This is a genomic window from Halorientalis regularis, assembly GCF_023698535.1.
Taxonomy (GTDB): Archaea; Halobacteriota; Halobacteria; order Halobacteriales; family Haloarculaceae; genus Halorientalis; species Halorientalis regularis.
Genome location: NZ_JALJCL010000015.1, coordinates 1 through 105,048 on the forward strand (window position 1 = coordinate 1; position 105,048 = coordinate 105,048).

Here is a 105,048-nt window from a genome sequence, read left to right on the forward strand (position 1 = left end):
GGCGTGCGCTTGAACAGCGGGACGTTGAACGTGAACGGAGGCTATTCTCCTGCCGACGATGAGTCGGCCAGAACGGGAGTCCACGCTGAATCCCACCGCTTTAGCGGTGGGTAGCTCAAAAGACGCATAGCGTATAAAGCCGGAGCCGAAGACGGCAGGGTTTATAAATAACACCTCCTCCGCAACCGCGATGGCGTGGCAGATGCCGAAATACACTCAGACTGACAGCATTGGTCGGCCCACGGCGGCCGCGTAGACAGCACCGGCATATCTGTTTCGCATCCGATGTGAATGCATTCTTATCACGATCATGGGGTAGTAATAAAAGGACGAACATAACCTCACAAAGATTTACATACGTGTTTCGGCCCAAACTCTTTCCCGCGACGGAACCGACGGAGCGGTATGGAGACGGCGCTCCGTGCGGGAATCGCGATCTACAACGCCGGCGACTACCACGAGGCCCACGACGCCTGGGAGGACCGCTGGCTCGCCCTCGACAGCGGAACCGACGACGAGCGGTTCCTCCACGGGCTCATCCAGTTCACCGCGGCCGTCCACCACGCGACCGAACGCAACTGGGCCGGCGTGACGGGGCTGGCCGAGAGCGCCAGTGACTACCTCGACGGCCTGCCCGAGGAGTACCGCGGCGTCGACGTGGCCGCCGCCCGCGCCTACCTGACCGCGCTCAACGCCGACCCCGAGCGGGTCGAGCGCGCGCCGCCGCTCGAACTCACCCACGAGGGGGACGCGATCACCCCCGACGACCTCGACTTTGCGGAATGTGCGGCCGCCGCCGCGGTCTACGCCGAGGACGGCCCCTTCGACGAGGCTGTGATCGAACAGGGGGTCGCGTACGCCCGCGCCGACCTCGACGACGGCGATGCAACCAGTCCGTTCGTCACCTTCGTCATGGACTTCGCCCGGGACGAGGCCCACCGCGGCATCGTCCACCAGCGGCTCTCCGAACGGGTCGACCGACGACAGCGGCGAGAATCGGACGTTGACGGGCTGTTCTAGACGGTACGCTCGTAGTCGGCGACGTGTTCGTCGCCGTCCCACTCGGCACTGTTGTCCTGTGGCTCGTAGCCCAGGGCCTCCTTGGCCCGCTCCAGCGAGTAGTACTTCCGGTCGTTGTCCGAGATGCCGTAGACGATCTCGTACTCGTAGTCGGCTTCCAGCGTGCGCTCGTGGAGGTGGGCACAGTCGGGGTAGGAGAGCCACATCGCCTGGCCGCGCTCGTAGTCGATGGGCGGGTGATCTTCGGTGAGGTTGCCGATGCGGACGTTACAGACTGTGATGCCGTGTTCGTCGTGGTAGTACCGCCCGAGAACTTCGCCGGTGGCTTTCGAGACGCCGTAGAGGTTGCCCGGTCGGGGGAGTTCGGTCCCGTCGAGGCGGTAGTCGTCGTCGGCTCGATACATCTCGGGGGTGCGCTCGTCGGTCTCGAAGGCGCCGACGGCGTGGTTCGAGGAGGCGTAGACGAACCGCTCGACGCCGGCCTCGACCGCTGCCTCGTACATCTTCTGGGTCCCGTCGATGTTGTTCGAGAGGACGCTCTTCCAGGGTGCGGATGGCCGCGGGTCGCCCGCGAGGTGGATGATCGCACCGACGCCGTCGACGGCCTCCCGGACCACCGCCTCGTCGATCACGTCGCCGACGAGGTACTCGTGATCGGGCTCTTCGTCCGGCGGATTGTGGTACATGAGCCGCCAGTCGTACTGCTCGCCGAGGCCCTGCAGGATCGCCTCGCCGACACGCCCGCCAGCACCCGTGAGCAAAACCGGGTCGTCCATTCGAGTAAACCTCAGCGACGGCGCGAGTAAGTAAGATGCGGTTCGGTACCTCTCAAACGAGTAATCAATTACGACTAACGAGTCCAGCGGGGGAACCGCCGTCGAGTACCCTTACTGCACCGGTCGGGCGAAGGCGAGCGTCCCGCTGATGTTGTCGATGTAGACCTGCACCACGTCGCCCTCGCTGGTGCCGGGGACGAAGATGCGGTATTTGCCTTTCTCGGCGACGCCGTCGCCTTTCCGGCCCATCCCGGTGATTTTGACCTGGTAGGTCTCGCCCTCTTCCAGGGTCGCGGTGGTGGACTGGTTCGAGGATTTCGTCGAGCGCTTGTCGACCGGGCGGAAGGCCCCACAGGCCTCACACCGGAGCATCTGGGTGCGGTCCTCGGTGGTGAGTTTCGTGTCCGGCAGCCCACACTCCGAACAGATCACGTACTCGTCGGCGTAGGCGTCGAGGACGGCCTCGAAGTCCGCGGCGGAGAAGGTCCCGTTGTAGCGGCTCCGGTCGCCGTCGAACTGGCCGTTGGTCCCGAACTCCCGCTGGACGTAGCGGTGGACGTGTTCGGGCTCCCGCGAGAGCGCGTCCGCGATGGATTTGAGGTTGGTCAACCGGGTGAAGGCACCGTCCTCCTGGGCGGCCGGGTCGGGGATCTGGAGTCGCTGCTGGCTCGCTGTCCGCTCGGGCAGGGCGTCGTAGGCCCGGTCGAGCGCGACGTCATAGTCCATACACTCCGGAATCGGCCGACACCGAAAAGCGTTCCGTGGTCGATCGTGGCGTGGCCCGCGACCGCCAGCCCACCGCCCGGCTCCCGGAACACACTTCCCCGCGCCGGCCCCCCATTCCGGTATGGAACCGAGCGACGCACAGGCCGCCTGTTTCGAGGCGGGAATCAAGTTCGGCTCGCTGTACCACCAGTTCGCAGGCACGCCGGTGAGTCCGGACAGCGCCGACTCGCTGGCCCGCGCCATGGCGGAGTCGATCGAGAACCAGCCCCACTGCGAGGCGGTGACCGTCGAGATCCTGACCGAGGAACTCGAACGCGCCCTCGCGGACGGCCCGGCCGACTACACCGAACTCACGGGCCGATTCCTCGACGTGGAGATCCGCATCGACTACGAGGGCCACACCGTTCGGACCCGGATGGAGATGGAAGACGGGTACCCCCTGATGCGACTCGTCGACGTGGACGGCTGAGTGCCCACTGCCCCACATATCGCCCCGTCGAACCGCACGTAGCTTTTTCACCGTCGATTCCCTGTTTCTGCTGATAACTGTGCAATGGCGGGGCTTCAGCCACTCATCGTCCCCCTTCTCCTGTTCTCGACGGCGCTGTCTGTCGGGTTGATCGTCGTCGCCCGACAGAGCCGCGAGGAGAGTGGCGTCCGGGAGTTCACGTTCCTGATGCTGGCGGCCGCCATCTGGTCGGGGGGCCACGCACTCCAGTTCGCGGCGGGCGACCTCACGTGGATGCTCCTCTGGCGGACCGTGGGCTACGTCGGCCACAACCTCGTCCCCGTGGGCTTTCTCGTGTTCATGCTGACGTACACGGGGTACAGCGAGTGGGTGACGCGCCGGACGGTCGCACTGCTGGCGGCCGAACCCCTGTTCGTGGCCGTCGTCCTCACGCCCACGAATCCCCTCCACAACCTGATCTACGCCGAGGTCGGTGTCGAACAGGTCGGCTCGTTGGCCGTCCTCGCGCGTTCGTTCGGCCCGTGGTACTGGGTCAACACGACCTACAACTACCTCCTCGTGACCGCGGGTCTCGTCCTCTGTCTCCGGATGGCCCTGGGATCGCGCCAGCACTACCGCCGGCAGGGGACGGCCCTGCTCGCCGGCGCGGTGCCGGCCTTCGCGGCGAACATCGCCTGGGTGCTCGGCCTGACGCCTGTCGACTACACCCCGCTGACGCTTGGCTTTCTCGGCCTCGTCTGGAGCATCGCGCTCTTTCGCTACCGGTTGCTCGATCTGGTCCCGGTCGCCCGCGATACCGTCCTCGACAACATCCGTGACGGGTACATGGTGCTGGACGACCAGTTCCGGATCGTCGACCTGAATCCCGCGGCCCGTGACGTGCTCGACGACCCCGACGATGCGCTCGGCCAGCCGGTCGTCGAGGCGTTCCCGGCCTGTGCAGACCTCTTCGACCGCGGCGACTCGGGGACCGAGATCAGAGACGAGATCGTCGTCGAGGACGGCGACTCGAAACGCTACTTCGACGCCGAGTTGACTACCCTTCGCGACGCCCGTATCACGGGCCGGCTCCTCCTCTTGCGCGACATCACCGGTCGCCGGTCGATCGAGCAGTGGTACCGCACGCTCACCGAGCGGTCCACCGACATCGTCACCGTCACCGACGCCGAGGGCCGGATCTCCTACCAGAGCCCCTCGGCCGAACGGGTGCTCGGCTACGACGCCGCCGACCTCGTCGGGACGCCGCTGGTGGAGCTGGTCCACCCCGACGACCGGATGGCCGTCCAGGAACGGTTCCCCGACTGGGGGTCGACCGAGGAGGCAGCCGTCGAGTACCGCGTCGAGGCCGCCGACGGCACCTGGCGCTGGATCGAGTCCCGCGGCCGGAACCTGCTCGACGATCCCACCGTCGGCGGCATCGTCGTCAACTCCCGGGAGATCACCGAGCGCAAACACCACGAGCAGGACCTCGAACGGAAAAACGACCGGCTCGACCGCTTCGCGACCCTCGTCTCCCACGACCTCCGGAACCCCCTGACCGTCATCGACGGCCGTCTGCAGATCGCCAAGGAGACCGGCGACCCCGAACACTTCGCGGCCATCTCCAGTGCGGTCGAGCGCATGGAACGGCTCATCGACGACATGCTGACGCTGGCCCGCCAGGGCGCGGTCGTCGGCGACCCCGCGGCCGTCGATCCCGTCCCCATCGTGCAGGACGCCTGGGCACACACCGGCACGGAGTCGGCCACGATCCGCCTCGAACCGCTCCCCGATACCGTCGTCGCCGACCCGGATCGGCTCCGGGAACTGTTCGAGAACCTGTTCCGTAATGCGGTGGAACACGGTGGACCGACCGTCACCGTCGCCGTCGGTTCGGTCGAGGGACACGCCGACGCGGCCGGCACCCCGCCGGGGACGACCGGCCTGTACGTCGCCGACGACGGGCCGGGCCTCCCCGACGACGCCGACGTGTTCGCGCACGGATTCACCACGAGCGACGGCGGCACCGGGTTCGGTCTGAGCATCGTCGCCGACATCGTCGACGCGCACGGCTGGTCGATCACGGGGACCGAGGCCGACGAACTCGGCGGCGCTCGCTTCGAGATCTCCGACATCGAGACCGAACCCGGTTCGGCGGCGACCGGCGACGCCCCGAATCCCGAGTCCGAACCGTCACAGTCGGGGTGACTGCCCGTGCCGGCCCGGTTGCTGGGCGTGAGAAGCGACGAAAAACGGATGTAGCTGGTGACTGAAACGCCGGTATGTCCCTCCACGCAGTCGACGATGTCGGTGACGCGATCGACGTGACCCGTGCGTTCCTGTTCCCCGTCGACCGATCCCGGTGGCTCCGCCTCGCGGTCGTGGCGTTCTTCGTCGCCGGCGGGTTCGGCCTGAACGGTCCGACCAACGTCGGCTCCTCGGTGTCGAGTTCCGGCAGCGGCGTCTCGGAACTACCCGAGACGATCCCGGGAGACGTGCTGGCCATCCTGGCGCTGGTCGCCGCCGTCGTCGTCGCCGTCCTCGTCGTCCTCGGGGTGATCGGCTCGATCATGGAGTTCGTCTTCGTCGAATCGCTCCGGAGCGAAGCGGTCCACGTCAGACGGTACGGCCGCCGGTATCTGGGCGCTGGCCTCCGACTCTTTGCCTTCCGACTCGGCGTCTTCCTGCTCGCCGCGGGACTGGTCGCCGCCGTCGTCTACGTCGCCGGCCCGACCGGCCCCGTGCTGACCTGGACCGACGCACAGATCCTCTCGGCCGTCCTGCTGGTGCTCCCGCTGATCGTACTCCTGTTCCCGCTGGTCGCCCTGATCAACGGGTTCACCGTCGACTTCGTGGTCCCCGTCGTCGTCCTGCAGGATCGCTCGATCCTCGGTGGCTGGCGACGCTTCTGGCCGACCCTTCGCAGCGATCTCTGGCAGTACGCCGCCTACGTCCTCGTCGCCTTCCTGCTCAACATCGTCGTCGGCCTCGCCGCGGCGACCGTGATCGGTATCGCCGCCGTCGCGCTGGCCATTCCGTTCCTCCTGGTTGGCCTCGCCGCCTTCTTCGTCGGTGGCGGGACGCTCACGACCGTCGTGATCGCCGTCCTCGTCGTCCTCGGCCTCGTCTACGTCGCTCTCGTGCTGGCCGCGGTCGGCCTCGTGCAGGTCCCGCTCCAGACGTTCCTGCGCTACTACACCCTGCTGGTACTGGGGGACACCGACGACGACCTCGATCTGATCCCCGACCAGCGAACCGCCGTCCGGAAGTGACGGTCCACACGTCGGCCCGCCCGAAACCGGCACATCGCTGTCCTGCGATTACACTTTCACTTTCGGGCGGGTTTTTATACCCTTTCCCGCCGAAGCGGACGGTATGGGTCAGACGACTCTGGACGACGACGAACTGTTCGACGAGGCAGCCTCGGAGATGCGCGAGGACGTCGAGGAATCGCTCGCGAACGCCCGCGAAGCACTGCCGGAAGGTGACGCCATTTGGGACGTGGACGCCGACAACACGCTCGGCGTTCTGAACGGCCTGCGGTCGGCGCTGGACCCGGGCGAGGCCGAGGCGCACCTCACCGACGCGAAGAAGTGGTACACGATGGGTGAACGCGCCGACGCCTTCGAGGACGCCGACGACCTCGCCGAGGAGATCGAGACACTCGACGAGGTCTTCGCGGACATCGCGGACGCACACGAGCAGGTGAGCGACCTCGCCAGCACCGTGCCGGAACTGCGGGGCGCGCTGGACGACGCCCACGACGCCGCCGAGGAGGACGAGGAAGCCGACGCCGAGGCCGATGCAGACGCCGAGGAAGCCGAAGCCGCCGACTAGCGGTGATCTGGCAGATCGGACTCGCGGTCCGCCACCCGTGCCAGTAGCGCCGACAGCGCCGCCGCCGCGTCGTCGACCAGTCGCTCGCCCAGGTCGGCGTCCCCCTCGCTGGGATCGCCGACCGTCCCGTTCTCGCTGAACGCCGCGCTGTCGTAGGCCAGATTCACGCCCTGTTCCCACTCGCCCCAGCCGTCGGCTCCGTCCGCGGCCGCCTCGTCCAGCCGCTCCTCGTGGACCAGTTCCGGATGGAGATACGCGAGCGCGCTCGTCTCGAGGGGGCCGCCGTGGCCCATCGTGACCCCCTCGGAATCGACGGCGTCGAACCAGGTGAACGGAACGGCGTACCCCTTGGTGTGGCGCGTGACGCGGGCCGTGACCTCCCGGAGCGCGGCGACGTTGCCGCCGTGGCCGTTGACGAGGACGACCCTCTGCCAGCCGTGGGACTGCAGGCCCTCGACGGTCTCGCGCACGTAGTCACGGAAGGTGTCCTCGCTCACCCACAGCGTCCCGGTGAACTGGCGGTGTTCCTCGGCGACGCCCACTGGGATCGCGGGCGCGACCACGACCGACTCGCCGGTGTCGGCCTCGTACCGTTCTGCCCCACGCTCCGCGACGGCCTCGGCGGTGAGGAAATCGGTTCCGAGCGGCGCGTGGGGGCCGTGCTGTTCGGTGCTGCCGACCGGAAGGACCGCGAGGTCGGCGTCGGCGGCGTCGGCGTCGGTCCAGGTGGCCTCGGCGAGATTCATTATCGGACTCCTCGGCCGGCGGGCACGTAAGCGCCCCGGCGGGCGGGGGAAGCCAACAGGCTAAACCCCTCCCGCTCGCACGAGCGCGTATGGAGTACGTCTGGATTCTCGGCGGCGTCGCGGTCGTCGCCATCGCGCTCGGGTGGATCGGGTATCTCTGGCGGTGGCGGTCCGCGGAAGCCCGCGAGTCCAAGCAGGCACACGAGGCCGCCCAGGAGCGGGCCCCGCCGGTCGAACTCGGCGAGACCTACGAGTTCGGCATCACCGAGTTCACCGACCACCACTCCGGCGACCGGGTCGCGGTCGGCAAAGTCGAGGGGTTCGTCCTCTTTACTGGGGACGTGCCCGATTCCACCGACGAGGGCGACGTGATCCGCGCGAAAGTCCTCTCGTTCAACGAGGGCCGGACCTCCGCCGACGCGACGTTCGTCGAGCAGGTCTGAAAGATGGCTCCCCGCCTCAGTCGTCGTCCGCGTCCGTTTTCGCCCGCCGCTCCGTCGCGCGTTCGACGAACTCCTCGGGTAACTCCTCGATCTCGCCGGCCTGAACCGCCCAGAGGTTGGCGTAGAGGCCGTTCTCGGCCAGCAGTTCCTCGTGCGTGCCGCGCTCGACGATCCGGCCGTCTTCGAGGACGACGATCCGGTCGGCGTCCTTGATCGTCGAGAGGCGGTGGGCGATGGCGAAGGTGGTGCGGTCCTCGGCGAGGCGGTCCAGCGACCGCTGGATGAGCATCTCCGTCTCGGTGTCCACGTCGCTGGTCGCCTCGTCCAGCACGAGAATCTCGGGGTCCTTGAGGATCGCCCGCGCGATGGCGATGCGCTGGCGCTGACCGCCCGAGAGCTTGACGCCGCGCTCGCCCACCTCCGTGTCGTAGCCGTCGGGCAGGTTCGTAATGAACTCGTGAGCCTCGGCGCGTTTCGCGGCCTCGATCACGTCCTCGCGGCCGGCATCGAAGGTGCCGTACTGGATGTTCTCGGCGACGGTGCCGTAGAACAGGAACGTCTCCTGGCTGACGTAGCCGATGGTCTCCCGGAGGCTGGGGATGGTCACGTCCCGCACGTCCTGCCCGTCGACGCGAATGGTTCCCTCGTCCACGTCGTACATCCGCATCAGGAGTTTCAACACGGTGGACTTGCCCGCGCCGGTCGGGCCGACCAGCGCGAACGTCTCGCCGCCGTCGACGGTGAAGGAGACGTCTTCGACGACCGGATCGTCCTCGCTATCGTAGGCGAACGTCACGTCCTCGTACTCGACGCGCCCGTCGTCGAGGACGAGTTCCTCGGCGGCGGGGTCTTCGGCGATGCGGGCGGGCGTGTCCATCAGGCCGAAGATGCGCTCGGCGGAGGCCCGCGCCCGCTGGTACATGTTGATGATCTGTCCGAACTGCGCCATCGGCCAGATGAACCGCTGATTGAGCAGAATGAAGGTGACGAACTCGCCGACGTACAGCGGTTCGGTGAAGGCACCGGGCGGGCCGTTGATGACCCAGAAGCCGCCGAGGGCGAAGGTGAGGACGAACCCGACGCCGGAGATGATCCGCAGGCCGGGGAAGAACTTGATCCGGGTGTCGATGGCGTCCCAGTTGGCGTCGAAGTAGTCCCGCGAGACGTCCTCGACGCGCTCGGACTCGTAGCGCTCGGTATTGGCACTCTTGATGACCTGGATACCGCCGAGGTTGTTCTCCAGGCGGGAGTTGACCTGGCCGACGGAGGAGCGAACGTCGGCGTACTTGGGCTGGATGGTCTTGATGAACCGGTAGGTGAAGTACGCGATCAGCGGGACCGGCACGAGGGCGATCACGGCGAGTTGCCAGTTGATCCAGAAGAGGATGGCGGCGATCCCGGCCACCATGACCGCCAGCCGGAACGCGGAGTTCATCCCGTCGTTGAGGAAGTTCTCCAGCCGGTTCACGTCGTTCGAGAGGATCGACATCATCTCGCCGGTCTGCTTGTCGGCGAAAAAGTCCATGTCCAGCCGCTGCATCTTGTCGTACGTGTCGGTGCGGATGCCGTGCTGGATGTGCTGGGCGAAGCCGTTCCAGCCGAAGTTGCGCACCCAGTGGAAGGCCGCCCCGATGAAGAACGCGCCGGCGATCAGCCCCACGGTCAGGAGGAGCTGGGCGTCGCGGGTCGCCGGCAACCACGCGTCGGGGACCAGCAGCAGGGTGAACGACTTGTCGTTGCGGACGATGGCGTCGACCGCCAGGCCGAGCAACACCGGCGGCAACAGATCGAGAACGCGTGCGACGACGCTGCCGAACACGCCCACGCCGAACCACGACAGGTTCTCGCGGCCGTACTCGGCGAACAGCCGGCGCATGGGGTTGTCGGCCCGCTCCCGAGCCTCCTCGAACGGATCGTCGTCCGTGTCGGCGGCACCGATATCCATCACCAACGCAACGTGCTGGCTCCGCAAAAGCCCCTCGCTTGGCGACCGCCAGCCCCGATACTCAGCCCCCAGCGTCGGGATTCGGGGTCGCGTCCGCGGTCGCGATCCGTGCCGGAATCGCCACCGTATCGCCCACCGCGAGCCCCGTGCGGTTGGCGTAGCCACGGTTCACTTCCAGCACGTACTGCCCGTACCCTGGATACCCCGTGAGGTCGTCGCCGCTCTCGCCGGGTTCGGTGGGTGCGTGGTGGATGGTCGTGATCGTGCCGTTCGGGGCGACAAAGAGGATGTCCAGTGAGAAGTCCATGTCCCGCATGACGTAGGTGTGCGTGTCGGGTTCCTCGTAGACGAACAGCATGCCCTCGCTCTCGTTCAGGCGCTCGGTGTCGCTGAGGCCGGTGATCCGCTCGCTCCGGTTGTCCGCTATCGCCACCGTGACTCGTCCCAGCACTGTCCCGTTCTCCGCCCGGAGTTCGACCTGTGGTCCCGGCTGGTCGTCCTCCTCGGGCGTGTCGGTTTCGGAGCCCGCGGTGGTCGCAGGCGTTCCTGCGCCAGTCGCCGTCCCGGCCGGTGAACCCGTCGTTTCGGGTCCGGACTGGTCGGCCGCCGGGGACGTGGCCGTCGGCGTTCCGTCGCCGGGGGTCCCCGCACATCCCGTCAGGAGGAGCGCGCAGACCACGAGAACGGCCGCGAGCCTCTGTCGTCGTGACACGCAGGGAACGTCCACGTGTGCCGGAATAAAGCGTGCGGTCGGTGCGAGATCAGCCCACGGTGTCGGGAATCTCGACGCTGTCGCCCTCGTCGATGCCGGTCGCGTTCGCGTAGCCACGCGGGACTTCGAGGACGTACTTCCCGCGGCCGCGGTATTTGATGAGTTCGTCGCCGCTCTCCCCGGGTTCGGTGGGGGCGTGGTGGATCGTCGTGATCGTGCCGTCGGGCGCAACGAAGACGATGTCCAGCGGGACGGACATGTTTCGCATGATGTAGGCGCGTGTCTCGGCGCTCTCGTGGACGAACAGCATCCCTTCGCCGGGGTCGAGGCTGGCGGTCTCGCTGAGGCCGACGTAGCGTTTGCGGTCGGTGTCGGCGATTCGCACGTCGACGGTTGCGAGCGTCGTTCCGTTGTCGTCCCGGACGGTGACGGTCGCGTTCTCGTAGTCGCCGGGGTCGAGCGGTGGCGCGAGGACGCCCGACTGGACGACGAGGGCGACGGCGAGGACGAGGAGCAACCCCGCCGTGATCGCGTTGACGGTCCGGGACGGCATGGTCGAGCGGTGGGTCGTCGGTGGGGTAAGGCTGTCGACCCAGAAAGTAAGCGTTATTCTTCGGCGTGGATTTGGACCGAATGCGGGTTCGTGGTCTAGTCGGTTATGACGCGGCCTTTACAAGGCCGAGATCGGTGGTTCGAATCCGCCCGAACCCACTTGCTGCTGCGAACGACCCGTGAGCAGCAGCAATGTGTGAGGGCGGTTCGACCCTGCCAGTCGCGCGCAGCGGATGTGAGCACGTCTGGCTCCGGTTCGAATCCGCCCGAACCCACTGCCTCGCGGCACGAACAACTCGTGAGCGCCGCGGAAAGCGTTCGGCGGATTCGCGGCCCAGAGGACGAGCGGAGCGAAGTCCTCGCGGTTCGAATCCGCCCGAACCCACTGTTGCTGGACGCGAACAACTCGTGAGCGTCGAGCGAGGCGTGAGTGGCGGTCGAACCAGGGAGCGGGAGGTGAGTGAGCGAGAGCGAACGGACGGGAGCGACTGAGGTTCGAATCCGTCCGAACCCACTGCCTCGCGGCACGAACAACTCGTGAGCGCCGCGGAAAGCGTTCGGTGGATTCGCGGCCCAGAGGACGAGCGGAGCGAAGTCCTCGCGGTTCGAATCCGCCCGAACCCACTGTTGCTGGACGCGAACAACTCGTGAGCGTCGAGCGAGGCGTGAGTGGCGGTCGAACCAGGGAGCGGGAGGTGAGTGAGCGAGAGCGAACGGACGGGAGCGACTGAGGTTCGAATCCGCCCGAACCCACTGCCTCGCGGCACGAACAACTCGTGAGCGCCGCGGAAAGCGTTCGGTGGATTGAACGAGCGAGCGGTGCGAGCGAGTTTCGCGTGGTCCGAATTCGCCCCGTTTCTCAGGGCTTGATCCACCAGAGCAGGTCACGCACCATCTGGCGGGCGGTGTCGACGTGAGAGTCGGCCTCGGGGTCGCCGGTGCTGTCGGCGCGCTGGAGCAGGTCGTCGACCTGCTGGGTGCGGTTGCGCACGGTGGCCTTCGATGGGGTGCCGGTCGAGAGGTCCCGCGAGATGCTTCGGGCTTCGCGGATGCGGTGGTCCTGTTTCTCCGGTTCCTGTTCTTCGACCATGTCGAGATGCCAGCGCACGTCCCGCATGGCGCGTTCCGTCCGGTCGTCACCGTCCGAGCCGTCGGCCGGCCCGGCGTTCGCGCTCGGGCCGACGCCGGCGTCGGCGTCCTGTGCGCGCCGGACGCCACGGCCCTCGACCGATCGCTTGTTGCGCTTGGCATTCCTGATCGAGCGGTCCCCGTCTCCCCCCCGGGAGTCCCTCCGATCTCTCATCACACCGTCCTGTCTCGTCCATCGCAAAAGGGTTGTCGCTCGAACTGGTTCCGCTGGTAGGTTAGCCCTGCGCTGTGGTGGACAGGGATCGCACGGCGTCCAGTAGCGGACCGAGGTCAGGGACTTCCGTCGCCTCGGTGGCGACCGCGCGGTACCGGACCGTCCGTGACTCGTCGAGGACGAAAAACGCCCGTCGCGGGAGGCCGGGCTGGCGGTGCCAGTAGTCGTACTGCACGTCGTAGTTGCGAGTGACGCGGCCGTCAGTGTCGCTGAGCAGCGGAAAGGGGATGTCGTGGCGGCCGATGAACTCCTCGTGGGCGTAGAGACTGTCCTGTGAGATTCCGAGGACGGAGAACTCGGGCTGGAACTCGAACCACTCCACGTCCCGGAGCGTACAGAGCTTCTCCTTGCAGAGCGGGCTGAAATCACACGGGTAGAACGCCAGTAATACCCCGCCACCGGCCGCGTAATCACTGAGACGGTACACCCCGCGTTCGGTCCCGCGCAGGCCCGGGAACTCGAAATCCGGTGCTTGCTCGCCTTCGCCGACCATTTGCCCGGACTGGTGCGTCGCGACGCTTGAACGTCGGGACCGATTCGAGCCTGGGAACGGGGCTAACTGCGGTTGCGGTGGCGAGTCCAGTCCGGCCGGGCTTTCGAAATCCTTTTTTCTACCACCCTCAACTGTCGGGATGCGCACGACGGCGCGCCGCCTTAGCTCAGACTGGGAGAGCACTCGACTGAAGATCGAGCTGTCCCCGGTTCAAATCCGGGAGGCGGCATACTTGTTGCGGGTCGAACCACAATCACCGCACAGCGACGTGATTCACCCGATTTCGACGGGAAATCGTCGAGGGATTTGAACCCGTCACAGCACGCGACCTCGCGCTTGCTTGCGTTTCACGAGATTCGACACGGGCGAGTACGGTAAAAGGTCGGAGACAAGTGGAAGTGGAACCGAAGTCCCCTACGGCGTACACGCATCAAGAGAGACGCAGAGACACGCACGCTCTCCGGTTCCGTGGAACCTCCGATACATCACAGGGATGTTCGTCATCTCGACAGAGAGAACGGGGATGACGCGTTTGCTATACAACAGAAGACGAGAGGCGTCACGGGTGTCACAGGTTCAATCGCATTATCGTAGTGACGAACCGCGTTCAATCATCAGCACAAGTCTTCAACTGGCCGATAGTCCACCACAGGCAGGTGACTAGAATTTCACATACTGAATCGCCATGCTCCGACGAAAATACATCCGTGCTGTTGCGAGCGCCGGAGTTCTCGCAATCGCCGGATGTGCCAGCGATGACGACGACAGCACAGACGAGCAGGCGACCACGACGCCCACACCAACAGATACGCCGACACCAGAACGTGAAGTGCTCGTTGACGAGACGCTGTACTACCGGGAGCGATACCCGTTCGACCTGCAAGCGGGACAGCGACTCGTAGTTTCAGTAGACGTAGAGCGTGGCGGGCCCGTGATTGTAGACGTAGCGGATGCCGAAGCGGGGGAGTCGTTATTCAGTGACCGCGTCGAGACGGAGGAGACGTTCGAGGTCGATATACAGAGCACCGGGACGCACTACGTCACGTTCCAGAACGTCTCAGAGACGACCATCGAAATCACGCTCGTAGAAGCGACCGGCTGACTCTCATTCCCCTTGATTCCGAAATCCCATCGACCGGCGAAATGAATACTCTCTTTCTCGCTTCGAGGGCGTCTGAGCGACTAGTTGCGGTCATTGCCTCCATGTTCGTTTCGCGGAGACGGGAGCAACCCGCACTGTTTGTTTATGAATGAACCCCTCCTCAATACGCTCAAACGATTTTTGTCTTTCTTTTGAAGATTTAATCTACTTAGGCGTGTACGTGAATTCGCGGGCTGGTTTCGTACTCTGATTACTAGACATCCTTATACGCCCTAATATCCAGATACGGCGCGTATTTGGGAAGACGAATAGATACCATATCGTCTCGAACTGTTTCGCGTGGAATTACGATGTCTGGTTGTCCGTCGAGGTGCTGCCGTTCACTTCCACAGAGGCAAACCATGTTCAATGAAATCAATCGAAAACTCGAAGCGTCCGAAAGTATAGCGGTAATTGAATTTGTTGTTGAAGAAGTGTCGTGGAGTGACGTATTCACTGAAGTCGGAGGGTCTCCTGATAACATATTGTTGCGAGAAGATGTTGAGCAATTCATAGAAGACGAAATTGATGCGCTGGATATACCGGGCGATGGCAGACAAGTTGTGGCAGCAGCACAGAAACAGGGTGAGATTGAGTATCTGGATGAAGTCGTGTCATCTGATGCAAACTTGCCGTACATCTTCATTCCGCCACTAAAGGAAAAGTAATTTCATCTGTTTTATCCACACGACCGATTTTTGATGCTGTGTCGTTCGCAATCTACCCCGAATGACTAATCTTATTTAGAATAGTAACTTTGGGTAGTATTTATTGGTTATACCCTCACTGAAATCGAATCTCAAACCATAAACATCCATTTTATCTCTCTTATCCACTCTCACGAGATGCTCCTTGCAGTAGAACAAGTATCAGTTATTGCAATGTCAACTACAAGCATTGCGGTCGCGGCGGAGACGCGTGACAACCTTCGCGCGTTGAAAACAGGCGGACAGACCTACGACGAAGTGCTCGTTGAACTGATGGAGCACTACGAGGAGTCGTAATTTTCGAGGTAATAAAAATGGAAACCGAGAACTCATCTGACGATACGGCATCCAGCGACCTAGGCGTTTGCACCGACGGTGAGAATACCCAAGGCCCGGAATACTGGCGACAGCAGTTGGTTGACGCTGACAACAACCGAGAGCGGGCCTACACCGCGAGTAAGTGGATTCGAGCGCGCGGAGATATCGAACCCGTCGAAGGAAGTCAACTTCGTGCCTACAACGATGACGGGACGTGGAGCGAGGACGGAACGCAGGCGCTCCGAGAGCGACTCGGTCCCATACTAAGAGAGAATTGGGGTAGGCGTGTTCTGAATAAAACAAAGGAGCAGTTGCTCGTAGACGGTCTTAGAGACCGTGACGAGTTCGGGATGCCGAGCGGGAAGGTCGCGGTTGAGAACGGTCTTCTTGACATACAAAACGGCGAACTTCGGGAGATAAGGCCTGATGACCGAGTCCTTTGGAAGTTACCGACTGAGTACGACCCTGAGGCTGATTGTCCGCGCTTCCGACAGTCATTGAGAGAGTGGTTACCGGACGAAGGGGCCCGCAAGAAGGTTCAGGAGTTCGTCGGTTATGCGCTCGACTTCAACAACACGGCATACGAAGTCATGTTGATGCTCGTCGGTCCTACACGAACGGGCAAATCAACGTTTCTCGATGTCATAGACGCTCTTTTCGGAGCGGATAACACCACGTCGATGTCGATTCAGTATCTCGCAAACGAGAAGTGGGGGGTTGCAGAACTCGAAGACACACCGCTCAATATCCGTCGTGACCTCGATTCGAGTGATATCCGCAAAGAAGGTGCTGTCAAGGAACTCGCAAGCGGCGAGCCGATGAAAGCGGAGCGTAAGGGACAGGATCCGTATACAATCCGTCCCCAGACGAAACATATGTTCTCCGCGAACCAGGTCCCCGGATGTGACCAAACCGACGACGCATTTTACAATCGTTGGTTGATGGTGAAATTTAACGAGCAGGTGCCCAAGGATGACCGGGACGAAAACCTAGACGCGAAGTTAACGACTTCGGAGGAGTTATCCGGGGTTTTGAATTGGGGATTGGAGGGGTATCAACGCCTACAACGTCAGGGATGCTTCACTGCTGAGCGCAGTCCTGAAGAAACGAGAGCACTCTGGCAAAAGAACGGGGCGTCAATCGAACAGTTCATCCACGAACACGTGGAAACCGACCCGAATAAAACAACACCGAAGGAGATGATGTATGCTGCGTATCAAACGTTCGCCGAGGAACATGGCGTCACACCCGAGGACAAAGGCAAGTTAACGAGGAAACTCACTACGCTTGACGGTGTTGATACCCGCCAACGACGATTTGAAAGCGGGCGCAAGAGAGTGTACGAAGGGGTGAGACTAGCGAATTGGAACTGACCTGATAGAATTCTATTTTGTCACAGGTGTCACGGGCAATTCGACGATAGTCGATTTACATACGCTCAGGTCTCGGAATGACCCCGTGACAGTTGTGACGGTAACCTACGCGTCCGAAATTTCATCCTTATCAACATCTCCATCGAGAAACCGCTTTCCGAGTGCAGTTATCCGGTAATTCGAAGCATCCGCCCGTTGCAGAGGTCCCGCGTCCGTCAGTTTACGGCAGCGACGAGAGATGTACTCCTGCGTATAGTCGATGTTTGCAGCGATGACGCTGGGAGAGGCAACAATGTCTTTCTCGTGAAGGAACTCCAGCACTCGCTCATCCGCCTGCGTCATCCAGTCAACCCGTGGTCGCATTTAGTAGTTGAAATACAGGGTTTGACTGTTTCAGAGGGTGTCAAAACGTGGTTTTAGACATTATAATTCAGTTCTGTAACCACAATTTCTTGTGGTTAATGCTAAGTCGATGGAGATGTTCTGCTGAGGTAATGGACTTAGGCCGGCGCGTACTCGAACAGCAGGAACCCCTGTACGCGGAGGAAGAAGAGATGTACGAGGGTGAGGTCGCCCGGCTCGAATCGTTGCCGACCGCCTTCGAAGAGGACGAGTGGACACGCGAGGATTTGGAGTGGGTCATCGAATGGAAGGTTAGGGTGTTCACGAAGCCGACGCTGAAACACCTCGATAAAAACGACGACGAAGAGATTCGAGCGCAAATTAACGAAGCAGTTCACGAGTCGAGCATAAGGTCGAAAGTCGAGGCGCTGACCTCCCTGACCGGCATTGGTGTGCCAGTTGCCTCGGCAATTCTCTTGTTCATCAACCCCGACCGGTTCACTGTCATCGACGAACGGGCATGGAACGTCCTACAGGAAACAGGATACCTCGCGCAAGAGCTTTCAGACGACCCCACCGTTGACGAGTACTTGCTGTATCTCGGTGCGTGTTGGACGCTTGCCAACGAGTACGACGTGAGTCTCCGAACGCTCGACAGGGCACTGTGGGTGCTTGATATCGAAGAGGACAGGAACTCCAGCGATTAAATACTGTCAGGAGAAATACTACAACGTATGGACGACCCCGAGCGGCCCGAACGTCCTGGCCCCGACGCCGATGCCGCCGAGATAGCGGAGTGGATGGAGGAGGATTTTGGGCGGGCCGTTGCCGAGGGGATGGCAGACGCGGGTGACGAGGACGACCCCGCCGACGAGCACGAGGTCGTCGAGGTAGAGATACTGAATCACGAGCGGGGCGAAGTCGTCGGGACGATAGACACGAACGGGAACCTCGACACGGAGAGCGAGGCGCTCAGAAACGTCTCGCAGGAGTATCTCGAAGAGGGGGTTCCCGTGCTCGTGCCCACGACCTACGAGAACGAAGACGGTGAAACAGTTCACGCGGATGCAGAGGTGATGGTCGAACCAAGAACCACGGGATTCGTTCGGGCATTCGTTGACGAACTGCCGAGCCCGTTCGACTGCGAATCTGAGGCGCTTACTGACCTGCCTGTTCACGACGAAGAGTAACGGAACACCGAATTCCCGGCCAACGTATTCCGAAATGCGAAACTCGTGAGATTCAGAATCTCCTGTTTTCAGAGCGACCGCTACTATCCGACTAGTTCATTGTCTCGTCAAGAGATGCGTGTCTCTGCGAGTTGAAGTGCAATCCGATGTATCCCTCAGCCCTACGCCGTGGAACCGCGTCTCGTCGAAGTCTCTTGGTCTGTCTGTTAGTCGACGGCAAGGAGGTCCGTCACTTCGTCCCGCAACGCTGCAAACGTCTCTTCCGCTGCATCGAGGTCTGGGCTACCTGTAATCACGACACAGCCAGAAGCGAAAAGTAGAACAACGCTATTGGCTCCGGGTGGTCGGTAAATCAATCCGGGGAACTGCTCAGGCTCGTATTCCATCTTTTCGAGGCCAAGACCGATTGCGAGCGCATTGAGATTCAACGATTCACCCAGTTCCGCTGTGCAGACGAGATTCTGAATTCGGAACCACTCATCATCTGGCTCCGCAATCATCCCGTTGTCGGCAAGAAGGTTGAGAAAGCGTTCCCGTATCGCGTGTGCCTCTTCCTCTGAATCTGCCCCGGTTACGATGTATTTTCCAGTTCGATAGACGGTGATGAGCGGGGCGTCCTCCCCAAATCGCAGATACATGCCGGGATACTTTTCGGGGTCGTACTCAGCGATGGAACCGATATCGGTAGCGACTCTCTCTAAATCAAACTCGGCATCCAGCGACCCAGACCCGACGACGTTGACGATTTTGACCATTCTATGCGTAGGAGCGCTTCGTACCGTAACAGTTGTTCCCTCTTGTTACAAACTTATGTTGTTGGCTGTCCGTGACTGTGGTTGCCTATGCGTAGTATCGGAAGAACACTTGTAATCCACCCCTCAAAGAATCGTATATGCCTGAATTGAGAAGTGTTGCTGCGGGAGGCGACATACAAACGCAAATAGACCTTGGAAAGTTGTCGCAGGATTTAGAAGTCCCATCTATCACATATGAGCCGGAGAGCTTCTCAGGCCTACACTTCCAATTTACCGATGATGGTCCAACAATAACATTATTTTCCAATGGCAAATTTAGTATTACCGGTGCTCGAGATATTTCAGGAGTGGAAAGTTGTTTTGAGGAATTGATTTCAACGCTAAACGACTCTACGAACGCTGGTGTTTCTAGACAAAGTGCAAGCCTCAATATTAGAAGTTTGAGTTACTGGCATGATTATAGACATGAACTTGATTTGGAAAATCTTGAAGATATTTTCGATGAAGATGAGGCAGAGTATAACCCTGATAATCATCCTGCGCTACTGTATGAACCAGATAAAGGAGGATTATTTATGATTTTCATGTCAGGAAAGATTGGATTGGTAGGAATCAAACGAGATGTGGTCGCACAAGAGTTGTTTGATGAATTACTACGCAGGCTCCCGTTTGAGACATGAATCCAATTAAGCGATAGCCATCTTTAACTGGGTAAGGAACCGCGTTCAAGTTGAATGTACGACCGCGAGCGATTACAAAACGTTTTAACTGGAATCAAACGGGATTTTGAGGGTGCGATAGAGGACCCAGATGACAATCCGAATTACTCGATGATTCGGAGCCAAGAGCTGATTGGACGTATTCATTCTTTTATAATCGATCAACTAGAGAATAACGGTATTGACCAGTCAAGAATTCATGAGGATGAAGTAGTTTATGGTTATCCGAAGTCCAAGAGCCAAGATATTCTCGTACACGATTTCGAGAGCAGGCGTCCCATCGTCGGCCCTCATATTAGTATTAATGTGAGGAGTCAGCTAAGCTCAATTGGAAAGAACTATGATACTATATATGAACGTATATTTGCTGAATCAACAAGCCTGCATAATCGGTTCCCCTACTTGCCGTTGGGTTACTTCTTTTTACTCCCAAAGCGAGGATATGACTCTGATGCAAAGAATGACAATAGAGTAGAACGCAGCGAAGAGTACGATATTGAGAAATATATCGACAGCTTCGCTTCTATTTCAGGGCGCGAAGACCCGAATGATGATGTTTGGAAGTATGAAGCTATCTGTCTCCTTATAGTTGACTTTTCACAAGACCCCCCGATGATAATGGATGATATCGAGTATTATGTTGAAGAGGGTCTTGTATCAGCAGACTTCGCAGAAACCTATGGCTCTGAGGTCATTTCGGTGGATGATTTCTTCGACAAATTAATCCGCGACTACAAACGACGATATGCTCTTGTCCATGACTTCTCATCAGATAGAGATGACCCGAATCAAGACCTCAGTGGATATTGATACCGTATTTATCGATTAGAAATTCATCAATCTGATTCTGCTCTTTTTCAGTTCGTAGGAAATCTTTCTCTTCAGAATCTAAATCTGGAATGGAGAATGTTCTAATAAAATTCTTCTGATAGCACTGATAGTCGCCTTGAATATCTTTGCTCGTCTTCTTCATATAATAATCCATAACAGTCGAGTTTAGTACTTTATCCAGAATCTCGATATCTTCTCTTTTAGGGAAAACGGCATATCCATTACAGAATAAGGCTTCTCCATTACTATGGTGCATGAATTGGGGACCATCACTATAAGTGGGAATATATAATCGTTCACCGGTGAACTCGATGCCTTGCTTACGACCGTACTTGTACCATGGTTCGTAATCGGCACCTCCTCCTTTTTCTCGGGTCGCCAAGACATCACGGGCGTCTTCAAGATATTCGAATGTCTTAGGATATTGTTTAGATAATCTTTCAGGCGGGATAATATCATATTCGACACGGTGCCCGTTCATATCAAGCGATACTTGGGTCGAGACTTTCTGATAAGGGAAGATAATCCGCCGTTTATTTTCTTCCAGCTCTTCATCGTCGTCTACTGTTGAGATTTTTACCAATTCCCGACAGATATCCGGTTCAATCAAGTATTCATTACCGTCGAGTTCCGTGGTATAGTAGCCGTCATGAGTTGAGTCTGCAAATACGGTGTACACGTCATCTTTCAGAGTCGCTATTCCGGTATGGATATTCGCAATTTCATCCAAACGACGGTATGATTCAATAATACTAATGTTCTGATACTCTTCTTCATCGAGTAAGCGCCATTTCTCCGGATTCAATGAGGAATAATTAATTGATATCGAATCTTGCTCTGAAAGTGAACCGAGTACCGATTCATCACGAATTCGGATATATTCCAACTGGCTCTTGCGCTTTTTGTCGAGGAAGGTAATCGCAGTATAGGTTAGAGCGTCCTCGAACAATAGAATCTCACCGAAATCAACAACTTTTCGAACATACTTATTATCCTGGAGGTATCTCCGGAGTCCCTCGCCAGTCAGTGTTGTAAAATAGTTTAACGGTGTGATGAGGCCAGAGATACCATCATCGTCTAACAGTCGGATAGACAGCTCTACGAAGGGGATATAGGTATTGAAATTCCCTTCACGTACCGTTTCATACTCGGCAAGAATATGCTCTTTTGTCTCCGTGGACTGTTGCTGTATCTTCACGTATGGGGGATTCCCGACCACCGCGTCGAAGCCCTGTGACATGAGCATCGGGAACTCCGCTTGCCAGTCGAGCCGAAGGGAATCCGTCTGCGAAATATTAAATTCGACTTTCTCCGGGTCCTCCCCCTGCGAGACGGCGTACAGGAGGAGAATGACTTTACTCTTACGGATATTATCCTCAATTATATCGACTCCGTAGATGTTCTCTTGCAAAACCTCCACGGCTGACTTGTTCGTGCTGCGGTGTATTCGCTTCGTAGCTTCGAGAAGAAACGCACCGCCCCCACACGCAGGGTCGCAGACGGTATCATCACCAGAGACCGTCTCCTCCACGATGTACTCCACGATGGCCTCGGGCGTGTAGTAGACCCCGTTCAACTGACGGTCCTCCTCGTTTACAGATAACTCAAAGACACGCAGTATATCGACAAGTGATGGTGACTCCCGATTAAGTATTGACTTGGAAATTTTTCTGGCTTCCTGCGTCGAAACTTCTTCAGTATGCCTACGCAGGAAGCGATTAGAGGTATTTTGCATATTTACTGAATCTAGGTATGCTTTGGTAAGTCCTGATTCAATTTTTTCTAATCCGAACTCCTGGAGTCCGTTCAGAACCCGCTGCTTAGAGATATCAGCGGTATCCTCTTGAGTCAAATTCGCCATATCAAGAGTAGTGCTCCCGACCATACCTAAACGTAGTCCTTCGTCCTCATGCTGTACAATAATTAGGTCACACTCTGAGTGAGCTCATGAAAGACGCCCCTCTAAGCGTTCAAACGCTCTCTTTGCCTCTTGTGACGTTTTAACACCTGTAATAACGACTTTTCCGTTCGCAAAAATAACAAATGTCGTTGAGAATTCAGAGGGACGGAATACTAACCCGGGGAATTGTTCTGGTTCGTACTCCGTGTTTTCAAACCCCAATTCAATACAGAGTGCTGCGAGGTCAAAGGACCGTCCTAGGTCTGCGGTTGAGACAACATTTGAAATATCAAAGTGAGTGTCTATGTTGTCGATTCCCAGGCTATTCATAAGCCCGAGCAATCTCTGATGGGAGTCATGAATCTCCTCTTCCGACTTCGCACCGGTAATATGAAAACTCCCTGAACGGTATAGTGCCACTGTCGGCGTATTTTCATCGAATTTAAAATATAGCCCGGGGGAGCTTTCTGACCCAAACGGAGTTACATATTCTTTCAAGTCCCTCCGAAGCGTGGACAAATCCAACTCCATATCTAAATCACCTGCTCCAACGACCTGCACTGTCTCTACCATTTATTTACTCTGTTGTCGACTATCTCTCTTGAAGTCCATGGATGCGCTTGTACCCTGGGAGAAGACTAAGAAAACTCAAACTCACAGCGGGCCCGCACTTCTTGCATCCTTCATCCCCGCTCGCACGCAAGTGAGGAATATTATGTGACGCCTCAGAGTGTACTCTAATCGATGAAAACGAACGACTGTCCTCTCTCAGCAGGTAGCAGACGCGATTCTCTGACGTTCGTACACTTCTCCTCGCAGATGTATGGATAGAAAGCTGGCCTCGGCACTCAGATACCGTCACAGATGTCACATATATTCTGATTTCGACGACCCGTACTCCTCTCCATACACCCGCAACGAAAACTCAAAAATAACCTGTGACACCTGTGACGGTGGGTTCAGGTATCGTCAAGATACGCGCGCCGTTGTTCCATCTTCACCTGTTCGGAACGTTTGTCGTAGTGTTTGTCCAGCACGTCCATCCCCACGTTCATACGGTCACTCACGACCTTCTCGGGGACGTCCTCGGACAAGTGGTGCGTGATTGACCCACGACGGATGTCGTGAGGACTCACGTTCGAGGGGCACTTACTGTAGTGTCCGTAATCGGTCGCCTCGCACTCATCGGGGTCACGACCCACAGGACAATCACCACCGTAGAAGCACGGACGAGTGACGAGATACACCGCGTCCCGAATTGACGACGCCTGCATCCGACCGTTTTCCGTCGTCAGCACCGGTTCACGCCCGTAGTCGTCAGTCACGTCATGACGGTTGTGGTCAATCCAGTCATCGATTACACGACACGTCTCCGCGGTCAACGCGACGAGACGCTCCCCCTCCTCGCCGTTCTTTAGGGGCGTGCCCATGTCGGGACGGTGTTCGAGAAGGAGTGATTTGTTTTCGCCGTCGTAGTCGTCAACGTCGAGTGACCGCAGTGCCCCGAGACGCATCCCCGTTTGCCAGAGGATTTCGAGAATAACGTGCGGGCGAGAGGCATATTTGAAGCGTCGCAGGTACGAGAGCAGTTCGTCTGCATCTTCACCGTCGAGAATACCGTTCGCCTGTTCGTCATGCTTCTTCAACACCGGCATCACAATTTTGTCGTGTAATCCTTTGGTGACGGCATCGACGGATTCGCACCATCGAATGAAGACACGAAGAGCGTCGAGGTTGCCTTCGAGCGTGATGGGTTTGAGGTCGCCGTCGTCACGACGCCACGTTTTGAACTGTTGCAGTTTCCGTCCGGTGAGGTCGTTCATGTTGTCGAGACCTTCAACGTTCTCACACCACCGGATGAAGTGCTTGAGACGGTAGTGATACCCGTCGAGGGTGCTTTGCGACACTTCGTGTTTCCGCGCGTTGAGGTACATCTCCTTCGCCTCAGCGGGTGAGATAGGTTCGAGCGTTTCGTTCATGATTGAGTACGAAACGCAGGCAGAGACGCAGTATCGTCGTGCGTTCGAGCTGTCCCCGGTCCCCGCGAGCGCAGCGAGCGGGGAAGCGAGACGCCAGTCTCGCGCTTTTCAAATCCGGGAGGCGGCATCCCACATTCACTTGGACAACAGGCGACGGACAGAAACGCCTGACGGCGGTTATCCGTCCAGTTGCCTACGTTGATTCGGCAGCGAGTTCACCCGTGTCCCGATCCCTCCAGGTGTGGCGTCGGAGAGCAACTACCGTCACGGATAAACACTTGACAGGTGGGGGCGTGTTTGGGGTATGGATACCGAACGGGCGGTCCGCAAGTTCGTCCACGACTACGGTGAAACGTTCTCGGACGGCGACCCCGAAGCCGTCGCTGCGAACTTCCACGAGCCGGCGTTACTGGTGGCGGAGTCGGTTCGGACGCTCGAAACTCGGGATGCCGTCGAGGACATCTTCGCGGCCATTCTCGACTCGCTGGCGGAGCGGGGGTACGCCTATTCGGAGGCCGAGGCGGTCGATGTCGAGGTCGTCGCCGACGACCGAGCCCGCGGCCGGGTCCGCTGGGTGCGGTACACGGCCGACGACGAGGTCCTCGAACGTCTCGTCACGACTCACGTCTTCCGGCGGACCGGAGACGGCTGGAAGATGGTCGTTCTCCTGCCACACGATTGAGCGCCACGCCCCTGCTCCGGGGAAAGCCCTCTCGTGGCCGATACCGCGAGCGCCGATGAACACTAGATCGCGGCACGTCTCCGGAGCGACCCACTGTGAGATACAGGACGTAGCCGCCACGAACCCGACACCGATTTTACATGTAACAAATGTAGTTAGATTCATATAACAGCTCGAGAGAACGTGTAGACACGATGGCTGGACACGCACAAGTCACGGACGCGTCGGCCTTCAGCAAAAAGTCGCACGGAAAACAGGTCCTGTTTTCGATCCTTACGCTCGGGCTGTATACGATCTACTGGACCTACTCGACTGCCAAGCAACTGGACAAGGGGACGAACCAGAGCTTGACCCCGATCCTCGCGATCATTCCGTTCGCGAACCTGATCTCGCTCTGGCAGATCTCGAGTGCCGCGGAGGCGATCACCGACCAGGGCAAGACGGTGCGTTTCGTCCTGTTCCTGTTCTTCGCGCCCCTGTCGTGGTACTGGGTGCAGGCCGGCCTGAACGACGCGGCAGCGAACTGACCGCGATGTCGGTCGCGGCGTTTTTCGGAACTGGCTGCGGTCGGGCGTCGCACTGCGGTCGTCGCCGGACGGGACGACGCGAGCTAAGGCTCGCCCCGTTCGACCAGTTCTCGGGCGATGGTCAGCGCCGCACCGACGTGCTGGACGGCGTCATCGTTGTCGAGGTCGCCGGCGCCTTCGAGGAGGCGAACGACCTGTCGGGCGCGCTTCGTGACGACGGCGCCGGGGGCCGAGCCGTCCGCAACGTCGGCTGCTGCGGCCTGTGCTTCGCCGAGCCAGCGGTTCGCCGTCGGGTCGATGGGTAACTCCTCGGTCGCTGCGAGGTGTGCGTGGAGGGCGGCGGCGAGTTCCGCGCGGTCCATCGTGGCTGGTTCGCCGGTGTCGAACTCGTCGGCCATATCCGTCCATGGAGTGCCAGCGTCGTAGGAACTCCGCGAACCCGTGTGGGGTCGCCGGAACCCGTAGCTATTTGCGACCCACCTCACACCCACCGGACGAGGATGACCGTCCTATCAACGGAAGACGAGGGAAAGTTCCTCATGGACGTCGAGGGTGAACAGATCGGCATCGTGACCGAAGTCGACCCGGACGAACAGATCGCCTACGTCGAACCGGACCCGGAAATCGGCGAGGCCGTGGTCCAGGGACTGGGCTTTGGCGACGCCGACGCGGACGACATCGAACTGCCCGCCGACGCCGTCGAGACCGTGACCGACTCGGAACTCCGCGTTACGGTCGATCTCTGAGACCGGCCGCCGAAGGCTCTCGAACCGCTCTTCTTTGCCCGCTGACCGTAGATACCCTCGAAGGAACCCATGGGGGGTGTCTCGCAAGGGTTATATGTCCCCCGCGCTTCCGGACGAAGGCAATGGCAAACGGTACGGTTGATTTCTTCAACGACACAGGCGGTTACGGTTTCATCGACACAGAGGATGCGGACGAGGACGTGTTCTTCCACATGGAAGACGTCGGCGGCCCGGACCTCGAAGAGGGACAGGAAGTCGAATTCGACATCGAACAGGCAGAGAAGGGTCCGCGGGCGACCAACGTCACCCGCCTGTAATCGGTCGAGTTGCGTTCTTTCATTTATTAGCCTCGTAGCGACTGCGTCGGCTTCTCAGCTATCCGCGGCCGTCAGCGGTGCCTCCGCCCGGTAGACCAGCCCCATCCGGAGCCCGGTCGGATCGGTCGGCGGATCGGCGGGGAGCGTGCGGATCGAGCCCGGGCCCGGGCGTGCGGTGTAGCCGAGTGCGACGGCGTCGAGGACGGCGGCGACGGTGACGGCGTGGCCTGCGGTGGCCTCGGCCGCGCTCTGGACGACGGGCGGCGCGTCGCGGTCGAAGGTTGCCAGCGCGCGCATCCGCTCGGCGTAGCCCGCGGCCGTCGCGGGATCTTCGGCCAGCGTCGTTCCGGCGAACGCGCGAAAGCAGACTTCTGGGTGGGCCTCGGCGATCACCGGCCGCGCGTCCGAGACTTCCTGCAGGAGGTCGTCGAGCGCGACGATGGCGTCGCTGCGCTCGAACGCCGCCCGCGAGAGGTCGCGCCCGGTCTTGCGTTCGGTCACCCGGGCCGCCGCTGGATACCGGCGCTTTCGCGCGGCTTCCCTGACCGGCGGATCGGTGACCGCCTCGGCACGGGGGCCGAGGACTGTCCGGGCCGCCTGCTCGGGTGCTCGCGGCGTCTCGCCCTCCTCGTGGAGCCCGACGGGAACGTCGACGAGGATCGACTCGGCCACGTCCTCGTACTGGGCCCAGACGCTCCCGACTTCCGGGAACACGTCGGCGTGGTCGAACCCGTCGGCAGCGAAGGCGGTCGCCAGCCACTCACCGTCGCTGTAGACGACGCCGAGGTACAGGGGCGCGTCGCTCATCGTTCGAACCGAGGAGCTGCGCAGCCAAAAATCACGGGGCAGCGTCTGACGCGCGTCATTTCGGCTGGCAACCGCGTGCCATCCGGAACCGAAGGCTACTCTGCCCGCCGCGGTGAATCGGCGAGCATGGAACGTGTCGACTTCGACGCGGCCGAAACGTACGAACCGGACGAGGGCTGGCGACGGGTCGCGCTGGCCGGCAGCGACGACGCCAGTCTGGAGTGGTTCGAGAAGCCACCGGGCCACTCCTCGCCGATGCACGACCACGAGAACGGCCAGGTCTGTCTCGTCCTCGCCGGCGAACTCACCGTCTACACCGAGGACGACGAGGCGACGCTGGGCCAGTACGACTCCGTCTCTCTGGAGCCCTGGGAGTCCCACCGGGTCGAGAACACCGGCGACGAGACCGCCGTGGGCCTGGACGTCTTCACGCCCGGGCGCTCCTTCGACTTCTGGACCGACCGGGAGTAGTCACCCGGACTTCGTCAGCTGCGTCAGGGGCACCAGCCGGTGCTGGACGGTCGGTTACGCGTAGCCCGTGAATTCGCCGTGTTCGCCGCCGTAGACCTCGACTTTCTGCTGGAGGACGTGGGGATCGCCCTGCTTGTTCCTGCTGATGTCGATGGACTGCCAGGCGTCCTCCAGCATACCTTCGTGTGGTCGCTCTGCACAGGTATCGTTGCCGCCGCGTCGGCCGCTCGTCCGACGGACGATATCCTCACTCGTTCAGGCGAGTGATCTCCTCCTCGGTGAGTTCGAGTTCGGTTGCGGCCACGTTCTCCTCGAGGTGGGCGACGCTGGAGGTCCCGGGAATCGGGAGCGTGGCCGGTGAGTGCTGGAGGTGCCAGGCGAGCGTGACCTGTTCGGGGGTGGCGTCGTGTGCGTCGGCGACCTCGGCGATCACGTCGACCTTCTCGTCCATGTCGCCGGCCCCGAGCGGGAACCACGGGATGAAACCGATGCCGTACTCCTCGCAGGCGTCGAGGACGCGGTCCGAGCCCCGGTCGGCCTCCTTGTCTCCGGGATTGTAGCGGTTCTGGACGGTCGCCACGTCCACGATGTCGCGGGCGGTCTCCAGTTGCTCGACGGAGACGTTGCTCAGGCCGACGTGGGCGATCAGTCCCTCGTCTTTCAGTTCGGCGAAGGTCTCGACGGAGTCCTCGAAGGGCGTGTCGGGGTCGGGGCGGTGGAACTGGTAGAGGTCGATAGTGTCGACGCCCAGCCGGTCGCGGCTCACGAGGACCTGATTGCGGATGTAGTCGGGGTCGCCGTGGGGCAGCCAGTCGCCCTCGCGGTTGCGGAGCAGGCCGGCCTTGGTAGCCACGACCATCTCGTCGGCGATGCCGGCTTCGCGGATGAGCCGTTCGCTCACGCCCGGGCCGTACGAGTCCGCCGTATCGACGAAATCGACGCCGAGGTCGGCCGCGCGCTGGAGGACCGCGCGGGCACCGTCTTCGTCCGCCGGTGGCCCGACGATGTCGGGACCACAGAGCCGCATCGCGCCAAAGCCCAGTCGGTGGACGGTCAACTCGCCGCCGATGTCGAACGTGTCGCTCCGGTTGTCGACCATGGCATCCCTGCGGGCGCGACCGGCAAAGGTGTTAGCCGTCAGTCTTCGCGGCCGACGAAGACGGTCTTGAGCCGGCGGCCACAGTTCGGACAGCACAGCGACTGCCACTTCGTCGGGTCGAGGTCGCCCATCGTCTTCGTTCGGATGGCGTCCTCGCGGGTCACGTCCCGCTCGCAGGTGTCACAGTGGAGGTCGTCCGTCATCACCGCCGTTACGGACGGGACGACAAAACGGATTCCGGGTGCTACGCGCCCGTCCGGTCCGGGCCGGTCCACTCGTAGATAATCTCGGATCGCTTGCCGTTCTCGGTCGTCCACACGATGCGGACGGCTGCTTCCCCGAGATCGAGGTGCTGACTGCCGGTCACCGGCGACCCGCTACGCGTCGTGAACGCTGTCCGGTCGAGGACGAGCGTCTCCGAGGCGGTGAACGACTCTCCCACCTGCCGTTCGAGTGCGTTCCCACCGTACGCCAGTGGCGTCCCGCGCTCGGTCGTGGCGTCCTGTATCCTGAGTTCGACCTCGTCGGTCGGCACTGGGTCGCCGCTCTCGTGGGTGATCCGGAGCGTCTGGCCGTCGCCGGTGGCACTGTCGTTGTACACTGTCGACGACGAGAACGACGGCCCCGCCTCCTGGAGGCTGCCACCGTACTGGAACAGGTAGACGCCGACGCCCCCGACGAGCAGCGCCGTGACGCCGATCAACAACACGACGCCGACGACCTCACTGACCCCTCTGTCGCCTTCGAACCACGTCCCCCGACTCATGCCAGTTGATTTCGGTTGGTCTGACTTAATGTATCGTTCCGTTTCGAGCAACAAAGTTGTCTGTCGCCCGTTCGGCCAGTCGTACGTCCCGATAGATGAATACGTTTATATAAAATGAACGACCATGATAGAATACGGCGGCCACGGGGTGTGGGGAACACCTGTCCGTCGCCGAGGACAACCATGACACGACGCTACACCGACGCCGAGAACACGGGTGCGCCGGTCGTTCCGTTGCTGTCGGAACGACGTGAAATCGCCGGCGAGGATCACGACGAGCAAGTACTCAGCCACCGCAGCCAGCGCGTATAGCGTCTCTTTTTCGGCACGAACCGGTGACCGACAGCGCCCGCTCTCGATCCGGTGATGGCTATATGTTCCTGGAGCACGACATACGGTGACGATGTCCGAAGGGCCGGCGGGACTGGATGGGTTGGTGGCGGCCGTCGCCGAAGCCGCAGGCGACCGGTCCCGCCCCGACTGGCTGGCGACGGCCACCGACGACGCGACGGTTCGGGAGCGACTCGCGACCCTCGGCCGGGCGGCCGCGGACGACGGGGCGGCCGACGCCTACCAGCGGTCGCTCCCGGCCGAGCGCCGGCGCGCGGACGGCCACTTCGTCACCGATCCGGCGGTCGCGGCGGCGTGCTGTCGCTGGGCGATCCAGCCCCGGCCGGACGACAGCCTGCCGCGAGTCCTCGACCCTGCCGTCGGGAGCGGCGTCTTCCCCGTCGCGGCGACCCGCCGCCTCGCCGCCCTCGCCCCGGAGTCGACACCGGCCGACCGACTCGAACGGATCGTCGGCGTCGACACCGACCCGGTCCCGCTGGCGCTGGCCGCCAACCGATTACTGGCGGCCGCCGACCCCGGCCCCGACGCCCGATGTCGGCTCTACGAGTCCGATTTCTTCGCGGTCGACCCCGGTCCCGACCGCACCAGCACCGTGACCGACGACCGCCTCGTCGCCGGGCAGTTCGACGCGGTCGTCGGCAACCCGCCCTACGTCCGGCAGGAGACGACCGACATCGACCGCGCTCGCGACCACCTGGCCGCGTTCGGTCCCGACGGCCAGCGACCCTATCTGGACGGCGACCGCGCGCTGAGCCGCCGCAGCGACGCCTACGTCTACTTCGTCACCCACGCCACTCGATTCCTCCGCGAGGGGGGCCGCCTGGCCGTCGTCGTTCCGAACAAGTGGCTCACCACTCGGTACGGCGCGTCCTTCCAGCGGTTCCTCTTCGACCACTACCGACTCGCCGCCGTCGTCGGTTTCGGCGCGGCGGTGTTCGACGACGCCTTCGTCGACGCCGTCTTGCTCCTGGCCGAGCGGTGTCCCGACCCCGAGCGCCGCCGGTCGACGCCCGTCCGCTTCTGCCGACTGGACGAGCAGGTGTCGGTCGACCGGTTGCTCGACCTGATCGACGCCGACTCGACACCGCCCGACGACGGGCTCAAGGCCCACGCGACCGAGGCGTATCGGCGCGTCACGGTCCGACAGGGGCGGCTGGCCGACCGCGAGTCGGCGAAACTCGCGGCGTATCTGGACGCCCCCGAGCCGTTCATCCGCCTGCTGTCGAACCCGTCGCTCGTCCCGCTGTCCGACCGTTGTACCGTCAGTCGGGGCGTGATGACCGGCGCGAACGACTTCTTCTTCCTCGACGCCGACGGCTGGGCCACCGAGGTCGACGACCGCTTCCTCGAACCCGCCATCAAGAGCATCCGCGACGTGGACGGCCCCCGCGTCACCGTCGCCGACACCGACCGGTACCTGCTCGACGTACACGAGTACGTCCGCGAGGTTCGGGCCGACCGGGACGACGAACCGGACGACGGCCTCGACGCCGCAGTCGTCCGCGCGCTCGACCGGGACGGGTACGACGCGCTGGCCGACTACGTGGCCTGGGGCGAACGCCAGGGCTTCGCCTCGCGCCGGTCGTGTGCCAGCCGCCGTGTCTGGTTCGACCTCGGCCCGCTGTCGGCCCCCGCAGTGTTCGTCCCGAAGTTCTTCGACCGTCGCGTGCCCGTCGTCGCCAACCCCGACGGCCTGCTGGCGAGCAACGCCGTCGACTGCCTCTGGGTCGACGGGCCGGGCGATTCGGGGAACACCGGCCAGCCTGTCGACGAGACGACGCCCGAACGGGCCACGCTCGGGGTCCTCAACGCGACCGTGACCGCGGGGATTCTGGAGTGCTGGGGCCGCAGCGAGGGCGGCGGCGCGCTCCAGGTGATGACCTACGAACTGGCGTCGCTCCCGATCCCCGATCCGCTGGCGATGGCCCCCGACACCCGACGCGAGGTCGCCGCGGCTGCCGACGCGTTGCTGGCTGGCGAGGACGGAGCCCGCGACCGACTGGATCGGCTCGTCCTCGACGCCATCGACGCGGACCTCGGAGTCGAAGCGTGTCGACGGCACAGAACGGCGATGGTCGAGCGCCGTGCCGGGACGAGCGACAGCACGGCCGCCCCACTCACCCGCGACTCAGGCCAGCGGTAGCAGGTCCTCGGGCGGACTGCCACCCATCTCGTCGCGGTCGTGGTCGGCCTCGAAGTCGATGTCGGGACCGGCCGCGATGATCCCCGACGGGTTCACGTCCGGATGGGTCGTGTAGTAGTGCTCCGTGATGTGGTCCATGTTCACCGTCTCTGCGACGCTGGGCGTCTGGTAGAGGTCCCGCAGGTACGGCCAGAGGTTGTCGTACTCGTGGATGTGCTGGCGGTTACACATGAAGTGGGTGTGGTACACCTGATCGAACCGGACCAGCGTGGTGAACATGCAGATGTCGGCCTCGGTCAGCCGGTCGCCCGCGAGGTAGCGCTGGTCTCCGAGGACGGAATCCCAGTGATCGAGCGCGGCGAACAGCTCCTCGACCGCCTCGTCGTAGGCCGACTGACTGCTGGCGAACCCGGCCCGGTAGACGCCGTTGTTGATCGGCTCGTAGATCTCGTCGATGATCTCGTCGATCTCGTCCTGGTACCCTTCGGGGTAGAGGTCCACGTCGCGCCCGGCAACACCGTCGGACGAGTCCGACGAGCCGCCACTCGCTTCGCTCGCGGCGACCCCGTGCATCTCGGTGTCGAGCATCCGCAGGATCTCCTCGGACTCGTTGTTGACGATGGTGTCTTGCTTCTTGTCCCACAGCACAGGGACCGTCACCCGGCAGGTCGCGTCGGGATCGGCCGCGACGTAGGCCTCCCGCAGGTAGTCGAATCCGTTGATCGAGTCCGCCGTACAGCCCGCCTTCTCGGGCGTGAACTGCCACCCGCCCTCGTCGCGGTAGGGGTCGACCACGTCGACCGTGATGGCGTCTTCCAGCCCCTTCAGCGCGCGGACCAGCAGCGTCCGGTGGGCCCACGGGCAAGCATAGGAGACGTAGAGGTGGTACCGGCCGGCCTCGGCGGGGAACTGCGCGTCGGGATCGTCTTCGATCCGGTCCCGGAACGTGGTCTCCTGGCGCTCGAACTCGCCGTCCTCGTTGGTCGTTTCGTACGCGTCGGTGCGCCACTCGCCGTCGACGAGCTTGTTCATCGTACGCCAACCATTGGGGTTCCGGGCGTAAAAACAGGGTAGTATGATAGGTGTAACCGGCTGTCCGCGCCCGAACCGTGCGATCACTTGGGCGCCGGGTGACAGTTGGGGTTCTGCTCGGCGACCACGTCGGCCCCGTTCTCACAGCCCGGCACTGGCTGGCCAGCCGGATTGTGAGCGGCGGCTTCGCCCGCGGCCCCGACGGTCAGGAGTACGGCCAGCATGGCCGCGAGCAGGACCTTCTGTGAGTGCCGTGCGACGGTGTCGAACGCCAGGTCTTGGATCGGTGTCATCCACTCGGCCGGTCCCCTCTTAATTTCTTAAATAATACGTTCGAACAGAACGCCTGCTGGATTCAGCACGTGAGGTCGCTACCGCAATCGGCGGCCAGAACCGCTCGGCACGGGTGCGTCACGCTCTCGCGACCGCGACGGAGCGGGGTCCGGAGGGCCGAAACCGACCCGGACACCGGACCCGTCGCGTGCCCTGGTCCAGTTCGACGGGTTTTTGTACGCGCTTGGCTTCGATTTCGCCAAGAGATACCTATGTCGGACAAGCCTGCCTCGATGTACCGGCAAATCGACAAGCCGTCGTACACTCGCCGTGAGTACATCACCGGAATCCCCGGTTCCAAGGTTGCACAGCATCAGATGGGCGACAAAACCACCGAGTCCGAGGACTACCCCGTCCAGATTAGCCTCATCGTCGAAGAAGAGGTCCAGATCCGGCACGGGTCGCTGGAGGCCTCCCGACTGTCGGCCAACCGGCACCTGATCCAGGAACTCGGCGAGAAAAACTACAAGATGGTCCTGCGGAAGTTCCCCCACCAGGTCATCCGGGAGAACAAACAGGCGACCGGGGCCGGTGCGGACCGTGTTTCGGACGGAATGCGCCAGGCCTTCGGGAAGATCGTCGGCACCGCCGCCCGCATCGACAAGGGCGAGCGCCTGTTCACCGCCTACTGCGACGTAGACCAGGCAGAGGAAGTCAAGGAAGCCTTCCGCCGCGCCTACAACAAGATCTCGCCGCCGTGCCGGATCAAGGTCGAACGCGGCGAAGAACTGCTGATCGCCTAAGCCCTCGCGACCGCTGGCGCGGTCGCTCGCCCTTAGAAGTCCGCCAGGCGGGGACCCGCAAGGGGTCTTCCGCGCGTCGCGAGATACGCGACGCGCGGTTTCTGCCCGGCGCACTCGTGCATTCGAGCACGAGCGCGCCGTGCGTTGACGTACTCGTAGGCAGGCCTGCCCTTCCCCGGGTCGCGTGTCCCGCGCGATGCGCGGGCCACGCTCCCGGCCGAACGCCCGTCCGCAGAGTCTTCGCTCGTCGAAACTGATCAGTGAGCTGTGAGCCGTCGACCGATCCAGACGGCATCGAGTGCCGTGAGAACGACCGTCACTCCTCGTCGGCCACTCTGATCGTCAACACGGGCACGTCCGAGGACCGGACGACTTTCTCCGTGACGCTGCCGAGCAGGTACCGGTCCAGCCCGCGCCGGCCGTGGGTGCCCATCACGATCATGTCCGCGGCCACCTCGTCGGCGTAGTCGATGATCTCCCGGTAGGGGTTGCCCTCGCGCACCCCGCTCTCGGCGACGAGCCCGGCGTCGGTGATCCGGTCGACCGCGTCCGCGACGACCTGCTCGCCTGTCGTCCGGAGCGACTCGACGGTCGTCCCCTCGACTGCACCACCGCCCAGGGCCGTCGTGTTGGCCACGAACAGGACGTGTATTCCGGCGTCGTGTGCCTCGGCCTGTTCGAGCGCGTGGTCCAGTGCGACCGCCGCCCCGTCGCTCCCGTCGGTCGGAAAGAGTATCTCGTCGTACATACCACACCGTCCCGCCGCCGTCTACTTAGTATTGCGCCGACCTCTCGGGAACTGAGAACCGGCGGACTCTCCGCCCGCCCTACTCGTGAGCGCGGAGAATCGCCTCGTAGTAGGGCATCATCACGTCCTTGCCCTGTTCGAGGTGGTCCTCCGACCGGTAGTCGTGGTGTTCGACCGCCAGCGCGTACCGGGTCGCTTCGGGGCCAAACCCGGACTGGCCGTAGCGGGGTTTACGCGGGTACTCCGGGTCGCCCATCGCCACACGCAGTTCCAGCAGCTTGGCGTGCATGATCGGCGTCCAGTAGTCGCCGCCGGTCTTGTGTCGCCGCCAGGCCGTCGCCGACAGGTCTGCGTAGTCCTCGTCGATGCCGAGCAGGCGCGCCCGCTCGGCGAAGTTCTCGTGGACCGGGTCCCAGTCGGCCGCGTCGAGCGTCTCCCGGTCGAACTCCCCGTCGGTCTGGTGTGTGTCTTCGACCTCGTCTTTCTTCCAGAGGGCGTTGACGTACGCCACCGCGGCCCGGCGCGCCGTCGCGTCGTCGACGTGCTGGAACTGGCTACCGTCGACTGCCGCGAACGCCTTCACCGCCGCCATCCGGTCGCGCTGGTCGTGCGCGACGAACCCGTCCCAGACCCGCTCCGCGAGGAATTCGGCGTGGTCGGTCACCGTCTCCCGGGTCTCCTGTTGGGTACTCATCGCTCCGACCGACCTCCACCGTCGCCACCATCCATCGTTCGCCCTCCGTCTCCACTCGACCGCCCCCACCGATATCCACCCAGTAAACTCGCCAACATCCTTGCAATCTGCACTTTCCAACTATAATTACACATTCGCCAGGGCTAATATATTAAACGACATCCGTCCCCCGTCGTACCCGTTCGACGGCCACGAACGGCGGACTTTAGTCCGCGTGGTCCGAGAGAACGACCATGCTCCGGCTGGCGGTCGCGACCGATGCGGAAACGTACGAACGGTTGCAAGACCCCCTCGAACAGCGGGGGATCGAGGTCGCGGCCGTCGCCACCACCGAACGGACACTCCCGCTCACCGACGCCGACTTCGACGAGTTCGATGGGTTCGACGCCGGGTTCGTCTACCCGCCCCGCATCATGGAGGGCGGTGTCGCCGACGCACTGCTGGGGGTCCCGTGGGTCAACGACCGCGACGCGATCCTCACTTCCCGGAACAAGGCCGACGTGATCGCCCGCCTCGACCGGGCTGGCATTCCGGTCCCCGAGACCGTCGCCGTCTCGAACCCGGTCGACCGGGCGGACCTCGTGGCGGCCTTCGAGCGGTTCGACGCGCCGGTCGTCGTCAAACCAAACTCCGCCACCCGCGGCGTCGGCGTCGCCAAGGCCCACGATCTCGACTCCTTTTTAGGCATCGCCGACTACCTCGATCTAGTCCACGACTACCGCGCGACCGGCGACCAGTCCTTTCTGGTCCAGGAGTACCTCCCCGACGCCCGGGACTATCGGGTCATGCTCGTCGACGGCGAGTACGTGGGCGCGGTCGAGCGCCGCCTCCCCGCGGACGCCCTCGAAGCGGGGCAGTGGAAACACAACGTCCACCGCGGGGCCGAGGCGACCGGCGTCGATCTCTCGCCGGAGTTGCGCGCGCTGGCCGAAGGCGTCGCCGAGGCACTCGACATCCCCTGGCTCGGCGTCGATCTGCTGGTCACCGACGACCGGGCCGTCGTCACCGAGACCAACGCCCGGCCGACCGTCGACAGCGCGACGAAATACGAACCCGGTTTCTTCGACGATCTGGCGGCGCTGATCCGTGAGACCGTCTGACACAGGACACACGACCGTTCGACACGACACCAAAGTATATTACCCCGGATAAGTAACGACCGGGAAACATGGCCAAAACCCAGCGGAACGACCTGAGCCGTCCGTTTCTCGTCCTCGGGTTCGCCCTCGCCGTTGGTGTGGCGGCCGGAACCGTCCGGTACGCGACCCCCTCGCTCCAGCGGGCGGAGACGCTCGCCTTCGGCTGGTTGCTGGTCGCGTTCACGTTCACCTACAGCTACCGGCCGCTCCGGGAGTCGGTGTACGGGCGGCTGGTGAGTTCACTCTTTATTATGCTGTTCGCCACGTTCTTCTACCTGCGCGGGAGCCGCGGTCCGCTGGTCCCCTTCGGCCTGTTCGCGCTGGCGCTGGCGGCGTTCTGTTATCAGCTCTACCGGCTCGGCGACGACGGCGGCCGGCGCAGTCAGCTCTCCTGAGAAGTCAGAGGTCGATGTCGGCGGAGTCGCCGGCGCGGTCGAAGGTGACTTCGAGGACGCCGTTGTTGTAGGTGGCGCTCGCGGAGTGTTCGTCGACGGTCGCGGGCAGGCGGATCCGCTCCTCGTAGTCCCGGCGGTCGGAGGCGGCCGCGACGGTCAGCACGTCGCCGTCGCACCTGAGGTCGATGGCGTCTTTCTCGACGCCGGGGAGGTCCGCGACGACCCGGAGCTGGTCGTCCGCCTCGAACACGTCCAGGTGCAGATCCGAGCCGAAGCCGGCGGAGCCGCTCCGGTCGATGTGGACGTCGTCGCCCATCATCTCGTTCATTACCCGCTCGATCTCGCGAAGAATGTCGTCGATGGGGTCGTGGTCGTCGCGGTCGTTATTCATACCTGTCGGTAAGGCGTGGTCGCCGGAAAAGGTTTCTGTCCCTGTCACTCCTCGAATCCCGAGGGGGTCGCGTTAGCGGCCCAGGCCCATCCCGAGGGCCTCGTTCGTCCGCTCGATGCTCTCGCGCCGGTCGGCGGTCCCCAGCACGGCCCGGATCGCGTCGACGTTTTCCGGCACCACGTCGGACTCCTGGTGGATCGCCTGGAACAGGTAGAGTTCGTCGCCACCTTCGACGGTGATCGACTCGCCCCAGATGGCGTTCTCCCACACGTCACCCCGGGGCCGACCCGAATCGAGCGCGAACTCCTTGAGTTTGCCCGACCCGTCGATCCCCATGTGGTCGGGGATGACGAACAGCCGTGACTCGCCCTCCAGGAGTTCGCGGACTGTCTCGGTGTCGGTCTCGTCGGTCAACTCGACGTTGACGCTGTGGGTGTGGGTCAGCGTCGCGGGCACCTTCATCCCGAGCGTGTCGATGTCCAGATCCGGGAAGATGGTGTTCACGTCCGGGCCGTGGTGGGAGGGAATCGTCACCGGGTCCGGCAGCGTGTCGTTGATCGGGCCACGCGAGGACTGGGCCGGGTCGCCGCCCCGGCGGACCAGCGTCGCGCGCACCTTCTCGACGCCGTACTCGTCCTCCAGTGCGGCGATGAGTCGGGAGAGCCCGGTCGTGTTACAGGAGACGACGCGCGTGTGGCCGGCCCCCTCGGCCTCGGCGAAGTTCGAGCGGGCGTTGAAACTCACGTCCACCAAGTCGGCGTCCTCGCCGCCCTGGTAGAGCGCGGGCGTGTCGTACTCCTGGTACATCGCCTTGTTCTCCGCGCCGATGCCCGAGGGCGTGGTGTCGACGACGATCTCGCTGTCCTGGACGAGTTCCTCGACCTCGCCGGCCAGTTCGATGCCGGCTTCGTCGAACTGCCCGACCCGCTCGGGGACGGCGGCGTACAGCGGGAAGTCGTTGGCGACGGCCTGCTCGGCCTCGAAGTTCGGCCGCGTCTTGGCGACGCCGACGACTTCCATGTCCGGCTGGGCGCGGACGGCGTCCGCGACCCGCTTCCCGATGGTCCCGTACCCGTTGATTCCGACCTCGATTGTCATATACGGGGATGCCGTAGCGACCGGGATAACCGTTTCGAGGTTCCACGACGGGGATTCACTCGTCTCCGAATACCGTCTCGTCGCGAGCAGGAACTAAGTCGAGCGACCGACTGGGATCGGGTATGGCGGTGTCGTGGAGCGTCGACCCGGCGAACTCGCGGCTCGTCCGGGGACTCCTCTATCTCGCCTACGGCAGTTTCGGCGGCGTCTTGGTGTTCGCAGGTGTGGCGGTACTGGTCGCGTTCGGGCCGGACCTGGACCGTCCGTTCCGTGACTGGCGGGACATGCTGCCGGTCGTGGTCGGGCTGTTGTTGCTCGCCCTCGTCCGGTACCGCTCGTTCGCGGTGCTCCGCACCGAGGACACCGCGTCCGACGACCTGCTTGCGGCCTTCGCCGAGCATCGACGACCGTCCCTGCTCGTCGTCGTGTCGGTCTGCTGTGGCGCGCTCTTCGTGCTCGCGCTCCGACTCGGCCACTGGGGCGGACTCGCGTACATCTTGTTCGGGTTCGGCTGTTTCGTGGGCGCCCAGGTGCCGAGCGCCGACGGCGAGATCGACCCCGAGGCCGGGACGCGTACCCACCGACAGCGGACGGCCCAGATCGATCACGTGACGGGCCTGCGACGGCTCGACTTCGGGCCGTACGCGCTGGTCTGGCTCTCGTATCAGCGGGGTCGGTCGACGAGTACGTCGCCGCGTCTGGTGGTGGCTCCTGCCAGCATCGTCGACCGACTCGACGAAGCAGTCGCCGCCACCGACACGGTGTCGCCCGGCGAGGTGAACACGACGACCAGGCGCGTCCTGATCGGCGGCGGCCTGTTCTGGTACCTGCTGGCCGGCGGGTTCGTCCTCGCGCTCCGGGCCGAAGGTGGCCAGGCCGCCCGGATCGCACCGGTCCTGGTGCTGGTCCTCGGATCGTTCGGGACGATGTTCCTGTGGGCCGCCTACGTCGAGACCGGGTGAGGGCAGGGACAACACCTATTCCGTCCCCGTGCCCATCTCGGGACATGACACACAAGCGGCTCCGGGAGCCGGCCGAGACGGCCGTCCGGAAGTGCATGCGCCTCCAGTCGACCGAGTCCTGCCTGATCGTCACCGACCACGAGCGCCAGCCAATCGGCGAAGCCCTCTACGAGGTGGCCAACGAGCGCACCGACGACGCGAGTATCGTCCGCTACCCGCCCGGTGACCAGCACGGCGAAGAGCCGCCCGCCGCCGTCGCCGCCGCCATGCAGGCGGCGGACGTGGTACTGGTCCCGACGAAAAAGAGCCTGACTCACACCAAGGCCCGCTCGGACGCCACCGCGGCCGGGGCCCGCGTCGCCACGCTCCCCGGCATCACCGAGGAGGTGTTCGTCACTGGTCTCGACGCCGACTACGCCGACATCAAGCGACACTGCAAGGACCTGTACGCCCAGGTCTCCGGCGCGGAGACCGTCCGCGTCCAGACCAAACGCGGCACGGACATCGTGTTCCGCCCCGGCGACCGGGAGTGGCGACAGGACACCGGCATCGTCCACGATCCCGACTCGATGTCGAACCTCCCGGCCGGCGAGGTGTTCGTGAGTCCGGAGACGGCCGACGGCACCTTCGTCGTCGACGGGACGATGATGCCCCACGGCCTGCTGGAAGACGGTCACGTCCTCGAATTCGAGGTCGAGGACGGTACCGTCACCGAGGTCAGCGACGACGGCGTGCGCGAGGAACTGGACGCCGCCGCCGAGGAGGTCGGCCAGGACGCCTACAACCTCGCGGAACTGGGCATCGGCACCAACGTCGGCGTCACCGAACTGATCGGCTCCGTCCTCCTGGACGAGAAGGCCGCCGGCACCGTCCACATCGCCATCGGCGACGACCACGCCATCGGCGGCGACGTGGAGGCCCCGATCCATCTGGACGGGATCGTCCGGGATCCGAAGGTCTTCGTCGACGGGGAGCAGATCGACCTGCCGTCGGGCGTCTGATCGACGAGATTCCCAGTCACAGCAGTGGCCCGGTGAGCGACTGGCCGTTCAGCACCGTCGATAGCACTCCCATACCGAGTAGCGTGTACCCCATCGGCCGGAGGAACTCGCTCGATTCGTCACCGTTCAACTCGTCGAGTTCGCCGGCCAGCGACCGCAACGCCAGGAACCCCGTGGCGAGAAACAACAGTCCGTCGAGCCAGACCGATTCCAGGCCCCCGCTCGTCCGGAGTGACTCGAGGACCCCCACCCCGTAGCCGAGGGCCATGAGCCCGAACCCGGCACCGTAGACGTACCGCAGTTCCATACCACGGCTACAGGGGATCGTACCGAATGGGTCGGGGCTGGGGCAACACTGTCCGGCGATGTCGTCCGGGAGACCGAGCGAACGGCCGGCACACGCCCCGCCGGTCAGCGGCCTTTTACGTGCGCGTCGAGTACCACGGCGTATGAGTACGGAAGCCGGGGACAGGGTTGGAATCGCCTGTCCGGCCTGTTCGCCGCAGTTCGAGACGGTCCACGAGGTCCTGTCGACGGGCGGCGGCGACGCGACGCTACGGTGTACCGAGTGTGAACACGTCCACAAGGAGAGCCTGCCCGAAGAGCGCACCGCGACGCTGGACGTGGTCATCTCCCAGGACGGGGAGTCGTTCTCCGCACAGATCGAGGCGCCCGCCGACGCCGACCTCGCGACCGGCGAGGAGTTCGTCGCCGAGACCGACGCCGCGGTGATGACCGTCCGGATCACGAGCCTGGAACTCGACGACGGGCGCGTCGAGTCCGCTCCCGTGACCGACGTGGACACCGTCTGGACGCGTGCCGTGGGCAACGTCAGCGTCAACGTGACCAAACACCCCAAGGACGGCAGGCGGGAGAACACCGAGTCCACCAAAGTGCAGGTGCCCGGCGACCACGACTTCGTCGTCGGCGAGACCGAGGAACTCGGGGACCTGGAGTTCACCGTCGAAGGCATCCACGTCCGGGACGACGCCGAGGGGTACGAGTTCGACAAACTCGACTACGAGGGCGACACCGTCGCCGCCAAGGACGTGAAACGGCTCTACGTCCGCGACGAGACGTCGACCGCCTGGTCGGCCTGGTAACATGGACTGGGCGGCCCGACGCGAGGCGATGGTCGACGCGCTCGAAGCCGAGGGGCGCGTGGACGACCCGGCCACGCTCGCCGCCCTCCGTGCCGTCCCGCGCCACGAGTTCGTCACCGAGCGCAAGCGCGATTCGGCGTACGCGGACACGCCGCTCCCTATCGGCGACGGCCAGACCATCAGCGCACCCCACATGGTCGCGATCATGACCGACCTGTTGGATCTGTCGCCAGGCGACCGCGTCCTCGAAATCGGCACCGGATGTGGCTACCACGCCGCCGTCACCGCCGAGATCGTCGGCCCCGAGGGCGTTTTCTCCGTCGAGTACCACGACTCGCTGGCCGAGCAGGCCCGCGAGCGCCTCGACCGACTCGGCTACGGCGGCGTCTCGGTGCGGGCCGGCGACGGGAAGCAGGGCTGGCCCGACCACGCGCCCTACGACCGGGCCTATCTCACCTGTGCCGCGCCCGACTTTCCCGAAGCCGTCGTCGGGCAGGTCCGGCCGGGTGGCGTCCTGCTCTCGCCGCTTGGAACGGCCCGCCAGACACTCGTCCGCGCCCGCAAGCGCGAGGACGGCTCTCTGGACCGCGAGGACCACGGCGGCGTGCGGTTCGTCGAGATGCAGTAGTGGATTGTCCGCCGCTTGACGTACCGCCCCGTCGACAGCCGGGCCATTCAATAGCCTCCACGCGAACCTTGCGACAATGGATCCCGCGGTACTGCGCGACGACATGGTCGACAGCCTCGAACACGAGAGCAAGGGCTGTGTCCACAGCGACGCCGTCAGCGTCGCCATGCGGGCGGTGCCTCGCCACGAGTTCGTCGCCGACGAACGCGGTGCCTACGCCGACCGCCCCTTCGAGCGGTTCGGCACCCGCGTACTCGCACCGAGCACTGCCGCGCGCCTGCTCGAAGCGCTCGCGCCCGACCCCGACGACTCCGTCCTCGTGGTCGGCGCGGGCGTGGGCTACACGGCCGCCGTGATCGCCGAGATCGTCGGCGACCGAAACGTGCAGGCCATCGACATCACCCGCCGGGTTGTCTACGACGCCCGCGAGAACCTCGCTAGCGCGGGCTACGGCGGCGTCCTCGTGGACTGCCGGGACGGCGCGGACGGCCTCCCCGAGTACGCTCCCTACGACCGCATCCTGCTGGAGGCCGCCGCGGTCTCGCCGCCGCGGGCGCTGGTCGACCAGCTGGCCGAGGACGGCCGGCTAGTCATGCCGCTTGGCACTCACCAGCAGAGCCTCGCCGTCGTCGAGGGCGGCGAGGTTACGGACCGCCTCGGTGGCGTCGCCTTCAGTCCCATGCTCGTCGAGGGCGAGCAGGCCGACACGCCCGAGCGCAACCGGACCCGTCGGGAGGACCGGGAGTACGCACGCCGGGACGCTCGTCGTCGCCGCGGCTGGGAGCAGTCCTGGATCGACTGGGACGAGGGCGCGGACGCCGGCCGCTCCTACGAGGACTGACCGCCCCCCGAGACGACCAGTACCTTCGTGTTCTCCCGGTCGTCCGTGTACCCGCCGCCGGCTGGCGGTTTCACGTCGAGCGTGACCGTCCCCTCGTCCTGATTCGGCCCGAGACTCGGCGAGAGCGACAGCGTCGCCGTCCCGTTCGGGCCGGTCTTCGCCGGCTGGATCTCCGACAGCGTCGCGGTGCCGTCCTTCGCGACGACGGTGGCGTTCGATACCGACTCGCCCTCCGGCGTGACCACCGTGACCGTGACCTCGCTGTCGCCCTCGGGAATCACCTCCGGTTGGGGTTTCACGTCGAGTTCGGTGACGCCCAGCGCGGTGAGACCCCCGATCGTGTTCATCATGACGCTGAGACTCGCGATGCCCACTACGAGGGCGATGACGAGTCGCACCGGCAGCCCCTCGATCGCCCGTTCGTCGCTCGTGAAACGCTCGAACATGGACCGGACTGGTCGCGGTCTCGTACTTGAACCCTCGGGCGACTGGGGTCCCGCCGTGGCCGGATCGCAGGCGACTCAGTTCACGTTCGGTGCCCGGAGCGCGAGCGCGAGGCCGCCCAGCGCGAGAACGGCGGCGAAGGCGAACGCGGTCGCGTACTGCTCGGTCGCGCCGATGAGCGCGCCGGTGATCAGCGGGGCCGAGAACGCGCCCGCGATGCCCGCCGTACCGAGGAAGGAGAGGGCTGTCCCCGAGAGGTCCGCCGTCGACGCCGTCTACCGGCAAACGGTGTCGTCACTTGGCGACGGCGTCTGTCCCCGCTGTCGCGGTCGCGTGACGGTCGACGCGACGACCGACGGCTGGTCGCGGGACCAGGGGCCCCGATCGCTGACCTATGGGTTCGAGTACGCGTGTCGCGACTGCGGCGGCAGGTGGACGACCACGGTGGGCGAGACGGTCCTCGACCACCCCGCCGTCGCGGCCTTCTACCACGACCACGGCGTCGACCTCCGCGACTCCCACGTCTGGGAGCTAGAGTTCGCGGCGACCGATCACGACACCCGCGTTCGCTCGCGCGACCCGCTCCGGCTCGAGCTCCGACCCCGGTGCGGTAACGACGAACTCGTCCTGGTCGTCGCCGACGACGGGTCGGTCGTCCGGAACTCCCGCCACACCAAGTTCACGGCCCGGGATACCTGGTTCGACCGGCCGGCCGCCGACGCCGGGAGAAACTGAGTTCTCCCGGGACTTACCGTCCTCCGCGGCCAAGGATACCTATGCGATTTCAGCTGACCGAGTCTCAGCGCGCGCTCCGCGACGAAGTCCGGGAGTTCGCGGCGACCGAGATCGACCCCGTTGCCGCCGACCTCGACCGGGACGCGGCCTATCCCGAGCAAATCCTCGCCGAACTCGGCGAGCGTGGTATCACCGGCCTGACCCTGCCTGAGAAGTACGGCGGTCGCGGCGAGGGCCTCGTCGAACTCGCCGTCGTAATCGAGGAACTGGCGGCCGGACAGATGGCCTTGGCGAGCGCCGTCGGGCTCAACCTCGGCGTCGCCACCGTGATCGAACGCTTCGGGAGCGATCGCCAGCGCGAGCGCTGGGTGCCGGAGATGGCGGCGTTCGAGACCGTCGGCGCGCTCGGCCTCAGCGAGGCCGACGCCGGCAGCGACAAACTGGCGATGGAGACCACCGCCGAACGCGAGGGCGACGGATGGGTCCTGGACGGCCACAAGCAGTGGGTGACGAACTTCCCGAACGCCGACGTGGTGCTCACCTACGCGAAGACGGGGCCCGATGCGGACGCACCCCACAACGTCAGTGCCTTCCTCGTCCCGGCCGAGGCGTTCGAGGTCGACCGGTACTGGGAGAAACTGGGTGCCAACAGCGTGAAGTCGCCGCGAGTGACGCTCTCGGACGTTCGCGTGCCCGACGACGCGATGGTCGGCGAGCAGGGGGAGGCCTACGTCCAGCGCGGGACCGTCAACACCGGCGTGAACGTCCCGGCGCGAGCGGTCGGGATCGCCCGCGCCGCGCTCGAGGACACCGTCGCCTACACCACCGAACGCGAGCAGTTCGACCACCCGATCGGCGACTTTCAGGGCGTGCGCTGGCGACTCGGCGAGATGGCCGAGCGGGTCGACACGAGTCGCCTGCTCACGCTCCGGGCGGCCGACCGCGCCGACCGCGGGCTCACGGTCGACCGCGCGTTCCCGATGGCGAAGATCCACGCCACCGAGGCCGCGGTGGAGAACGCCAACGAGGCGATGCAACTCCACGGCGGCGTCGGCTACACGCGCGAACACGACGCCGAGCGGTACCTCCGTGACGCCCGCCTGCTGACCCTCGCCGGCGGGCCCAACGAGGGGCACCGGGACTCGCTGGCCGACGCCGTCGTCGCCGGGGAAACCGAAACCACCGAGTAGCCGCTGGGACTCGCTCCGGACGAATGAGCGACGGGACGGCCGCGGACGCCGACGGGTCGACACACGCGCTGGCACGCGTCGAACCGCTCGCCCTGATCGCCGTCGGCGGGTTCGTCGGCGCGGTCGCCCGCCACGCCGTCGCGCTCGCGCTCCCGGCGACCCCGCTGCCGTGGGGGACGCTCGCCGCCAACGTCGCCGGGAGTTTCGCGCTGGGCGTCCTGCTGTACGAGGCCCACCTCGCGGACGCCCTGAGCCCCGAGACGCGGCTGGTACTGGGAACCGGCTTCCTCTCCTCGTTCACCACCTACAGCACCTTCGCCGTCGAGAGTGCGGGGCTAGACCCCCGACTGCTGGTCGCCAACGTCGCCGCCAATTACGCGCTCGCCTTTCTGGCCGTCCTCCTCGGGCGCTTCGTCGCCCGGGTGATCTCCCGATGGTGAGTCCGACACTGCTCGTCGGTGTCGGGGGCGTCCTCGGGGCGCTGGCCCGGCACTTGCTTGGCGAGCGCATCGACACCCGGACGGCCGACACGCTCGCGGTGAACGTCTGCGGGAGTTTCCTGCTGGGCCTGCTGGTCGCCGTGCCGGTCGCTGACTCCGTCCTCCTGCTGTTCGGGACGGGCTTCTGTGGTGCCTTCACGACTTTCTCGACGTTCGCGTTCGAGACGGTACGGCTGTACGAGACCGGCGAGCGACGGCGGGCCGTGGCGACAGCAGTGCTGAATCTCGCCGGTGCGCTGGGTGCGGTGGCGCTGGGGGCCGTCCTCGCGGGCGCGGCGGGCTGAGTACTGGGGACGCGGTCACTCCTCGGCGGAGAGCGAGGAGACGTGATCGGAGAGGTCAGAGACGGCGCGTTGCTGGCGTTCGGTCTCGGCGACGATGTCCTCGACGGTGCGCTCGACGGTCTCGGCGCTCTCTCTGGCCTCGTCGACGGTCGCCAGCACCTCCTCGACGGTCGCGGCCTGTTCGTCGTTGGCGTCCGCGACCTCGCCGATCCCGTCGGCGGCCGCCTCGACCCCCTCCGAAATCTCCTGGAGCGAGGCCACGGCCTCTTGGATGCGCTCGTCGGCGACCTGGATGCGCTCGTGGCTCCGCTGAACCTCCTCGACGGTCTCGGCGGTCTGGGCCTGGACGGCCTCGATCTGTTCCGAGATGTCCTGCGTGTGGTGCTGGGTCTCGTCGGCGAGTTCCTTGACCTCGTCGGCGACGACCGCGAAGCCCTCGCCGGCCTCGCCCGCCCGCGCGGCCTCGATGTTGGCGTTGAGCGCGAGGATGTTCGTCTGTTCGGCGATGTCGGCGATTACGTCCGTCACCGCCTCGATCTCGTCCATGTACTCCTCGAGCTCGTTGACCGTCTCGACGAGTTCCCGGCTGGTCTCCAGCACGTCGTCGGTCCGCTCGCGGGCGGCCCGGCCGGCCGCCTCCCCCTCGTCGGCCTCTTCGAGCGCCTCGTCGGCCGCCGTCGAGACCTGGTTCGCGCTCGACGCCACCTCCTCCATCGTCGCGCTGAAGTCCTCCATCTCCTCGGCGACCCGGGAGAGCGCGTCGGTCTGGTCGCTCACCTGCCGGTCGATCTCGTCGGCGGCCTCGGCGGCGGTCCGGATCGAGTCGGCGAGGTCGGCGGTCCCGTCGCCGACCCGGCCGATCAGCTCCTCGAAGTCGTCGATCATCTCGTTGACCTCCCGGACGATCCGCAGGAGGTCGTCGTCGAGGTGGTCGCCGTCGTCCTCGAACTCGGCGCGGGCGGTGAAGTCGCCGTCCGACAGCGCCTCAAGCGTCGTACACACCTCCTCGACGAGCCCCGACAGCGCCTCCTGCCGGTTGATCGCCTCGGACTGGTCCTCGACGAGTTCGAGGACGCCCTGCAGTTCGCCGCCCTCCTCGAAGATGGGCATCGCCTGGAAGGAGATGTGCTGCTCGGTGCCGTCGGCTTTCTTCATCAGGCTCCGGTCCTCGTAGACGATCCGGTCGCCGAAGGCGTAGCTGTCGTCGATGCGGTCCACGTCGTACTCCTCGTGGGCGGTCCGGGGCGACTCGACGACCTTGTCCGCGAGCGTGTCGTGGCGCCGCCCGTCGGAGTAGGTCGCCGCCGCGATGCTCTCCCGGCAGTCCTCGCCCAACTCGGCCGTCTCGTCGAGGTCGAGCTGGTCCGCCGTCGCCTGGTTGTACCCGATCACCGTGTGGTCGGCGTCGATGAGGAACGTCGAGTAGGGCACGGCGTCCAGCAGGTCGTGGAGGCCGATCCCCGGGACCGGCCCGTCGGTCGCGGCCGCCGCGTCGAGCCCGCCCGCGAGTCCCCCGAGCGCGACGCCGAGGTCCCGCTTGAGCGCGGCCGCGGCCTCGTCGCCACCGTCCACGTCGGCGAAAGCCCGTTCGACCAGCCGGTCGACGAGCGGCTCGTGGGCCCCGACCAGCGTCGCCGGGTCGACACCGCCGTCGAGCAGGTCCGCGAGGGCCTCGGCCCGGCGGTCCCGCTCGTCGTCGCCGTCGGCCCAGGCCTCCGCCGACAGCGCGGCCGCGACTTCGTCCGCCCGTTCGTCGTCGAGCGCGTCGTCGGTCGCCCCCGCGACCGCGGTCGGATCGACGCCGACCGCCGTGACCCCGTCGATCGCGTCCGACCGGTCACCGGCGCTTCCGTCCCCCGGTTCGGCCGCCAGAGACAGTAACGCGGACAGCGGTTTCCGTGTCATATCCTGTCGAATCCCCGGGTCTGCATTGAATGATGGGGCTGGTTATCAGGACTGATATTCGATGTCGCATGGCAAAGGTATACCTCCGTTCGCGCCGGGGGTCGAGGCATGCGACTCGCCAGTTTCGCGGTCGAGACGCCCGTCGGACCGGCCCGACGGGTCGGTGTCGAACACGAGGGGGAACTGCTCGACGTGAACGCCGGCTACGCGCACGTCCTCGCGATGGACGGCGAGGCCGCGCCCGTCGACCTCGCCGAGACCGTCGCGCCCCCGTCGATGATCGACTTCCTCCGGCGCGGCCAACGCGCCTTCGACGCCGCCGAGGAGGTGCTGGAGTGGGTGCCCGACGCCGACGCCGACACCGGCCCCGGCGGCGCGCGCCTGCGGTACGAACCGAGTGAGGTCGACCTGCTGGCCCCGGTTCCCCGCCCCAACTCCCTGCGGGACTTCATGGCCTTCGAGGAACACGTCGCGAACACGATGGGCGAGGTGCCGGACGTGTGGTACGACCGCCCGGTCTGTTACAAGGGCAACGCCGACCAGGTCGTCGGCGACGGCGACGTGGTCGAGTGGCCGGCCTACTCGAACCTCTGGGATATCGAACTGGAGATCGGCGCGGTGATCGGCCGGCGGGGCACCGGCGTCGACGCCGACGAGGCCGAGGAGTACGTCGCCGGCTACACCCTGTTCAACGACTTCTCGGCCCGCGACGAGCAGGGCGAGGAGATGGACGCCAACCTCGGTCCCGCCCGCGGGAAGGACTTCGCCAACGCCTTGGGCCCGTACCTGGTGACCCCCGACGAACTCGATCTCCCGAACGCCGACTTCGCCATCGAGGTCACCGACGAGGACGGCGAGACCGAGACCTGGTCGGAGGGGACCGTCGGCGAGATGGAACACTCCTGGGGCGAGATCCTCGAACACACCTCGGAAGCGGAGACCCTCTACCCGGGCGACGTGCTGGGCAGCGGCACCGTCGGCACGGGCTGTGGGCTGGAGATCGGCGAGTTCCTCGACGACGGCGACACCGTCGCCATCTCCATCGAGGGGCTGGGCACGCTGGAAAACAGCGTGGTCGAATCCTGACTGGCTGTCGACCGCCATCTGAGGATTCAAACACCTGGCAGCCAAACGGCCGCCATGGACCCAGAGGACCTCCGTGCCGAGATTCCCGCCGTCGACGACACCGTCTACCTGAACACGGGCGCGAGCGGCCCCAGTCCGCGTCCGGTGGTCGAGGCTGCGACCGACTTTCTGGAGCGCCACGAGTACGAGGCCCACGCCGCCGGCGAGCCGTACGGCATGGCCTACGACGAAATCGGGGCGGCTCGCGACCACGTCGCCGAGTTCGTGGGCGCAGACCCCGCCGATCTGGCCCTGACCAACAGCACGGCCGACGGCATCTCCCGGATCGCCGCCGCCGTCGACTTCGAACCCGGCGAGACGGTGGCCTACACGGACCTCGAACACCCGGCCGGCATCCTCCCGTGGGAGCGGGCCGCCGACGTGGCCGGTCTCGACACTCGCGTCCTCGACACCGAGCGCGGCCGCGTCGAGATGGACGCCGTGAAAGAGACCGTCGACGAGGCCAGCCTGCTCTGTGTCAGTTCGCTCTCCTGGAACTACGGGACCCAGCTGCCGGTCGCCGAGATCGTCGACGTGGCCCACGACGCCGGCACCCGGGTCGTCGTCGACGCGGTCCAGTCGCCCGGCCAGCACCCCGTCGACGTGGCCGAGTGGGGTGCCGACGCCGTCGCGGGTGCCGGCCACAAGTGGTTGCTCGGCCTCTGGGGTGCGGGCTTCCTGTACGTCGATTCGGAGTTCGCCGCCGAACTGGAGCCGCGACGTGCCAGCTACCGCAGCGTCGACGACCCGAGCGCCCCCGGCTGTGACCTCTCGGCCGGCGCACAGCAACTGGAGATCGGGACTGTCTCGCCCGCGCCCCACGTCGCGCTCGGGACGGCTATCGACCGGATTCGGGCCGTGGGCCTCGACACCGTGGGCGACCGGCTCGAGCGGCTCACCGATCGGCTCAAGAAGGGACTGGGAGAGCGGCTTCTTTCGCCCCGCGAATACGAGTCCGGCCTCGTCACCTTCCGCGCCGACGACCCCGAGGAGTTGGTCGAGCGCCTGGGCGAGGACGGGGTCGTTATCCGGTCGTTGCCCGACGGGACGGTCCGGGCGTCGATCCACGTGTTCAACACGGCCGCCGACGTGGACCGGCTCCTCGGGGCGCTCTGACTGGGTGATCGGATCTGATAATTCGTACCGAATGTTTAATTCCCTCCTGACGCTGGATCAGGTAGAGCGTACCGGCGGGCGACTCGCGGGGCACGCGGGGGTGGCCTGCCGGCCACGATATTCACTATGGCATCTGACGCGGAGACGGCTTCACGCGAACGGGCACGCACAGCGGTTGCCCTCCTGGCCATCGCCGGGTTCGTTCTGGTCGCCCTCGTCCTGCCGGCGGTGGGAGCCGACGCACCCGGGGGGTCGTTACTGCCCGGCAACGCCTCCGGCGAGGCGGGATCGGCCGACGGGAGCGGCGCACTCGGCGATGTCCTCGCCGGTCGAGCCGGCGGGTCCGCGGGCGGTGGTGCCGGCGGACAGGCTTCGCTGGTCGACGGGCTCTTGGGCTCGCTATCGGGGGCCGGCGGGTCGCCCGACTCGGGAGCCGGCAAACAGACCCCCGGTACGGGCGGTGGAAGCGGCTTCGGCGCGCTCAACCCGGGCCAGCGGACCGGTGTGGGGTCGCAGGGGTCGCCGCTGTCGGACAGCCTCCGGAGCCAGTCCGCCGAACCGCACTTCCTCGTCCGGAGTTCCGCCGCCACCTACTGGCGGACCGGGGCCTACGCACGGTACACTGGAACCGGCTGGACCGGCCAGGGACGGACGACTCGCGCCGACTGGCCCCGTAACCCGGGGGTCGCCGCGGACGACCGGCGGACGATCACCCAGCAGTATCGTCTGCTCCAGTCGGCCTCGGCGCTCCCGGCGGCCTGGGAACCGGTCGACGTGGACGGCCCACGCACCGAGAACGTCCGGATGACCGGCGAAGGCGGCCTGCAGTACAGGGGCGACCGACTCCCGGCGAACTCGACCTACACGGTGACCAGCGCGGCACCGCCCCGGGACCCCGCCCGACTCCGGACCGCTGGGACCGACTACCCCAACTCGATTCGGGAGCGGTACACCGCCCTCCCCGACTCGACGCCCGACCGCCTCCGGTCGTTCACCGACGACCTGACGGCCGACACGGAGTCGCCCTACGGCGCGGCCGTCGCCATCGAGCGCTGGCTCGAGGCCAACAAGGAGTACTCCCTGAACGCCAGCCACGAGGGCGGGAACGTGGCCGACCAGTTCGTCTTCGAGATGGACCGGGGCTACTGCGAGTACTTCGCCAGCACGATGGCGGTCATGCTCCGGACCCAGGACATCCCGGCGCGGTACGTCGTGGGGTACTCGACGGGCGAACCGCGCGCCAACGGGACGTACCTCGTGCGCGCGATGAACGCCCACGCCTGGGTCGAGGTGTACATGCCCGACGCGGGCTGGGTGCGCTTTGACCCCACGCCGGGCCGGAGCCGACTGGCCAGCGAGTTCCGCGCCTACCAGCGCGCCGCCGAGAACGGCAACGCCGAGGCCGCCACCCGCCGGTTCCTCGAATCCGCCAGCCGCGAGGACGGCGGTAACCCCTTCCGCCGGAACGATGGCAGGGGGTCGCCCGGCGGCCAGCCGCCGCCCGACGCGCAGTCCGGGACCGGCGACGGTGGCAACGGGACCGACGCGAACGCCACCGAGTTCGCACAGACGTACAACCACACCGAGTCGGGGAGTCCGGGCGAGTCCTTCGACGTGGACGGCGCGTCGAGCGTGCAGGTGTCGCTGGTGTCCGATCCCGTCCCCGGCCAGTCCGTCGCCGTCCGCGTCGAGCGCGACGGTGAACCGCTGGCCGATGTGGCGGTCGCATTCAACGACCGACGAGTCGGCACCACCAACGTCTCGGGGCTGGTCACCGGCACGGTCCCCTTCTCGGCGACACTGGAGGTGACGGTCACGGTCCCCAGCGAGACCGCTGTGTCCGCGGGCAGCGCCGCGCTCGCCCTCGGAGGGACGACGGGGAGTCCCCGCCAGCGCGTCGCGAACAACGAGACGAACACGACCCGCTCGTTCGACGTACCGACTGACATCGCTGTGGGGATCGACGGCGACCCCGGCCCCGGCGAGACGGTGACGGTCAACGCGACCATCGCCGGCCGCCCGGTCGCCGGGGCAAACGTGTCGGCCAACGGGACGACCGCCGGCCGGACCGACGCCGACGGCCGCCTCGACGTGTCCCTCCCGGTGAGCGAACACGCGTCGGTTCGGGTCGAACGCGGCGAGGCCGCGGGCAACCGGACGCTCGAACTCGCCAACCTCAGCGTCGATGTGTCGGGCTTTGCCCTCCCCGGACTCGCGGTCACCGTCTCGGTCACCGACGGGGGTGAGCCGGTTTCGGGCACGACGGTCAGCGTCGGCGAATCGACCGCCAAGACCGGCGCGGACGGGACGGCCAGCGTCTCGCTCCCACTCGCGACCGGGGCCACGGTGACCGTCGAGACACCTGCCGGCCTCACCGAGACCAAGTCCGTCCAGATGCGGTTCCTGACGGCCGCCCTCGTCTCCCTCTTCGCGCTCGCGGTCCTGACCGGGGCGTCCCTGCTCCGCAAGCGCGCGGTCGCGGCCGGCCGGTCGTTGCGTGAACAGGTCCGGGTCGCGCTCCACTGGCTCTCTGGCGCGTTCGTCTCTGCACTGGTCGCACTCGCCGTCCGCGGCGAGGCGCTCCTGGCCGCACTGCCCGCCGTCCTGCGTCGGGTGCGCGAGGCACTCACGACGCTGGCGCACGAACTCGCGGCCGCCGTCCGCGCCCGTCGGTTCGACTTCGGCCGCCTCCCCGGGCCGCAGGCTCTCCTCGCCCGACTGCTGGCTGCGCTCCGGGGGCTGTTCGCCGGCGTTCGCGACTCGCTGCCCGGCGGTGAAGGGGCGGTCGAACCCGACGAGTCGGCCGTGACGACAACTGACACGACGCCGGACGAACCGGCGGCCCGCGAACGGGTCCGGCGCGCCTGGCGGGAGTTCCGCACGCAGGTGCCCGTCGCCGATCACCGGACGAAGACACCCGGCGAACTCGCCCGGGCGGGTGTCGATGCTGGCTTTCCCCGAACCGCCGTGTGGACGCTCCGGGACGCGATCCGGGACGTGGAGTACGGCCGGCGCGACCCCACCGAGTACGTCGACGACGTGGACGACGCCCGGCGAGAACTGCCGCCAGCACCCGACGACGAGCCCGAGAGTGCGACGGCGACCGATGGTGGAGCGCCGGGTGACGCGAGTGACGCGAGCGACCCCGACGGAGGTGACCGGTCGTGATCTCCCGGACGCGCCTCCTGGTCGGTGCGGCCGGGGTCGCCTTGCTCACTGCGGCCACACTCGTCCTCGCCCCCGGCCTCCTGCCGGTCCCGCGTTCGCAGTTGACGGCCGCGATGGACGCGCTGACCGGGACGGTCGGGCTGGCCGGCCTCGCGGTCGTCGCCGGGCTGATCGCCGTCGTCCAGGGGCTCTGGTCCTCGACGGCGGCGTCACGCCCGCCGCCCCTCCCCGTGGACGGCGACCCCACAGCGCGGGACGTGCCCGGCCCGGTCGTCGGCGAGACCTTCGACGAGCGACTCGCGGCGGCCCAGCAGGTCGACGGTCGCTCGGCCGACAGCGAGGCGGTCGTCCGCGAGGACCTCCGCCGGTTGGCGACGGACACGTACCAGCGCACCCACCGATGTGACTGGGAGACGGCCGCCCGCGCCGTGGAGACGGGAGCCTGGACCGACGACCCCGCCGCCGCGGCCTTCGTCGGGGGTGCCGACGCGCCCGACGTGCCGCTCCGGCTCTGGTTCAACGATATGCTCAGCGAACACGGTGCCTTCCACCGCCAGACGATCCGGACGTTCCGGGCGATCTACGCGCTCGAAGCCGCGACCGACGGTGATGTCGAACAGGCGACCGAGCGGACCTGGACGGCCGACGAGACGACCCCCGAAGCGGCCCCCGAGCGGGGCGGCGCGGGTCAGGACGGGGTGACCGACGCGTGATGCGAGTCGCCCGCTGGCACGGCGCGCTGGTCGGCGCGCTCTTCGCCAGTGCTCTCGGCCTCTACGTCGGCGACCACGCCTTCTTCCTGGTCGCGACCATCCCGCTCGCGTACGTCGTCTACGGCCACGTCACCGGTCTCGGGCCGCCGTCACTGGCCATCGAGCGGACGTTCGACGACGAGCAGGTCGACCCCGGCGATACGGTGACCGTCGAACTCACCGTCGAGAACACCGGCGACCGGCCGATCCCCGACCTCCGGCTGGTCGACGGCGTTCCCGAAGACGTGGCGGTCGCCGACGGGTCGCCGGCTGGGGCCGTCGCGCTCCGTCCGGACGAGTCGGCTACCGTCTCCTACGCGGTCCGTCCGCCGCGGGGGGCCCACGAGTTTGGGACCGTCGCGGTCCGGGGCCGCAGTCTCGCCGGGACCGTCACGGGGACGACGACGCTCGCACCCGACGGCGACGAGACCCTTCGCTGTACGACGCTCCTCGACGAGTTCCCGTTGCAGGACCTGACGACACCGTTCGCCGGCCAGGCCCCGACCGACACCGGCGGCGACGGCATCGAGTTCCACTCGATCCGGGAGTACCGGCGGGGCGATCCACTCTCGCACGTCGACTGGCGTCGCCTGGCTCGGACGGGCGAACTCGCGACCGTGACGCACCGACAGGAGCGGGCCGCCGCCGTCGTGTTCGTCGTCGACGACCGACCGGCCGCCCGCTGTCAGCCGCCCCAGGGCGGTCCGTCGGCGCTCGATTACGTCCTCTATGCCGCCTCGCAGGGGCTGGTGACGCTCACGGCGGAGGGCCACCGGGTCGGCGTCACGACGCTCTCGCCGGGCAACGACCGCGACTGGGTCTCGCCGGGCCGGGGGGCCGCCACCGAGTCGGCCGCGAACGCCCTCTTCGACCGGGTGCAGGGCGACGGCGCGGACCCGGCCGCGACCGACGCCGCGCGGACGCTCGTGGCTACCGACGGTGCCGGCACGGAGGCCACTCAGGCGGGGACCGAGAACGCGTCCGACGCGTCCAGCGCGACCGCCGACTCCGAGGCCACGGCGCTGGGGCTCCGACTCGCGGAGCGGTTGCCCGCGCACGCGCAGGTCGTTTTCTGTACGCCGCTGGTCGACGACGTGCCGGTCGACGTGGTCGAGACGCTGCTGTCGAACCGGCACGCCGTGACCGTCCTCAGCCCGAACGTCACCGGGGCCGGCGACGGCCACCATCCCACGCCGGGACAGGCGGTGGTCGACGTCCAGCGCCGGCTTCGGCTGACCGACCTCGAACGACTGGGCGTCTCGGCCACCGACTGGCAACCCGGGACACCGCTCCAGGTCGCGCTCGCGGACGTGCTGACGACCACGCGCGGGTGGGACCGATGAGCGACGAGCGAGCCACCGACGGTGGTTCCCGCGCTCGCGACGAGGCGGTGTTGCCCCGCCTCGGAACCGGCGACGGGGTGGTCGCGACGCTCGCTGAGACCGCTGCGGGGATACAGCTCTCGGCCCTCTCCGGTGGTGTCGTCGCCGTCCTCGCCGCGCTGGTCGTCGGCTGGCAGTTGCTCGGCGTTCGGCTCACGGTAGTCTCGTCCGTGTCGGGCGTGCTGCTGGCGGCCGGGCTGTACGCGCTCCGGAGCGAGCGCGTCTCGGTCCTGTTCGCCGCCGGCGCGCTCCTGACCCCGGCGTCGATGGGGCTGGTCATCGCGCTCGGCATCGGCGTCGCGTTCGGACTCGACGTGGGCCAACCCGCGGGCCACCTCGCGAGTGTGACCGTCCTCCTGCTCGTCGGGAGTGGCTTCGGTGCGGTGCTGACCGCCGTCCCCCTCGACGAGGGGACGGTTCTGGCGGGGGCGTTCATGCGATTCGTCGGCATGCTCGTCCCGCTGACCGTCGCGCAGGTCGTCGTCGTCGCCATCGCCGCCTGGGAGTCCGTGGTCCGCTCGCTGGCCCGACTGGTCGTCGACAGCCCCGAGCCACTGCTCGCGCTCGGGCGCGCGCTGCTGGCTCCGACCGGCAGCGTGGCCCTGTTGACCCTCCTGCTGTACGGTCTCCTACTGCTCTTTCTGTTCCGGCTGGTCCTGCGGTCGATCCCCATCGTGAAACTGTTCCCGCCGCGCCAGCGCCCGATGGCGACGGCCAGACTCGACCGACTCGTGGGTCGGCTTGGGTGGGCCCTGCTGGCGGCAACCGGTGGGGCTATCGTCCTGTTCGCCGTCGCGGTCGTCGCCGGCGTGGCCACGCCCGCGGCACTCGCCGACCGGTTCGGAGCGGTCGCGACGCCCGCCGTCTGGCTGTTGACGACCGTCTGGGTTCGCGCCCTGTTCGTCCTGGCCATCGGTGCGATGGCGGCCATCCTCGTCAGCGAGCGTCTCCGTCGCCGCGTCCGCCGCCTCTCCGAGGCCGACCTGCTCCGGCAGGGGACCCCGCCGCTGGGCGCGTTCGTGACCGCATTCCTCTTCGGCGTGGTCGCCGACCTGCTGCTCAGCAGCGAGGAACTGCTCGCGCGCGCGCCGGCGAGCGTCCGCCCCACCGTCGAGTCGCTGCTGGGCGGGGGCGTCGTCACGGCCGTGCTGGTCGTCGCGTTCGGCGCACTCATCCTCGCCGGGGTCGCCTTCGTCTCCCTGTCCCTGCTGGTGAGTTCGCCGATCCTCCCCGAGCGGGCGCTCGGCCCCACTATCGCCAGTGCCGCCGTGTTCGCGCTGGCCCTGCTCCTCGTCCTCTTCGGTGGCTCGTCGCTGGTCGCCTTCCTCGCAGTCGCGGCCGCGCTGGTCGTCTGGGACACCGGCGAGTTCGCGACCGGTCTCCGCGAAGAACTACCGAGCAGTGCGGCGACGACGCGGGGCGAACTCGTCCACGTCGGCGCGAGTCTGGTCGTCGGCCTGCTGGCGGTCGTCGGTGCTCTCCTGCTCGCACTGCTGGTCGCCAGCGACCTGCTCGTGCCGTCGGTCCCGGACACCACGCTCGCGGCCGGCGCGGTGATCCTCGCCTTCGGCACGACTATCGTCCTGCTGTCGTCGCTCCGGGAGTAATCAGTCTTCGACGGTCGGCACCGGTACCCGGTCCAGCACGTCCTGTAACACCGCGCGCTTCGAGACCGAGCGGACGCTCGATTCGGCGGTCAACACGAGTCGGTGAGCGAACACCGCATCGGCCACCTGCTTCACGTCGTCGGGCACCACGTAGTCCCGGCCGGCGATGGTCGCGTACGCGCGGACGGCCTCGAACAGCCGCTGGATGCCCCGGGGTGAGACGCCCACCTCCACACGCTCGTCCGTCCGCGTCGCCCGACCGAGATCGACCACGTACTCCCGCACTTTCCGCTGGACGGTCACCGACTCGGGAACCTCCTGTAGCTCCCGGACCGTCTCCGGATCGGCCACCGGCCCGACGCTCGGTGCCTGCGCGGTGCGGCTCGCCCGCCGATCCAGCAGTTCGAGTTCGCCGTCCCGCTCGGGGTACCCCATCGAACTCTTGATCATGAACCGGTCGCGCTGGGCCTCCGGCAGGGCGAACGTCCCCTCCTGTTCGACGGGATTCTGGGTCGCCATGACGAAGAACGGTTCCGGGAGCTGGTAGGTCTCGCCGTCGACCGTGACCTGACGTTCCTCCATCGCCTCAAGCAGGGCGGCCTGGGTTTTGGGCGGCGCGCGATTGATCTCGTCCGCGAGGACGACGTTGGCGAAGATCGGCCCCTCCGCGAACTCGAAGCTCCCGTCGCCCTCGTTGTAGACGTTCGTCCCCGTCACGTCCGAGGGGAGGAGGTCGGGCGTGAACTGCACGCGCGAGAAATCGAGGCCCAGCGCCGTCGCGAGACTGCGCGCCGTGAGCGTCTTCCCCACGCCCGGCACGTCCTCGAACAGGACGTGTCCCCGTGCCAGAATCCCCGTCAACACCCGCTCCAGAAACGTCCGGTCCGTGATGACCGCCGACTGTACCCCGTCGAGTACCGCCGTACACTCCTCGGCGGCATCTCTCACGTCCATGCTGTTACCTGTAAACTCGCCCCCATGAATGTTCGTGCTGTGTCCGGACGCCGGTTACCGGACCCGCGCTCACGATTCGTCGACGGCGACCTCGTCGTCGCGGCCTCCGTCCGCTCCGATATCGCCCATTCGAACCTCGTCGTCACGGACGCGCTCCAGCCGACCGACCAACTCGTCGATACCCTCGTTGACACGTTCGAGTCGCTCGCCGATGTCCTCGGCCGGCACTGCACCCTCCGGCGTCGGCTCGATGAACCCGTCGTTCTCCAGCATCCGCATCGAGTACCGCACCTTGTGCTCGGGGACATCCGTCCGATCCGATAGCTTGACGATCCCGATCGGTCCGTCCGCGATAACCGCCTGCAGGATCGTCAGATCTCGGCGCTCCTTCTCCACTTGGTTCCTGAGTCGCTCGTCCATACTGGGGTGTCTTCACAGGGGTACCCACGCGCGACATATAATTCTTGTATCTCTCTCGAACCCGGAACGTCACTGTCTGACACACTTGCTGGACCGACCGACGGCGGGTGACCCGGCGCTCCTCACTCCGTTCGGAGCGCCCGCCGCTCACGGCTCGCTTCGCTCACCGCTCGCAATTCCGGAGATTCTTCGCTCCGCTCGAATCTCCCTACTCGTCCACCGGCGTCCGCCGCAACTCGTCGATCTGGTCGCGTAGCGCCCCCAGCTCCGACTCCAGTTCCTCCCGGCGGTCGATCAGCGCGCTCAACTCCTCGGTGTTGACCGGCTGGTCGCTCTCCAGCGCCACGTCCAGGGCGTCCGTCGTCGCCCGCACCAGAAAGTGTGCGATCTGGAGAACCTCTTCCGGCGATTCGCGGCCCTCGTACAGCTCCATCTCGCCCGACAGGGGTGTGTACTCGACCAGCGGCACCTCCTCCTCACCCTGATAGGTCGTCGCCGTACTCAGGCTCGTCACCGGATTGTGTCGCTCTTTGGTCTGTTCCGAGCGGACGATGCTGAACTCGTCGGCCAGGTTTCCGTAGGTCTCTTTCAGGTCCCGGAGCTTCTGGCCCGTCTCCACGTCCATCTGGGCCTCCACGTCCGCGAAGAACTGCGCCGACCCCCCGAGACTCAACGCGACCGCGAAGAACGCTCCCTGTGAGTGCTCGGCGAACTCGCGCAACCGCTCGCGGACCGTCGCGTGTCGCCCCTCGGCCGCCAGCTTCTGCAGATCGTCGAGAAACGCGCGCGTCCCGGCCTCCTGCTGGAGGTAGTCCTCGACCAGCGCCTTCGGCATCTCCCGAGGCGCGTCGTCCCGGCTGTTCATACCCGACGTATCGTCGCCCGCCACTATACGCTTTGGCCCGTGTTCTCAGTCGTGGGAACCGGGTGGGTGTTCGACGACGGTTGTGGCCTCGGCCGTCATTGCTGTCAGGGAAGTGCGGACTCGAACCTGAATGCAGCGGCGTCGTTGACGCTCGGGTGGTCGATCTCTGGCTCCGTAACTCTGAGATAGGTGTTCTTTCGTCCCGCCTTCGATTCCGGAACCCAGTACAACTGATCGGTGTCTCGACATCGGACGGCGAACGCGTCGATGGCGTCTCCGTAGTCTCTCGCCACAACGCTACCGTCGACGGTAGTTTTACTGGCTGTCTTGAACCGAACACACTCGTCCTCGATCCAGCCTGTTTTGCACTGTACTCGGTGAAGCGTCGATCCCGCGTCAACGATCAGGTCGTAGCTGTCGTTGTCCCCGAACGGGATCGAGACGCTGTATCCGCGGGCGATCAGCGCGTGGATGATCTGCGCTTCGGTCGTGTCTCCCGTGTCCTTCGTGTTACCCATCCGCCAGCAGTTGCTTCGGGTTCTTCATTTCAACCCTCGGACGACACTGTGAGAACACGCGACCCGGTTCTCGGCGAATCAGTTCACAGCAGAAGAGTCCGGAGTGGGAGTGCGCGGTTCGGCCGCACACGCCGACCGACTTCGTCGGTCGGAATTTGAACCGGGTGACGACTCGCTTCGCTCGTCTTCCAGGGTTCAAATCCCTTGCCGTATTCTCGGCTCACGGATGCGAGAACACGCTACGCGGTTCTCACGGGACAGTTCGCCGAAGAAGTACGCCCGGAGCGGGATTTGAACCCGCGTCACGACCGTGACAGGGTCGTATGATGGGCCACTACACCATCCGGGCGAACGCATCTTGTCGTATCCGGGTAGCAGTATTAAGGCTTTCCAATGCGACCCGCGTCGTCATCCGTTCCCACGACCCATCGCCGCCCGACGGCATGTGAGCAAGACACAATAACCCAAACTCCTATGTGCGCAGTTCTCCTATTATGTGGTGAGCACGCTCGCGCCGTCACCGACGGCGGGAGGTCGCATAGCGGCGCTCGGCGGATTTTGGCAAGTCTTAAATGGCACCCACCGCAAAGAAACTGTAGTATCTCGTGACAGCAACCTTCTCCAGCCAGCCAGGCCACACATGGTAGACGTAAGCGAACACGAACTCGTACCGGATCACAGCGTCCTCGACGACGAGGACCTCGAGGACGTGCTACAGGAGTACAACATCGACCGAACAGACCTGCCGAAGATCAAGCGTGCGGACCCGGCCCTTCCCGACGAGGCCGACGTGGGCGACGTCATCGAGATCGTCCGCGACTCCCGCACCACGGATCAGGCAGTCGTATACCGTCTCGTGGTGGAATAAATGAAAATCGACGACAGACGCGCGATTTCGCGTGAGTACTTTTCGAGAGAACGGCTCGCAGAACACCACTTCCGGTCGTTCAACGCCTTCCTCGACCGGGGGATGCAGGAGGTCGTCGACGAGAAGGCGACCATCGAAACCGACATCGGCGACAAGGAGGGTGAGGAGCCAGTCTACGTCGAACTCGGCGACGTGCGCGTCGTCACGCCCCGCGTTCGGGAGGCCGACGGGAGCGAGGAGCTGCTCTATCCCCAGGAGGCTCGCCTCCGGAACATCACCTACGCCGCGCCGGTGTTCATGGAGATGCGGATCATCAAGGGTGGCGACGAGGAAGAGGAACACGTCGTCGACCAGACCGAGACCAAGATCGGCCGCATGCCGATCATGGTCGGGTCGAACAAGTGTAACATCTCCGGGTTCACCGACAACGAACTGATCGACATCGGCGAGGACCCGGCCGACCCCGGCGGCTACTTCTGTGTCAACGGCTCCGAGCGGGTCCTGATGACCAGCGAGGACCTCGCACCCAACAAGATCCTCGCGGAGTACGACACGAAGTACGGCGACGAGATTCAGGTCGCCAAGACCTTCTCCCAGCGCCGTGGCTACCGTGCGCTCGTCCTCTGTGAACGGACCCGCGACGGTATCCTCGAAGTCTCCTTCCCGTCGGTCTCGGGCAGCATCAATTTCGTCACGCTCGTACGCGCGCTCGGTCTGGAGTCGGACGAGGAGATCGTCCACCGGGTCAGCGACGACCCCGAGATCGTGAAGTTCATGCTCGAGAACCTGGAGGCCGCCGAGGTCCAGACGACCGAGGAGGCCATCGAGACGCTCGGGAAACGCGTCGCGAGCGGCCAGGGCAAGAACTACCAGCTCAAACGCGCAAACTACGTCATCGACCGGTACCTCCTGCCCCACCTCCACGAGGACGGGGTTGACGAGGAGGAAGTCCGGATCAACAAGGCGTACTATCTCTGCCGGATGGCCGAGGCCTGCTTCGAGCTGGCGCTGGGCCGGCGCGAATCCGACGACAAGGACCACTACGCCAACAAGCGCCTCAAAGTCTCGGGCGACCTGATGAAGGACCTGTTCCGAACGGCGCTGAACAAGCTGGCACGCGACGTGAAGTACCAGCTGGAACGTGCGAACATGCGGAACCGGCAGTTGTCGGTGTCGACGGTCGTCCGCTCGGACGTGCTGACCGAGCGGCTCGAGCATCCCATCGCGACGGGCAACTGGGTGGGCGGCCGCTCCGGCGTGTCCCAACTCGTGGACCGGACGGACTACATGGGGGTTCTCTCCCACCTGCGCCGCCTGCGCTCGCCGCTCTCGCGCAGTCAGCCCCACTTCGAGGCGCGTGACCTGCACGCGACCCAGTGGGGGCGGATCTGCCCCTCCGAGACCCCGGAGGGCCCCAACTGTGGGCTGGTGAAGAACTTCGCCCAGGCCATGGAGCTGTCACAGAACATCGAGGACGAACAGGAACTGAAACACGAACTCGCGTCGATGGGCGTCGAAGGCATTCCGGGCATCGAGTCCATCGAACAGCAGCCAGCGGACGACTAATATGAGTACGCCCAGACATTCCGGCTCGCTTCGCTTCGCGGGCTGTGACTGGTCACCTCATGCTCAATATCGGAGGTATTTCACATGAGTCAAGGACGAGACGCGAAAGTATACGTCAACGGCAGTCTGGTCGGGACACATCCCGAACCGGAGAAGCTCGCAGAGGATATTCGACAGGCCCGACGGCGGGGCGACGTCAGCGAGATGGTCAACGTCTCGGTGAAAGATCGCACCGACGAGGTCATCGTCAACGCCGACGCCGGCCGGGCGCGCCGCCCGCTGATCGTCGTCGAAGACGGCGAACCCCTCATCTCCGACGAGGAGGTCGCCGCGGTCAAGGCCGGTGAACTCGGGTTCGACGAACTCGTCGACCGGGGCTACATCGAGTTCATCGACGCCGAGGAGGAGGAAGACATCCTCGTCGCCGTCGACGAGGACGACGTGACCGAGGATCACACCCACCTCGAAGTGGACCCCCAGCTGATCTTCGGGATCGGTGCAGGGATGATTCCCTACCCCGAACACAACGCCAGCCCGCGGATTACGATGGGATCGGGGATGATCAAGCAGTCGCTGGGGCTGCCCAGCGCGAACTACCGGATTCGGCCGGACACGCGCCAGCACCTCCTGCACTACCCCCAGTTGTCGATGGTCAAGACCCAGACCACCGAACAGATCGGCTACGACGACCGACCCGCGGCCCAGAACTTCGTCGTCGCCGTGATGAGCTACGAGGGGTTCAACATCGAGGACGCACTCGTGCTCAACGGCGGTTCGGTGGACCGGTCGCTGGCCCGCTCTCACTTCTTCCGGACCTACGAAGGCGAGGAACGCCGCTATCCCGGCGGCCAGGAGGACCGCTTCGAGGTCCCGGAAGACGACATACGCGGCGCACGCGGTGAAGAAGCGTACACGCACCTCGACGAGGACGGACTCGTGAATCCCGAAACCGAGGTCGGCGAGAACGACGTGTTGCTGGGCAAAACCTCGCCGCCTCGCTTTTTGGAAGAACCGGACGACATGGGCGGACTCAGCCCGCAGAAGCGCCGGGAGACCTCCGTCACGATGCGCTCCGGTGAGTCCGGGGTTGTCGACACCGTCACGCTCATGGAGGGCGAGGACGGCTCGAAACTCTCGAAGGTCAAGGTGCGCGACGAGCGGATCCCCGAACTCGGGGACAAGTTCGCGTCACGACACGGCCAGAAGGGTGTCGTCGGCCACATCGCACCCCAGGAAGACATGCCCTTCACCGAACAGGGCGTGGTGCCGGACCTGATCCTCAACCCGCACGCACTGCCCTCGCGGATGACGGTGGGCCACGTGCTGGAGATGCTCGGCGGCAAAGTCGGCTCGCTCGAAGGTCGGCGAGTGGACGGGACGCCCTTCACCGGCGAGGACGAGGACGAACTCCGCGACTCGCTGGAAGAACACGGCTTCAAATCCAGCGGCAAGGAGATCATGTACTCCGGCATCACCGGGGAACAGATCGAGGCCGACATCTTCGTCGGGACCATCTTCTACCAGAAGCTCTACCACATGGTCTCGAACAAGCTGCACGCCCGTTCGCGCGGGCCGGTGCAGGTTCTGACCCGCCAGCCCACCGAGGGGCGTGCCCGCGAGGGTGGGCTCCGTATCGGTGAGATGGAACGGGACGTGTTCATCGGGCACGGCGCGGCCATGACGCTGAAAGAGCGCCTGCTCGACGAGTCCGACCGCGAGTGGATCTACGTCTGTGCCGAGTGTGGCATGACCGCCGTCGAGAACGTCGAGCAACGGCGCGTCTACTGTCCGAACTGTGAGGAAGAGACCGACATCCACGAGGTGGAGATGTCCTACGCGTTCAAGCTCCTGCTCGACGAAATGAAAGCGCTCGGGATCGCACCCCGGATCGAACTGGAGGACGCAGTCTAATGAGTCAGCACGCACCCAAAGAAATCGGCGAACTCAGCTTCGGGCTGATGGACCCCGAGGAGTATCGGGACATGAGCGCCACGAAGGTCATCACGGCCGACACCTACGACGACGACGGGTTCCCCATCGACATGGGCCTGATGGACCCGCGACTGGGCGTGATCGACCCCGGCCTCGAGTGCAAGACCTGCGGAAAACACTCCGGGTCCTGTAACGGCCACTTCGGTCACATCGAACTCGCGGCCCCGGTCATCCACGTCGGGTTCGCGAAGCTCATCCGCCGGCTCCTGCGCGGGACCTGTCGGGACTGCTCGCGGCTCTGTCTCAACGACGAGGAACGCGAGGAGTTCACGAGTCGCCTGCGACGCGCGCGGGAACTCGGCAACGACCTCAACGACGTGACCAAGGCCGCCATCCGACAGGCCCGCAAGAAGGACCACTGTCCGTTCTGTGGCGGCCAGCAGTACGACATCAACCACGAGAAGCCGACGACCTACTACGAGGTCCAGCAGGTGCTGACCTCGGAGTACCCCGACCGGATCGCGGAGGCGATGGAGCCCGACCCCGACGACGAGGACGACCGCGGGGTCTCCCCGGTCGAACTCGCCGACGAGACGGGCATCGACCAGAGCCGAATCCAGGAAATCCTCTCGGGCGAGTTCCGTCCGCGCGAGGAGGACCGCAAGGCCATCGAGCGCGCGCTGGACGTGGACCTCACCGAGGAGGACATGAACAAGCTGATGCCCAGCGACATCCGGGACTGGTTCGAGGACATCCCGGACGAGGACATCCAGGTGCTGGGGATCAACGCCGAGCGCTCCCGGCCCGAGTGGATGATCCTGACCGTGCTGCCGGTGCCGCCGGTGACCGCACGGCCGTCGATCACGCTGGACAACGGCCAGCGCTCCGAGGACGACCTCACCCACAAGCTGGTCGACATCATCCGGATCAACCAGCGGTTCATGGAGAACCGCGAGGCCGGTGCGCCCCAGTTGATCATCGAGGACCTCTGGGAACTGCTCCAGTACCACGTCACGACCTTCATGGACAACGAGATCAGCGGGACGCCGCCGGCCCGGCACCGCTCGGGTCGCCCCCTGAAGACCCTCAGCCAGCGGCTGAAGGGCAAGGAGGGGCGCTTCCGTGGCTCGCTGTCCGGGAAGCGTGTCAACTTCTCGGCTCGTACTGTCATCTCGCCCGACCCGACGCTTAGCCTGAACGAGGTCGGTGTGCCCGACCGGGTCGCCACCGAGATGACCCAGACGATGAACGTCAACGAGCGGAACCTGGAGGAGGCGCGTCGCTACGTCTCCAACGGGCCGGAGGCCCACCCCGGTGCGAACTACGTGAAACGGCCGGACGGCCGTCGCCTCAAGGTGACCGAGAAGAACTGCGAGGAACTGGCCGAGAAGGTCCAGCCCGAGTGGGAAGTCTCCCGGCACCTGGTCGACGGGGACATCATCATCTTCAACCGGCAGCCGTCGCTGCACCGGATGTCGATCATGGCACACGAAGTCGTCGTGATGCCGTACAAGACGTTCCGGCTGAACACGACGGTGTGCCCGCCGTACAACGCGGACTTCGACGGCGACGAGATGAACATGCACGCCCTCCAGAACGAGGAAGCGCGTGCCGAAGCCCGCGTCCTGATGCGCGTGCAGGAACAGATGCTCTCGCCGCGGTTCGGTGAGAACATCATCGGCGCGATCCAGGACCACATCAGCGGGACCTACCTGCTGACCAACCAGAACCCACACTTCAACGAGACCCAGGCGCTGGACCTGCTCCGGGCGACCCGGATCGACGAACTGCCCGATTCCGACGGCACCGACGACGCCGGCAACGAGTACTGGACCGGCCGGACGGTGTTCTCGGAGCTGTTGCCCGACGAGCTCACCCTCGAGTTCACCTCCTCGGCTGGTGACGACGTGACCATCGAGGACGGTCAGCTCCTGGAGGGGACCATCGACGAGGACGCCGTCGGGGCGTTCGGCGGGGAGATCGTCGACACCATCGCCAAGGTGTACTCCAAGACCCGAGCCCGCATCTTCGTCAACGAGGTCGCCTCGCTGGCGATGCGCTCGATCATGCACTTTGGCTTCTCCATCGGGATCGACGACGAGTCGATCTCGCCGGAAGCCGAAGAGCAGATCGACGAGGCCATCGGGAACGCCTACGACCGCGTGCAGGAACTCATCGAGACCTACGAGCGGGGCGAACTGGAATCCCTGCCCGGTCGGACGGTCGACGAGACGCTGGAGATGAAGATCATGCAGACGCTGGGCAAGGCTCGCGACAGCGCGGGTGACATCGCGGAAGACGACTTCAGCGACGACAACCCTGCGGTCGTGATGGCCGAGTCCGGCGCGCGTGGGTCGATGCTGAACCTGACCCAGATGGCCGGTGCCGTCGGCCAGCAGGCGGTCCGTGGCGAACGCATCAACCGTGGCTACGAGGATCGCACCCTCAGCCACTACAAGCCCAACGACCTCTCCGCGGAGGCGCACGGTTTCGTGGAACACTCCTACCGGGGCGGGCTGAACCCGCAGGAGTTCTTCTTCCACGCGATGGGTGGCCGCGAGGGGCTGGTCGACACGGCGGTCCGGACCTCCAAGTCCGGCTACCTCCAGCGGCGGCTGATCAACGCGCTCTCCGAACTCGAAACGCAGTACGACGGCACCGTCCGGGACACCTCGGACACCATCGTCCAGTTCGAGTTCGGCGAGGACGGCACCAGCCCGGTGAAGGTGTCCTCCGACGAGGACAACGACATCGACGTGGATCAGATCGCCGACCGCGTGCTCGAGACGGAGTTCGAGAGCGACGAAGCCAAACAGCAGTTCCTCGGCCAGGAGCGTTCCCCGACGAACCTCTCGGAACACGCCGACGACTGGTGGATGGCACAGAGTGACGACTAACCATGAGTGAAATAGACTACGACCCACAGCAGAAGTTCGACGACGTCGACGACGACATCGAGGCCGTCGTCGAGGATACGGAACTGCCCCGGCGGCTGAAGACGAAGGTCTACCGCTCGGTCGACGAGCGCGGCGCGGACGTCGAGGCCGCGGACCAGATCGCCAAGGCCGTCGAGAACCGCTATCTCGACACCCGCGTCGACCCGCTCGACCCCGTGGGGACCGTCTCGGCCCAGTCCATCGGTGAGCCCGGGACGCAGATGAGTGTCCCCGCAGACGAGCGCGTAATCGTCCGTCGCGGGGACGAGACCGACGTGACTGAGATCGGCTCGCTCGTAGATGGGCTGCTCCACGTTCGCGACAGTCAGGCTGTCGACGACCACGAGGTCGCTCGTGCCCCAGAGCAGCTGGAAGTGCTGTCCCTCCGGGCCGACGAGCAAGTCGAGTGGAAACCCGTCGAGGAGGTCAGTCGACACGACGCGCCCGACGAACTGCTCGAATTCGAGCTGGAGTCCGGACGGACGATTCGGGCGACGAAGGCCCACTCGTTCGTGACCCGCGAGGACAACGAGGTCGTCCCTGTCGAAGGTGCCGACCTGAGTGAGGGCGACTGGCTCCCGGTCGTCGGTGAGTTCGACGGCGCACAACTGGACGAGGTCGACCTCCGGGAGTACCTGCCAGCCGACGAGTACTGGTACACTTCGACGCTCACCGACGGTGGCGCTGTCACGTATCCCGGTGGTGAGGATCAGCTACGGAACAAGCGAGAGGCGCTCGAATCGGGTGACCTCGACGAACACGCCGTGTATCCGCGCCAGGGGACCGTCTCGCTTCCGGAGCGATTCCCACTCGACGAGGGAACCGGCTTCTTCGTCGGTGTGTTCCTCGCCGAGGGAAACCTGACAGACCACTACGTCTCGATCTCGAACGTCGACGAGGACTTTCAGGAACGGACTCGAACGTTTGCCGACCGGTTCGACCTCACTGTCAACGAGTACGAGAACGACAGCGGCTTCGCGACAGGCCACGACATCCGTGTCAACGGTACCGTCCTGGTCGACTTCCTGAAAGCCACGTGTATCGAGGATGGAACGAAAGTCGTCCCGGACTTCGCGTTCGGTGCGACGGACGCGTTCGTCCGCGGTGTCCTGTCGGGATACTTCAGCGGCGATGGGAACGTCGCCGAACGCGCCCTCCGGTCGAGTTCGACTGCCGAGCGACTCAGCGAAGGTATCGCGCTGCTGCTCGCTCGTGTCGGCATCTACGCGACCCGGGGCGAACAGGACGGATCGCACACGCTGCGCATCCCGAGCAAGCACGTCCGCCGATTCCACGAGAACGTCGGACTCGTCGGTGAGCGTGGCGACCAACTCGCGAAACTCGCGTCCGAGGTCGATCCTGATGGACCGGACACGACAGACCAGATCCCGAACTTCGGAGATGCGCTGAAACGAACCGCATCCGAGGCCGGTATCCCGTCGCGGCAGGTCCATAGCGCCCACGAACGCCAGCGAATCGGTCGGAATCGGCTCTCCCGTCTCGTCGACGAAATCGAACCCAAGGTCGACGACCCCGAACTCGACGCGCTGAAGCAGGCCGTCGAAGGCGATGTCGTCTGGGAACGGATCGAGTCCATCGAGACGGTCGAACCCGACCACGAGTACGTCTACGACTTCTCGGTGGCCGGGCTGGAGACGTTCACGACGGCGCAGGGCGTCGTGACCCACAACACGATGAACACGTTCCACTACGCGGGCGTCGCGGAGATCGACGTGACCCAGGGCCTGCCCCGGCTCATCGAGCTGGTGGACGCCCGGAAGGAGCCGGACACGCCGATGATGACGGTCCATCTCGAAAACGAGTTCGCCGAGAATCGGGAGCGCGCCCACGAGGTCGTCTGGAAGATCGAGGCCACGCGCATCCTCGCGCTGGGTGACATCTCCACGGACGTGGCCGACATGCTCGTCCGCGTCGACCTCAACCCGGACACCCTGCAGGAGCGGTGGCCGACGGTGGACAACCTCGCCGAGATCGTCGGCGAGATCTCCGAGACCATCGAGTCGAAGCTCGGCGTCGACGTGGTCCAGCTCGACGAGACGGTCATCGAGTTCGGCCCCGACGAGCCCAGCTACCGGGAACTCCTCCAGCTCGTGGAGGACCTCCGGGAGATCGTCTTCAAGGGGATCGAGGACATCGACCGGGTCGTCATCCGCCGCGAAGAGACAGAAGAGAGCGAGGACGGCGAGTTCGTCCTCTACACGGAAGGGTCGGAACTGGGCAACGTCCTCGGCATCGAGGGCGTCGACGCCAGTCGGACCACCTGTAACAATATCCACGAGATCCACCGGAACCTGGGCATCGAGGCTGCCCGGGAGTCGATCATCGAGGAGACGATGAACACGCTCGAAGAGCAGGGGCTCGACGACGTGAACATCCGCCACCTGATGCTGGTCGCGGACATCATGACCAACGGCGGGGATATCCAGTCCATCGGTCGCCACGGCATCTCCGGGAGCAAGGAGTCCGTCCTCGCGCGGGCGGCGTTCGAGGTCACGGTCAACCACCTGCTCGACGCCGCGATCCACGGCGAGGTCGACGACCTCAACGGTGTCACCGAGAACGTCATCGTCGGCAAGCCGATCAAGCTCGGCACCGGCGACGTGAACCTGCGGATGGGGTCGGAGCCCGCACGCACTGACGGGACGGGCGAAGGGGCCGACTGACCCCGATGACCATCTCGCTCTCGGACCGTGAACGCCAGTTCCTCGCCCGTTTCGAGGACGAGGTCGGCGTCACCGTCCGGGACTGCGTGGTCGACGAGGAGTACGACCGCGTCCTCTACGTCGTCGAGGCCGGAGAGATGGCCGAGGCCATCGGTCCGGGCGGGCGCAACGTCGAGCGGATCGAGGACGACCTCGGGCGCGACGTGGAGCTGATCGAGGACGCCGACACCGCCGAGGCGTTCGTGGCCAACGCCCTCGCACCGGCCGCGGTCTACAACGTCACGATCAGCGAGAACGACGACCGGGTCGCCTACGCGGAAGTCGATCACGACGACACCGGCGTCGCCATCGGCAAAGACGGCAAGAACATCGAGGCCGCCCGGCGACTGGCCGACCGACACTTCGACGTGGACGACATCCAGCTGACCTGAACCGGTCGGATTCACGCCACAGTCCCACTCCTTCGACGAACGCCCCGCTCGAACAGCGGTATCGACCGCCGTCGAGGGGGTCCGTCGACCCGGCTCGTGGACGCTGTGGTGAAAAATCCCGACGCGAACGGGAACGCGGCCGAGTCAGGCGTTCGGCCAGCGCTCGATGTAGACGGCTTCGTCGGTGTAGAAGCGGACGACGTCCTCGGACTGGGCGTGGAGGTCGCCGAAGAACGAGTCCTTCTCGCCGCCGAAGTGGAAGAAGGCCATCGGCGCGGCGGTGCCGGCGTTGACCGCGAGGTTGCCGGCCTCGGCGTCGTGGCGGAAGCGCTTGGCCTCGGCACCGCTGCCGGTGAACAGGCTGGCGGCGTTCCCGAAGTCGCTCTCGTTCATCGTCTCCAGGGCCGTCTCGAAGTCCGGCGCGGTCATGAGGTTGAGGACGGGGCCGAAGATCTCCTCGCGGGCGATGGTCATGTCCGCGGTCACGTCCTCGAACAGGCAGGGACCGAGGAAGTTGCCGTTCGGGTAGCCGTCGACCTCGATGTCCCGGCCGTCGATGGAAAGCGTCGCGCCCTCCTGGACGCCCGTTTCCACGAGGTTCCGGACGGCCTCCTCGTGGTCGGGGGTAATGAGCGGGCCGATGGTGGTGTCGTCGTCGAGGCCGTTGCCGACGACCTGTGCCTCGATCTCTTCGACGACGAGGTCGCGGAACTCGTCGTAGACCGACGCCTCGACGACGACGTTGTCGTTGGCGAGACACCGCTCACCGGAGCAGGCCAGCGCGGAGCTGACGGTCTTCTCCGCGGCGAACTCTAGATCGGCGGTCTCGGTGACGATGACGTGGTTCTTCGCGCCGCCCTGTGCCTGAACGCGCTTGCCGTTGGCGGCCCCTTTCTCGTAGATGTTCCGTGCGACGGGCGTGGAGCCGACGAAGGAGACCCCCTCGATGCCGTCGTGTTCGAGGATGGCGTTGACCGTGTCGACGCCGCCGTTGACCAGCTGGACGACGCCGTCGGGGAAGCCCGCCTCGTCGATGAGCTCGAACATGCGCTCGGGGACGAGCGGGTCCTGCTCGCTGGGCTTGAGGATGAACGCGTTCCCGGTGGCGACGGCGTAGGGGAGGAACCACAGGGGGATCATCCCGGGGAAGTTGAAGGGCGTGACGGCGGCGAAGACGCCCAGCGGCTGGCGGACGGCGGTCTCGTCGATGCCGGGCGCGGCGTTCTCGACGTGGCCGGCCTGCATCAGCGACGGGATGCCACAGGCAACCTCGACGTTCTCGATGCCCCGGCGGAGTTCGCCCCTGGCCTCGGCGACGGTCTTGCCGTGTTCCTGGACCAGCAGTTCGGCGAGTTCCTCCTGATGCTCCTCCAGGAGCGACTTGAGGCGAAAGAGTGGCTGGATGCGCTCCTCGACGGGGCGCTGTCGCCACGACTCGAAGGCTTCCTGTCCGGTCCGGACGGCGTCGTCCACGTCGCCGCTCGAACTGAACCCGACACGGGCGATGGGCTCGCCCGTCGCCGGGTTCACGACGTCCTGTCCCTCGCTTCCTGCGGGCGTCGTCCACTCACCGCCCACGTAGTTCCGTACGTCCCCGTACTCCGTGGCTGTCTCCTGTGACATGAGTACGGTTGCTCGTACCGTCGGCCGGAAATAATCACCGCTACCTGTCCAGGATACGACCAATCGGCCGGCCGAACGAACGGTCCGCCCGGAATCGAGAAAACGAACGCGTTTCTCTCCCCGTGTTCGTGTCGGTTTTCGGAATAAACTCTTTTTAATGTGCCTTTCGTTGCGGGGGGCATGTCCGAGCCAGCGCCGACCCACGGGACACGGACGGTCGTCTCACCAGCCAAGACACTCTTCGGCGTCGACGCGGTCGAGCAGGTCGGGGAGTACGCGAGCCGACACGGGGAGACGGTACTGGTGGTCGCCTCCGAGGAGATCTTCGACATTCACGGCGACGGCGTCGTCGAGACGATCGAGCGTGCCGGCGTCGAGACGGCGATCTACACGGACGTCCGGCCGGACCCCACCGTCGAGAACGTCGAGGAGGCACACGCGGTCTACGAGCAGGAGGGGTGTGACGCCATCGTGACCCTGGGCGGCGGCTCGTCCATCGACGTGGGCAAGTCGGTCGGCGTCCTCGCGACCAACGAGGGGACGATCCGGGAGTACGGCGTCGACAAGGCCGGCTACGAGGCCGTCCCCGAGCCGATCCCGCCGCTGATCGCGGTCAACACGACCGCCGGGACCGGCAGCGAGACCACCCGGACCGCGGTGCTGACCGACGAGTCCACGTCGACGAAGTTCATCGTCGTCTCCGAGAACATGGTCCCGACCGTGGCCATCGAGGACCCCGAACTCACCCGCTCGCTCCCCAAGAGCCACACCGCGTTCACCGGCATCGACGCCTTCACCCACGCCATCGAGGCGTTCACCTCGGTCAAGTCCTTCAGCGTCACCGACGGCTACGCTCGGGACGCGATGGCCCGCACCGTCGACGCGCTCCCGGTCGCGTGGGCCAACGGCGACAACATCGAGGCCCGCACGGAAATGATGATCGCCCAGTTCAAGGCCGGCAAGGCCTTCGGCAACTCCTCGGTCGCGCTCGTCCACGGGATGGCCCGGCCGCTCGGCGCGCAACTGCACATCCCCCACGGGCTGGCCAACGGCCTCATCCTGCCCTACGTCGTCGAGTTCAACCACGCCGCCGCCCCCGAGAAGTACGCCGAGGTGGCCCGCCTGCTCGGCGTGGCCGACGAGAGCGACGGCACCCGACAGGCCGCGGCCGCCGCCAGCGAAGGCGTGGAGGGGCTGTGCGAGGAGATCTCGCTCGTGGACTACCTCGACGACTTCGGCGAGGTGCCCGACCGCGAGACCTACCTCGACGCCGTTCCGAAGATGACTCAGGACGCCTTCGACTCCGGGTCGCCGGACAACAACCCGCGGAAACCGACCCGCGAGGAACTGGAGGCACTGTTCGTCAGGGTCTACGACGACGCGCTCGCGCCGGACAGCCGCCGCCGGTCCTGACCCCGCGGTCGGGAGCCGACCCGGCGCGACGCCGCCGCGTCCCGCTTTTCGCCGCGTCTGTAACCCGATCCACTGATCGAACCTACCGCATCGACGAACAACGGTGCCGTGACTCGGGGCCAGGGACGCAGGGCCAGCGGTCGTCACGGCCGAGACGGTCCCACGGGGATCGGGCACAGGCCGCACGCGGACGCCATCTCGTCGGCAGAAAAGATGGCGCTTAAGTACCTCGGTTGGGTACGAACGTGTACTATGGCGAACGGCAAATACGCCGCGCGCAAGCTCAAGAAGGACCGCCAGAAGCATCGGTGGTCCGACTCGGAGTACGCGCGCCGAGAGCGGGGACTTCGGGAGAAGTCCGACCCCCTAGAGGGCGCTCCTCAGGGTCGCGGTATCGTGCTCGAAAAGACAGCCGTCGAGGCAAAACAGCCCAACTCCGCGGTCCGGAAGTGTGTCCGGGTTCAGCTCATCAAGAACGGCAAGCAGGTGACCGCCTTCTGTCCGGGTGACGGGGCTATCTCCTTTATCGACGAACACGACGAGGTCACCATCGCCGGGATCGGCGGCGCGAAGGGTCGCGCGATGGGCGACCTCTCCGGTGTCAACTACAAGGTCGAGAAGGTCAACGGCGTCTCGCTGATCGAACTCGTCCGCGGGAACGCGGAGAAACCGGTCCGCTAATCATGTCCAGCGACGCACCCGAGCCGGAGTCCCCTGCCGGCACCGACGACGAGGAGAGCGCACCCGCGAAGCTGTTCGACCAGTGGGAGGTCACGGACATCGAGTACTACGACCCCTCCACCGAACGCTACATCACGGTCACGCCCATCGCCCACACGATGGGTCGCCACGCCGGCAAGCAGTTCAAGAAAAGCGAGATCTCCATCGTGGAGCGGCTGATCAACCGGCTGATGCAGACCGACGAGAACACGGGCAAGAAACAGCAGGCCACCCGCATCACACGCGAGGCCTTCGAGATCGTCAACGACCGGACCGAGGAGAACCCGGTCCAGATCCTCGTTCAGGCCGTCGAGAACAGCGCGCCCCGGGAAGAGACCGTCCGCCTGAAGTACGGTGGCATCTCCGTCCCGAAGGCCGTCGACGTGTCGCCCCAGCGCCGGGTCGACCAGGCGCTGAAGTTCCTCGCCGAGGGCGTCTATCAGGACTCCTTCAAGACGCCGACCGACGTGGAAGAGGCACTGGCCAACCAGCTCGTCGGCGCGGCCAACGACGACGTGAGCACCTACGCCGTCAACCAGAAAGAAGAGAAAGAGCGCGTCGCGGCAGCCGCTCGCTGACCACGCGGTTCCGTTTTTTCGACGCCATCTCGAATTCGGGACGTGTCCGGACGTCTCCTTGCAAACACATTCTCCACACCTGAGAGCTACCTGTAATAAACAGCCGTCTATATCCGGGAAAATTGTAACTATCCTGTCTCTGTCCAGTATTGAGGCAGTGGCAGCGACGCCAGACCATACGTCGTACATGTAGTTCGCGCACGCGTCAGTGAACGCGCGCGAGAGGGAACGAGAGACGGCCCGCAGGTAGTGGGGCCTGCGGACGGGACTGCATCTCAGTCCGACTGTTGGGGGTCGTGCCACCGCGCTGACAGTCAGCGTGTGAATAGACGGAGCAAACTATGGGATTTGACAAGGGAACGATAACACAGACGGCGGTCGTAACGGTCTCCCTGCTAGCCGTCGTCGGGCTACTTCTCGCGGGTGCCACACCGGCAGCCGCACAGTCCGACGACCCCGGATTCTCCTTCGACAACGATGGGGGCGACTTCGGGTTCAGTAACGGGGACGAAGACAGTGATTCTCCCGGGTTCGACTTCGGTGACGACGGCGACGGACCGGACTTCGGGGGCGACGACGGTGACGATGGCCCCGGGTTCGACTTCGGTGACGACGGCGACGGGCCCGACTTCGGGGGCGACGACGGTGACGATGGCCCCGGATTCGACTTCGGTGACGACGGTGACGGGCCCGACTTCGGGGGCGACGACGGCGACGATGACGGCCCTGACTTCGGGGGCGGTGACGATGGCGACGATGACGGACCCGACTTCGGCGGCGGGAACGACAGTGACGACGGCGACGACGACCAGCCTAACGTCACCTTCGTCCCGACGGTCGACAGCACGAACTCGCCGGTGACGGAAGGCGAGACGCTGACGGTCGAGGCGACCGTCGAGAACACCGGTTCGGGTGACGGCCTCCAGACGGTGACGCTCACCGTCGATGGCCAGGTTCGTGACAGTCAGCAGGTCAGTCTCTCGGGCGGCGAGAGCACGACCGTCTCGCTGTCCTGGCAGACCCAGGGCGGCGACGCCGGTGACTACACGGCATCGGTCAACACGGCGACCCAGGACGCACAGACCAGTGTGACGGTCGATCCGGCTCCGAGCCCGGACCCGGCGAACTTCCAGGTGTCGAACCTGCAGGCACCGTCGGACGCGACGGTCGGTGACACGATCACCGTGTCGGCCGACGTCGAGAACACGGGCGACCAGCAGGGCACCCAGACCGTTGCGTTCGGCGTCGATACGGACGACGACGGGACCCTGGAGACGCTGGCGTCTCAGGACGAGACGCTGGCTGGCGGAGCCAGCACGACGGTGACGTTCGACGTGGACACGAGCGCGCTGTCGGCAGGCACCTACACGCACGGTGTGTCGACGGCCAACGACACGGCCACGGCCCAGATCACGCTGACCGCGCCGCCGGTCGAACAGCCGCCGAACTTCGCGGTGTCGAACCTGCAGGCGCCGTCGGACGCGACGGTCGGTGACACGATCACCGTGTCGGCCGACGTCGAGAACACGGGCGACCAGCAGGGCACCCAGACCGTCGCGTTCGGCGTCGATACGGACAGTGACGGTAGTCTGGAGACACTCGCGTCCCAGGACGAGACGCTGGCCAGCGGGGCCAGCACGACGGTGACGTTCGACGTGGACACGAGCGCGCTGTCGGCAGGCACCTACACGCACGGTGTGTCGACGGCCAACGATACGGCGACGGCCCAGATCACGCTGACCGCGCCGGCCACGCCGCCGAACTTCCAGGTCTCGAACCTGCAGGCACCGTCGGACGCGACGGTCGGTGACACGATCACCGTGTCGGCCGACGTCGAGAACACGGGCGACCAGCAGGGCACCCAGACCGTCGCGTTCGGCGTCGATACGGACGACGATGGAGCGCTCGAAACACTCGCGTCCCAGGACGAGACGCTGGCTGGCGGAGCCAGCACGACGGTGACGTTTGACGTGAACACGAGCGCGCTGTCGGCAGGCACCTACACGCACGGTGTGTCGACGGCCAACGACACGGCGACGGCTCAGATCACGCTGACCGCGCCGGCCACGCCGGCGAACTTCGCGGTGTCGAACCTGCAGGCGCCGTCGGACGCGACGGTCGGTGACACGATCACCGTGTCGGCCGACGTCGAGAACACGGGCGACCAGCAGGGCACCCAGACCGTCGCGTTCGGCGTCGATACGGACGACGACGGGACCCTGGAGACGCTGGCGTCCCAGGACGAGACGCTGGCTGGCGGAGCCAGCACGACGGTGACGTTCGACGTGAACACGAGCGCGCTGTCGGCGGGCACCTACACGCACGGTGTGTCGACGGCCAACGACACGGCGACGGCTCAGATCACGCTGACCGCGCCGGCCACGCCGGCGAACTTCGCGGTGTCGAACGTCGGCAGTAACTCGCCGGTCAACGAGACCGAGACGCTGGACGTGGCCGCGACCGTCCAGAACACCGGCGACCAGGACGGTACGCAGACGGTGACGCTGGACGTCGCCGGCGCACAGCGGGACAGCCAGACCGTCCAGCTGGCGGGCGGCGCGAGCCAGACGGTCACGCTGTCGTGGGCGACCCAGAGCGGTGACGCGGGCGACTACACCGCGACGGTCGCGAGCGCCAACGACACCGGCACGACCAGCGTGTCGGTGAACACGGAGCCGGAGCCGCCGGCGGAGCCGATTCCGTTCACGTCGTACGTGCGCGGTGACGAGAGTTACCTGCACACGGGGACGCCGGACAACGACCGGGCGATCACGTACCCGAGTTGTCGTGACGGCCAGCCCCAGCCGGCCGACCAGCAGCCGTTCTACCTGCCGACGCCGGACTGTATCACCATCGACGGGACGCTGTTCCCCTCGAACAACACCTGGGAAGGTGACATCGACTTCCCGCCCGCGCGGGACTCGGTCAACGGGACTGCGCTCAGTACCATCTACTTCGAGGCCGACATCACACAGGTCGGCGAGGCAGGCGGGACGCTCAACCGCGAGACCGGTGAGATCACGCTGAACACGACGGTCGACATCGGCGTGACGATCTGGAACGTCGACAACGCCCAGACGGGCTGGGAGAACCGCGGCGATCCGGTCTCCGACCCGTCCTGTACGATTCCGTCGGTGAGTCTCTCGCTGTCGACCGAGAAGAGCTTCCAGACGGGCTCGCCGTTCCCGAGTACCAGCACGGTCTCGGGCGAACGGCTCGACGACAACAACGTCGCCAAGGTGGTCTCGGACGACTTCGATGTTGGGAGTGCCAACGGCTGTGGGACCGTCCTCTTCGTTGTCCCACTCAACGATCAGATCAACGGTGAACAGGGCATCCCCGCTGGTCCGGGTGACAACGAAGTCGCCTACGACGTCGAGTTCGACTTCGGTAGCTAAGGCATCGAGACGGAACCACGACCCTCTTTTTTCGCGGTGTGCAGATCGGATCGAGTGGGTGGACCGATTCTACCGTGACTCCTTGTGACGGGCACGCTGATCGGCCAGCCGGTCTGCAGCCGAAACCACCAGTCGCTCGTGTTCCTCCGGGATACATCACGTTCTCCGCCGGCGCCTGGGTGCTGTCTGGCAGTTTTCGACAATCCAATCGAAGGTTAAATTATTCCGACCGTAGCTATTGTAATAAATACCCGTCTATAGCCGGGAAAATTCTAAGCATCATGTCCATGCCCAATACCTCCGTAGTGGCAACGACGCCAGGACGATATGTGGTGTATCACGCGCACGTCTGAGTTCGTGCGCACAACCAGGGAACGAGAGACGGCCCGCAGGTAGTGGGGCCTGTGTCGGGACTGCCCTCCAGTCCCACTGTTGGGGGTCGTGCCACAGCGCTGACAGTCAGCGTGCGAACAGACGGAGCAAACTATGGGATTCGACAAGGGAACAATACCTAACGCGACGGTCGTAACGGTCTCCCTGTTAGCCGTCGTCGGGCTCCTCTTGATGGGTGCCACACCGGCAGCCGCGCAGTCCGACGACCCCGGATTCGACTTCGACGACGATGGAGGCGACTTCGGGTTCGATAGCGGGGACGACGACAGTGATTCTCCCGGGTTCGACTTCGGTGGTGGTGACGACACCGGCGGACCTGGATTTAGTTTCGGCGGCGGTGACGACGCCGGTGAGCCCGGATTCGACTTCGGCGGCGGCGATGGCGACGGTGGGCCTGGGTTCGACTTCGGTGGCGGTGACGCCGACGGCGGGCCTGGGTTCGACTTCGGTGGCGGTGACGACGCCGGTGAGCCCGGATTCGACTTCGGTGGCGGCGACGCCGACGGTGGGCCCGGGTTCGACTTCGGTGACGACGGTGACGACGACCAGCCGAACGTCACCTTCCTCCCGACGGTCGACAGCACGAACTCGCCGGTGACGGAAGGCGAGACGCTGACGGTCGACGCGACCGTCGAGAACACCGGTTCGGGCGACGGCCTCCAGACGGTGACGCTCACCGTCGACGGGCAGGTCGAAGACAGTGCACAGATCTCACTCTCGGGCGGCGAGAGTACGGATGTCACCTTCGAGTGGCAGACGACTGCGGGCGACGCGGGCGACCGGACGGTCTCGGTCAACACCGCGACGCAGGACGCACAGACCAGTGTCACCGTCGATCCGGCTCCGAGCCCGGACCCGCCGAACTTCCAGGTGTCGAACCTGCAGGCACCGTCGGACGCGACGGTCGGTGACACGATCACCGTGTCGGCCGACGTCGAGAACACGGGCGACCAGCAGGACACCCAGACCGTCGCGTTCGGCGTCGATACGGACGACGACGGGACCCTGGAGACGCTCGCGTCTCAGGACGAGACGCTGGCTGGCGGAGCCAGCACGACGGTGACGTTCGACGTGAACACGGGTGCGCTGTCGGCGGGCACCTACACGCACGGTGTGTCGACGGTCAACGACACGGCGACGGCGGAAATCACGCTCGCCGCGCCGCCGGTCGAGCAACCGCCGAACTTCCAGGCCTCGAACGTCGGCAGCAACTCGCCGGTCAACGAGACCGAGACGCTGGACGTGACCGCAACGGTCCAGAACACGGGCGACCAAGACGGTACGCAGACGGTGACTCTGGATGTCGCCGGCGCTCAGCGTGACAGCCAGAGCGTGCAGCTGGCGGGCGGCGCGAGCCAGACGGTCACGCTGTCGTGGGCGACCCAGAGCGGTGACGCGGGTGATTACACGGCCACCGTCTCGAGCGCCAACGACACCGGCACGACCAGCGTGACAGTCAACGCGGAATCGGAGCCGCCGGCGGAGCCGATTCCGTTCACGTCGTACGTGCGCGGTGACGAGAGTTACCTGCACACGGGGACGCCGAACAACACTCGGCCGATCACGTACCCGACCTGTCGGAACGGCCAGCCCCAGCCGGCCGAGCAGAAACCGGACTATCTGCCGACGCCGGGCTGTATCACGGTCGACGGGACGCTGTTCCCCTCGAACAACACCTGGGACGGTGACATCGACTTCCCGCCCGCGCGGGACTCGGTCAACGATACCGCGCTCAGTACCATCTACTTCGAGGCCAACTTCACGCAGGTCGGCGAAGCCGGCGGTACCTTCAACCGGGACACCGGCGAGATCACGCTGAACGCGACGATCGACATCGGCGTGACCATCTGGAACGTCGACAACGCTCAGGTCGGCTGGAAGAACCGCGGCGATCCGGTCTCCGATCAGACGTGTACGATCCCGTCGGTGAGCATCTCGCTGTCGACGGAGAAGAGCTTCCAGACTGGCTCGCCGTTCCCGAGTACCAGCACGGTCTCGGGCGAACGGCTCGACGACAACAACGTCGCCAAGGTGGTCTCGGACGACTTCGATGTTGGGAGTGCCAACGGCTGTGGATTTAGCCTTGGGGTCGTTGATCTGAACGACCAGATCAACGGTGAACAGGGTATTCCCGCCGGTCCGGGTGACAACGAAGTCGCCTACGACATCGAGTTCGATCCGGAATCCGGGAACTGAGACAGCGGCGCCGAAACCCCTCTATTTTCCGGCAGTTCGGGCCGATAGGACGGACTGACTCATCGGGACCCGTCGTGACGGATACGTCGACCTGTCAGCCGGTGTGCAGCCGAGAATCACTGGTCGTTCATGTTCGTTTGGGATACATCACGTTCTCCGTCAGCGCTCGGGTGCTGTCTGGCAGTTTTCGGCACCCAACTCGTCGAGTAAATCGTACGAGCTGGATATCGTGTAATAAATGCCCGTCTATATCCGGGGAAATACTCAGGGTCGATACAGTATGTGTGTTGCAATGACGTGGTAGCAACGGATGAGGCGGTGACCTCTCCCGCTACGTCGCCTGCGTTCTCGTGGGGAGAAATCGTGGGCGGCGCACTCCCGTGGTGTTGGGGCCCGGTGCTTGCATACGTGCCGGGTTATCTGGGGGGAGATCGATGAAACGTCGCACGCCACGCGTCACATACGAACGAGAGTGAGAATACAACATGTACGATAAAAGCATACTCGCAAAGAGTACGGGTGCATCGCTTGGGGTGGTTGCCATCGTTGGCATGCTCTTCCTCAGCACTGGCACCGCATTCGCAGCACCAGTCGCAGGTATCGGTGGGTTCACGATCGAAGCGAACTCGATTACAGGTGACAACCTGATCCTCTATCCGGGCACCTCCCAGGCGGAGAACACGACCGACATCTCCGGGAGTCAGTCGCCCCAGTTCCAGGATCAGTACCCTGTCGGCATCGTCGAGCTGACGAACACCGAGATCGACGGCCTCGAACTCACGAAGGTGTTCGACCTGGAGAACTTCACGACGGCACAGGGCACCAACACGCCGCTCCTGCCTGGCAAGGCTCGGATCAAGATTATCTCCGACTCCAGCCAGAACGTGACGACGAACTCCATCATCATCAAGACGCCGCAGATCGCCGCTGACAGGGCGAAGTTCTCCGGACTGGAAATCAAGGAGAACACGGTCGACAACCCGACCGAAGTCACGGGCTGGCTCGAACTGCGCACGCAGGAGTCCGCCGAGAGCCCGATTCCGGAAGGACAGGGCCTCAACTTCGAGACCGAGTACGACTACTCCGGTGGCTCCAGCCCCGGTCTGGTCCTGCAGGATCCGTTCATCCGTGCGACCTACCTCGCCACGGACTCGATTACGATCCCCAACCTGCGTCTCGAAGTCCAGTACAACCCGGACAACGACGACGTCTACGAGTGGGCCAGCTAACGACAGCCAACTAACCAACCAACCGTTTTTTATACCGCAGTAGCCGCGAGATTTTAGTGCGATAACACGAAAGAGATAGAAACAATGTCTGTTCGAGCAAAACTCTGGGACACGGTTCCGGGTCCGATCCGCCGTCGTATCGACGACCGCCGAAGTCGGTTCAGCGAGTGGCGCGAGGGCCGCCCGTTCATGGGCGCACTCCTGTTGATGATCGGTGGGCTGATCATCGGGTGGGTCCCGATCCAGTTCGCGACCGAACTGGCTATCATCGGTGGCTCGTTCACCGTCATCGGGCTCGTGTTCGCTGTCATGGTCTTCCTGACCGGTGCCTTCGTGATGGCTCGACCCGAGATGTCGACCGTCTTCGGCGTCATCGGAATCGCGCTCTCGATCCTCTCGCTCATCGGCGCCCTGGGTGGGCTGTTCGTCGGCATGCTCATCGGGATCGCTGGGGGTAACCTCTGTGTCGCCTGGCGTCACCCCGACCCGGACCAGGGCACGACCACCAGTACGGGGACCGGTAGCCCGGACGCGGGTGCCAACGAGGACGTGCAGTTCAGCTGGCAGGGCGACCAGTAACCAAGTGGGCTCGCCGACCGTCGATTTCGGCCGTTTCGTCGAGACCGGAGCCCGTCGTCGGGATTATTATTAAGGCCCGTCCATATCCGGGGTAAGGTTCAGCATGGAATCTCGTATTGGTTGGGGCAACGCGCCTCTGAGCGGGCGAGGGGGTTGGGGATTGCCCGTGGGACGGCACACAACGAGCGATTGTTAACTATGTACAACCGGAAACGCATCGCGCGGGGGGCTGGAACCGCCGTTGCGATATGGGCACTGATCGGGCTGTTGATAATGTCGACTGGCGTCGCGTACGCGGTACCGCTGGCCGGCGTGGGCGGGTTCAACATCACGGCGTCCGAGATTACCGCGGACGACCTGGTGTTGTATCCCGGTGTCGGGAACACTGACTCGGAGGAGAACTTCCCGCAGACGGTGGTTCAGCTTTCGAACACGGACATCCAGCAGTTCGCGTTGACAAAGGACCTCGATCTGGGATCGGCCCCGATGTTCCCGATGTCTGGGACGGTACGGATAAAATTCCTGTCACCTGGTGGGACCGACGGCGGGAACGTGCTGGTGAAATCGACCGCGCTCGGCGCAGAGCGGGCGACATTCAACGACTTCGTGACCAACGATACGAATGCGTCCGATGCGCGTGGCCGCTGGCGGATCAGGTCGGACGGGCCGGTCACGCTCGAAGGCACGGACCGGAGCGGTGTCCGGATCCAGGCGCACTACCTGGCGGCCGACCGCATCTCCATTACTGATCTCCGATTCTTCGTCTGCTACGATGTCGACAACGACGGGACGTTCGAGTGGGGGCCGTGCAGCGCCGACACGAGTTCGGGTGGCGACAGCGGCAACACCGCACCCACGGCTGACGCCGAGGCCAGTTCGACGACGGTCGGTACCGGTGACACGGTCTCGTTCAACGGGTCGGGATCGAGCGATCCGGACGGGTCGATCACGTCCTACGAGTGGTCGTTCGGTGATGGCACGTCCGCCACGGGGCAACAGGCCACCCACAGCTACGACGAGCCGGGTGCGTACACGGCGCGGCTGACGGTGACCGACAACAACGGCACGACGGCGATCGACTCGGTGACGATCGTCGTCGAAGGCAACGATCCGCCGATGGCGAGTCCGACCGCCTCTTCGACGACGGTCGAACCGGGGCAGTCGATCACTTTCGACGGGTCGGGGTCGAGCGATCCGGACGGGTCGATCACGTCCTACGAGTGGGACTTCGGCGACGGAACGACTGCGACGGGCCAGCAGGTCACGCACACGTACGCCGACTCGGGCAGTTACGCGGCGACGCTGACGGTGACCGACGACGACGGTGCGACGGCCTCGAACTCGGTCAGCATCACCGTGCAGGGCAACGACTCGCTGATCGCCAGCGCCTCGGCGAGTCCGAGCGAGGTGCTAACCGGCGAGCCCGTCACCTTCGACGGCTCCGGGTCCTCGGCCAGTAACAGCACGATCACGTCCTACGAGTGGGACTTCGGCGACGGGACGACCGCGACGGGCCAGCAGGTCACACACACGTACGACACGGGCGGTGAGTTCACGGCGACGCTGACGGTGACTGCCGACGACGGTGACACCGCGACCGACACCGTGACCACGAACGTCACCGACAACGACCCACCGACCGCCGTCCCGTCGGTCGAGAGCAGTACGACCGAGGTCGGCGTCGCACTCGCGTTCAACGGGTCGGGGTCGAGCGATCCGGACGGTTCGATCGCGTCCTACGAGTGGGACTTCGGTGACGGGGGAACGGGAACCGGCGCGTTCACGACCCACGCCTACAGCGCACCCGGTGAGTACACGGCGACGCTGACGGTGACCGACGACGACGGTGCGACCGCCACGTCGAGCGTCACCATCACGGTCGACGAAAACGACGCGCCGACCGCGAGCGCGTCGGCTAACTCCGACTCCGTGGACCCCGATACCGACATCACGTTCGACGGCTCGGGGTCGAGCGATCCGGACGGCTCGATCGCGTCCTACGAGTGGGACTTCGACGGTGACGGCACCGTCGAGGCGACCGGTGAGCAGGTCACGACCCAGTTCTCGGAGTCCGGCGAGAAGACGGTGACGCTGACGGTGACCGACGACGACGGGGCCACTGCGACCGACACCGTGACGGTGACGGTGAACGACTGCTTCCTGGGGATCTTCTGCTGATCCTTTCACCGTCACACATCGTCGAAAGACAAAAGCGGATCCAGGGTGCAGTTCCGCTGGCATGGTAACGTCGTCGGGGGGCGGATCGTCGGTGCGGGACTGGCTGGCTGATCCACGGGGTGCGTTTCGCCGCTGGCGACAGCCGCGACCGATACTCGGGAGTGTGCTGTTGTTGCTGGGGGCCGCGATCATCGGGTGGGTCCCGATCCAGTTCGCCGCCGAGTTGCTGTTCGTCGGCGGTGCGTTCACTGTCGTCGGCCTGTTTTTCGCCTCGATCGTTGCGTTTTGCGGGCTCGCGGCGCTCGCGAAGCCGGAATTCGCGTCGATCTTCGGCGTGTTCGGCATCGCTTTCGCCACGCTCTCGCTCGTCGGGGCACTCGGTGGTTTCTTTATCGGGATGATCATCGCAACCGCCGGCGGTGTCCTCTGTTACGCCTGGGAGCCGCCGGCCGAGTTCGGCATCGAGGTGAAGACGGTTGCCGAGGCGTCGGAGTTCGTCTGGGGCGGCACGTCCGAGTTCATCTGGGGCGGCACGTCGGGGTTCATCTGGGGGAAGACGTCCGAGTTCATCTGGCAGACCGACGACGAGAGCGACGACGACGGGGACGAAGAAGACGACGGGAACGAGGACGACCTGGGTCTCGGACTCGATCTCGCCGAGGCCGACGGCGCGTCGACGGCCGAGACTGCCGACACGGACGACGAGATCGAGACCGGCGATCTCGACGACCGGTTCAAACTGTAATCGGGACGGATTCCCCGCCCCACCGTGGGCGGGGTGGCAATTGACATTCTAGGACAACTGTTTTCACGCTGTCACTACCAGCACGTTTATGAACGAGGATCGGGTGGCGGCGGCGCGCGAGCGCTGGGTCGCGTTCGGCGAGTGGCGTCGTCAGCGACCGTTCTGGGGTGGGGTACTGTTGCTCGTCGCCGGACTCCTGACGGCGTATCTACCTGCGGCCTACGACGAGTTTCTCCTCTTTGCCGCCGGCTCGTTTACCGGGTCGGCGCTCCTGTTCGGTGGGTCGCTCGTCGTCTGTGGCCTGCTCGTGTTCGCCGTGCCGTCGCTGTCGTCGGTGCTGGGTGGGCTGGGGATTCTCGTCGCGACGGTGTCGCTGTTCGGCGCGCTCGGGGGGTTCGTCGTCGGGTCGGTGCTGGGTGGACTCGGCGGTATTCTCGCGTTCGCCTGGACTGCTCCCGACGAGCGGGACTCCAGCGACGACCGGTAGGCGATCAGTCGGCTGCCTGCGGTTCGTCGATGGCGTACTCGCGGGTCACGTCGACGAGGGCCTTGCGGTACTCGCTCTCGCCGGGGTCGTCGGCGAGCGAGCGGAACCGGTCTTTGAAGCGCTCGAAGCGGATGCCCGGGGCGTCCTGTGCGGCCGCGTGCGCGAGGTCGTACAGCCGGTGGTCGCGGGAGACGAGGCCGTGGCGCTCGACGAGTGCCAGGGCGAAGGCGGCGTTGACGGCGGTGATTTCGGGGTCGGCCGCCGGGGTGAGCCGGGTCCAGTTCGTCGGGTCGGCCGGGCGGTCGGCCAGGGCCGTCGCCAGGCTCGATTCGAGGAAGGCCACCAGTTTGTCCGCCGGGGCGACCGACAGCGTGAGGTCGTCGGCGTAGATGTCTTTCATGTGGTTGGCGATCTGGTAGCAGTGGGTGAGCTTCCGGCGCTCGACGCTTCGGCCCGAGAGGGCGAGATAGAGCGCTTCCTCGGTCGACTGGGTGTGGGAGGGGTGGGCCTGTTCGTTGCGGTGCATGTGCGCGAACTCGTGGAGTGCGAGTTCGCGGGCCATGGCGCTGCTGGCGGCCTGCCGGGAGATCGAGAGGTCGTGACCCTCGGCATCGTGGCTCGTCCAAGTGCGTTCGTCGGGATCCTCGCGAACGTAGACCCAGACCGGGCGGTCGAGATCGTACTCGGTCTCGAAGAGGTCACGTGCGCTGAGAAACGGCTCCGTCGGCCCAGTACCCTGCACGCGAACGTCCATGTCTTCCCGGCGTACGGGAGCGACGCGTATCACTTTTGCGGGCGGTCCGATGCCTGCCGGTGGTTTCGCGGCCCTGCCGTCTCCGTCCCCGTAACACCGCTCGGTTTCGGGTGGAACGGTCGCTCCGCGGGGAGTTTCCGGCGGGTTCGGCCGCTGGGGCAAACCACTTCACTTTTGACCCTGCTTCCGATACGGTTGGGTATAATGGGCCGACGCAAGAAGATCGTACAGGAGTGCGAACGGCTGATGGACGAGCCGGAGAACATCCGGAACATCGCCATCGCCGCGCACGTCGACCACGGAAAGACGACACTGACGGACAACCTGCTGGCCGGTGCGGGGATGATCTCCGACGAGACGGCCGGCGAACAGCTCGCGATGGACACCGAGGAGGACGAGCAGGAACGTGGGATCACCATCGACGCGGCGAACGTCTCGATGACCCACGAGTACGAGGACACCAACCACCTGATCAACCTCATCGACACGCCCGGCCACGTCGACTTCGGGGGCGACGTGACCCGCGCGATGCGTGCCGTCGACGGCGCGCTGGTCGTGGTGGACGCCGTCGAGGGTGCCATGCCCCAGACCGAGACGGTCCTGCGGCAGGCACTCCGCGAGGGTGTCAAGCCCGCCCTCTTTATCAACAAGGTCGACCGCCTCATCTCGGAACTCGAGGAGGGTCCCCAGGAGATGCAGGAACGGCTGACCGCGGTCATCCGCGACGTGAACGACCTCATCCGCGGCATGACCGAGGAGATGGACGACATCGACGACTGGACCGTCTCCGTCGAGGACGGGACTGTCGGCTTCGGTTCTGCGCTCTACAAGTGGGGGGTCTCCATGCCGTCGATGCAGCGCACCGGTATGGACTTCGGCGACATTATCGACCTCGAACAGGCCGACAAGCGCCAGGAACTCCACGAGCGGACGCCCCTGGCCGACGTCGTCCTCGACATGGTCTGTGAGCACTTCCCCAACCCCATCGACGCCCAGCCGATGCGCATTCCGCGCGTCTGGCGTGGCGACGACGAGTCCGAACTCGCCGAGACGATGCGACTCGTCGACGAAGACGGCGAAGTCGTCCTGATGGTCACCGACATCGGTGTCGACCCCCACGCCGGGGAGATCGCCGCCGGTCGTGTTTTCTCCGGGACCCTGGAAAAGGGCCAGGAGCTGTACGTCTCCGGGACTGCGGGCACCAACCGTATCCAGAGCGTCGGCATCTACATGGGCGGCGAACGCGAGGAAGTCGACGAGGTTCCCGCCGGGAACATCGCCGCCGTCACCGGCCTCAAGGACGCCATCGCCGGCTCGACAGTTTCGAGCGTGGAGATGACGCCGTTCGAGTCCATCGAACACATCTCCGAGCCGGTCATTACGAAGTCCGTCGAGGCCCAGCGCATGGACGACCTGCCCAAGCTCATCGAGACGCTCCAGCAGGTCTCGAAGGAAGACCCGACGATCCAGATCGAGATCAACGAGGACACCGGCGAACACCTGATCTCCGGGCAGGGTGAACTCCACCTCGAAGTCATCACCCAGCGGATCGAGCGCAACCAGGGCATCCCGGTCCACACCGGCGAACCCATCGTCGTCTTCCGCGAGGCACCCCAGCAGCAGTCCCGCGAAGTCGAGGGCATCTCGCCCAACCGCCACAACCGCTTTTACATCTCCATCGAACCGCTCCCGGAAGACGTCGTGGAGACGATCAAGCTCGGCGACGCCTCGATGGACATGCCCGAACTCGAGCGCCGTGAAGCCCTGATGGAGGCCGGCCTCGACAAGGACACCGCCCAGGAAGTCGAGCACATCCACAACACCAACATCCTCATCGACGACACGAAGGGGATCCAGCACCTCAACGAGACGATGGAACTCGTCATCGAGGGCCTAGAGGAGGCCCTCGACGACGGGCCGCTGGCCGCCGAGCCCGTCCAGGGCGCACTCATCCGCCTGCACGACGCCCGGCTCCACGAGGACGCCATCCACCGCGGTCCGGCACAGGTCATCCCCGCCGTTCGGGAGGCCGTCCACAACGCCCTGATCGACGCCGAGATCCGCCTGCTGGAGCCGATCCAGGAAGTCCGGATCGACGTGCCCAACGACCACATGGGTGCCGCCTCCGGCGAGATCCAGGGCCGTCGTGGCCGCGTCGACGACATGTACCAGGAAGGCGACCTGATGGTCGTCGAGGGCGTCGCGCCCGTCGAGGAGATGATCGGTTTCTCCTCGGACATCCGGAGCGCCACCGAGGGTCGTGCCTCCTGGAACACCGAGAACGCCGGCTTCCAGGTCATGGCCGACAACCTCCAGCCCGACCAGATCACCGAGATCCGCGAGCGGAAGGGTATGAAGACGGAGCTGCCGGAAGCGATCGACTACTTCTAGCCCACTTTTTACGTCGGGGGGTTCGCGCAGCGAACCCCCCATCGCAAAAACTTGGGGAAAAACTGCCGGACGCGCGCTTTGCGCGCGTCCGGTGAACCGCGCTCGCTGCGCTCGCGCGGATGCTGGATGCTCGCCGCTCTACCGCACTGCACCGCACAGCCCCGCGACCGCCCCGCGACCACAGTTGACCAACTTTACCCCACAGCGGCCCCTACACCGTCGTATGTCGCTGCTCCACCAGATACTGGACATCCTCATCGGCGGGCTGATCGCCGGTCTCACGCACTTCACGTTGAGTCTCGTCATCGAGGATCCGAACTTGCCGGTCACCATCGGCGTCATCCTCGCGAGTATGTACTACTTCTCGCGGAACCCGTGGGGCGGGAGCCGCGAGCAGGGACGGCGCTGGAACGAGCGGATCGACGCGATATACGAGCGAGTGTTGCCATGACCGTCGACTGAGCGCGGAGCGCGAGCAAGTTCACTGGATGCGAACGAACGGAATGAGTGAGTGAGTGAGCGTCTCCCCTGCAGAAAAAGGGGGGTCTTATGTCGATCCGTGTGTCAGATGGTGGTATGACCAGTGACGGGACCGGAGGCCGGTCGCGGCGGTATCTACCAGACGACGGACTGTGCGGAGCGGGGGTGACCGGAACATGAACGACGGCCACGCCGACGAGGTCCACGCCTACACGATCCGGCTGGAACTCGTCGACGAACCGGGCGAGTTGCTGCGGGCGCTCGGGCCTATCGCCAACAACGGGGGGAACCTGCTCTCGATCTTCCACGAACGGGGGAACCTGACACCGCGGGGGCACATCCCGGTCGAGGTGGACCTGGAGGCGACGCCCGAGCGGTTCGACGACATCGTCGAGGCGTTGCGGGAGGCCGGCGTCAACGTGATTCAGGCCGGTGCCGAACAGTACAGCGAGGAACTCACGGTGATAATCGTCGGCCAGCTCGTCCAGACGGATCTGTCCGATACGCTGTCGGCGATCCAGGACGGGACCGACGCCTCCGTGACCGACGTGTCGCTCTCTGCGCCCGAGGGGACGGAGAACGGCGCGAGCGCCCGGCTCCGGCTGGCGACCCAGAGCGGCGAGACCGACAGCGTCCTCTCGGCGGTCCGGTCGGTCGCGAGCGAGAAGGACCTCCGTGTCATCGAGCCGCTCACGGGAGGTGGTGAAGCGTGAGACTCGCCATCGTCGGTGCCGGGGCCGTCGGTCGCTCGGTCGCCGAACTCGCGGGCGGGTACGGCCACACCGTGACTGCACTGACGGACTCGGGGAGCGCCGCGGTCGACGCCGACGGGATCGACGTGGCCGCCGCCTTGGAGCGCAAACGCGAGGACGGCCAGGTCGGGACGGCCGACCCCGAGGACGCACTCGACGGCGAGTACGACGCCCTCGTGGAGGCGACGCCGACGACGCTCGGCGACGCCCAGCCCGGATTCGGTCACGTCCGGACGGCACTGGAGCGGGACCGCCACGCCGTGCTGGCCAACAAGGGGCCAGTCGCCGAGCGCTACGACGAGGTCCGCGAACTGGAAGGCGAGAGTGCGGGCGCGGTCCGGTTCGAGGCGGCCGTCGGCGGGGCCATTCCCGTGCTCTCGACGGTCGCGGACTTCGGGCCGGAGAACATCGTCGCCGCGCGCGGCGTCCTCAACGGCACCGCCAACTTCGTCCTGACCAGGATGGCCGCCGAGGGGCTGGACTACGAACACGTCCTCGCGGAGGCCCAGGACATGGGCGTCGCCGAGGCCGACCCCTCCTTCGACGTGGAGGGGACCGACGCGGCGCTGAAGTGCGTGATCCTCGCCAACGTCCTCGCGCAGGGCGAGCGGACCTACCGGCTGGACGACGCCGAGGTCGAGGGTATCACGGACGTGCCCGGGAGCGCGCTGGAGTTGGCCCACGAGGACGGCCGGACCGTCCGGCTCATCGGCGAAGTCAGCGGTGACGGCGTGCGCGTAGGGCCGCGCCTCGTCTCGGAACACGGCGACCTCGCGGTCGGCGGGACGACCAACATCGTCCAGCTGGAGACCGAGCACGCCGGCCGGCTGAACCTCAGCGGGCGAGGCGCGGGCGGGCCCGAGACTGCGACCGCCGTCCTCTCGGACGTGGGACGACTGCCGGAACTGTGAGCGGTCGCTGACCCGCTCTCACGCACCCGATCTCCGTCCTCGTCGTGTGACACTCTCCCAAATCGCACGACGGCGGCGGGACGGCGAACGGCATCTATCGAAATCGTTTTAACTGCCTCCACCAAAAGAGTCCGATATAGCGCCTCTGCGCGTGAGATAATCAATGAGCGAAGAACGCCACCAGAACCTGGCCATCATCGGCCACGTGGACCACGGAAAGAGTACGCTGGTCGGACGCCTCCTCTACGAGACGGGGAGCGTACCCGAGCACGTCATCGAACAGCACAAGGAAGAAGCAGAAGAGAAAGGCAAGGGCGGCTTCGAGTTCGCCTACGTCATGGACAACCTCGCCGAAGAGCGTGAGCGCGGGGTCACCATCGACATCGCCCACCAGGAGTTCAGTACCGACGAGTACGACTTCACCATCGTCGACTGTCCTGGCCACCGCGACTTCGTGAAGAACATGATCACGGGCGCGAGCCAGGCCGACAACGCCGTGCTCGTCTGTGCGGCCGACGACGGCGTCCAGCCCCAGACACGCGAGCACGTCTTCCTGGCCCGCACCCTGGGCATCGACGAGCTCATCATCGGCATCAACAAGATGGACCTCGTCGACTACGAGGAAGGTCGCTATCGGGAGACTGTCGACGAGGTGACGGAGCTGCTCAAGCAGGTCCAGTTCAACCCCGACGACGCGAAGTTCATCCCGATCTCGGCGTTCGAGGGCGACAACGTCGCCGAAGACTCCGAGAACACGCCGTGGTACGACGGCCCGAACCTGCTCGAGTCACTCAACGACCTGCCTGCGCCCTCGCCGCCGACGGACGCCGACCTCCGGCTCCCGATCCAGGACGTCTACACGATCTCCGGGATCGGTACCGTCCCGGTCGGCCGCGTCGAGACTGGCACGCTGAACACGGGCGACAACGTCAGCTTCCAGCCCTCCGACGTGAGCGGCGAGGTCAAGACCATCGAGATGCACCACGAGGAAGTGCCCAAGGCCGAACCCGGTGACAACGTCGGGTTCAACGTCCGCGGCATCGGTAAGGACGACATCCGCCGTGGCGACGTCTGTGGTCCCGCCGACGACCCGCCAAGCGTCGCCGAGACCTTCCAGGCCCAGATCGTCGTGATGCAGCACCCGAGCGTCATCACCGCGGGCTACACCCCGGTCTTCCACGCTCACACGGCACAGGTCGCCTGTACCATCGAGTCCATCGACAAGAAGATCGACCCCTCGACCGGCGAGACGGCCGAAGAAGAACCGGACTTCATCCAGTCGGGCGACGCGGCGGTCGTCACCGTCCGTCCACAGAAGCCCCTCAGCATCGAGCCGTCCTCCGAGATCGAAGAACTCGGCTCCTTCGCCATCCGTGACATGGGTCAGACCATTGCGGCGGGCAAGGTCCTGAACGTCCAGGAGCCCTAACGCATGCAGCAGGCTCGCGTCAGGCTCGCAGGCACGAGTCCCGAGGATCTGGACGACATCTGCGACGACGTCCGTGAAATTGCCTCGAAGACGGGCGTCAAGCTCAGCGGCCCGGTGCCGCTCCCGACCAAGACGCTGGAAGTTCCCGCCCGGAAGTCCCCCGATGGTGAGGGGACGGCCACGTGGGAGCACTGGGAGATGCGCGTCCACAAGCGGCTGATCGACATCGACGCCGACGAACGCGCACTGCGGCAGCTGATGCGGATTCAGGTGCCCAACGACGTCTCCATCGAGATCGTCCTCGAGGACTGACGAACCGGATCGTCCGCGTTCGTTCCGGTGGACCGGCCACCGTCTCACGCGCGAGGCTCTCGCGCTTTCGAGGACCAGAACGTATAATGGCGTCGCCGCGCAACCCACGACTGCGGGCTCGTAGATCAGCGGTAGATCGCTTCCTTCGCAAGGAAGAGGCCCTGGGTTCAAATCCCAGCGAGTCCATCAAAATTCTGACTCTTCGCGAACTATCCAGATAGCCGCCGGTATAGCGGCTGTCGCGGATAGTTTCGCCGACCGTATCGACCGTACAAACCACCGTTCTGAACGAGTGGACTACGGTCTGTATTGCACCCCGCTGCCGTCCGGCAGTCTCGCGAAGGAAAATCGGGGGTGTTTGCCGTGAGTCGGTTCTGCCCGGATTGTGGCACGAAACTGACAACCGAGACGAGTCCGGGCGGGCTTCCCCGTCGCGTCTGTCCCGAGTGTACCGGGGGTGATGTCCGTTGAATCCGCTCGACTTCGAGCGCGAGCGCGACCAGGCGACTGGCAGCTGGGAGCGCGCGTGTTCCGAACCCGTTCTCGTCGAGCGGATCGCGTGGGACCAGTGGCTGGTCACCTTCCGAGACAGCGAAGACACCCACCGCGTGCGGTTGCACCGGGACCACGGCGCGTATCTCGGCGACTGTGCGGTGCATCCCGACGGCGACGACTGTCCCGGATTCGCCTACCACGACGGGCCGTGCGCGCACCTGTGCGCGATTAGACGGGCCGACTTCGGGAATCTCGTCGACGACAAGGGCCAGCCCGTCCGGATCTTCGACGTTGAAGCCGTCGGGCAGGCGACGGCGGACCACTTCGCCGAGCCCGAGGAACAGCAGCCGGTGGCCGACGGTGGACTTCGTCGACGCGGGGGTGGTGACCGTGTCTAATCGCCCCCGTTCTTTGCTCGAAGCACAAAACAAGGCGCTCCGAAAGGAGAACAAACGGCTCCAGAAGTACGCCAGGAGGTACTTCAGCCTGCATCCGCGGCTTCACGAGATCGTCCGCGAGACCGTCGAAGGCCTGCCGGTCTCGCTCTGCAAAGGCGGATGTACTCCCGTATTCGTGGGGAAACGCGACGAGTGCCCGGAATGCGGAGCGGAGACCCGCGTGACGACGGTTGAAGGCGGTGGTCAGGCATGACCTCCGTTTCGAGTGCATCAGGTGGAACTCTGCCGTTTCATATGACAGGAAGCCGAGTCATACAGGCGCAAACCGGAGAATCGGACGGAAGAGGCGCTGGGGCTGGGCTATCGACTCGTGTCATACTGCCCCCCTCCCGTCGTCATATCGGTGGCCCCCCCGTGCGCTCCGGCGCGGGGAAAATAGGGGGACGCGCACGAGGGGGCGCGTACGCACGCGAGCGCAACGGGGGCGGTTCGCGATGAGCCGGCACACGATCCGTATCGACGACCCCGACCTCGAAGACTATCTCACGGAGGCCGACAGCAAGAGCGAGGCGGTCCGCGAAGCCCTCCGGGCGCGGGTGGCCGACGAAGAGGCGGCGACGGTCGACGTGGGGCTGACCGACACCCAGCGCCAGGGACTCGATGTGCTACTCGCCGAGTCCTTCGAGACGCGCGGGCGCGCTGCTGGGGAACTCTCGAAGGACGTGGCCGAGTCCCAGCTGGCCCAGCGGTTGCAGATCGCCACGGACTCGGTCGTGCGGGTGGTCATCCGGCCGTTGATCGACGCGGGCTACGTGCGGCTGGCCGGTGGAAAGACGGCGCTCAAAGTCTACCGCGAGCCCCGGCCCGAAGTAGGATCGACGAGTCGGCCAGCGTCAGACTGGGAATCACCCGAAACGAGTGAGTGCGTACACACGCACCTGCGCGATTCGACGGGCACGTGTCTCCGGTGTGGTGACGAGAGTCCCGCGGACGCCGACCGGGAGACCGCGGCCGACGGCTCCGGTGAGCCGGTCGCGCTGGCCGGCGAAGAAACCGAGTGTACCGGCGACGGGTGCAACCGGATGCTCGCCGGGAACACCGAGACGTGCTTCGACTGCCGAGGTGAGGCAGATGAGTAACGACGAGTGGCGGTTCGGACTGACGCGCTGGAGCGCGGCCGTGCTGGCGCTTGTGGGGGCGCTCGTGTTTATCGTGGGCGTGTGGGTGGGCGTGTGGAGCGTGCCCGCGGAAGCGCTCGACGTGCCCATGCAGGCGTCCGAGTACGGGCCTGAGAAACACATCGCCTACCAGCCGGCCCCGACGTGGCTTCCGTTCATGTCGGTGTTCGTCGGTGGTCTCGGATCCTACGCCGCCTGGCGGGTCACCCACCCCGACCGCTTCGAGTAGGCGATCTTCGCTCTTTTCCCGGCTCGTTTCGTCTCGGACCCCACCCTTCCCCGGTCCCGGTCACCCCCGTTCGTCGGAGAAGCGCGCATATGCACGCATATAATATAGAAGTATACTCGCCTGCCGACAGACGACAGTCCCGACTGGCGCGCTGTCTGGCGATTCTCAGAAAAGAAGCGTCGGCGAACCTGTCGGCTACCGATCCAGGGTGTCGGAATCGAAGTCTGACGGCTCGATGCCTGCGATTTCAGCGTGCATACCTTGATCGCGCCACTCGCGGAATCGGTCACCAACCCAATCTTTCCGATAGGGGAAGTTGCCCTCTTCCGGATTGGCGATCTCTCGATAGCTCTTGTCGTGAATGGCAACTCCCCTAACCGCATCTCGGATTGATATTTGCCTTTCAGAGAATCTTTCGTCTGTGTCGGTCTCACTTTCTTCAACAGCGCCGCTCATGTCGAAGACAGGCTCTTCGGTGGTGGAGAACCGTAGCCGACTCTTCTTGATGCCGTTGAACGTCGTCTGTGGCTTTGCCTGCTGAATCTCAGTGGCATCCACGAGTTCGTCCCCGTAGACTTCGAGACGCTTCTTCGCGGGCTTGTGAACGAACGCACCCGTCTGCGCGACGAGCCGGCGAAGATCCCGCGAGAGGTCGGTCACAGTCTGCCCGATGAAGCAGATACACCGCTTCGTGCCTGCGGGCGCGTCTCCCTTACGCACGAGCTTGAGCAACCGCGCGAGCGCCTGCGCTTTCTGTTGGTCGCCACCGACACCGGTCAGTCCCTGGCCGGTCTCGTCGATCAAGAGATAGAAGTCGTCGGTCGACTCCTTGAACAGCGTCTCAACCTGTTTGTAGGTGTCGACGTATTCGACGTTCTCATTCCTATCTGCCGCTTTCTCGTGATTCGTGACGATGCGGCCGCGGGTGACCATGTGCCACTCGTCGGCCCCGGAGAAGGCCCAATCTGTCTTCCCCGCACCCATCCCGCCGGTGACGAACAGGACCGAGGCTTCCGAGACGAGTGTGGAGTGCAACCAGCGGCGGTAGCTGCCGCTCTCGGCGTCTTTCTCGTGGTTGACCATGCCCACGGCGTACTGCATCTGGGAGACGTTCCCGGCTTCGACGGCTTCCGTGAGCGTGTCCGTGCCTTCGTTCCGGAGAACGGTTTGATACAGTTCGGACTCTTCGACGCTGTCGAGTCCCGCGTGGGCGTCCGGGTCGAACGCGGTCGCCAGCGTGTTCAAGAGTTCGCGGGCGTCCGCGTTCGGGACCAGGCCCGCGTGCGGGTGCGATTCTTCGACCGTGCCCTCGAGCACGTCCCCGCGCAGCTGCGCGGCCGAGTAGGTGACCTGTTCGCTCGCGCTACTCCGGTCACTCATCGGTCTCACCTTTCAACTCGTCCCAGGCCAGGCGGTGGTGTTTCGGACAGAGGCGTTCGCCGTCCGGGCCATCGAGGAGTCGCACCCGTTCGACCGTGCCGAGACGCGAGAGGTCCCGACAGCGGTCGCACTTCGACCGCGAGCCAATCATGGGACTCACGTCGGCTCACCTCCGTCTGTCGCGGCCGGTTGCTGGCCCGCGTTCGGGTTCTCGCCGGGTTTCGGGTCGGGTCCGAACTCAGCTCCGTCTTGATGCTCAGTCTGTCGCTGTTCGTCTCGCTCGCGCTCTTCGTCTTCTCGGAGGTTGTGGTCTCGCATGGCTTCGTCGACGGCGTCTTCAACACGCTCGCCGCGGTGGATCGCCGTGCCCTCGTACTGACTGACGAGGTCGTTCACGATATCCCGGACCGCGGTTCTGACGATACTGCCGACCTTCATCCGCATGGTGAGCCCTTCCTGTGCCTGCTGTTCCAGGGTCTCGCGAATCTCGTCGATGCGCTCGCGTTCTTCGAGCAGTTCCAGGTCTGACGCCGAGCCGCGCCAGGTGCCCATGCACACGTCGTAATCCGGCCAGTACTGGCGGCAGGCGTAGGCGTCCGCGCTGGTCTTGAGCCGGTAGAGTTCACCCGTCTCGACTTCGAGGTGTTCCCACTTCTCCGGAGAGAGGTGATACAGCGCGAAGCCGTTGTCTCGCGCGTCGATGTCGACGAGATAGGTCCCCTCCGGTGAGTAGAGGTATTCGACGATCTTCATCGCAGGCGCGTAGCCGAGCGCGATTGCCGCGAGCGCGCCCACGGCGAACAGGCGCGGGCCGCGGGGAATCTCCGGAATCTCCGGCAGGCCGAACCACACGGCCAGCCCGACGGCGACGACGGTCGCGCTGCCGATCCACCAGCGGTAGGCCGTCAAGAGTTCGACGGCGGCTTCTCGTCGGTTCATAGGACGCGCGTCACCTCCCCTTTCTCCGAGCGGACGCGATAGACCGCGGTGCCGGTGATGACCAGCAGGCCACCCACGAACCCGGAGAGGCCGGCGATTTGCGTGTCCGCCCACGTCGGATCACCACGGAACAGGTGGCTGTCGGACTCCCCGATTCGGTGGGGGACCGCGTAGCGGGTGTTGGCGGTGACGACGGTCACCCCGACAAACTGCCCCTGCCGGGTGACCGGCATCTCCATAGTGTGACGGCCCTCGATGACTTTCGTCTTCGAGGGCAGCTGGCCGCCGTTCCGAAACGCGCCCGCATCGTAGAGGGTGACCGCCTGCGGGCCGTCGGCCTGGAAGGTGAGCGAAAGGGTGCCGTTCCCGCCGTCTTCCGCGGGCTCGTAGCTTGTGTTGACGAGCGTCAGCCCGTCGGTGATGACTTCGCCGCCGGTCTGGTTGGTCGCGTTCTGTGCTGTCGTCTGCCCGGCTGCCGTCGCGGTCCCGGCCATCAGCAGCGCGCCGGTCGCGCCGATGACCACGACTGCGAACAGCAACCCGGTTGCCATGTCTCTGAATCTCATAGGTCTGAAAAGAGTGGTTTCGTCAGTTGCGGGTGACGAGTCCGAGAACGACGATAGCGCCGAGTGCTACCACGAGGCCCCCGCCTCCGAACGGCAGTGAGTCCCTGAGGGGGCCAAAGAGGCCCCCAGTACCACTCTTCGCGTTCTCCTCAATGCGTTGCTCCCGGGCTTCGAGGTCTGCCCTCAAGGCCATCACGTCCTCGTGCATCTGCTTGAACTTCGAGAGGTTCGTTGTCGAGTAGTCCGGTCTGTCGTAGGTGATTTGCTCGCCGTCCTCGTAGCTCCCGCCGTCGATCCGGTCCGCGGAGAGGATGGTAAACCGACCGTCGAGGGAGCGCGGCCCCTCGTTGGTCGCCATGAACACGTCGCCGTTGATATTGGACGTGTTGTAGGTCGATCCGACCGCGTAGCCGCTCGCGTTCGCCGGGTCGGCTTGCGCCATGAGCGTGCCGTTGTAGACCGCTCCCGTCGTCTCGTCGCGAACCTCCATACGTTCGAGGTTCGAGACGTTGGCCGGTGGCGAGATACCGAGCGCCGTGAGGGAGCGGGTCGCCCACGTCGAGCCGTTCGCCGTGGGGTCCATCTCCCGAGCGCCGAGGTACGGGTCCACGAGGTCTTCCGAATCAATCATACCGGCCTCCCACTTCGGATACGTCTGATTGACGAACGTATCCATGTGGGTCTTCTCCGAGTTAGCCTGATCCTTGATTTTCTGCCACGTAGACTCCATGTCTCCGGAGTTCAGGAGTCGGGTGGTGTTTTCCTCTTGGATCGGGTGGTATTGGGTGGCGTCCGGGGAGTAGACCAGCGTGTTGATGTAGTTATCATCAGTGTAGGTCTTGTGCGGGCCGATGATGATTCCGCCGAATCCGTCACTGGCGTTGATTACGGGAATATCCGCCGTAGACCCGTTGATGAGGGTGATAGAACGGTTTTCGGTCTTGAGCCACTCACGGTATTTGTTGGTGCCGGTCGCGCGTTCGCTTCGTACCACCTGATCGGCGCTAAGACCAGACTCAGACGCCGCGGAATTGTAGATGCGTTCGACGGTCCGCATCGTCGGGCCAAGTTGGCGCGCGTAATTTACCTGTTTTTGGCTATAGTAGTCTTCTATCGCCTGATCTGCGGCAAATCTCGTCTGCGACTCGGTGGAGCCGTTCGACAGGGCGCGGACAACCGCGTTCTTGCCTTCGATCCTACTAATCGTCCGCGTGTCCTCGAAGTAGTTGCTATACGTGAGGTTGCGGGCCTGCTCGGCCTCGGTTGCCGTGAGAGCGGCAGAATATAGCTCGGTGTGGACCTGTTGGGCTTCGACGCCCTCAGCTGGGTCTACGTCGGGCTCCCCGAACTTGCAGTCTGTGAATCCTGACCCGAGGCTCCATGTGACCGCCACGATGTACTTGTCCACGGCACCACAGTCTCTCGGCTCTTCGAACATCTGAGCGGATGCCGTCCCGACTGGCGCGACCGCCGTCGAGACGAGCAGGACCGCGAGCAGCCCGGCGAGCGCGCGTCTGATTGATTCCCGCATCTGGTCACCCCATGTAGGAAAGGCTGTAGTAGCCGCCGGCCTGGATGACGATCGCGATGATGCCGGGGATCGTTTCGCCGAGGAATGCGTTCAACAACGGTGCGAAGGGTGGGACGATGACGAGCGCGAAGGTGGTGACGACGAGCCACAGCTGAAGCGGCTGGGGACCGCTCTTGTCGCCGCGGTTAGTGGCGTAGGCGACCAGCAAGATCAGAAGCGAGAGGATGCCCGCATAGCTGATCTCGGTCGCGTAGCCGTCCGCGCTGAATGAGAGGGCTGTACTTGCGAGGTCGAACCCGAGTGGCGTGAACCCGATCAGTCCGAGTGACACCGCGCTGAAAAGCACGAAGAACGGACTGAGTACCGAATCCGGAATGTCGAATTTGCCTTCCATTGGTCAGAACGTCGCCGGAGAGGCGACAGACTGACCGAGGAATATTCTAGATTTAAGATACGGGAATAGGGTGAAAGTGAAACGTCGATTTCGGTAGATAGCAGGCCGCTATTGAATGTTCGATTCTACTAACGGAACCAAACATTCTAGGAGTTCGAACACGTGTCTCTTTATATGGGCACTACCCAGTCAACCGGCCGAGATACGAACTCGAACATTCGGTGGCTCAAGCCCGGCCAGGTCGAAGCCATGCGGGACTCCGCCTACGAAGGTCGGCACGGTCCCCGCGACGACGCGATAGTCACGGTTCTCTACGATACCGGGCTTCGCCGGTCGGAGCTGGCGGCGGTCGACCGGGCGATGCTCGATCTCGACGCCGGGGAGTTGCGGATTCCCGCCGAGATTCAGAAGGACTACCCCAACGACAACAGTCCGAGTGTGGCGACCTTCGAGCTGGACCAGAGTGGCGACCTTCGGACGGTCCGGACACTCCGGGCGTACCTCTCGGCTCGCGACGACAGCAGTCCGGCGCTGTTCCCCTCACGGAAGGCCGACCGGATGACTGGGAAAGGCATCAACGACGTGGTCAAGCGGCTGGCAGAACGCGCGGGCGTTGAACCCTACGCCTACCGGGGGCGTGGTGTGCCGGCGGACGTGAGCGCCCACACGCTCCGGCACTCGGTCGCGTGGCGGATGCTTCGAGACGATGAGGGGAACAGTCTCTACGATGTCCGGAATCGGCTTCGCCATGCGACGATACTGACGACAGAACGGAAGTACGACCACTTTGAGACGATATAGACTCTCTACTGCTATGTAATGGCCCGCTAAACCTGTCTGAAACGCCGTCTTACATGTTGCTAGAATACCCCGAACATTTAAGCAAACAGAACATCACGATCATTCTAACACCTGGCAGTGCGGACAAGGAGGGAAGGCCTGGGGCCTCAGACCCCACCTGGCCACTAGGGGATACGACTCCCTACCCGCTTGAGCGTTGCGTCCGCGCTGAAGGTGTGGTGTTACAACCATGCAAATCAAGAAATTGCTACAGGAAGACGACGCGGTCAGTCCGGTCATCGGCGTGATCCTGATGGTCGCGATCACGGTGATCTTGGCCGCTGTCATTGCATCGTTCGTCCTCGGACTTGGAGGGAGCCAACAGTCAACACCCACGGCCTCGTTCTCATGGGAATACGAGGCGGGTGCAGGTCAAACAGCGGTAGATAGCGATTCTCTGGATGGCCTTGCAACGATCTCCCACGACGGCGGTGACTCCATTCCTGCGAAGGAGCTGTATGTACGTGGAGATGGATTGATAGATGAAACGGATAGCTCGGTCAGTGCCGAAGTAAATGATGATGCAGACACTATCCAATTCACGTCAAACAACCAGCAGTGGCCAGAAGAAAATGCGACTGGCTCAATGGGAGAGCGGAGTGCAGTTGTTGGCGGCAATTCCGCTGCTGCGTTAGTCTCCAGCGACTTCGAACTGTCGCTCGTCTGGGAACCGTCTGAAGGCGACACGTCGGCCACGCTCTCCGAAGAGACTGGTCCCGACGCCTAATTCCTCGAGAATTTCTTTTTATGGAGCGCACGCAACCCAACGTTGAGTATCTACAAGAGCATGGGCCGGCGACACTCGAAGAACTGCCAGGCAGTCAGATCACGACACACAACAAGATGGAGGGTGTGACGACGTTCGATCCACATACGGGCGCGTTTGGCCGGCAGTCGACGCAGGTGTATTATCTCTTCGAAGACCACGACCCTGCGGCAGTAGTGGCGCGGTGGCTGAAAGCCAACGAGTCCCAATTGGAGGATACGCCACGTCGGATCATTGTGCGGACGGCTGGGTCTGTCTCGGACGAGTTCGGTGATGCCGCTCGTGAGCTACTGCCCGAAGAGGGAGAGGACAGCCCATTTAGCCACGGTGAAATCACAGAAACTGAGTGTCCTCGGTGTGAGGACTGGTCGGGTCCCAGTAACCGACTCGCGAAGCACTTGACCGAGTGCGAAGGGTAACAGGGGATTGACTACCACCGAGGAAGTACCTGCGGCGAGGGAGAGGGCTTTTGAAGGGTCCCGGCATCGAGCTGGCCGTCGAGATACTGAATGCCGCGGCTGGCAATCTCGTAGTGGACGAGTTGTTTGGTGAAGGGTTCGATCATTTCGACTTTGGCGAGCATTCGGCAGCGCTCGCGAACGCGGCCGATGGAAGCGAACAGCGAGACTTTCCGGGTGATGTAGTCGGGAGCGGACCAGCCTTCCGACCGGAGTATTTCGAGGATTCGTTCATCGAGGGGGACCATCCAGGGGGCGGGCGAGCGAGTCGAACTCATGTGTCACCCGTTAATGCTGGGGTCGGAGGCGGCACCGCCCGACTCTTCTTTGTCGCTCGAACTACCGCCACCGTTGATGTAGCGCTCCTTTTCGGCGTCGTACTTTCCTTCCAGATATGCTTCCCCTTCGTCAGTGATTACGTAGACTCCGTCGCCGATCTTACGAAGTAGGCCATATTCCGCGAGCTTTCTACATCTACGGCCAATCTGGGTTCTTCCGACGTGGATATTGTCCGAATCCTTGAGATTCGCGACCTTCCCGATTTTGTCGTCATCGGCCCGGATTATCTCAAGTATCCGGTCGTCCCAAATTGTCATCCATGACCCGGATTGTCTCATACCGAAAGTATGAGTCCGATATATGATTATCCCGTCGGTATGGCTATTATATACCCAAAATCGCTAATAATGTCAAGCAGTGCATTTATGCACAATCGACCATTTGGTGTGAGTACGAAGCTACCGACGTAGGTTGTTGATGACTCTCCTCGGTTCGTGATGCCGGGGCCGTGCTGGAACCACGGCCCCTAACGGTGGCTTCGCTGCGCAACCATGAGCGAAACAACCACTACGGGACTGATGCCCCGTTCGAACGGAGAGGAACCGCTGTCGAATAATCGTGACGGTGGCCGATGCCTCGGGTGCGGTGCCGAGGCTGACGGCTACTGTGCCGTTCTGGAAGCGCCGACGTGTCGGCTCTGTGCGTACATGGTGCGCGAGACGGCCGGAGGTGGCAGATGAGTTCCGAGACGCGCGGCATCTGTGGCGCGGAGTGTCGGGACGGATCGGCTTGTCAGCACCCGGCGGGCTCGTGCCCGGTGCCGGATCACGACGAGTCCGATGAGCGACCAGCTGGCCCTACCACCCGCAACCGGGTGCGGTGTCCGGAGTGTGGTTATTCGGATCGATTCCGGTCGAAAGCGGACGCGATTCGGAAGCAGAAGACGGGGTGCCCGCAGTGCGGTTGTGGTGTGGGCGTGTCGAAGGTCCGAGCCGATCCCGATAACCAGCCTCTCGTCACTGACGCATGAGCGAGGAGGACCTACAACCCCTAGAACCCGGGGAGGGCATCGAACGGTTCCTCCGGCACCGGAAGCCGAGTATCCGGGAGAGTTCCTATCGCAACGCGAAGACCCGACTTCGGTTCTTCGAGGAGTGGTGTGAGGAACGCGAGATCGAGAACCTGAACAACCTCACTGGCCGGCTACTCGCCGACTTCGTCGCCTGGCGACGGGAGGACGTGAAGGCCGTCACGCTACAGAAGCAACTCAGTACGATTCGCGTGGCGCTCCGGTTCTGGTCGGACATCGAGGCGGTCCCGGACGGGCTCGCCGAGAAGGTTCACGCGCCGGAGCTGCCCGACGGGACGGCATCCCGCGACGTGCATCTCACGGCCGACCGTGCCGAGACGATCCTGGCTCACCTCAACCGCTACGACTACGCCAGCCGGGACCACGCGCTCATGGTCCTGGCCTGGCAGACGGGGATGCGCCGGGGCGCGATTCGCTCGCTCGATGTCGACGATATGCGCCCGGACGACCACGCGCTCGTGGTGGAACATCGCCCGGACACGGGCACGAAGCTCAAGAACGGTCCCGACGGCGAGCGCTGGATCTACCTCGGGCCGGAGTGGTACGGCATCGTCGAGGAGTACGTCGAAGCGAACCGGCTCGACAAGACCGACGAGTACGGCCGGCGACCGTTGCTCGCGACCCAGAACGGCCGGCCGACGGGGGACACGATCTACAAGTGGATCAACCGGCTGACCCAACCGTGCCACTACGGCGAGTGTCCCCACGACCGCGACCCGGAGGATTGTGAGGCGACGGGGAAGGGCTACCCGTCGAAGTGCCCGTCGGCACGCTCCCCGCACGCGATACGCCGGGGCGCGATTACGCACCACCTCAATGAGGAGGTGTCGCCGGAGATCGCCAGCGAGCGCATGAACGTCTCGCTGGATGTCCTGTACGAACACTACGACGTTCGCACCGCTCGCGAGAAGATGGAAGTCCGCAAAAACCAGCTCGAAGACCTGTAACAATGCTTAGGAACAACGATATCGGGGAGGGTCTGCGCGCACGTGCGCAGTCTACCACCCAGCGAGTCCACTCCACCTTTTTTCCGCTCGGGTCCGCCTTCGGCGAACCACTCGCGGCAAAAACGTGGGCGAAAAAAGCCGAGTCCTCATACTCAAGGACATAAGTACGTGAAGATATTCGGAGGCTCGATGTCATCAAGCGCAATGAGTGCAGCCTCACGAAGTTCATCTAATGTGTCGAAGAGACGGTTTCCAAGAGACTGATCGAGCCGTCG

The 105,048-nt window shown here is 64.7% G+C and carries 111 protein-coding genes, 4 tRNA genes and 1 pseudogene; 72 read left to right on the plus strand and 44 right to left on the minus strand.

What is annotated here, in order from left to right; all coding sequences use genetic code 11:
* Positions 1-405: 405 nt before the first annotated feature.
* A complete protein-coding gene (locus MU521_RS17210; protein WP_092694586.1) occupies positions 406-1,020 on the plus strand; it encodes a DUF309 domain-containing protein in 615 nt (204 codons plus the stop codon).
* Here MU521_RS17210 and azf read toward each other — a convergent pair.
* Together azf and MU521_RS17220 are read right to left on the minus strand one after the other, a co-directional pair.
* Positions 1,017-1,796: an NAD-dependent glucose-6-phosphate dehydrogenase Azf gene (gene azf / locus MU521_RS17215; protein ID WP_092694584.1), complete on the minus strand. Its 780-nt coding sequence runs from the start codon at positions 1,794-1,796 to the stop codon at positions 1,017-1,019. The two genes, MU521_RS17210 and azf, sit on opposite strands and share 4 nt — an antisense overlap.
* Before the next feature lie 111 nt (positions 1,797-1,907).
* Positions 1,908-2,522 (minus strand): translation initiation factor IF-2 subunit beta, encoded by a 615-nt coding sequence (locus MU521_RS17220; RefSeq protein WP_092694582.1) that lies wholly within the window; start codon positions 2,520-2,522, stop codon positions 1,908-1,910.
* Between the two features lie 121 nt (positions 2,523-2,643).
* On the opposite strand from MU521_RS17220, the gene MU521_RS17225 reads away from it, so the two are divergent.
* The 4 genes from MU521_RS17225 to MU521_RS17240 all read left to right on the plus strand — a co-directional run bounded on the left by MU521_RS17225 (position 2,644) and on the right by MU521_RS17240 (position 6,807).
* Complete coding sequence (locus tag MU521_RS17225) at positions 2,644-2,991, plus strand: dihydroneopterin aldolase family protein (RefSeq protein ID WP_092694580.1); 348 nt, start codon at positions 2,644-2,646, stop codon at positions 2,989-2,991.
* 84 nt (positions 2,992-3,075) lie between these two features.
* Positions 3,076-5,178, plus strand: coding sequence for a histidine kinase N-terminal 7TM domain-containing protein (locus MU521_RS17230; protein ID WP_092694578.1), 2,103 nt, complete (start codon positions 3,076-3,078; stop codon positions 5,176-5,178).
* A gap of 74 nt (positions 5,179-5,252) precedes the next feature.
* On the plus strand, positions 5,253-6,242 hold the full coding sequence (locus MU521_RS17235) for a DUF7544 domain-containing protein (protein WP_092694576.1): 990 nt from the start codon (positions 5,253-5,255) through the stop codon (positions 6,240-6,242).
* Positions 6,243-6,345: 103 nt separating this feature from the next.
* Positions 6,346-6,807 carry a DUF5790 family protein gene (locus tag MU521_RS17240; RefSeq protein WP_092694574.1) on the plus strand — a complete coding sequence of 154 codons (462 nt, stop codon included), beginning with the start codon at positions 6,346-6,348 and terminating at the stop codon, positions 6,805-6,807.
* On the opposite strand, the gene MU521_RS17245 is transcribed toward MU521_RS17240, so the two are convergent.
* Positions 6,804-7,553 carry a creatininase family protein gene (locus MU521_RS17245; protein ID WP_092694572.1) on the minus strand — a complete coding sequence of 250 codons (750 nt, stop codon included), beginning with the start codon at positions 7,551-7,553 and terminating at the stop codon, positions 6,804-6,806. The genes MU521_RS17240 and MU521_RS17245 overlap by 4 nt on opposite strands.
* 89 nt (positions 7,554-7,642) lie before the next feature.
* On the opposite strand from MU521_RS17245, the gene MU521_RS17250 reads away from it, so the two are divergent.
* Positions 7,643-7,996 carry a TRAM domain-containing protein gene (locus MU521_RS17250; protein WP_092694570.1) on the plus strand — a complete coding sequence of 118 codons (354 nt, stop codon included), beginning with the start codon at positions 7,643-7,645 and terminating at the stop codon, positions 7,994-7,996.
* A gap of 16 nt (positions 7,997-8,012) precedes the next feature.
* On the opposite strand, the gene MU521_RS17255 is transcribed toward MU521_RS17250, so the two are convergent.
* From MU521_RS17255 to MU521_RS17265, 3 genes are all read right to left on the minus strand, one after another.
* Positions 8,013-9,941 carry an ABC transporter ATP-binding protein gene (locus MU521_RS17255; protein WP_092694568.1) on the minus strand — a complete coding sequence of 643 codons (1,929 nt, stop codon included), beginning with the start codon at positions 9,939-9,941 and terminating at the stop codon, positions 8,013-8,015.
* A gap of 61 nt (positions 9,942-10,002) precedes the next feature.
* Positions 10,003-10,653, minus strand: a complete 651-nt coding sequence (locus tag MU521_RS17260) for a DUF192 domain-containing protein (RefSeq protein ID WP_245681217.1) — start codon at positions 10,651-10,653, stop codon at positions 10,003-10,005.
* A gap of 49 nt (positions 10,654-10,702) precedes the next feature.
* Positions 10,703-11,206 (minus strand): DUF192 domain-containing protein, encoded by a 504-nt coding sequence (locus MU521_RS17265; RefSeq protein WP_092694566.1) that lies wholly within the window; start codon positions 11,204-11,206, stop codon positions 10,703-10,705.
* A gap of 84 nt (positions 11,207-11,290) precedes the next feature.
* Between MU521_RS17265 and MU521_RS17270 the strand changes: the two genes are divergently transcribed.
* Positions 11,291-11,364, plus strand: a tRNA-Val gene (locus MU521_RS17270).
* Positions 11,365-12,064: 700 nt separating this feature from the next.
* Here the strand turns inward: MU521_RS17270 and MU521_RS17275 are convergent.
* Positions 12,065-12,508: a DUF8152 family protein gene (locus tag MU521_RS17275; RefSeq protein ID WP_092694564.1), complete on the minus strand. Its 444-nt coding sequence runs from the start codon at positions 12,506-12,508 to the stop codon at positions 12,065-12,067.
* A gap of 61 nt (positions 12,509-12,569) precedes the next feature.
* Positions 12,570-13,061, minus strand: a complete 492-nt coding sequence (locus MU521_RS17280; RefSeq protein WP_092694563.1) for a redoxin domain-containing protein — start codon at positions 13,059-13,061, stop codon at positions 12,570-12,572.
* Positions 13,062-13,216: 155 nt separating this feature from the next.
* Between MU521_RS17280 and MU521_RS17285 the strand changes: the two genes are divergently transcribed.
* From MU521_RS17285 to MU521_RS17300, 5 genes are all read left to right on the plus strand, one after another.
* Positions 13,217-13,290: transfer RNA gene (locus MU521_RS17285), tRNA-Phe, on the plus strand.
* Between the two features lie 456 nt (positions 13,291-13,746).
* The gene (locus MU521_RS17290; RefSeq protein ID WP_139171165.1) at positions 13,747-14,163 is read left to right on the plus strand and encodes a hypothetical protein; all 417 of its coding nucleotides are present in this window, start codon (positions 13,747-13,749) and stop codon (positions 14,161-14,163) included.
* A gap of 401 nt (positions 14,164-14,564) precedes the next feature.
* A complete protein-coding gene (locus MU521_RS17295) occupies positions 14,565-14,870 on the plus strand; it encodes a hypothetical protein (RefSeq protein ID WP_139171164.1) in 306 nt (101 codons plus the stop codon).
* A 213-nt stretch (positions 14,871-15,083) separates the two neighbouring features.
* A complete protein-coding gene (locus tag MU521_RS21515; RefSeq protein ID WP_281187065.1) occupies positions 15,084-15,206 on the plus strand; it encodes a DUF7557 family protein in 123 nt (40 codons plus the stop codon).
* 17 nt (positions 15,207-15,223) lie between these two features.
* The gene (locus MU521_RS17300) at positions 15,224-16,600 is read left to right on the plus strand and encodes a DNA primase family protein (RefSeq protein ID WP_092694561.1); all 1,377 of its coding nucleotides are present in this window, start codon (positions 15,224-15,226) and stop codon (positions 16,598-16,600) included.
* Positions 16,601-16,705: 105 nt separating this feature from the next.
* Here the strand turns inward: MU521_RS17300 and MU521_RS17305 are convergent, their stop codons facing one another.
* Positions 16,706-16,963: a MarR family transcriptional regulator gene (locus MU521_RS17305; protein ID WP_092694559.1), complete on the minus strand. Its 258-nt coding sequence runs from the start codon at positions 16,961-16,963 to the stop codon at positions 16,706-16,708.
* 131 nt (positions 16,964-17,094) lie between these two features.
* Here MU521_RS17305 and MU521_RS17310 point away from each other — a divergent pair, with 131 nt between their 5' ends.
* Positions 17,095-17,649, plus strand: coding sequence for a hypothetical protein (locus MU521_RS17310; RefSeq protein WP_092694557.1), 555 nt, complete (start codon positions 17,095-17,097; stop codon positions 17,647-17,649).
* A 27-nt stretch (positions 17,650-17,676) separates the two neighbouring features.
* On the plus strand, positions 17,677-18,132 hold the full coding sequence (locus MU521_RS17315) for a hypothetical protein (RefSeq protein ID WP_092694555.1): 456 nt from the start codon (positions 17,677-17,679) through the stop codon (positions 18,130-18,132).
* Between the two features lie 206 nt (positions 18,133-18,338).
* Here the strand turns inward: MU521_RS17315 and MU521_RS17320 are convergent, their stop codons facing one another.
* On the minus strand, positions 18,339-18,887 hold the full coding sequence (locus MU521_RS17320; RefSeq protein WP_092694553.1) for a TATA-box-binding protein: 549 nt from the start codon (positions 18,885-18,887) through the stop codon (positions 18,339-18,341).
* Between the two features lie 137 nt (positions 18,888-19,024).
* Here MU521_RS17320 and MU521_RS17325 point away from each other — a divergent pair, with 137 nt between their 5' ends.
* A complete protein-coding gene (locus MU521_RS17325; RefSeq protein WP_092694551.1) occupies positions 19,025-19,567 on the plus strand; it encodes a TATA-box-binding protein in 543 nt (180 codons plus the stop codon).
* 54 nt (positions 19,568-19,621) lie between these two features.
* On the plus strand, positions 19,622-20,416 hold the full coding sequence (locus MU521_RS17330) for a hypothetical protein (RefSeq protein WP_139171163.1): 795 nt from the start codon (positions 19,622-19,624) through the stop codon (positions 20,414-20,416).
* On the opposite strand, the gene MU521_RS17335 is transcribed toward MU521_RS17330, so the two are convergent.
* The 3 genes from MU521_RS17335 to MU521_RS17345 form a co-directional block, all read right to left on the minus strand.
* Positions 20,403-22,322: an Eco57I restriction-modification methylase domain-containing protein gene (locus MU521_RS17335; RefSeq protein WP_139171162.1), complete on the minus strand. Its 1,920-nt coding sequence runs from the start codon at positions 22,320-22,322 to the stop codon at positions 20,403-20,405. The genes MU521_RS17330 and MU521_RS17335 overlap by 14 nt on opposite strands.
* 60 nt (positions 22,323-22,382) lie before the next feature.
* Positions 22,383-22,910, minus strand: a complete 528-nt coding sequence (locus tag MU521_RS17340) for a TATA-box-binding protein (protein ID WP_092694549.1) — start codon at positions 22,908-22,910, stop codon at positions 22,383-22,385.
* Positions 22,911-23,296: 386 nt separating this feature from the next.
* The gene (locus MU521_RS17345; RefSeq protein ID WP_092694547.1) at positions 23,297-24,316 is read right to left on the minus strand and encodes a tyrosine-type recombinase/integrase; all 1,020 of its coding nucleotides are present in this window, start codon (positions 24,314-24,316) and stop codon (positions 23,297-23,299) included.
* A gap of 304 nt (positions 24,317-24,620) precedes the next feature.
* Here MU521_RS17345 and MU521_RS17350 point away from each other — a divergent pair, with 304 nt between their 5' ends.
* Together MU521_RS17350 and MU521_RS17355 are read left to right on the plus strand one after the other, a co-directional pair.
* The gene (locus tag MU521_RS17350) at positions 24,621-24,998 is read left to right on the plus strand and encodes a nuclear transport factor 2 family protein (RefSeq protein WP_092694545.1); all 378 of its coding nucleotides are present in this window, start codon (positions 24,621-24,623) and stop codon (positions 24,996-24,998) included.
* Between the two features lie 194 nt (positions 24,999-25,192).
* Complete coding sequence (locus MU521_RS17355; RefSeq protein ID WP_092694543.1) at positions 25,193-25,525, plus strand: DUF4234 domain-containing protein; 333 nt, start codon at positions 25,193-25,195, stop codon at positions 25,523-25,525.
* An 83-nt stretch (positions 25,526-25,608) separates the two neighbouring features.
* Here the strand turns inward: MU521_RS17355 and MU521_RS17360 are convergent, their stop codons facing one another.
* Complete coding sequence (locus tag MU521_RS17360) at positions 25,609-25,923, minus strand: DUF8152 family protein (protein WP_217630184.1); 315 nt, start codon at positions 25,921-25,923, stop codon at positions 25,609-25,611.
* Between the two features lie 102 nt (positions 25,924-26,025).
* Between MU521_RS17360 and MU521_RS17365 the strand changes: the two genes are divergently transcribed.
* Positions 26,026-26,271 (plus strand): DUF8593 domain-containing protein, encoded by a 246-nt coding sequence (locus MU521_RS17365; RefSeq protein WP_092694541.1) that lies wholly within the window; start codon positions 26,026-26,028, stop codon positions 26,269-26,271.
* A 122-nt stretch (positions 26,272-26,393) separates the two neighbouring features.
* A complete protein-coding gene (locus tag MU521_RS17370) occupies positions 26,394-26,588 on the plus strand; it encodes a cold-shock protein (RefSeq protein ID WP_092694539.1) in 195 nt (64 codons plus the stop codon).
* Between the two features lie 54 nt (positions 26,589-26,642).
* On the opposite strand, the gene MU521_RS17375 is transcribed toward MU521_RS17370, so the two are convergent.
* On the minus strand, positions 26,643-27,395 hold the full coding sequence (locus MU521_RS17375) for a DUF429 domain-containing protein (protein ID WP_092694538.1): 753 nt from the start codon (positions 27,393-27,395) through the stop codon (positions 26,643-26,645).
* 126 nt (positions 27,396-27,521) lie between these two features.
* Between MU521_RS17375 and MU521_RS17380 the strand changes: the two genes are divergently transcribed.
* The gene (locus MU521_RS17380) at positions 27,522-27,866 is read left to right on the plus strand and encodes a cupin domain-containing protein (protein ID WP_092694536.1); all 345 of its coding nucleotides are present in this window, start codon (positions 27,522-27,524) and stop codon (positions 27,864-27,866) included.
* Between the two features lie 54 nt (positions 27,867-27,920).
* Here the strand turns inward: MU521_RS17380 and MU521_RS21520 are convergent, their stop codons facing one another.
* The 4 genes from MU521_RS21520 to MU521_RS17395 form a co-directional block, all read right to left on the minus strand.
* Positions 27,921-28,043, minus strand: coding sequence for a hypothetical protein (locus MU521_RS21520; protein WP_281187064.1), 123 nt, complete (start codon positions 28,041-28,043; stop codon positions 27,921-27,923).
* Between the two features lie 70 nt (positions 28,044-28,113).
* On the minus strand, positions 28,114-28,965 hold the full coding sequence (locus MU521_RS17385; protein WP_092694534.1) for an aldo/keto reductase: 852 nt from the start codon (positions 28,963-28,965) through the stop codon (positions 28,114-28,116).
* A 38-nt stretch (positions 28,966-29,003) separates the two neighbouring features.
* Entirely contained in the window at positions 29,004-29,168 is a 165-nt protein-coding gene (locus MU521_RS17390; RefSeq protein ID WP_175452922.1) for a hypothetical protein, read from the minus strand.
* Between the two features lie 41 nt (positions 29,169-29,209).
* Positions 29,210-29,731 carry a type IV pilin domain-containing protein gene (locus MU521_RS17395; RefSeq protein WP_092694532.1) on the minus strand — a complete coding sequence of 174 codons (522 nt, stop codon included), beginning with the start codon at positions 29,729-29,731 and terminating at the stop codon, positions 29,210-29,212.
* A gap of 183 nt (positions 29,732-29,914) precedes the next feature.
* Between MU521_RS17395 and MU521_RS21525 the strand changes: the two genes are divergently transcribed.
* A complete protein-coding gene (locus MU521_RS21525; RefSeq protein ID WP_280141403.1) occupies positions 29,915-30,043 on the plus strand; it encodes a hypothetical protein in 129 nt (42 codons plus the stop codon).
* A gap of 91 nt (positions 30,044-30,134) precedes the next feature.
* On the plus strand, positions 30,135-32,225 hold the full coding sequence (locus tag MU521_RS17400; protein WP_092694530.1) for an Eco57I restriction-modification methylase domain-containing protein: 2,091 nt from the start codon (positions 30,135-30,137) through the stop codon (positions 32,223-32,225).
* Here the strand turns inward: MU521_RS17400 and MU521_RS17405 are convergent.
* Positions 32,211-33,257 (minus strand): glutathione S-transferase family protein, encoded by a 1,047-nt coding sequence (locus MU521_RS17405; protein ID WP_092694528.1) that lies wholly within the window; start codon positions 33,255-33,257, stop codon positions 32,211-32,213. The genes MU521_RS17400 and MU521_RS17405 overlap by 15 nt on opposite strands.
* Before the next feature lie 83 nt (positions 33,258-33,340).
* The gene (locus MU521_RS17410; protein WP_092694526.1) at positions 33,341-33,550 is read right to left on the minus strand and encodes a hypothetical protein; all 210 of its coding nucleotides are present in this window, start codon (positions 33,548-33,550) and stop codon (positions 33,341-33,343) included.
* Between the two features lie 252 nt (positions 33,551-33,802).
* Here MU521_RS17410 and MU521_RS17415 point away from each other — a divergent pair, with 252 nt between their 5' ends.
* Entirely contained in the window at positions 33,803-34,333 is a 531-nt protein-coding gene (locus tag MU521_RS17415; protein WP_092694524.1) for a 50S ribosomal protein L16, read from the plus strand.
* A gap of 316 nt (positions 34,334-34,649) precedes the next feature.
* Here MU521_RS17415 and MU521_RS17420 read toward each other — a convergent pair whose 3' ends face one another.
* Entirely contained in the window at positions 34,650-35,081 is a 432-nt protein-coding gene (locus tag MU521_RS17420) for a universal stress protein (protein ID WP_092694522.1), read from the minus strand.
* 79 nt (positions 35,082-35,160) lie between these two features.
* The gene (locus MU521_RS17425; protein WP_092694520.1) at positions 35,161-35,775 is read right to left on the minus strand and encodes a hypothetical protein; all 615 of its coding nucleotides are present in this window, start codon (positions 35,773-35,775) and stop codon (positions 35,161-35,163) included.
* Positions 35,776-36,008: 233 nt separating this feature from the next.
* Here MU521_RS17425 and MU521_RS17430 point away from each other — a divergent pair, with 233 nt between their 5' ends.
* A complete protein-coding gene (locus tag MU521_RS17430; protein ID WP_092694518.1) occupies positions 36,009-36,875 on the plus strand; it encodes an ATP-grasp domain-containing protein in 867 nt (288 codons plus the stop codon).
* 68 nt (positions 36,876-36,943) lie between these two features.
* Positions 36,944-37,309, plus strand: coding sequence for a hypothetical protein (locus MU521_RS17435; RefSeq protein ID WP_092694516.1), 366 nt, complete (start codon positions 36,944-36,946; stop codon positions 37,307-37,309).
* A 4-nt stretch (positions 37,310-37,313) separates the two neighbouring features.
* On the opposite strand, the gene MU521_RS17440 is transcribed toward MU521_RS17435, so the two are convergent.
* Together MU521_RS17440 and MU521_RS17445 are read right to left on the minus strand one after the other, a co-directional pair.
* Positions 37,314-37,700 (minus strand): Hsp20/alpha crystallin family protein, encoded by a 387-nt coding sequence (locus MU521_RS17440; protein WP_092694514.1) that lies wholly within the window; start codon positions 37,698-37,700, stop codon positions 37,314-37,316.
* Between the two features lie 72 nt (positions 37,701-37,772).
* A complete protein-coding gene (locus MU521_RS17445) occupies positions 37,773-38,798 on the minus strand; it encodes a type II glyceraldehyde-3-phosphate dehydrogenase (RefSeq protein ID WP_092694511.1) in 1,026 nt (341 codons plus the stop codon).
* A gap of 122 nt (positions 38,799-38,920) precedes the next feature.
* On the opposite strand from MU521_RS17445, the gene MU521_RS17450 reads away from it, so the two are divergent.
* Both MU521_RS17450 and MU521_RS17455 read left to right on the plus strand, forming a co-directional pair.
* A complete protein-coding gene (locus MU521_RS17450) occupies positions 38,921-39,760 on the plus strand; it encodes a hypothetical protein (RefSeq protein WP_092694509.1) in 840 nt (279 codons plus the stop codon).
* Positions 39,761-39,804: 44 nt separating this feature from the next.
* Positions 39,805-40,761, plus strand: coding sequence for an aminopeptidase (locus tag MU521_RS17455; protein WP_092694507.1), 957 nt, complete (start codon positions 39,805-39,807; stop codon positions 40,759-40,761).
* A gap of 16 nt (positions 40,762-40,777) precedes the next feature.
* On the opposite strand, the gene MU521_RS17460 is transcribed toward MU521_RS17455, so the two are convergent.
* Positions 40,778-41,068: a hypothetical protein gene (locus MU521_RS17460; protein WP_092694505.1), complete on the minus strand. Its 291-nt coding sequence runs from the start codon at positions 41,066-41,068 to the stop codon at positions 40,778-40,780.
* 142 nt (positions 41,069-41,210) lie between these two features.
* Here MU521_RS17460 and MU521_RS17465 point away from each other — a divergent pair, with 142 nt between their 5' ends.
* The 3 genes from MU521_RS17465 (at position 41,211) to MU521_RS17475 (ending at position 43,333) form a co-directional block, all read left to right on the plus strand.
* A complete protein-coding gene (locus tag MU521_RS17465) occupies positions 41,211-41,864 on the plus strand; it encodes an HVO_0476 family zinc finger protein (protein WP_092694503.1) in 654 nt (217 codons plus the stop codon).
* A gap of 1 nt (position 41,865) precedes the next feature.
* The gene (locus MU521_RS17470) at positions 41,866-42,492 is read left to right on the plus strand and encodes a protein-L-isoaspartate(D-aspartate) O-methyltransferase (RefSeq protein ID WP_092694501.1); all 627 of its coding nucleotides are present in this window, start codon (positions 41,866-41,868) and stop codon (positions 42,490-42,492) included.
* Between the two features lie 76 nt (positions 42,493-42,568).
* Positions 42,569-43,333 (plus strand): protein-L-isoaspartate O-methyltransferase family protein, encoded by a 765-nt coding sequence (locus tag MU521_RS17475; protein WP_092694499.1) that lies wholly within the window; start codon positions 42,569-42,571, stop codon positions 43,331-43,333.
* Here MU521_RS17475 and MU521_RS17480 read toward each other — a convergent pair.
* Positions 43,321-43,779 (minus strand): DUF7382 domain-containing protein, encoded by a 459-nt coding sequence (locus tag MU521_RS17480; RefSeq protein ID WP_092694497.1) that lies wholly within the window; start codon positions 43,777-43,779, stop codon positions 43,321-43,323. The two genes, MU521_RS17475 and MU521_RS17480, sit on opposite strands and share 13 nt — an antisense overlap.
* A gap of 55 nt (positions 43,780-43,834) precedes the next feature.
* Between MU521_RS17480 and MU521_RS17485 the strand changes: the two genes are divergently transcribed.
* Genes MU521_RS17485 through crcB form a run of 4 tightly spaced genes read left to right on the plus strand, consistent with a single transcriptional unit; the run spans position 43,835 to position 46,486 of the window.
* A complete protein-coding gene (locus MU521_RS17485; RefSeq protein WP_139171161.1) occupies positions 43,835-44,512 on the plus strand; it encodes a DUF7351 domain-containing protein in 678 nt (225 codons plus the stop codon).
* Positions 44,513-44,553: 41 nt separating this feature from the next.
* The gene (locus MU521_RS17490) at positions 44,554-45,702 is read left to right on the plus strand and encodes an acyl-CoA dehydrogenase family protein (RefSeq protein WP_092694493.1); all 1,149 of its coding nucleotides are present in this window, start codon (positions 44,554-44,556) and stop codon (positions 45,700-45,702) included.
* Positions 45,703-45,725: 23 nt separating this feature from the next.
* Complete coding sequence (locus MU521_RS17495) at positions 45,726-46,142, plus strand: fluoride efflux transporter FluC (RefSeq protein WP_092694491.1); 417 nt, start codon at positions 45,726-45,728, stop codon at positions 46,140-46,142.
* Positions 46,136-46,486: a fluoride efflux transporter CrcB gene (gene crcB, locus MU521_RS17500; RefSeq protein WP_092694489.1), complete on the plus strand. Its 351-nt coding sequence runs from the start codon at positions 46,136-46,138 to the stop codon at positions 46,484-46,486. The genes MU521_RS17495 and crcB overlap by 7 nt, the downstream gene beginning before the upstream one ends.
* Positions 46,487-46,501: 15 nt before the next feature.
* On the opposite strand, the gene MU521_RS17505 is transcribed toward crcB, so the two are convergent.
* Positions 46,502-48,391: a methyl-accepting chemotaxis protein gene (locus tag MU521_RS17505; protein ID WP_092694487.1), complete on the minus strand. Its 1,890-nt coding sequence runs from the start codon at positions 48,389-48,391 to the stop codon at positions 46,502-46,504.
* Between the two features lie 108 nt (positions 48,392-48,499).
* On the opposite strand from MU521_RS17505, the gene MU521_RS17510 reads away from it, so the two are divergent.
* The 6 genes from MU521_RS17510 to MU521_RS17535 all read left to right on the plus strand — a co-directional run bounded on the left by MU521_RS17510 (position 48,500) and on the right by MU521_RS17535 (position 57,541).
* Positions 48,500-49,477 (plus strand): fumarylacetoacetate hydrolase family protein, encoded by a 978-nt coding sequence (locus MU521_RS17510; protein ID WP_092694485.1) that lies wholly within the window; start codon positions 48,500-48,502, stop codon positions 49,475-49,477.
* Between the two features lie 54 nt (positions 49,478-49,531).
* Positions 49,532-50,632 (plus strand): aminotransferase class V-fold PLP-dependent enzyme, encoded by a 1,101-nt coding sequence (locus MU521_RS17515; RefSeq protein ID WP_092694484.1) that lies wholly within the window; start codon positions 49,532-49,534, stop codon positions 50,630-50,632.
* 126 nt (positions 50,633-50,758) lie between these two features.
* Complete coding sequence (locus MU521_RS17520; protein ID WP_092694482.1) at positions 50,759-53,800, plus strand: transglutaminase domain-containing protein; 3,042 nt, start codon at positions 50,759-50,761, stop codon at positions 53,798-53,800.
* Positions 53,797-54,513 (plus strand): DUF7269 family protein, encoded by a 717-nt coding sequence (locus MU521_RS17525; RefSeq protein ID WP_092694480.1) that lies wholly within the window; start codon positions 53,797-53,799, stop codon positions 54,511-54,513. The genes MU521_RS17520 and MU521_RS17525 overlap by 4 nt, the downstream gene beginning before the upstream one ends.
* Entirely contained in the window at positions 54,513-55,895 is a 1,383-nt protein-coding gene (locus tag MU521_RS17530) for a DUF58 domain-containing protein (RefSeq protein WP_092694478.1), read from the plus strand. Before MU521_RS17525 ends, MU521_RS17530 begins: the two co-directional genes overlap by 1 nt.
* Positions 55,892-57,541: a DUF7519 family protein gene (locus MU521_RS17535; protein WP_092694476.1), complete on the plus strand. Its 1,650-nt coding sequence runs from the start codon at positions 55,892-55,894 to the stop codon at positions 57,539-57,541. The genes MU521_RS17530 and MU521_RS17535 overlap by 4 nt, the downstream gene beginning before the upstream one ends.
* On the opposite strand, the gene MU521_RS17540 is transcribed toward MU521_RS17535, so the two are convergent.
* The 5 genes from MU521_RS17540 to MU521_RS17560 form a co-directional block, all read right to left on the minus strand.
* On the minus strand, positions 57,542-58,495 hold the full coding sequence (locus MU521_RS17540) for an AAA family ATPase (RefSeq protein WP_092694474.1): 954 nt from the start codon (positions 58,493-58,495) through the stop codon (positions 57,542-57,544). It abuts the gene before it with no gap.
* A gap of 69 nt (positions 58,496-58,564) precedes the next feature.
* Positions 58,565-58,915, minus strand: a complete 351-nt coding sequence (locus MU521_RS17545; protein WP_092694472.1) for a winged helix-turn-helix transcriptional regulator — start codon at positions 58,913-58,915, stop codon at positions 58,565-58,567.
* A gap of 208 nt (positions 58,916-59,123) precedes the next feature.
* Complete coding sequence (locus MU521_RS17550) at positions 59,124-59,780, minus strand: hypothetical protein (RefSeq protein ID WP_092694470.1); 657 nt, start codon at positions 59,778-59,780, stop codon at positions 59,124-59,126.
* A gap of 104 nt (positions 59,781-59,884) precedes the next feature.
* The gene (locus MU521_RS17555; RefSeq protein WP_092694468.1) at positions 59,885-60,298 is read right to left on the minus strand and encodes a group I intron-associated PD-(D/E)XK endonuclease; all 414 of its coding nucleotides are present in this window, start codon (positions 60,296-60,298) and stop codon (positions 59,885-59,887) included.
* A gap of 276 nt (positions 60,299-60,574) precedes the next feature.
* A tRNA-Asp gene (locus MU521_RS17560) sits at positions 60,575-60,647 on the minus strand.
* Positions 60,648-60,938: 291 nt separating this feature from the next.
* On the opposite strand from MU521_RS17560, the gene MU521_RS17565 reads away from it, so the two are divergent.
* The 6 genes from MU521_RS17565 to MU521_RS17590 all read left to right on the plus strand — a co-directional run bounded on the left by MU521_RS17565 (position 60,939) and on the right by MU521_RS17590 (position 70,715).
* Complete coding sequence (locus tag MU521_RS17565) at positions 60,939-61,166, plus strand: DNA-directed RNA polymerase subunit H (protein ID WP_092694466.1); 228 nt, start codon at positions 60,939-60,941, stop codon at positions 61,164-61,166.
* A complete protein-coding gene (locus MU521_RS17570; protein ID WP_092694464.1) occupies positions 61,167-62,732 on the plus strand; it encodes a DNA-directed RNA polymerase subunit B'' in 1,566 nt (521 codons plus the stop codon).
* An 84-nt stretch (positions 62,733-62,816) separates the two neighbouring features.
* Positions 62,817-64,643, plus strand: coding sequence for a DNA-directed RNA polymerase subunit B (gene rpoB / locus MU521_RS17575; RefSeq protein ID WP_092694462.1), 1,827 nt, complete (start codon positions 62,817-62,819; stop codon positions 64,641-64,643).
* Positions 64,643-67,561: a DNA-directed RNA polymerase subunit A' gene (locus tag MU521_RS17580; protein WP_092694459.1), complete on the plus strand. Its 2,919-nt coding sequence runs from the start codon at positions 64,643-64,645 to the stop codon at positions 67,559-67,561. The genes rpoB and MU521_RS17580 overlap by 1 nt, the downstream gene beginning before the upstream one ends.
* Positions 67,562-67,563: 2 nt before the next feature.
* Entirely contained in the window at positions 67,564-70,284 is a 2,721-nt protein-coding gene (locus MU521_RS17585) for a DNA-directed RNA polymerase subunit A'' (RefSeq protein WP_092694457.1), read from the plus strand.
* Between the two features lie 5 nt (positions 70,285-70,289).
* Positions 70,290-70,715 (plus strand): NusA-like transcription termination signal-binding factor, encoded by a 426-nt coding sequence (locus MU521_RS17590; RefSeq protein ID WP_092694455.1) that lies wholly within the window; start codon positions 70,290-70,292, stop codon positions 70,713-70,715.
* 144 nt (positions 70,716-70,859) lie between these two features.
* Here the strand turns inward: MU521_RS17590 and MU521_RS17595 are convergent, their stop codons facing one another.
* On the minus strand, positions 70,860-72,338 hold the full coding sequence (locus MU521_RS17595; protein WP_092694453.1) for a CoA-acylating methylmalonate-semialdehyde dehydrogenase: 1,479 nt from the start codon (positions 72,336-72,338) through the stop codon (positions 70,860-70,862).
* Between the two features lie 180 nt (positions 72,339-72,518).
* On the opposite strand from MU521_RS17595, the gene MU521_RS17600 reads away from it, so the two are divergent.
* From MU521_RS17600 to MU521_RS17645, 10 genes are all read left to right on the plus strand, one after another.
* A complete protein-coding gene (locus MU521_RS17600) occupies positions 72,519-73,751 on the plus strand; it encodes an iron-containing alcohol dehydrogenase (RefSeq protein ID WP_092694451.1) in 1,233 nt (410 codons plus the stop codon).
* 252 nt (positions 73,752-74,003) lie between these two features.
* Entirely contained in the window at positions 74,004-74,432 is a 429-nt protein-coding gene (locus MU521_RS17605) for a 30S ribosomal protein S12 (RefSeq protein ID WP_092694449.1), read from the plus strand.
* A 2-nt stretch (positions 74,433-74,434) separates the two neighbouring features.
* A complete protein-coding gene (locus MU521_RS17610) occupies positions 74,435-75,049 on the plus strand; it encodes a 30S ribosomal protein S7 (protein ID WP_284732008.1) in 615 nt (204 codons plus the stop codon).
* A 341-nt stretch (positions 75,050-75,390) separates the two neighbouring features.
* On the plus strand, positions 75,391-78,447 hold the full coding sequence (locus MU521_RS17615; RefSeq protein ID WP_250864817.1) for a CARDB domain-containing protein: 3,057 nt from the start codon (positions 75,391-75,393) through the stop codon (positions 78,445-78,447).
* A 486-nt stretch (positions 78,448-78,933) separates the two neighbouring features.
* Positions 78,934-81,036 (plus strand): CARDB domain-containing protein, encoded by a 2,103-nt coding sequence (locus MU521_RS17620; protein WP_250864818.1) that lies wholly within the window; start codon positions 78,934-78,936, stop codon positions 81,034-81,036.
* A 485-nt stretch (positions 81,037-81,521) separates the two neighbouring features.
* Complete coding sequence (locus tag MU521_RS17625; protein ID WP_139171160.1) at positions 81,522-82,265, plus strand: hypothetical protein; 744 nt, start codon at positions 81,522-81,524, stop codon at positions 82,263-82,265.
* Positions 82,266-82,349: 84 nt separating this feature from the next.
* Positions 82,350-82,844: a DUF6114 domain-containing protein gene (locus tag MU521_RS17630; protein WP_092694441.1), complete on the plus strand. Its 495-nt coding sequence runs from the start codon at positions 82,350-82,352 to the stop codon at positions 82,842-82,844.
* Positions 82,845-83,117: 273 nt separating this feature from the next.
* A complete protein-coding gene (locus MU521_RS17635) occupies positions 83,118-85,022 on the plus strand; it encodes a PKD domain-containing protein (RefSeq protein WP_245681216.1) in 1,905 nt (634 codons plus the stop codon).
* A gap of 61 nt (positions 85,023-85,083) precedes the next feature.
* Complete coding sequence (locus tag MU521_RS17640; RefSeq protein WP_139171159.1) at positions 85,084-85,767, plus strand: DUF6114 domain-containing protein; 684 nt, start codon at positions 85,084-85,086, stop codon at positions 85,765-85,767.
* An 88-nt stretch (positions 85,768-85,855) separates the two neighbouring features.
* On the plus strand, positions 85,856-86,254 hold the full coding sequence (locus tag MU521_RS17645) for a DUF6114 domain-containing protein (RefSeq protein WP_092694435.1): 399 nt from the start codon (positions 85,856-85,858) through the stop codon (positions 86,252-86,254).
* Positions 86,255-86,258: 4 nt separating this feature from the next.
* On the opposite strand, the gene MU521_RS17650 is transcribed toward MU521_RS17645, so the two are convergent.
* Positions 86,259-87,008 (minus strand): DUF5781 family protein, encoded by a 750-nt coding sequence (locus MU521_RS17650; protein ID WP_092694433.1) that lies wholly within the window; start codon positions 87,006-87,008, stop codon positions 86,259-86,261.
* 204 nt (positions 87,009-87,212) lie between these two features.
* Here MU521_RS17650 and MU521_RS17655 point away from each other — a divergent pair, with 204 nt between their 5' ends.
* From MU521_RS17655 to MU521_RS17705, 11 genes are all read left to right on the plus strand, one after another.
* Positions 87,213-89,399: an elongation factor EF-2 gene (locus MU521_RS17655; protein ID WP_092694431.1), complete on the plus strand. Its 2,187-nt coding sequence runs from the start codon at positions 87,213-87,215 to the stop codon at positions 89,397-89,399.
* Between the two features lie 223 nt (positions 89,400-89,622).
* A complete protein-coding gene (locus MU521_RS17660; protein WP_092694429.1) occupies positions 89,623-89,850 on the plus strand; it encodes a hypothetical protein in 228 nt (75 codons plus the stop codon).
* 205 nt (positions 89,851-90,055) lie between these two features.
* Positions 90,056-90,592, plus strand: a complete 537-nt coding sequence (locus tag MU521_RS17665) for an amino acid-binding protein (RefSeq protein ID WP_092694427.1) — start codon at positions 90,056-90,058, stop codon at positions 90,590-90,592.
* Positions 90,589-91,542, plus strand: coding sequence for a homoserine dehydrogenase (locus tag MU521_RS17670; RefSeq protein ID WP_092694425.1), 954 nt, complete (start codon positions 90,589-90,591; stop codon positions 91,540-91,542). Before MU521_RS17665 ends, MU521_RS17670 begins: the two co-directional genes overlap by 4 nt.
* 163 nt (positions 91,543-91,705) lie before the next feature.
* The gene (gene tuf, locus MU521_RS17675; RefSeq protein ID WP_092694423.1) at positions 91,706-92,971 is read left to right on the plus strand and encodes a translation elongation factor EF-1 subunit alpha; all 1,266 of its coding nucleotides are present in this window, start codon (positions 91,706-91,708) and stop codon (positions 92,969-92,971) included.
* Between the two features lie 3 nt (positions 92,972-92,974).
* On the plus strand, positions 92,975-93,283 hold the full coding sequence (gene rpsJ / locus MU521_RS17680) for a 30S ribosomal protein S10 (protein ID WP_092661954.1): 309 nt from the start codon (positions 92,975-92,977) through the stop codon (positions 93,281-93,283).
* Between the two features lie 114 nt (positions 93,284-93,397).
* Positions 93,398-93,469: transfer RNA gene (locus MU521_RS17685), tRNA-Ala, on the plus strand.
* 281 nt (positions 93,470-93,750) lie between these two features.
* Positions 93,751-94,176: a hypothetical protein gene (locus MU521_RS17690; RefSeq protein WP_092694421.1), complete on the plus strand. Its 426-nt coding sequence runs from the start codon at positions 93,751-93,753 to the stop codon at positions 94,174-94,176.
* 13 nt (positions 94,177-94,189) lie between these two features.
* A complete protein-coding gene (locus MU521_RS17695) occupies positions 94,190-94,429 on the plus strand; it encodes a PH domain-containing protein (protein ID WP_250864819.1) in 240 nt (79 codons plus the stop codon).
* 241 nt (positions 94,430-94,670) lie between these two features.
* The gene (locus MU521_RS17700) at positions 94,671-95,315 is read left to right on the plus strand and encodes a hypothetical protein (protein WP_092694419.1); all 645 of its coding nucleotides are present in this window, start codon (positions 94,671-94,673) and stop codon (positions 95,313-95,315) included.
* Entirely contained in the window at positions 95,308-95,583 is a 276-nt protein-coding gene (locus tag MU521_RS17705) for a hypothetical protein (protein WP_092694417.1), read from the plus strand. The genes MU521_RS17700 and MU521_RS17705 overlap by 8 nt, the downstream gene beginning before the upstream one ends.
* A 195-nt stretch (positions 95,584-95,778) precedes the next feature.
* On the opposite strand, the gene MU521_RS17710 is transcribed toward MU521_RS17705, so the two are convergent.
* The 6 genes from MU521_RS17710 to MU521_RS17735 all read right to left on the minus strand — a co-directional run bounded on the left by MU521_RS17710 (position 95,779) and on the right by MU521_RS17735 (position 100,393).
* Positions 95,779-96,963, minus strand: coding sequence for a hypothetical protein (locus MU521_RS17710; protein WP_092694415.1), 1,185 nt, complete (start codon positions 96,961-96,963; stop codon positions 95,779-95,781).
* A complete protein-coding gene (locus MU521_RS17715; RefSeq protein WP_175452921.1) occupies positions 96,956-97,123 on the minus strand; it encodes a hypothetical protein in 168 nt (55 codons plus the stop codon). The genes MU521_RS17710 and MU521_RS17715 overlap by 8 nt, the downstream gene beginning before the upstream one ends.
* The gene (locus tag MU521_RS17720) at positions 97,120-97,902 is read right to left on the minus strand and encodes a DUF8125 domain-containing protein (protein WP_092694413.1); all 783 of its coding nucleotides are present in this window, start codon (positions 97,900-97,902) and stop codon (positions 97,120-97,122) included. Before MU521_RS17720 ends, MU521_RS17715 begins: the two co-directional genes overlap by 4 nt.
* On the minus strand, positions 97,899-98,453 hold the full coding sequence (locus MU521_RS17725; protein ID WP_092694411.1) for a DUF8063 family protein: 555 nt from the start codon (positions 98,451-98,453) through the stop codon (positions 97,899-97,901). The genes MU521_RS17720 and MU521_RS17725 overlap by 4 nt, the downstream gene beginning before the upstream one ends.
* Positions 98,454-98,490: 37 nt before the next feature.
* Complete coding sequence (locus MU521_RS17730) at positions 98,491-99,876, minus strand: Env/VP5 family phage fusion protein (RefSeq protein ID WP_250864820.1); 1,386 nt, start codon at positions 99,874-99,876, stop codon at positions 98,491-98,493.
* 127 nt (positions 99,877-100,003) lie between these two features.
* The gene (locus MU521_RS17735) at positions 100,004-100,393 is read right to left on the minus strand and encodes a DUF8023 family protein (protein WP_092694407.1); all 390 of its coding nucleotides are present in this window, start codon (positions 100,391-100,393) and stop codon (positions 100,004-100,006) included.
* Between the two features lie 174 nt (positions 100,394-100,567).
* Between MU521_RS17735 and MU521_RS17740 the strand changes: the two genes are divergently transcribed.
* From MU521_RS17740 to MU521_RS17750, 3 genes are all read left to right on the plus strand, one after another.
* Entirely contained in the window at positions 100,568-101,194 is a 627-nt protein-coding gene (locus tag MU521_RS17740; protein ID WP_092694405.1) for a tyrosine-type recombinase/integrase, read from the plus strand.
* Positions 101,195-101,423: 229 nt separating this feature from the next.
* Positions 101,424-101,960 carry a type IV pilin domain-containing protein gene (locus MU521_RS17745; RefSeq protein WP_092694403.1) on the plus strand — a complete coding sequence of 179 codons (537 nt, stop codon included), beginning with the start codon at positions 101,424-101,426 and terminating at the stop codon, positions 101,958-101,960.
* A 20-nt stretch (positions 101,961-101,980) separates the two neighbouring features.
* On the plus strand, positions 101,981-102,418 hold the full coding sequence (locus tag MU521_RS17750; protein WP_092694401.1) for a hypothetical protein: 438 nt from the start codon (positions 101,981-101,983) through the stop codon (positions 102,416-102,418).
* Positions 102,419-102,429: 11 nt separating this feature from the next.
* Here MU521_RS17750 and MU521_RS17755 read toward each other — a convergent pair whose 3' ends face one another.
* Positions 102,430-102,705: a winged helix-turn-helix domain-containing protein gene (locus MU521_RS17755; RefSeq protein WP_092694588.1), complete on the minus strand. Its 276-nt coding sequence runs from the start codon at positions 102,703-102,705 to the stop codon at positions 102,430-102,432.
* A gap of 33 nt (positions 102,706-102,738) precedes the next feature.
* Positions 102,739-103,074, minus strand: coding sequence for a PhiH1 repressor (locus MU521_RS17760; RefSeq protein WP_092694399.1), 336 nt, complete (start codon positions 103,072-103,074; stop codon positions 102,739-102,741).
* A gap of 688 nt (positions 103,075-103,762) precedes the next feature.
* Between MU521_RS17760 and MU521_RS17765 the strand changes: the two genes are divergently transcribed.
* The gene (locus tag MU521_RS17765) at positions 103,763-104,773 is read left to right on the plus strand and encodes a tyrosine-type recombinase/integrase (protein ID WP_092694397.1); all 1,011 of its coding nucleotides are present in this window, start codon (positions 103,763-103,765) and stop codon (positions 104,771-104,773) included.
* A gap of 152 nt (positions 104,774-104,925) precedes the next feature.
* On the opposite strand, the pseudogene MU521_RS17770 reads toward MU521_RS17765, so the two are convergent.
* Positions 104,926-105,048: pseudogene (locus MU521_RS17770) on the minus strand (IS630 family transposase); the annotation flags it as partial.

What these genes read in the sequence shown, in the direction of transcription:
- MU521_RS17350 (WP_092694545.1), top strand. Translation starts at nt 24,621, where the DNA reads ATGGATACCGAACGGGCGGTCCGCAAGTTCGTCCACGACTACGGTGAA.
- MU521_RS17720 (WP_092694413.1), bottom strand. Translation starts at nt 97,902, where the DNA reads ATGAACCGACGAGAAGCCGCCGTCGAACTCTTGACGGCCTACCGCTGG.
- MU521_RS17665 (WP_092694427.1), top strand. Translation starts at nt 90,056, where the DNA reads ATGAACGACGGCCACGCCGACGAGGTCCACGCCTACACGATCCGGCTG.
- MU521_RS17255 (WP_092694568.1), bottom strand. Translation starts at nt 9,941, where the DNA reads ATGGATATCGGTGCCGCCGACACGGACGACGATCCGTTCGAGGAGGCT.
- MU521_RS17650 (WP_092694433.1), bottom strand. Translation starts at nt 87,008, where the DNA reads ATGGACGTTCGCGTGCAGGGTACTGGGCCGACGGAGCCGTTTCTCAGC.
- MU521_RS17325 (WP_092694551.1), top strand. Translation starts at nt 19,025, where the DNA reads ATGCCTGAATTGAGAAGTGTTGCTGCGGGAGGCGACATACAAACGCAA.
- MU521_RS17535 (WP_092694476.1), top strand. Translation starts at nt 55,892, where the DNA reads ATGAGCGACGAGCGAGCCACCGACGGTGGTTCCCGCGCTCGCGACGAG.
- MU521_RS17495 (WP_092694491.1), top strand. Translation starts at nt 45,726, where the DNA reads ATGAGCGACGGGACGGCCGCGGACGCCGACGGGTCGACACACGCGCTG.
- MU521_RS17435 (WP_092694516.1), top strand. Translation starts at nt 36,944, where the DNA reads ATGGCCAAAACCCAGCGGAACGACCTGAGCCGTCCGTTTCTCGTCCTC.
- MU521_RS17625 (WP_139171160.1), top strand. Translation starts at nt 81,522, where the DNA reads ATGTACGATAAAAGCATACTCGCAAAGAGTACGGGTGCATCGCTTGGG.
- MU521_RS17445 (WP_092694511.1), bottom strand. Translation starts at nt 38,798, where the DNA reads ATGACAATCGAGGTCGGAATCAACGGGTACGGGACCATCGGGAAGCGG.
- MU521_RS21515 (WP_281187065.1), top strand. Translation starts at nt 15,084, where the DNA reads ATGTCAACTACAAGCATTGCGGTCGCGGCGGAGACGCGTGACAACCTT.
- MU521_RS17760 (WP_092694399.1), bottom strand. Translation starts at nt 103,074, where the DNA reads ATGAGACAATCCGGGTCATGGATGACAATTTGGGACGACCGGATACTT.
- MU521_RS17250 (WP_092694570.1), top strand. Translation starts at nt 7,643, where the DNA reads ATGGAGTACGTCTGGATTCTCGGCGGCGTCGCGGTCGTCGCCATCGCG.
- MU521_RS17360 (WP_217630184.1), bottom strand. Translation starts at nt 25,923, where the DNA reads ATGGCCGACGAGTTCGACACCGGCGAACCAGCCACGATGGACCGCGCG.
- MU521_RS17510 (WP_092694485.1), top strand. Translation starts at nt 48,500, where the DNA reads ATGCGACTCGCCAGTTTCGCGGTCGAGACGCCCGTCGGACCGGCCCGA.
- MU521_RS17765 (WP_092694397.1), top strand. Translation starts at nt 103,763, where the DNA reads ATGAGCGAGGAGGACCTACAACCCCTAGAACCCGGGGAGGGCATCGAA.
- MU521_RS17605 (WP_092694449.1), top strand. Translation starts at nt 74,004, where the DNA reads ATGGCGAACGGCAAATACGCCGCGCGCAAGCTCAAGAAGGACCGCCAG.
- MU521_RS17225 (WP_092694580.1), top strand. Translation starts at nt 2,644, where the DNA reads ATGGAACCGAGCGACGCACAGGCCGCCTGTTTCGAGGCGGGAATCAAG.
- MU521_RS17530 (WP_092694478.1), top strand. Translation starts at nt 54,513, where the DNA reads ATGCGAGTCGCCCGCTGGCACGGCGCGCTGGTCGGCGCGCTCTTCGCC.
- MU521_RS17545 (WP_092694472.1), bottom strand. Translation starts at nt 58,915, where the DNA reads ATGGACGAGCGACTCAGGAACCAAGTGGAGAAGGAGCGCCGAGATCTG.
- MU521_RS17610 (WP_284732008.1), top strand. Translation starts at nt 74,435, where the DNA reads ATGTCCAGCGACGCACCCGAGCCGGAGTCCCCTGCCGGCACCGACGAC.
- MU521_RS17310 (WP_092694557.1), top strand. Translation starts at nt 17,095, where the DNA reads ATGGACTTAGGCCGGCGCGTACTCGAACAGCAGGAACCCCTGTACGCG.
- MU521_RS17490 (WP_092694493.1), top strand. Translation starts at nt 44,554, where the DNA reads ATGCGATTTCAGCTGACCGAGTCTCAGCGCGCGCTCCGCGACGAAGTC.
- MU521_RS17450 (WP_092694509.1), top strand. Translation starts at nt 38,921, where the DNA reads ATGGCGGTGTCGTGGAGCGTCGACCCGGCGAACTCGCGGCTCGTCCGG.
- MU521_RS17600 (WP_092694451.1), top strand. Translation starts at nt 72,519, where the DNA reads ATGTCCGAGCCAGCGCCGACCCACGGGACACGGACGGTCGTCTCACCA.
- MU521_RS17305 (WP_092694559.1), bottom strand. Translation starts at nt 16,963, where the DNA reads ATGCGACCACGGGTTGACTGGATGACGCAGGCGGATGAGCGAGTGCTG.
- MU521_RS17240 (WP_092694574.1), top strand. Translation starts at nt 6,346, where the DNA reads ATGGGTCAGACGACTCTGGACGACGACGAACTGTTCGACGAGGCAGCC.
- MU521_RS17555 (WP_092694468.1), bottom strand. Translation starts at nt 60,298, where the DNA reads ATGGGTAACACGAAGGACACGGGAGACACGACCGAAGCGCAGATCATC.
- MU521_RS17385 (WP_092694534.1), bottom strand. Translation starts at nt 28,965, where the DNA reads ATGGTCGACAACCGGAGCGACACGTTCGACATCGGCGGCGAGTTGACC.
- MU521_RS17565 (WP_092694466.1), top strand. Translation starts at nt 60,939, where the DNA reads ATGGTAGACGTAAGCGAACACGAACTCGTACCGGATCACAGCGTCCTC.
- MU521_RS17370 (WP_092694539.1), top strand. Translation starts at nt 26,394, where the DNA reads ATGGCAAACGGTACGGTTGATTTCTTCAACGACACAGGCGGTTACGGT.
- azf (WP_092694584.1), bottom strand. Translation starts at nt 1,796, where the DNA reads ATGGACGACCCGGTTTTGCTCACGGGTGCTGGCGGGCGTGTCGGCGAG.
- MU521_RS17755 (WP_092694588.1), bottom strand. Translation starts at nt 102,705, where the DNA reads ATGGTCCCCCTCGATGAACGAATCCTCGAAATACTCCGGTCGGAAGGC.
- MU521_RS17580 (WP_092694459.1), top strand. Translation starts at nt 64,643, where the DNA reads ATGAGTCAGCACGCACCCAAAGAAATCGGCGAACTCAGCTTCGGGCTG.
- MU521_RS17220 (WP_092694582.1), bottom strand. Translation starts at nt 2,522, where the DNA reads ATGGACTATGACGTCGCGCTCGACCGGGCCTACGACGCCCTGCCCGAG.
- MU521_RS17275 (WP_092694564.1), bottom strand. Translation starts at nt 12,508, where the DNA reads ATGAGAGATCGGAGGGACTCCCGGGGGGGAGACGGGGACCGCTCGATC.
- MU521_RS17320 (WP_092694553.1), bottom strand. Translation starts at nt 18,887, where the DNA reads ATGGTCAAAATCGTCAACGTCGTCGGGTCTGGGTCGCTGGATGCCGAG.
- MU521_RS17710 (WP_092694415.1), bottom strand. Translation starts at nt 96,963, where the DNA reads ATGAGTGACCGGAGTAGCGCGAGCGAACAGGTCACCTACTCGGCCGCG.
- MU521_RS21525 (WP_280141403.1), top strand. Translation starts at nt 29,915, where the DNA reads ATGACACGACGCTACACCGACGCCGAGAACACGGGTGCGCCGGTCGTT.
- MU521_RS17245 (WP_092694572.1), bottom strand. Translation starts at nt 7,553, where the DNA reads ATGAATCTCGCCGAGGCCACCTGGACCGACGCCGACGCCGCCGACGCC.
- MU521_RS17480 (WP_092694497.1), bottom strand. Translation starts at nt 43,779, where the DNA reads ATGTTCGAGCGTTTCACGAGCGACGAACGGGCGATCGAGGGGCTGCCG.
- MU521_RS17660 (WP_092694429.1), top strand. Translation starts at nt 89,623, where the DNA reads ATGTCGCTGCTCCACCAGATACTGGACATCCTCATCGGCGGGCTGATC.
- MU521_RS17590 (WP_092694455.1), top strand. Translation starts at nt 70,290, where the DNA reads ATGACCATCTCGCTCTCGGACCGTGAACGCCAGTTCCTCGCCCGTTTC.
- MU521_RS17570 (WP_092694464.1), top strand. Translation starts at nt 61,167, where the DNA reads ATGAAAATCGACGACAGACGCGCGATTTCGCGTGAGTACTTTTCGAGA.
- MU521_RS17700 (WP_092694419.1), top strand. Translation starts at nt 94,671, where the DNA reads ATGAGCCGGCACACGATCCGTATCGACGACCCCGACCTCGAAGACTAT.
- MU521_RS17345 (WP_092694547.1), bottom strand. Translation starts at nt 24,316, where the DNA reads ATGAACGAAACGCTCGAACCTATCTCACCCGCTGAGGCGAAGGAGATG.
- MU521_RS17395 (WP_092694532.1), bottom strand. Translation starts at nt 29,731, where the DNA reads ATGAGTCGGGGGACGTGGTTCGAAGGCGACAGAGGGGTCAGTGAGGTC.
- MU521_RS17300 (WP_092694561.1), top strand. Translation starts at nt 15,224, where the DNA reads ATGGAAACCGAGAACTCATCTGACGATACGGCATCCAGCGACCTAGGC.
- MU521_RS17375 (WP_092694538.1), bottom strand. Translation starts at nt 27,395, where the DNA reads ATGAGCGACGCGCCCCTGTACCTCGGCGTCGTCTACAGCGACGGTGAG.
- MU521_RS17430 (WP_092694518.1), top strand. Translation starts at nt 36,009, where the DNA reads ATGCTCCGGCTGGCGGTCGCGACCGATGCGGAAACGTACGAACGGTTG.
- MU521_RS17745 (WP_092694403.1), top strand. Translation starts at nt 101,424, where the DNA reads ATGCAAATCAAGAAATTGCTACAGGAAGACGACGCGGTCAGTCCGGTC.
- MU521_RS17440 (WP_092694514.1), bottom strand. Translation starts at nt 37,700, where the DNA reads ATGAATAACGACCGCGACGACCACGACCCCATCGACGACATTCTTCGC.
- MU521_RS17620 (WP_250864818.1), top strand. Translation starts at nt 78,934, where the DNA reads ATGGGATTCGACAAGGGAACAATACCTAACGCGACGGTCGTAACGGTC.
- MU521_RS17640 (WP_139171159.1), top strand. Translation starts at nt 85,084, where the DNA reads ATGGTAACGTCGTCGGGGGGCGGATCGTCGGTGCGGGACTGGCTGGCT.
- MU521_RS17280 (WP_092694563.1), bottom strand. Translation starts at nt 13,061, where the DNA reads ATGGTCGGCGAAGGCGAGCAAGCACCGGATTTCGAGTTCCCGGGCCTG.
- MU521_RS17750 (WP_092694401.1), top strand. Translation starts at nt 101,981, where the DNA reads ATGGAGCGCACGCAACCCAACGTTGAGTATCTACAAGAGCATGGGCCG.
- MU521_RS17540 (WP_092694474.1), bottom strand. Translation starts at nt 58,495, where the DNA reads ATGGACGTGAGAGATGCCGCCGAGGAGTGTACGGCGGTACTCGACGGG.
- MU521_RS17595 (WP_092694453.1), bottom strand. Translation starts at nt 72,338, where the DNA reads ATGTCACAGGAGACAGCCACGGAGTACGGGGACGTACGGAACTACGTG.
- MU521_RS21520 (WP_281187064.1), bottom strand. Translation starts at nt 28,043, where the DNA reads ATGCTGGAGGACGCCTGGCAGTCCATCGACATCAGCAGGAACAAGCAG.
- MU521_RS17465 (WP_092694503.1), top strand. Translation starts at nt 41,211, where the DNA reads ATGAGTACGGAAGCCGGGGACAGGGTTGGAATCGCCTGTCCGGCCTGT.
- MU521_RS17335 (WP_139171162.1), bottom strand. Translation starts at nt 22,322, where the DNA reads ATGGTCGGGAGCACTACTCTTGATATGGCGAATTTGACTCAAGAGGAT.
- MU521_RS17735 (WP_092694407.1), bottom strand. Translation starts at nt 100,393, where the DNA reads ATGGAAGGCAAATTCGACATTCCGGATTCGGTACTCAGTCCGTTCTTC.
- MU521_RS17330 (WP_139171163.1), top strand. Translation starts at nt 19,622, where the DNA reads ATGTACGACCGCGAGCGATTACAAAACGTTTTAACTGGAATCAAACGG.
- MU521_RS17355 (WP_092694543.1), top strand. Translation starts at nt 25,193, where the DNA reads ATGGCTGGACACGCACAAGTCACGGACGCGTCGGCCTTCAGCAAAAAG.
- MU521_RS17645 (WP_092694435.1), top strand. Translation starts at nt 85,856, where the DNA reads ATGAACGAGGATCGGGTGGCGGCGGCGCGCGAGCGCTGGGTCGCGTTC.
- rpsJ (WP_092661954.1), top strand. Translation starts at nt 92,975, where the DNA reads ATGCAGCAGGCTCGCGTCAGGCTCGCAGGCACGAGTCCCGAGGATCTG.
- crcB (WP_092694489.1), top strand. Translation starts at nt 46,136, where the DNA reads ATGGTGAGTCCGACACTGCTCGTCGGTGTCGGGGGCGTCCTCGGGGCG.
- MU521_RS17725 (WP_092694411.1), bottom strand. Translation starts at nt 98,453, where the DNA reads ATGGCAACCGGGTTGCTGTTCGCAGTCGTGGTCATCGGCGCGACCGGC.
- MU521_RS17585 (WP_092694457.1), top strand. Translation starts at nt 67,564, where the DNA reads ATGAGTGAAATAGACTACGACCCACAGCAGAAGTTCGACGACGTCGAC.
- MU521_RS17475 (WP_092694499.1), top strand. Translation starts at nt 42,569, where the DNA reads ATGGATCCCGCGGTACTGCGCGACGACATGGTCGACAGCCTCGAACAC.
- MU521_RS17365 (WP_092694541.1), top strand. Translation starts at nt 26,026, where the DNA reads ATGACCGTCCTATCAACGGAAGACGAGGGAAAGTTCCTCATGGACGTC.
- MU521_RS17295 (WP_139171164.1), top strand. Translation starts at nt 14,565, where the DNA reads ATGTTCAATGAAATCAATCGAAAACTCGAAGCGTCCGAAAGTATAGCG.
- MU521_RS17655 (WP_092694431.1), top strand. Translation starts at nt 87,213, where the DNA reads ATGGGCCGACGCAAGAAGATCGTACAGGAGTGCGAACGGCTGATGGAC.
- MU521_RS17235 (WP_092694576.1), top strand. Translation starts at nt 5,253, where the DNA reads ATGTCCCTCCACGCAGTCGACGATGTCGGTGACGCGATCGACGTGACC.
- MU521_RS17615 (WP_250864817.1), top strand. Translation starts at nt 75,391, where the DNA reads ATGGGATTTGACAAGGGAACGATAACACAGACGGCGGTCGTAACGGTC.
- MU521_RS17405 (WP_092694528.1), bottom strand. Translation starts at nt 33,257, where the DNA reads ATGAACAAGCTCGTCGACGGCGAGTGGCGCACCGACGCGTACGAAACG.
- MU521_RS17455 (WP_092694507.1), top strand. Translation starts at nt 39,805, where the DNA reads ATGACACACAAGCGGCTCCGGGAGCCGGCCGAGACGGCCGTCCGGAAG.
- MU521_RS17420 (WP_092694522.1), bottom strand. Translation starts at nt 35,081, where the DNA reads ATGTACGACGAGATACTCTTTCCGACCGACGGGAGCGACGGGGCGGCG.
- MU521_RS17635 (WP_245681216.1), top strand. Translation starts at nt 83,118, where the DNA reads ATGTCGACTGGCGTCGCGTACGCGGTACCGCTGGCCGGCGTGGGCGGG.
- MU521_RS17380 (WP_092694536.1), top strand. Translation starts at nt 27,522, where the DNA reads ATGGAACGTGTCGACTTCGACGCGGCCGAAACGTACGAACCGGACGAG.
- MU521_RS17470 (WP_092694501.1), top strand. Translation starts at nt 41,866, where the DNA reads ATGGACTGGGCGGCCCGACGCGAGGCGATGGTCGACGCGCTCGAAGCC.
- MU521_RS17410 (WP_092694526.1), bottom strand. Translation starts at nt 33,550, where the DNA reads ATGACACCGATCCAAGACCTGGCGTTCGACACCGTCGCACGGCACTCA.
- MU521_RS17400 (WP_092694530.1), top strand. Translation starts at nt 30,135, where the DNA reads ATGTCCGAAGGGCCGGCGGGACTGGATGGGTTGGTGGCGGCCGTCGCC.
- MU521_RS17390 (WP_175452922.1), bottom strand. Translation starts at nt 29,168, where the DNA reads ATGACGGACGACCTCCACTGTGACACCTGCGAGCGGGACGTGACCCGC.
- rpoB (WP_092694462.1), top strand. Translation starts at nt 62,817, where the DNA reads ATGAGTCAAGGACGAGACGCGAAAGTATACGTCAACGGCAGTCTGGTC.
- MU521_RS17340 (WP_092694549.1), bottom strand. Translation starts at nt 22,910, where the DNA reads ATGGTAGAGACAGTGCAGGTCGTTGGAGCAGGTGATTTAGATATGGAG.
- MU521_RS17460 (WP_092694505.1), bottom strand. Translation starts at nt 41,068, where the DNA reads ATGGAACTGCGGTACGTCTACGGTGCCGGGTTCGGGCTCATGGCCCTC.
- tuf (WP_092694423.1), top strand. Translation starts at nt 91,706, where the DNA reads ATGAGCGAAGAACGCCACCAGAACCTGGCCATCATCGGCCACGTGGAC.
- MU521_RS17505 (WP_092694487.1), bottom strand. Translation starts at nt 48,391, where the DNA reads ATGACACGGAAACCGCTGTCCGCGTTACTGTCTCTGGCGGCCGAACCG.
- MU521_RS17740 (WP_092694405.1), top strand. Translation starts at nt 100,568, where the DNA reads ATGGGCACTACCCAGTCAACCGGCCGAGATACGAACTCGAACATTCGG.
- MU521_RS17315 (WP_092694555.1), top strand. Translation starts at nt 17,677, where the DNA reads ATGGACGACCCCGAGCGGCCCGAACGTCCTGGCCCCGACGCCGATGCC.
- MU521_RS17265 (WP_092694566.1), bottom strand. Translation starts at nt 11,206, where the DNA reads ATGCCGTCCCGGACCGTCAACGCGATCACGGCGGGGTTGCTCCTCGTC.
- MU521_RS17425 (WP_092694520.1), bottom strand. Translation starts at nt 35,775, where the DNA reads ATGAGTACCCAACAGGAGACCCGGGAGACGGTGACCGACCACGCCGAA.
- MU521_RS17210 (WP_092694586.1), top strand. Translation starts at nt 406, where the DNA reads ATGGAGACGGCGCTCCGTGCGGGAATCGCGATCTACAACGCCGGCGAC.
- MU521_RS17415 (WP_092694524.1), top strand. Translation starts at nt 33,803, where the DNA reads ATGTCGGACAAGCCTGCCTCGATGTACCGGCAAATCGACAAGCCGTCG.
- MU521_RS17705 (WP_092694417.1), top strand. Translation starts at nt 95,308, where the DNA reads ATGAGTAACGACGAGTGGCGGTTCGGACTGACGCGCTGGAGCGCGGCC.
- MU521_RS17630 (WP_092694441.1), top strand. Translation starts at nt 82,350, where the DNA reads ATGTCTGTTCGAGCAAAACTCTGGGACACGGTTCCGGGTCCGATCCGC.
- MU521_RS17550 (WP_092694470.1), bottom strand. Translation starts at nt 59,780, where the DNA reads ATGAACAGCCGGGACGACGCGCCTCGGGAGATGCCGAAGGCGCTGGTC.
- MU521_RS17230 (WP_092694578.1), top strand. Translation starts at nt 3,076, where the DNA reads ATGGCGGGGCTTCAGCCACTCATCGTCCCCCTTCTCCTGTTCTCGACG.
- MU521_RS17290 (WP_139171165.1), top strand. Translation starts at nt 13,747, where the DNA reads ATGCTCCGACGAAAATACATCCGTGCTGTTGCGAGCGCCGGAGTTCTC.
- MU521_RS17520 (WP_092694482.1), top strand. Translation starts at nt 50,759, where the DNA reads ATGGCATCTGACGCGGAGACGGCTTCACGCGAACGGGCACGCACAGCG.
- MU521_RS17515 (WP_092694484.1), top strand. Translation starts at nt 49,532, where the DNA reads ATGGACCCAGAGGACCTCCGTGCCGAGATTCCCGCCGTCGACGACACC.